The organism is Photobacterium arenosum (assembly GCF_014841115.1).
GTDB lineage: Bacteria > Pseudomonadota > Gammaproteobacteria > Enterobacterales > Vibrionaceae > Photobacterium > Photobacterium arenosum.
In genome coordinates this window covers 57,672-141,974 of record NZ_JACYTP010000014.1, presented here as the reverse complement: position 1 = coordinate 141,974, position 84,303 = coordinate 57,672, and the positions used below count along the sequence as shown (strand labels likewise).

Here is an 84,303-nt window from a genome sequence, read left to right as displayed (position 1 = left end):
GCACTACCAGCCGCGACCTGTTCGAAGTCGACCGCCAGCAGGGCAATGTAGATGTCACCCTCGACCACCGCCTGCTGACGGAAGAAGGCCGCAATAATATTGCCGAGGATGTGAAGCGGAATGAACTTGGCTTGTCCTCGCTCGCCGATGTGGTCACCAAAGATTCCGTCTCTGTCGGCGATACTTTTGAGCATGTTGATAACGTCCAGAAAAACCTGGATGTTCAGAAGCTGGTTGCATCGCAGGCAGAGGGCAAGTTTGCGGTCATATTAAATAACCTGGATACAGCAACAGCTTCAGAAAAGCAGGCCGCGATTAATGCGTACGCCGCTGCCTATGCCGAAGTGTATGGCGTTAATATCGATTCGGCATTGGTTGTTGCTGTCACCAAGATGACGCACGGGGCACATTACATGAATGGTAATGGTGCCAGCAAAATCGTTATCAATGATGAAACCATGAAGAATGCGAAGGACTACATGACAACGTTAGGTCATGAAGTCACGCATGGTCAGGTTGCGCAGGGCGGATTAGACAGCCGGGAAAATAAAACGCTGAATGAAGAATACGCCAGCCTGATGGGCGGGTATTCAGCGGACAACTACGCCTTTGTATTGGAAAACAGCGGGCTGGGAACGGTTAGAGAAGGAGATATCAACCGCCATCATGGGAATCAGTCAGCACTCATCAGTCGTAACAGTTCCAACTATCTGGCGGATGAAGCGGTATTGCCCGCAGGCAGTATCGAGTACTACCTGAATCAGGAAGAAGTACAGAAGAAACTGTCTCTGCTTGCCAGTTGTAACCAGCAGGGGGCAGGTTCTGCGGCTTGCCAGCAACTGAATCAGACCAATCAGCTTGACCACATGCGGGATGCAGAGCTTCAGGCGGCTTGTAAGGACATGAGCAGCCCTGGTTGCCGGGCACAGATAGCGAAGGCACAGGCCGCGTTGGATTCGTTTGATGAAGGGGCATCACCCTGGGACGACACTCGCCTTGGGCAGGAGCAGGAAAGCATTCGTACTGTGCTGAATGATCCGTCCGGTGAGGAGCGCCAGAATCAACAGGCACAACTGAACGCGTTGTTCGACGGTTTAATGGAATTCACCCCGGGGGCCGGGGATGTGAAGGGTTTTGTTGACGCGGAAAGCGGCATTGACTATCTGGTCGCGGGCCTTGGACTGATACCGGTAGCCGGTGATCTGCTGAAAAAAGCCAAAGAAGCGTTCAGTGCCGGTCGGGTCGAAGAAGCCAAAGCTTTACTGGGTAAAGCTCAGGAACACATCCAGCATATGGATGCGGACTTTGACCTGCCAGATCTGGCTCTGCCGGCCCCCGCCCCCCATTTAGATAAAGCTCCGACTACGGATTTGGATGTGTCGGGGACACGTTTGGGTAGTGCCGTTGGGGACGTTGATGGTAGGATGCTTGGTGATATACCTGTTGTTAAGGTTGATTCATCACAAGCTGTTAAAGGTACGCCAGAATACGAGGCATTAAACAATCCGTTACCTAATACTCAGTATGAACTCGATAATGGGACTACGTTTAGAACAAATGAAAGCGGTTTCGTGGATGAAATCAGTTTTACGCCAGTTGACGTTAAGATGCCTAGGGATAGTCGTCAAACAGCAGTTGGAAAAGAAGGCTTAGATACAGATGTTGGTGGGCATATTCAGGCGTGCCGATATGGGGGAACTTGTGACCGATATAATCTTTTTCCGCAAGATAAAAATTTCAATAATAGCGCCTACAAACGTTGGGAAAATGAAATTAATCGCGCTTTACAAAATGGTGATAATGTCGGCAGTGTAAAAGTGAGATTGAACAGGGCCGACCCGAACAATCCAAGGCCAGATAGTCTTGAAGTTGAGTATCAAATTAATGGTCGAACGTATACTAAAGAATTTGAAAATCAGGCTGGAGGGTAAATATGAATAATCCAATTGCAGAACAACGCAAATTGATCGAGCAGCTTTACCTCGTTGTGAAGAAGAGCTGTCCAGTTGATGCCACGTCAGCTAAGTGTCGCTTTGAATATGATCATGGCTATGAAGATGGTAGTTTGAGTGTAGGGTCCGCTTTTAGTTATGTAGCCAGTGATGAAGAATTTTTCCCAGCGCTTGATAGAGAACTTCGGCGTTCTGTTAAGGATTTAGTGCTCCAGCTTCACGCTAATATGAAAGCACATACAGGTGGAGACTGGAATGCGTTCACACTGTTTATCAATGAAGACGGAACTGTGGCAACTAAATTCGAGTATCCAGATTAAGAATCATCTATTGAGGTTGTTCATAGTTCTGTGTCAGCATAAGTCACAGATCCACATATTTATCAACCCTGTTCGGGAAGTGGAGGCTCGACTGGGATAACGTCAGATTCTAGTTCTGTACCGATGAATTTTTAGTTAACCCAGTAGCATACGCCCCAAAAAGCATGTTGAATGCAGTTATCCCTGATGACTTTATTAATTGGTGGTCAGAGACAATCTCACATCTTTCTGGTTTAAAGAATATGTTGTTACTTTTTGGCGGCGGGATTTTTCTGGTTGCGTTCATTGTTGCCGTAAAGCGCTTTCCAAGCCAAGAACGAACGGAACTACTCATTAACTTGTGTACTGGTATTTTGGGGCTGCTTTCATTGATAGGCAGCATGATGATAATCGGCTCCTTTAACGTACAGCCGTGGTTCATCACTTTGCCAATGTTTTTATCTCTAATTTCTACTGTTCTCTTTTTTGGATTTCTTCCATCACTAATAGCTGTAAGGCTTGGCGTTTATTCCAAGAGTAAAGTGCAGGACGCGTGGCGGTTAGTAAAAATATTCTTTCGCCCTAATCAAAAAACAACCATTAAGGGGGAATTACATGGCTCTGCGAAGTAAGCAACTAGTGATTCAGATATTAATGCAGCTTTACAACATCTAAACTCGTTACCTAATACCGTGACTGCGACAATGCCTAAATCATGGGCTAAACAAACATTTTGGAATGGCTGCAAAAATCGCTTCCTAAAAAAATTCAGTACGGGGTCAGTTTTGATGTTGCAACGCACCAGCTCCCACCGGGGAGAGCAGTTCCGCTCGCGGGTTCTGTCGGTGGTCGAAACCTGCAAGAAACGCGGGATGTCAGCGCTAGATACCATCAGCGATATAGTGACGGCTGTTAACCGAAAGCAACCGTACCCGGATGTGTTCGGGCTGGCTACTGGCTAGTCAATGCCCCACTGGTGAATGGTTACGTATTTATTGCCCAATGAAATATTGATTGCATCAGTAAAATACACTGTTATTCCGCACAATACCCATCCGATACCCGACATCTCGCTCATTTAATATTGAATAGTTAATATACAATAAGTAGCATCTTGAATGCACGAATGATAACCATGACCTTCTTTGTGGTATTTAAAGTGTATTGCTTCAAATAAGTTTAAATAACAATAATTATTATCAATAAGCTGGTTGGGTTATTAATAATAGTGTGAACTTCGTTATTCATGTTTTAAGAAGAAATAACAACACCTAACATAGAAAATAAGTCTGGAGTGACATTATGAATGTCTTACGATCTATCATTTACTTATCGCTTGCCGGCTATATGTCGGCTCCGTTTGCTGCTGAGGCGAGCTTTGCCCCTATAGTGGTTGGGGCGCCATATGAAGATAGCTTAGCTTCGCAGCCAGGGTCAGATTCTGCGCCCAATTCTGGCGCGGTTTACCTCAAATGGAAAACGCTACAAGGACAACTCGGTACTGCGCTCATTAAAGCCCCCAATGCAGAAAGTTCAGATAAGTTCGGCGAAGCGGCCATTCTATCCGGGAACAATCAAGTTTTGGTGGTCGGTGCGCCAGGCGAATCGGGCTGTGGGGCCAATGTTGGGGCGACCGAACACGCCAACCTCATTGGCACCAACAGCAGAGTTACTTGTTTCTCGTATGGGATGGAAAGTAATGCAGATTCTGGTCAGCCATTAGATTCCGTCTCCATTGGCGCGGCCTATATATTCGAAGGGCAGGGGGAGTTTGCAAACAACAGTCAGTTTGAAACAAGTGCAGGTCATAAGTTGCTTGATTTTACCACTTACATCAAAGCGCCTAACCCCAGCCTTTGGGATAACTTTGGCGGTGTGGTCCATATCAGTGGTGATGGTAATACCATCGCTATTGCCGCAACAGGTGAAGACAACTGCGGCATCGGTGTTGGAGGCACGGGCGACAATCCGAATCAGCGTCTAGGTGGTCACTCGGTCTGCGGCCAGTACGTACACCCGGGTATGGATGACAACAGTGCCCGAGACTCAGGGGCGGTGTACATCTATAAAAAAAGCAACAACACTTGGGTGCTGGATGCGTACCTAAAAGCGCCAAACACCGATCCTGGTGATATGTTTGGTTCTGCCTTGGCATTGGACTCCGATGGGGATCAACTGCTTGTGGGTACCCCGGGTGAAGATAACTGCGGTACCGGTGTGGGTGGCCAGGGGGCGAACGCAAATCAACGCCTTGGTTATGGCTCCGTGTGTGGGACAAATCCTAACCCAAGCCTGTGGGATAACTCGGCGAGGGATTCTGGGGCTGTGTATCACTATGCGCGAGAGAATGGGCAGTGGGTGCTGAAAGAGTACATTAAAGCCTCAAACACCGACGCGGGGGATTTGTTTGGCAGCGCACTGTCGTTTGATCATCAAGATGACAAAATCGTGATTGGTGCGCCAGGGGAGTCTGGCTGCTCAGCAGGGATTGATGGGGCGCTGCAAAACCCTAACAAGAAAATCAATGGTGAAAGTGTTTGTGGTAACTCGCCGCTTAACAGTAACGTCAAATTGGACAACCGGATTGGCAAGTCTGGCGCGGTTTATGTGTTTGCTTACGATGACAACAATGCCAATTTGAAGGAAGTGGCCTACATCAAAGCGCCAAACCCTGACGCGAACGATCAGTTCGGCGCTAACTTGTTCATCGACAGTGTGGGTGGTCTGATGATCGGTGCGCCTGGTGAAGATAACTGCGGCACGCATGTGGATGGCACAAACAACAAAGCCCCATGTCAAAACCCCGGTTTGACCAACAATCAGGCTCTGGATTCGGGGGCGGCTTACATCTACAACGACAACAATTACGCTAACACCAAAGTGGCGTACAGCTTCTTCAAGTATGTGAAAGCGCCGAGCGTGCATGGGGGCGATGCGTTTGGGACCAACCTAGCGGCGGTAACCGCATTAGATGCTCAAGATCCGACGATTCAGATGGTCTTTTCTGCGCCGGGTTATGATAAACCGGATATGACGGACACGGGCAAGGTCTTTGTTTACACCAAAGAGTCGGCCAACAAGTTGCGCAAGAGCTTTGGCTTCAATGGCAAGCTACCAAACGTTGAAAACTCAGTGAGTAATTTTGATTACTTTGGTGGTTCAGCGCTTGGAGGCAGTGACACCTCTGTGACCAGTTCGGTCGGCAACCAATGTACGATCGTGACTGACTACCTAGAGGGCAGTAAGATAAGTATTAAAGACTTTATTGACTGTATTGCAGGGTTCGGACCTGGACATTAATTCCTATTTGATGTTTTTTAATGGAGTGAAGGATGAGTTCGCAAGATGTGGGCTCATTCTTTTCGCCTTTTTAAGGGGCCTTATGCGAGAGTGGCCAGCCTACTAAGAAGAGATCTGGCAGAGCGAGGTAATATTCGCTTGGTAATTGTGCAGTGCTGCATGAGAACGTATCAAAGGCTTAAGGTTGCGTTGTCAGCATTCTAACTCACTAGATCTCTGGGGGGCACCTACGCCAACACAAGATAGCCGTTTACCAAATCATTCGTGGTGAGAAGGTCGTCTTGATCGAACGTTGACGGATAGGGCCCGGCTTCAGTGGGCGGGTTTGTGTTCACAATATGACTGTGTAACTTTACGGTATTGTGTTGGCGTCATTTCATAAAATTTCTTAAACAGTAATCGGAAATGATTGATGTTGCTGTAGCCCACCTGGCGACTGATGGTCTCAATGTTCAACTTAGTCGTACTCAGTTTGTCCCGTGCGTAAGAGAGACGCAGACGTTGAATATAGTTAACCGGAACGTCGCCGGTTGCCGCTTTGAACCGTCGCGTCATCTGTTTTTCGCTCAAAAAACTCTTGCTCGCGCATCGCGCCACGGTCAGATTGCCTGGATGTTCATGATGCATCCAGTCTTGCAGTTCATGGATCAGAGTGTCATTGTGCTGCCGATATTGGCCGAAACTGGTCAGGCAGATCCGCGTCATACAGGAAATATCGCCCCCAATGTAGCGCTCGCAGCGCGTACGATGCTCACTGCCGAACAGATCATCAATTATCAACAAAGTGGCGTCGTAATAGTCCCGCACACTCGACGAGCAGATAAACGGGCTCTCATGAGTGATTTTTAGGTGGGGCATCAGCTTGACACTGGGGTAGCGTTCACGAAAGTACGCTACATGTGCCCAGTGGGTGGTGGCGCTACGATGATTGAGCAACCCCAGCTCTGCCAATAAAAAAGTGCCCGTGCATAAGGAAACGACATATTGGCTATCAACCAGTTGCTGCGTCAACCATGTTTTGATTGTCTCTGGCAGCAGGTAGGTCTCATCACTCGGCTCGCCACAGCAACCGAGCAAGAAAATATCTGTTTTATCAACCTGCTGCCATGGTGTGGGAAAGGCAATCGTCAATCCGGCAAAGGTTTGAATGTGCGTATCGTACGGGGAAATATAATGTACTTCTGGTTTGGGAAGCCCTGCTAGTTTGGCGGCGATCATTAACATCTCTGCTGGACCGGTTATCGCGGTGCTTGGGACGTTATTGAGCAATAAAGCGGTGATACGTAAAGGTTTGCTAGGTTCTACCATCAGCTCGAGATCCCTTGTTGAGTCAGTCATAACTGTAGTGGTCAACTAAAATTGGCCGCAGTTTAGAGTATTTCGCAATACAGCCTTCAGACTCATTGGGAGTCAGCCCTTCGTTATACTGATGAGGCCTGAGTTGGCTGTAATAGCAAGAGGAAATGTAACGAGTTATATTTCCTCTTGCTTCGGCAGAGCTTGATAACCCGATACTGGGATCCACTCCGTTTTTAGGCCTCTAGTAAAGAATCAATTATTCAATCAAGTACTGAATAATCCGTATATCCATTCTCGTTGCCACCAAATAGCGTTGAGCCGTCCAGTTCAGCCAGAGGCTGTTGTTGCTTTAAGCGCGCTACCAAATCTGGGTTAGAAACAAATGGGCGTCCGAATGCCACTAAATCAGCATAACCTTTCTCAAGTACCTCATCAGCGCGATCTTGGGTGTAACTGCCTGCGACGATAATCGTGTTTGTGAAGTATTCGCGCAGTTCGATTCGGAAACTCTCTGGAATCACTGGAGCGTCGTCCCAATCCGCTTCAGATAGGTGCAGGTACGCAATATCGCGAGCTTGAAGTTGTTTCGATGCTTCGAGGATAGTCGGCACAATATCTGGACAGTTCATGTCCTTAAAAGTAATGAAAGGAGCGAGTCGTACTCCCACTTTGTTGGCACCAATGGCTTCGCTCACCGCATCGACCACTTCCAATAAAAAGCGAAGTCGGTTTTCGCGAGTACCACCAAAGTTATCGGTTCTGTGGTTTGAGTTGGTACGCAGGAACTGATCAATCAGGTAACCATTGCCACCGTGGATTTCGACGCCATCGAAGCCGGCTTCAATCGCACGTTTAGCGGCATAGGCAAAATCACTCACCACACGGTCAATATCGGCTTGGGACATGGCTCGTGGCGTTACGCAATCGACCATATTGCCATTACCTTGTTCGTCGGCAATCCACACTTGGGTTTCTACCGGTTTGAGTGCCGATGGGGCAATAGGCTGTTCGCCTTTTTGGAATGTTGGGTGCGATACTCGGCCCACATGCCACAACTGACAAAACATTGCAGCACCTTGTTCTTTTGTTGCTTGAGTGACTGCTTTCCAGCCTGCCACTTGCTCATCGGTGTATACGCCTGGCGTGAACGAGTACCCCTGTGAATCGTCTGAAATCTGGGTGGCTTCAGAGATAATTAAGCCCGCAGTCGCACGTTGCTTGTAGTAAGTCGCCATCATTGGGTTTGGAATATTACCCGGTTGGCTAGTGCGTGCCCGGGTCATTGGTGCCATCACCACGCGGTTTTGTAGAGCCAGTTGTTTTAACTGTATTGGTTCAAAAAGTTTGCTCATGGTCGGTTCCTTACTGAAGTAGTGGTACTTGGGTTTTATTGCTTACAGATTCCACCCAATCTTTCACTGTGTTGTCCCATTGGATTTCTGTTGCACTAAAGAACCCACGCAAAATAGAAAACAGGATGGCTTCGTCTACCAAAGTCACATGCTGGCAGGCATCGAGATTCAACACGCTTTTCGCACCTTTGATGAGCGCTTCTACCTCTTTGGCAATGTTTGGTGTGTCTTGTAGGAGCGCATCAAAATTGAGTGCGGCAGTTTCTTTTTTGGCGCGCCAAGCTTGTTGCGCTGACAGAGTGGCAAACTCTGGTAAATCCATGTTTGACCAACGTGGGTAACCCACTTTCTGCAGTGGAAGAAACGCAATTTTTTGCCAATCCAACGCTTGCTGAGATGGTTGGCTTGTTTCACTTGATGTAGCCAGTTCAAGGAAGTAAGCGATGATATCTAGGCTTTCTGCCATCGCTTCACCGTTGTCTTTGATAAGAAGTGGTACTTGTTTGGTTCCAATCAGGTCCGTTGTGGTTTTGTCGTCGTCATAAGCAATATTGATGACGTCGAGTTGGATATTCAGCATGCCAGCAACATAGCGGACGCGAGCACTGAATGGGCAATGTTCGTAAATGTAGAGTTTCATAGTGTTTTCCTATTGATTCGTATTGGACAGCCCCGCTTGTTCGGGAGGCGTTAAGTCAGGGCTACCAGTAGGGATGAAATTAGTTGTTGAAGCTTGGAGCTAACTCGGCTTGTTTGCTTTCTTTGCGGTTCGCCTTGGCGATGAATAGCAAACCAATCAGCGGAACAATGATGGCTGCGTAAGGGATCATGCCCGCGCCCATTTGGCTATCGAGCACCATACCGCCTAAGAAACCGCCAAAGGCATTGGCTAAGTTGAACGCTGAGATGTTTGCCGTCGCCGCTAATTCCTGGCCTTCACCACCGTGGTTCATTACTCGAAGCTGCATCGCTGGTACGTTAGCGAATGAAGCAATACCAAACACAAAGGCGGTGGCGATGAACAGTACTTTGTTGTCTACGGTTAAGCCGACCAGTATTAGTGAAACAATCATCGCGATAGCCCAGAACATGGAGGCTTTTTGTAGGTTTTTATCTGATGAACGGCCACCCATGGTGTTACCAACAATCAGACCGACGCCAACGATAACCAGAATCCAAGTCACCGCACTTTCACCAAAGCCAGTGATGTGCATGGCGATAGGGGCGATGTAACCATACAAAGTCATGAACCCCGACCAAGCAAATACAGTGATCGCAAGGCTGATAAGTAGCATTGGGTTTTTGAACGCTGCCAATTGCGCTTTGACATCTTTTGCTTCGCCATGACCGGTCGATTTGACCACTGAAGTGATGAAGAACAGAGCCACTAAGCCAAAAGCTGCAACGGTTAAGAAAGTGGTGTGCCAGCCGAATTGCAAGCCAATCCAAGTACCGCCAGGCACACCTAAAACGTTAGCCAATGTTAATCCCGCGAACATTTGTCCGACCGCGCGACCTGCCATTTTTTCTGAAACCAAATTGGTCGCTACCACGGCACCAATGCCGTAGAAAGGACCTTGAACCAAGCCAGTGATCACTCGGCTTACCATCAACACAAAGTAGTTTGGTGCGAAAGCAGACAATATGTTGCCGAGGATAAACAACACCATTAGCCCAGCCAGCACGGCTTTCTTGTTAAAGCGTGCAAAGTAAATCGTAAGTAGTGGACCGCCAAACACAATGGCAAGCGCGTAGGCACTGATTAAGTAACCCGCTTGCCCTTCTGTGATGGACAATGAGTTGGCGACTTGAGGAAGAATTCCTGCAATAACAAATTCCGCGGTACCGATAGCAAAAGCTGCAAGCGTTAAGACCCATACCTGCAGCGGCATTTTTTCTTTATTCATGGGGAGTCTCTTTTTTTATTTAGTTTGAACCCATTGGTGCCATGCATTTTTGTTGCGATGGCACCTTGTTTCTATTTGGTGTTAGCCAAGCAGTGCACCACCGTCGACATCAATTACGGCGCCAGTCATGTAACTGTTTTCAATCAGAAGTCGGTAAGCTTTTGCAACGTCACTGGCTTCGCCAACTTTGCCTACTGGCAAGCTATTTTGCGTGCGTTGGTACATGGCATTTCTGTCGTCTTCGTTCATGCCTTGATACGCCTCGGTTTTGGTTAAACCCGGGCTGACCGCATTCACTCGGATAGGAGCCAATTCTTTCGCCAGTACTTTCGTGGTTGCTTCAATGGCAGCGTTAATAGCGGTTTTTACATAGGTGTTCGCGACAACTTTGCGAGATAACATGCCGGAAGTAAGTGTGATTGAGCCGCCTTTTTTGATGTAGCGTGCTCCATGTTTAGCTGCGTTGATGGCGCCCCAAAATTTGGTATCAAAAGCGTATTTTGCTTGGGATACTTCCACATCCATCACTTTGCCCGCAGGAGCATAAGAACCTGCTGTGACGATCAGATGGTCAAAAGCACCAATGGTTTCGAAGTAGTGGTAAACCGATTGTTCATCACTGAGGTCTAAACCTGTTTTACGGCTGGCTACGTGGACAACCGCATTTTCGCTTGCAAGTTGTTGGCTAAGTTCAGCACCAATACCTGATGTGCCACCCAGTACGACATAAACGGTTTTTTCTGTTTTCATGATTTGTTTCTCCAATCTTGTTTCGATGGGGTCAGTATATGTATTGGAGTGAATTTGATAATTGGGTAATATTTGAATTTATTATTCAGCTAAGATGAATAATGAAATTTAAGGAGAGATCGTGGACAAGTTTTCAGATATGACGCTGTTTGCCAGCATTGTGAAGAACCAAGGGCTGGCCGCGGCTGGCAGAGAGCTAGGCTTATCGCCAGCAACGGTCACGGCAAGATTACAGTCGCTGGAAGATCGTTATGGGGTGAGATTGCTTAATCGCAGTACAAGGCATATATCGTTGACAGACTCTGGCGCGATGTACCATCAGGCATGTCTGGAAATTATCGACAGCGTAAAAGAGACGGAAAACTTACTCCAAACTGGCACCAAAGAAGTGCGCGGGACACTTAAAATCTCGGCTCCTCGTGATATTGGCAAGCAATACATTTCGCCAATACTGTCGGAATTTAATCAGCTTTATCCCGAAGTGATCCCTTATCTGTATTTGAACGATAACTTATCCAACTTGGCAGAATCCGGTTTGGATATCGTTATCCGATACGGGGAGCTGGCCGACAGCAATCTTATCTCTCGCAAGCTTGCATCCAGTCGCCGAGTGCTTTGCGCTTCTCCTCAGTACTTGGCAAAGAAAGGGACGCCGATTACGCCGCAAGATTTAGCACAGCACGATTGTTTAGCTATGGTTCGCAGCAATGAAGAACTGAAAACATGGCATTTTCAAGATGAAGAACAACACAACGTCATCACTGTGCTGCCAAAGCGCTTTTCTGATGATGGTGAAGTGATTCGTCAATGGGCGTTGGATGGGGCGGGTATTGCGTTGAAATCGATTTTAGATGTGCAAGAAGACATCAAAAAGCAGCGTTTAGTGACGGTGTTGAATGGCTACATGAAGAACTTCAACGCATCGACCTCTTCAGCAGGTGCGGATTTGAATGTGATTTACCTGAGTCGCCAGTATCAACCCAAGCGACTTCGTTTGTTTGTAGATTTTTTAATTGAGCACTTTAGTAGTTTAAGATGATAATTGTATAACCAGATCTGCTTGATCAGCGGCGTGAGCGGGCCATCCTTGCCATTGAGGTTTTGCCCGGACTGCAGCGCTTTAGCGAATGCCTGGATATCAATTTCGTATTTATCAGCCATGATGTGTCTCTCCCTTTTTTTAGGACGTGCAGGAAAAGACACAAAACTCTGAACACTAGCCCTCAACTCTTACCCTTCGACAGGTATCCCCTCCTTTATATTCAAATAATATTTGATAATTACTCAATCATTAGCTTGTTTTTAGGTTTGAATATCTCGCGTATTGTCGAAACATATTCACATAGAGCCCAAACTGAGTGTGCGAGCTTACAGAGGTACAATATGAACATACTGAAAACAGGGATCGCCCTCATGGCTGCGATAGGATCCAACGTGGCTACAGCGACGGATTTAGAGGTAGTTGCACAGTTAAATGGCACACGCCCGGGCAACCTGACCGTCACGGAGCAAGGACGTCTGATCATGTCAATGCATCCATTGGAAAACCCAAAATATCGAGTGATGGAGTTGCTAGACGACGGCACAACACGGCCGTTTCCTACCGAGGACTGGGCCGATGGACCTGAGATCGGGGAAGTGGGGCTGTCGTCGGTCATTGGCATTGATAGCACGAAAGAGGGGACGGTTTGGATGTTGGATATGGGCAGTGCCACTACGCCCGCTCAGATTGTCGCTTGGGATAGCGTCAACCATGTGCTTGAGAAGCGTTTCACGCTCAGTCCTTCAGTGATGGTGGATAATTCTTTCTTTCAGGACTTTGCCCTCGATACTTCGCGTAATCTGATGTATATCGCTGACACCACCTTAGGCAACATCGCCGGGTCGGCCGCTCCGGCATTTGTGGTGGTGGATCTCAATACCGGTCAGGCGCGGCGCGTGCTGGAATCGAACAAAGCGTTGATGGCGCCTCAGCATCAAATCAATATTGATGGGTCGGCGTTGGCTACGAAGCGCCAAGACGGCAAATCCGATCCTGTGTATCTGGGTCTCAACCCCATCACGATCGATACCAATAATGAGTGGGTGTACTTCGGGACGGTCAACGGCAGTGCTATTTATCGTCTCCCAACTGCGGCTTTGGCTGATCCCAAGCTCGCGCCCGAGCAGCTTGCGAAAACCATCGAATTTTACAGTGAAAAACGACCGAGTGATGGCATGGTGATGGCAAAGAATGGCCGAATCTATGTGGGTGATCTGGAGAAAAATGCCATCGGTGTAGCCGACGAAACTGGCTATCGACTGATCGCGCAAGATGATCAGTTGCTCAACTGGGTTGATGGCTTTGCATTAGGTAAAGGCTATTTGTATCTCACGCAAAATGCGTTGCACCTGCATCCAATCATGAACGAGGGCGAGGAAGAGGCGACCAAGCCTTATCGCATTGTGCGCCTCAAGCTGGAGTGATGAGCACTACGTGCCGCAGCCGTGGTGGTGCTCACATCGCCACGACCTGAAAGGTTATGTCAGAAGAGGAAAAGTAATGCCACAATCAATCACAATAGGGGTCACGGATCTCTCCTTCCACCGGGTGACGGCCTCACTTGTTCGTCATGTGCTCGTCGACATGGGGTTTGAGGTCGATCGCGTGTACGCACCGCACCAGGAAAACTTTGCGCAGTTGGCCTCTGGTGAGGTGGACATGTTGAGCTCTGCTTGGTTGCCATCCAGCCATGGTACCTACAAAAGCCAAGTCGAAGCCAAGGTGCCGTTGCTAGAGCTCGGCCTCCATTATCAACCGTATGCCCTGTGGGGCGTGCCCGATTACGTGCCGGTTGAGCAGGTCGCCAGTGTCGAGGATTTGCTGAAGCCGGAAGTGCGAGCAAAAATGCACCGAGATATTCAAGGCATTAATCCAGGCGCAGGGATCACGCGTTTCTCAATTCATATGATGGTCGCGTATGGTCTGGAGGAGGTGGGCTATCGCTTTCATACCGGCAGTGAAGAAGCGTGTTTTGGTGCATTTGAACAGGCGGTCGAACACCAACAATGGGTCGTGGTACCGCTGTGGCAACCCCAGTTCTTGCATCATAAGCATCGTATACGCGACTTGGACGACCCCAAGGGTTTGCTGGGCGGTGTTGATCGCGCGGTACTGTTATTACGTGAAGATCGTCGCGCTCGGTTTACGCCGGAGCAATTGGCGCGACTGGATGCACTCTGTTTCTCCAACGCCATCATCGCTGATCTCGACTACCAGGTTCGTCGAGAGGGGCAAATCTTAGATACAGTGACTCGAGCATGGCTTGATGCACACCCGTTTTAATCCCAAGCTAAACGAGAGGCTGCTCGCTTAGCTCGGGATGAGGTGGCGCGCCGCGAGCGCTGAAAGTAACGCCTGAGTGCGGGTTTTGAGATAATCCCGCAGCAAACGGACGGTGGGCGTGATGGACTGACGACTGGGGCAGACTAACCATAACTCTGTCGGCGTCGGCGTATAACCAGGCATTACACTGATCACTCGTTGATTGAGCAAATCGTCCGCCATATCGAGGCACGACTTGATGGCCATTCCATATCCGGATACACACCAGCGGCGTACTAGATCGCCGTCGTTAGATATACGATTCCCGCACAGTTTGGCTTTGATGGTTTGATCGTAATGGGCAAACTGCCATTCATTCTGGACCACATCGTTCAATTGATAGCACAAGCCATTGTGTGTCGCCAACTGGTGAGGATGCGACGGTGTGCCATGCGTTGCGAGGTACGAAGGGGCCGCGCAAAGCAAACGAGGGACATCACAGATTTTAAAACCATACAGGTTGTTTTCCGTGGGTGAACCGTAACGCAAAGCCATATCAACGGTATCGCGATAAAAATCGATGATACTGTCGCTTATGTGACTGCGTAGAGTGAGATTCGGGTGTTGATCAAGGAACTCATTGAGCCAAGGGGTAATGACATTTCGGCCCAGATCGGAAGACAGAGCAATCCGCATTTCGCCGCCCAACTCATCCAAATCTGACTGAATATTGAGTCGTGCGCTCTCGAGTAATTGTAGAGCCTGCTGGCACTGAGGCAGGTAACGCTCGCCAGCGGGCGACATCCGCAACTGACGTGTCGAACGGATAAACAGCTCAAGTCCCAGATTTTTCTCAACGCGTTTAAGCGCGGCACTCGCGGTAGCGACTTGCATGTCTAAACTGTTGGCGGCTGCTGTGATACTGCGAAGCTCCGCCACTTTCATCACCACGAGAAGATCGTTTAGTAGCATAAATTCAACACATGATTGGTAATGTATTCATTGTTATCAGTTTTTCGTTCGTATCACAAGTGAGGCCCTGTTGTGGCGTGGACATAAACTCGTTACTTGTTGTAGAACATACGTTGTTGGTTTGAGTGATCTGACTTTGTAACTCGTGGACACCTTGGCGGGAGGCTGTTCATTGTTCTGTGCCAGCGTAAGTCACAGACCCACATATTGATCGACCCTGTTAGGGCAGTGAATGCTCACCAGGGATAGCGTCTGATTTCAGTTGAGTACCTGCGTCCACTTCTCGGAAGCCTTCAGCATCCCCCAACGCTCAAACCCCAAATCCAGCTCTCCACCTTCAATTCCGATATCCAACGGCACGATCAGTTTCGCTGTGAAAACCACCCTCGGCTCTCAACACTGCCGCCGATTGCGATGGGAATATTCTGGAGATGAGGGTTATCCCTCATCTCGATTGCTGCGAAAAAGCAGTCCATGTCGATATGAATAAACTTCCTGTCTCCGTGTTGCTCTCTCTCAGTGTGCATCGTTTTTATCTCAATACATTCGCGTAGAGACGAAGCTTGTTCTTTCTGAAACGATTATCTCCTTTGCTTCCCGGCAAAGGGCGATTTTACACTGTTCGTTCATGTGCTTTTTCTTCTTTTCTGAGTTTAACCAGTGCCCATTTGGCCGAAATGACAATGGAAGTCGCCATGCAGATAAAAGAGAATCCGCCAGCTACTATGGTCAGAGCACCAGCCACAATGCCTGATAAGGATTCACCTGTGTTAGCAACGGTCGAGTAGAGGCCGTAATTTTTGCCAAGCTCTCCCTGGCGGGATAGGGTCTGGATATTGGTGATGATAGAAATATCCACAATGGCGCCAACAAACCCCAGTATGAAGACAGAGGTGAACAGCGCAGGCTGGTTGATGTTAATAGCTATCGCCACCAGTACAAACAGCACGCCATATAACATCCACGATTTCATCACCAGTTCTGGTGTCGTGTCTTTCACTATTCTTGGATATAAAATGCCACCCATGACTGTCCCTGTTGCCATCACTGAAAAGACATAACCAACCAATTCCTCACGCAGGTAATGTTCAACAATGATAGCCGGGAGCACATATTTCAGCAGCGCGGCTGTAAAGAGTACACACGCAGTCGTGCCAATAATCACCATGAATAAATCAGTTTGATGATTTCTTAAATTCGATATGCTTTCTTTGGTATCAGTAAACAAAGCGGTAAACGAAAGTTTTTCCTCTCTGTGTGTCTGATTCTTTTTCAACAAAAGCAGAAAAATAAGAGAAAGTGCATAAGTGATTGCATCGGCAAGCAAGACAAAACTTTTGTCGGCAACAGAGATGATCAAGGCACATAGCAATGGTCCGATAATGGATGCGACATCTTCGATGATTTGAAACAGACTGTTTCCTGCAGGTAATTCTTCTTTGTTCAACACAAATGGCAGGTAGGATCTGAAACTTGGTTGAAACAGGCTGCGTCCTATCGTCATCAGCATAGCGCAGACAACCAGTCCGGCTATATTCAATATGCCCAAGTAGTAAGTGATAAACATGACGAAAGTCACACTCAGCCTGAGTGTATCACTGAGCAGCATGTTTCTCTTGAATGGAAATACATCGGCAATCCAGCCACCCACAGGTCCGGAAAAGAGATAAGGGATAAATTTTAGAAAATAGACTAGCCCAATATAGAATATATCGCCTGATAATAACTCAATGGTGATCAACGCGAAGACAACTTCATGTGCGAAGTCGCCAATTTTGGATGTGAGGCTGGCAAGCGATAAGGGAAGTAATTTTCGATTAAAGATTACTTCTTTCATATAATGTCTCCGGGAGTGGTGATGTATATTTAAATAAAAATCATCATTTTAAAATGGAGTCGATTTTTGTGGGTGGATAGAATGTATTTATCATTACCAGGATTTTTAAATTCTGACTTTTTCTAAGTCGGTGAAATTTAATAGATAAATAATTTGTCATATTGATAAATATCAAAATATACAACTGTTCGCCCCGATCGCAATCATCGTGTAATTAAAAATTTAATCTAGAAGAAAAGATCTTTTATGTGTGAATAGTCACAATAAAACAATCTATTTTTTATGGGTTGTAAATGAATGTAAAAAAGTATGTTTTATATTTTATTTTATTGAGTAGGTGATTGATATTTTTAGCAGTTATTATTAATTCTATCAGAATATTTGGAGGCAGAAATATGCTGGTTCAGAAGCCGGGTTGCAGGCGGATGTGTTTTTATTTTGACGTTTTGATTGAGCCGATCATGGCGAGCGTACCGCACTCGCCATTTAATTGTTTACTCACATTTCGACACCATCACAGCGTCGGGTAAGCCGTTATCCTGGAAAGTCAGGCTCCACACATAACGTCCGGCTTCAGGCAGCATGGCAGCTGTGTCTTTGCCATAGCTGCCAGCCGTGAGCGGTGTTTTCTGACCCGGCCGGAGTTCCAGCCCTTCGGCCGTATACTGAGGCGACCAGTCTTTACTGGCGTACTGCAGACGGAAACTGCCGGCCTGTTCATTGGTTACCACCTGGTACAGGTTCTGGCCTTTGTATTCGAACTGCCGGTTGTCTCTGTGCTTCCACCCTGAATCGGTGAAATCACCCACCACATACAGCGGTTTGCTGACCGGACCTTGCTCAGTCACAGTGGGATTATCGCACTTTGCCATCAGGCCTGTACCCGTTAAGATCAGGGCTTTGGCTGTCAGATCCTCGGCAGGCTGTACTGGGGAGACAATATGCAGGAAGCGTGCTTCAAAGCCATTGAGTGCAATAGTGTAGTGTCCACTGCTGACGTGGAAGCGCTCACCGCTTTGCAAGTCAATCAAATCACCGGCTGAGCCCAGTATTTCCGCATTTAAAGCCAGTTGTTGCGAAGCGTCTGTGGTGCTGACCAGATAAACGACAGCGTCCTGATCTTTTTGCTTGCGATCCACATACACCTTGTCATTGGCCATAATATTGAGGCGTTCGCCTTGGTATAACGCCGGGTGCGCCGCCCGCATTGTCATCAGCTCTGTGACATAGGCTTTGAGATCGCGTTGGCGTGCATTCAGCGTGGCACTGACGCCGTCAATCTTGCCACTGGAACGGGCCACATGATCATCACATAAGCCTTGGATGGCGCAGATATCGCCCGGCACTTTACCGGCAAAATGTTCAACCTGATCACCAATTTCATCGCCGTAATACAGGGTGATGGGGCCGGTATAAGCGGCGAGGAAGGATATCGCTGCTTTATGGCGCTGCCAGTATTGATCATCGCTGGGTTCTGCAATATTGCCCCGTTGCAGCAAATCACCAAAGCGGACGAGATCATGATTGCCCAGCATCAGATTGGGCTTGGCATGATCGGGATAAAGCCGATGTAAATCCATGCCTTCTGCCAGCCAACTGCCGCCTTTGCCGCCGTTACTGTTTTCATTCACGGCGAAGGTTTCCACTAATCGGTAGCGGACCGGAAAATCAAAGGCTGAACACAACCCCGGTGTGCCTTGCGGGCCATAACCAGTCTGATTGATCACGTTTTCGTTATTCCATATTTCAGCCACCATGTAACCCAGCGGGTGAACTGTTTCGCCAAGGTGATTGACGTAAGTGACCGACTGCGATGCGTCATCAACTGTCTGGCGAATATCCTGCCAGGCCTTCAGAGGCACCTGATAAGCCTGATCCAACCGCCAGCCATCGATTTTAAGTGTTTTTATCCAGTAAGCTGCCACTTCCTGATAAAAAGGCAGGCTCTCGGGGTAGCTGACCGGATTGCTGCCACCCACGGGCAGTTTCCCGGTTGGCGATGGCACTACATTCTCTTTGTGGTGACCAAACACGCCGTCAAAGAACACATATAACCCCCGGGCATGGGCCTGTTCGACTAATGCTTTCGCGGTCTCTATCGTGCCAAATTTCGGATCTATCGAAAAATAATCGGTGGCATAATAGCCGGTGGCATCCAAACGGTCTGCCCAGTGGTCCTGGCCTATTTTGGCCACTGACTCAAACACAGGCGTCAGCCAAATCGCATTAACACCTAACGACTGGATATCATCCAGAGAGTCGATAATCCCCTGCAAATCACCCTGATGATGACTGGTGCCGTAGCCGGTGCCATGACCAATATTCGGGTCACCATCGATGAAGCTCTCGACCATGGTCTGGTAAATCCGTAGCTGTTGGCTTTGCTCGGCAACGTTTGTGTTACAGGCATAAGGCGCAATGGTTGGGTTTTCGTCCGCAGATGGGGTTGAGCTCCCGCACCCCGCCAGCGCTGCAGTTATCAGTAATGAGAGTGTGGAATGAGCAATCCTTTTGTTCACGTTTCAATTCCTGTCGTTATGCTTTGAATGTTTGATCTCTGTTTGTTTGTGAATACGTGCCCCTTCACATTCAGGGACACGTATCAAGGCAATTAGCGGGGTTGGGTAAACACAGTCACCGCAGTGCCTTCAACCACCACACTGCCGGATAACCCAGTCTGATGACGGGCGCCTGATGCATCGGCAACCAGCGTCCAGTCGCCTGCAGGCAAGCTGATGGTCTGATTGTTGCCGCTGTTGTACACCACAAACAGGTTATGCGTGTCTTGCGGGTAAGTGATAAAACCTGTGACCAGTTGCCCGCCAAACTCAGCCGGTCGGGAGGCCGTAAGGTAATTGGCAATGTCCTGATTCGTGGTCATGCGCAAGCCTGGGTGATTACGGCGCAGCGCGATCAGTGCTTTGAAGTAATCATAGGTCGCTGCGTTATCAGCACGGCGCTGCCACTTGATGCTGTTAAAGCTGTCCGGCGCATTGTAGGTATTGTGCGTGCCGCCGTGCGCACCGAAATTCCAGGCATCCGGATAACTCATCTGTTCGTTGTCGGTTTTGGTCCGCAAGAATTCGTCACCGGCATGGACAAACCCGATGCCCTGACTGGTCAGCACCATGCCCATGCCAAAATTCACCACGCGTTTGGCATAATCGAGGCTGGTCGGTGGCGTCAGGCTGAGAATCTGGTGCGAGCTGTTCTGTACAACATTGCCCGACAGGCTTAAATACACCTTATCCCACAGGCCGAAATTATCATGGGCAGAAATATAGTTGATGCTTTGCTCCGGATCGGCGGCAAAGTTTCTGAACCAGGTGCTGTTGCGGCTGTCATTGGGATCGTACGCTGAACCGCGCATGCCATCATAGATGGACCAGCCCGCATCGGCGCTGCCCAGATTGTTGAACATATAACCCGTCCGGGTATCGTCGTTCGACCCTTTCAGGGCTTCACGATACGCGCCGTTGAAAACGCCGACATGCTCTTGCACCATATTATGCGTGGTGCCGTAACGAACACGTTGTGCTTCTTTCGGATCACTGGCGTAACCATTCCAGGGTTCGCCGTAAAGGAGTAAATTACGATCCGGGAATTGTTGATTCAGCGCGCGCCCCCACTTTTCCACTTCCTGAAAAGAAAAAATGCCAATCAGGTCGAACCGAAAACCATCAATGCCATATTCATCGACCCAATAAGCCAGTGAATCCTGAATCATGCGGCTGACCATAGGCTGGTCGGCATCAATGGCGTTACCGGTACCTGAAAGATCGGTTGGGGTGTAATAGCGGCTGCTGATGTTTTCAAACATTTCTTTGGCATAAGTGTGGTTGTACACCACATCCATGATGACCCGGATCCCGGCTTTGTGGAACTCGTTCACCATGGTTTTAAACTCGCTGGCGCGAGCCTCGTAGTCGGTCGGTACCTGTGAATAGCGATCTTCCGGGACGTTGTAATTGCGCGGATCATAACCCCAGTTGTAACAAGGATCGCTGCCAGGAAGTCCGTCGCAGGTGGCAAAATCATAGACTGGCAGCAGCTGAACGTGAGTGATGCCCAGATCAACCAGGTGATCAATCCCCGTTTTCAACCCGCTGTAGCGGGAGCCGCTTTCGACCATTCCCAGGAACTTACCGCGCTTGTCTGCGCTGACGCCAGAGCTGGCATCTATGGTGAAATCGCGGACATGAACTTCATAAATCACGGCATCTTCGCGGTTCAACAATGCCGGGCGTTCAGCCCAGCCGCCGTCAGGGGCAGTGCGGGACATGTCCATCACAATGTTGATGGCTTCACTGTCTCCTGTGCCGGGTGTTGCCATTTTCCCGTATGGGTCGCGCACCGGAATGCCATTGACTTTAAAGGTGTACTCGGCCAGGTGCAGATCGCCGCTGACGTCAACCTGATAGATATCTGTGTAGCCGTTGGCATCGCTCACTTTGCTCAGTGGGTATTCTGTGCCGTTCACGGTAACCGTCACATCGCTGTGATCCGGCGACCAGATCGCAAAGGTGGTTTTATCAGGCTGATACTGTGCGCCGAGGGTGGGAAGCGGGGTGCAATCTGAGGTACATGGGGTCACGGGCGTGAGGGTATAGTTCAGCGTCTGGTCGTTCACTGTGACCAGATATCCACCGTTGACCTGGGTATAGATGTCATCGCCAGACGCGTCTAACACGCCGTCGTTTAGATTGTCACCATAGTTTTGCGACCAGTCTCCGGTCAGGTCAAACTTAAAACGCTGATTGGTTTGTCCGTCAAAATGGACTAACAATGCCCAGGTGTTGTGATCGACCAGAGTCATTGCCTCTGCGGCCCATTGATTCGTCGTGCCGCGAAAATGCAGCGTTGCGAAGTTTTGCGCATGAGGCTGGCTGTCGCAACTGGCCACCGGCATGGTGAGAATCGTCTGGCTGTCGGTATAAAAGTCGATCCGGTAGTTCTGATCACCGGCAACCGTGTAATCGCCGGCGGGGTAGCTTTCCTGCCAGTCACCGTAGCGGTCGATTTTAAACCGGGGACCGCCGGTAGCATCTCCTTGCAGAAATGTCTGGCAGGTTTGATAGTGAGTGGTCGTTATTTGTGTCATTGCTGCCGCGTTCCACTGGTTCGGAGTGCCCCGGAAATGCCAGTCGGCGAGTGCGGGGGCGCTGATCAGCGTCGCACCAACAATAAGCGTAGGTAAGGTTCTCATTTCAATTTCCTTTTGCCGTCCTTTGCAAGAGAGATAACTCCCGAACGGATCGAGTTATTGTTTATGGTTATTCACACACCTGATGCGGACATTTCATCCAGCCAGGTGAGTTGTAAATAGCACAAAAAATAACGCTGAAAATGCTGTTACCGGAGAAATTGAATTGAAATGTGAACCGATTAACTCATTGTATGGTAAGAAAGAAATTGAACTGTGATCTTGTTATCTCAGCCTTTGTCTACGCCCCCCATTCTACGCCCTGGGGGAGATGGCTATTGCCGGATACTATAATTCTTATTGCGGTAAGAAAGAAAAAACCTCCAAAAGAGAAGGAGGTTAAATTTGCTTTTTATCTTATTTCTAACGTTGAATCGGGTTAAGAGATCGCCGATCAGAAGGTTATGTAAAATCAGAAAGTTTCATGATAGTGGCATATCGATCACTTAATGCCGCGATGGATACATCATGAACCAGTTTCCCATCAAGCTCGTTATTATTTTGATCCGGAAGACTTCGAGTTGCACAAGCATCTTCACAAACAATAACGTCGTATCCAAGCTCAACAGCTTTGATAGTTGTTGCTGTAACGCACATATGACTCATGAAACCAGCCACAATAATTTGCTTACGGCCAGTCAAGCGTATCAGCTCTTCTAACTCTGTGTTAAAAAATGAGTTTGGAAGGGTTTTGTGCACGATTTGTTCGTTCTCAGATGGTTCGACTAATCGAATAACATCAGACATTGTTGATTCACAGTTAAACACTGGTGATGCTGAACTCGCTTTATGCAACACATGAAAGACGGGTGTCGATTTATCACGAGCAATATCAAGAAGCATTTTTGCTTTATCCAGTGCAAGTGTACCATTTTCGCCTAACTTCAACTTTCCGTCAGCATACTCATTTTGAAAGTCTATATATAGAAGAACCATATTGTTCCAATCAACCGTGCTATCGGATAAGCCTGATATTTTCCGTAAAGTATTTAAATGACTCATTGTAGACTCCTTTTTTAAATTCAAGCCTAGTCTAAGAAAATTTATCGGAATAGTTAACGAACAATTTTGCATGCGTGATGAGCAAAAATTCTTGTAGCAATTCGTTACCACTACAATTCCATTCCAACTGTTGGCGCACGACCTATGTGCAAAAATTCTCATAGTTATAGTGATAAGAATATTTTAAATTGAATTGTAATTAACAGGAGGTTATATGGTTGATAAGATTCGATTGCCAATATATGAATCGCTAGCAAGTTCAAAGAAGAGGATGAATGGAAGTTTTCATGCTCTGCCAATTCAAAATGTGGGCAATATTAAAAATGTAATACTTGAAGAAGGTTTTTTGAGTGCTTTTGAAAAAATAAAGCATTTAGAGTTGTCAATAACAGGACCTTTTTTTGACAGTTTGTCAGACCCTTCCAGGGTGATTGATGAATCCTCAAATATTATTTATATTTTAATATTCATTATTATTTCGAAAATGCATTTCTGAATATCCTGACTAACTCGTCCATAACAAGTTTTTTAGGCGTGGAATATGATGTTTTCTTAGAGGTTAGCATCCATATTTCACGGTATATTTCTTCCGAAGGCCTGATAAATGGATAGGAGTCATTTCGAAGTACAATTCTTGGGATTAGCGAGATACCATAACCGCTTTCAGATGCTCTTTTTTGAGCTGAAACAGAGTCAGATTGAATTCGTATTGACTTTGTTCCAAATTTTTCGATGAGATACTTACATTCTGGCAGATGACTATACAGATTAGAGTATGTAATTATATTGACGTTTTCATTTTTTACGAGTTTGTCCAGCCAATACTCGTTACCATAGAGCACATATTCTATCTCACCCAGTTTTTTACAAATGGACTCGCCTTTTTCTGGCAACTCCATCCGTAAAGCGATATCAGCTTCCTGTTTAGATATGTTGACATTTCGACTCGAAGTGTCAATTTCGAACCTTAATTCGGGAAACCTCTGGTGCAAGCTATGCAAATTTTCTATGACGAAATGTTCTGCTAAAAATGGAACCATTGATATTTTAGTATTTTGATTGAACTTTGATTCAGGCGAGAGCTCTTCTTCGAGGCTGTTGATTTTGTCTCTCATAGTGATGGATTTATCGTAAAGCAATCGCCCTTCAATCGTAGAAATGAACCCATCCTGTGTTCTGTCAAAGAGTTTTAGTTTTAGAGCATTCTCTAACCGGTCAATTCTTCTTGATACTGTTGCATAGTTCACATTTAACCGATTGGCTGCCACACTGACTGTATTTGTTTCATATAACGTGAGAAAAAATTTTAAATCGTCCCAGTTTAATTTGTTCATGAATAACCTAAATATTTGATTTATATTGTTTTTGTCAATGTAATCTTGAGTTTGTTCTGTATGTTTTCATCAACTGTGCATATAAAGATAAGTCAGTTTTTCTCTATTCGTATCCATGAAGCTTAACCTTCATTCTCTTGTGTCTGGCATCCATGTATTTATCTTTTTATAAAATTTATGGTCTACCCCAATAATCAGTACTTACGAAGCATGCACAGAATAGGATGAATCCCCGTTCGCGTGCTGAAGAATACTTTCGATTAACCCTCTTCAGATCCATAAAAATCATAAATGATATGCTTATTGTTTACTATGCTTGCATAATGTACGTGTGAAGTCCACACCCCGGTTGGGGAAATTACCGGGTGGTCATGATAAGAATCATATCAAAGGCAAGACTGCCACGATAAAAACACATCGAAGACAAGAAGATTTCAGCTGGAGTACAGGCGTGTGATGCATATGAAACTGAAATCTTGACTCCATACATGAGGGACATTGTCACTTTAGCTAATCTTATATTTAATGAAATGCATATGTGATCAATATATTAAATTTATTCATAATTTCCCGTTATTATGCGTTTCTTCTTGCCTAATCATTTCTGATTCTGTTCAATCGCGATGTTGCACGTGTGTTTGTGTGCATATCATGGGGTTATGAAACTCCCATTCAGAACGATCACAAGGATGATGACAATGAAGTTGAAATTCTGTCTTACTTTTGCTGCTTTAGCGCTCTCGGTAACTTCAGTGAGTGCTCAGGCTCGTAACTTTGATTTACCCTCTGGCTGTGAGTACGGACGAGTAAAATCTTATGATTTTAAATCAGAGGATGTGAGGGGTGCTGTCGAGAGTGGCTACAATATTTATAATGATCCACAAACCTACCCGGATCCTTCTAACCCAGATCAAACTGATTATAATCAGGAAGAATATGCCAACTTTTTTGAGTCGCTGATTAACCTTTTCAACTCGTTTGACTATTTGCGGGTGGAAGTGCCAAAGCATGTGGTTCAGGATGAAGTATTCCGTGCCAAAGGCAATTTATTTGACCGCTATGCTAACGTGCATTTCAACAATTCAGAGTTCGGCTATGTCGGCAAAGATAAATCAAACCTCGATGCCAATTCCTATCTTAATATGAAGTTTTCACGTACTTACGGTTACGGCCTGGTTTGGATAAACCGAGCTGGCGGTATGTGTTCAGCTGAAGGTGTCTGGGTACAGAAAAAACCAAGAATTGTGAGTGGAAGTGCGACCCACGCTTCGGGCAAAGTGCAGGCCAATATACAGTACCTGATTGATAAATATTCAACAGCAGCGAAGGACACCAGCGTGAATGCCCGCTTGATTATTCGTGTTCGGGATGATTTATATGGCCAGACTGCCTCGACATCTGTGAGCCTGAGTGCATTGCAGGGCAATACAACGATCAGTGTTACGCCAGCTAATCCAGGTATAAATAGTGTCAGCGTTACTTTGTCTGACGGAAAGTATACCGATGGTATGTCTTTAGGTTATGTGAGAGTGCCGGGCACGCCGAAACCGCCATGCCCAAGATGTCAGCCACTTTAAGTATGGCAAGTAAGTAATTTATTAATAGATCAGGCCCGGTGCTGGGCCTGATCTGTATATTAACTGACTTTAAAAAAAGCCATTTCTTTTCTGAGGCGTTGGGTTAATGTCGAAATATCATTATTTGCCAGTGTCGTCTGGCTGGCATTCTCAGAGTTTTTCTGCACGATCTGGCTGATTTCTTCCAGCCTGTGAGAGATATCATTCGTGACAGAAGATTGCTCTTCCGAGGCGGTAGCGACTAAAGCATTGACGTCTGAAATTTGTCCAACCTGCTCTGAAATCGTTTTGAACGCATCGGACAAGGCCTGAGTAATAACCTGAGACTCTGAAACCATGTCTGTGTTGAGTTTCATGTGTTCATCTGCAAGTTTGGATTGTTCCTGAAGCTGGCTGATGATTGTTTGAATATCTATGGTCGACTTTTGTGTTTTGGCTGCAAGTGCTCGGACTTCATCGGCAACAACCGCGAACCCCCGGCCTTGTTCACCGGCCCGGGCTGCTTCTATAGCGGCATTGAGCGCCAGTAGGTTGGTCTGCTCTGATATGCTGTTAATCACATCCACCACTGAGCTTATCTTTTCTGAATGCTCTCTTAATTCGTTGATTATTCGTGCGGACTCTTTCATGGATACACTGACACTTTCAGCAATAGAATCGGAGCGTTGTAGTGTACTTGAGCTGGCGTTGATGATGGTGATAGCTTCAGTCGCTGCAGTTTCCGCCGAGTGCGCGTTGTGAGCAACATCAGATGCGGTTGAAGACAGTTCTGTGGCAGCGGCTGCGACTTGCTCTATTTCAGATAATTCGCGCTGGGCATTCTCTGAGTTGCTGTGTATCACTGTCGATATTTGCGTTTGGTTTACGGCTAACTGCTCCTGAATTCGCTCTGAAGACTGGATGATACTGAAAATACTTTGCTGAAGTGCAGACAAGGATGACGATATCAAATCAAGTTCGTTATTGGCTTTCGTCATTTTACGTGGAGTGAAGTCGCCATCAGACATTTTTTGAATACTGTCAGTAATTTCAGGCAGTACACGTAATTCCTTACGTATGATCCAGAATGAAAAAATGAACCCGGTAATACAGGCAGCGATAAGCAGTAAGATTCCCAGCTGAACATCTGCCTCATACTTTCTTTTACTTGTTTGGTAAACCTGTCCAGAAGCCGTTATCTGAATGTTAATTAAGTTGTCTATTTTATCAGAGAGAGGCTCTATACGGTTGTAGACTCTGTGGACGATTTGATGCTTAGCATCAGGCTGGTTTCTTGCCTCTCGTAAAAGTGTAACAAGATCTTTCTTTATAGCATTGATTTCAGCTGTCAGTGTTTTTGATATGGCTTTTTCATCGGCAGTTAACTGGGTTGAGTAATAGCTTTCCCAGGTATCTGCAACTACGTCTTTTGCTTTTAATACGGAAAATTCCAGTTCTTGCTGTGAGAGTGTACCGATATTCCACTTGTTGAATGCATCAACAATATCAACCGCAAAGGCATCAGAAATTGTTTTTAGTTGTTGCAAAGGAATGACACGATCAAGATAGATTGAGTTCATTGCATTTAGTGTGTCTTTATTTCCAGACATTTGATTCCAGAAAAGTATGAACATAAATACACACAGTGTGACAGGGACTGCGAAAGTTTTGTGAATATATTTTTTTTCATATGAATTTAAGCTTGATGCTGAAAGCGTATAAGAGAGGTAGTTTGCATGGTTAAGATAAATAATAATATCTTTTCTAATTTATTTTTTATGCAAATGACTGAAAATCACGCTGTTGTCGTTCAATCTGCCGTTGTAACTGCCACGTCCCGGTTGGGGCGTGGCAATGCCATTGCGTACCGTCGGTTATTTCGACGGGTATTCAGACCAGCTGCTGCCATCCAGTGTGACGTAGTTTTTTCCCTGAACTCTGATGACAGTAGAGCCTTCGTTTTGAGCCACCACAGGTGTGGCTGGCAGGTTACTGATCAGCGAGGCAGGGTCGACGCTGCCACTCAGGTACGGGTTTTGCTCTAAAACATTGGCAATGAGCTGAGATAACGCCAGATAGCTGGACGGTGATGCCACACGCGCTGTCTCGCCGGTACGGACGATGTTCTTGCCAAAAACTCTTAAGCCAACAGGGGTATGTACAATTGAAGGCGACGGAATTTCCCGCATCCCGGTTATCTGCATCCGATCGCCTTTCATACCTGCACCATGTTCTGGCACCAGTACCACCACGATATTGCGGCCCGATTGTTCCAGCGACTGGAAGAAAGCGTACAGATCGTCGAGCAGGTTTTTCAACCGCAATTTGTAGCTCACCAGCCCGGTGGATTGGTTACCGTGAATGATCCGGTTACCGTCATGCAAGGAAATGGTGTTATAGAGTGCCACAACTTTGTCGTTGCCTGCTTGCTGGCGCTGCTGCCACCAGTGATTCAATACGTCTTTATCGCGGTAAATCGGTGCACCGTCAAAAGACTTCTGGTACGGGCTAAAACCCGTTTGTGGCATCAGATCTGCCACCACATTACCTTCGGTTTTAATCAACTCAAGGAAGTTGTCGAAGATCCCGTCGTGGTTCATCACCAGATTTTCTTCAAAACCCAACTGCTTCAGGTTTTCGAACAGATAGCACTGCTCAGACGGTGCACCCGCAAAGAGCTGGCTGTGGCTTTCCTGCCCGCAACTGGCTCGCAGCAGACGGATCACGGCTGGCCCGCTGTAGGAGGTTGCCGCATTGAACTGATCAAAAAGGATATCGAATTCTTTAAACAAAGGATGATCGTCCAGCCCGGCGATATTGATATCGTCCCAGGCGACTGAGCAGATACTCAGGAATAAGAGATCGAAGGGCGCTGCATTAACGGCGTTGTCATCCAGCAGGACTTGCCGTTTTGATTCACGGGAAAAAAATTCAGCCACGTACTGGTTCAGGGAGGCATCATCCGTCCCCGCCGGCACGTTGGCTGCATTGGCATTGGCATTGGTATTGGTATTGGCATTGCCGGCAGGCCGGGTGATCGGGGTATTGTTCTCAACCGTGCCCTGATCTGCAATCACAGGCGTTATCTGGCCGGATGGCAGACTGAAAAACAGCATCGCCGCCATGACCAGTACCGATACACGTAAAAAGCGATTGAGCAGGTAATAACCTATGCCAACGGCAAAAAGGCCCAGCAGCGCCTGGAAAGAGAAAAACCGGCCTGCCAATTCGAACAGATAACCCCATTCGAAATGCATCAGTTGGTTCATTTGCGCCCACAGGCGGTCTAAAGGCGGCAGAAAAGAATCATAGTGCAGCAACCAGGCCGCGGCAGGTACTGCAATGACGATCTTGATGGCTGCCAGCAGGCGAGAACGCAGCGGCAATAATAGAAAGAGAGCCAGCGCTATGTTTTCCAGCGGATGGAAATCAATCGTGCCCTGCAGATACAGGGCGAACTTTGCAATGAAATAAACATTCCACCACCCCAGTCCTTTAACCTGCTGTGATGAATGAGAAGAGAGTGTAATCGTCATAGTCTCTGCTTAGTAATAAAATTCAGTCTTGTTCAAAGTAGCGGGAACGCCCGAAATACTTGCGATGGAAACGCTTGCCCAGTGTGATCAGGTGGCGCAGGTAATAACCCAGTACCATGCCTGTTAACAGGCTTAACCCTGCAGTGAGCAGAAAATCATCAATGTTCATGATTCACCTTTTAATCGAATGCGTTTGGGTGCGGCAAAAAGGGCCGTCATCTTATCCTCGGTGCTATTGTTTTCTGCAAAAATAGCCGGTTCAGTGGTGATTTTTTTTATATCGGCACACACAGTCAGTGCCTCTTTACCGACCACTTCCAGCTCTTTTTCCAGATCATGATGCGCACTGATGACGCGAACGGTCTGGAAGAGATCCCGCACCGGCGCATCAAAAATATTATTGAGTGCCGTATGGATATCCGTTTGGCGAATGGCGCTGAACAGAACATATAACGCATGGTGGCAGGCGGTAATCACATCGCCATCACGCCGGATATGGCACAGCCGCAGACACTCATCCGGTTGCATTCCTGGCAGCAGCTTGAGTTTAACCAACACCACGTCCAGCTGAGGCGAGGTAAATTGCTGCATCACAGTATGGCAATATTGGATAAATGTCTGATTGTCCAAGTATCCCCTGGCATTATAGTTCGGGTCGTTTAACAGCAGCTCTTCAGTATTGTCTGGCAGCAGGCGTGTCATGCGTTGCCCTTGTATCGCATCAACCTGGCTCATCATCCTTAAAAAGGGCAGGTGATAAGGTACAATCAGGTTCACGCCGGCACTCAGCAGGAAGGTTTCATCGGCATAGCGCAGGCACTGCCTGACTTCTCTGATGATGATCTTGAGCCGCGGCCCGGCTTTTTGCCGTAAATGCAGGCAGTCGACAGCCAACTGACGGATCTCCTCCGGCGACTGGCAGGACAAGATCAATGTCGTTGAAGGTGGGGTTGTTAAATCACTGATGATCTCTGCATTGTTCGCCGCCAGCTGGACATGCGCAGGAAGCGGGATATCGTCATCCACAACGGCATGACTCATCACAATCAGCGCCGTGTCATCCTGGCTGCTGAGTGCCGCAATATTGGGTGTTGACACCGGCACGGCAGCCAGCACGCCATGGGCCGTTTTCTGCACAACGAATGTTTTATCGGATTGAACACCATCGGATTTCGCCCAGAAATGTACCTGGTAGCTGTATTTGTCGTCACTGATCATACTCATGGAAGCCAGCCCCGCCAGGTGGTGGTTCAGTGCCAGTAACGCCGGTTTCAGTGAGGTGGAGGTTATAGAGCCGTACACCAGAAGTTGAATAGTCAGATCATTGCTGGTTGCGTGATCGTTAAGTTTTTTTAAAACAATAGTGAGATTATCTTTATTAATATTGGCGAAAAATATATCCGGTACAAAAAGGACGGCGAGCGATTTTTTCGTGGCTTTTAACTTGATGATATCATCGAGCAGCAAATGAAAATGGATACCATTTTGGCTTTTATTCCGATTCAGAAATAAGATTTTCTTACACTTTTCCTGTAACGCCGCTGAAATTTGACTACCATCTTGCTCGCTCAGGCCGGAGTAAAAATTATCTTTGTTTGTAAAGCAAGTGAAACTATTGTTTTTATTATGTTTAATGATTGATGTCAGATAATTAATGGCCAGAGTTTTTTGGGCAAAAAGATTGACATAAACAGACGGAAAATTGTTTATTTCGACAAAGTGTGTAAAGTCTGGATTTGTAGACATATAAAATACCAGTTGCTCGCTATCGGCACTTTTCCCGCTTCTTTAAGCTTGCAGAGGCACCATCACAGTAAGAACACGACAGAAAAAGATGTTACTAATATAATAAGATCATATAGAATTTACTCAAAATGTCGAATCATTCATCTGGTTTATCTTTGCACCGACTGAAACCTATAAAGAACTGTTCGTTTTACATGTGGGCAATGTACTGATGATGAGATTTGATTATGAACCGAAAGGCATACATAATTAACTGTAATATTATCGTTGTTTTCCGGTCACAGTCATTAGCGTTTATAGCTGCAAGTATTAAATCTAATAAATAGGGACATGATTTTTTTGTGGACCAAATGTTAATAATGAACAGGCGATAATGTAATAAACGTTAGTGCCTGTTTGTTTCTTTGAAAATTATGTACTTAAATATAGTTTGTATTAATGGCATTGATAAATTCTATTAAGTAGTGGTGAATTATTGTGGTAATGCCTGCGAAAGATGTTGATGCAATTTATGCGTCTTATAACATGACTAATCATGATTATGTCGAATTAAATGAAAGCGAGACCTATTCAAAAGTAAAAAATAAGTGGTTGATATTAAAAAGTAAAAAATCACCTCACGGGACAAAGCAAGCCAGAACTGAAAACAGCAGCCAGGCCGATATGGTATGAAAAGGATCGGGATTCTCAGCTTGCGTGGCGGCGCCGGGGCGACAACAGTCACGGCAAATCTGGCACAGGCACTAGTGCAAGTACAGAAAAATGTGCTGGTGGTTGATGCTGTTGATGCTAATTTGCTGCGTTTACACCTCGGATTGCCTATTTCCAGCGTTGAGGGGTGGGCCAGTCACATGTGTGCGAATACCGATTGGCAGTCAGCGGGCTTTGAAAGTCCCAATGGTGTGACTTTTTTGCCTTTTGGCCAACTGCCATTGCATAACGCCAGACAGTTTGAGGCTAACCGCGGCCCTTATCTGGCTGAGATCCTTGAAGCGCTCGGGCGGTTTGAGGTGGGTGACAATCAGGATCACTGGCAACTGATTCATTTGGGATCGTCGGATCTGGCGTTACTGGAGGATGAAGCCTTTGGCTATTTTTTTGATACCGTTTTGGTGGTGCTAACCCCTGATGCCGCCTGTTACAGCGTGCTGCAAGATGTTTTCGAAACCCAGGCTGTTTTTAACGATGCGCCTGTCTCAGCCAAAGTGCGCTATGTGCTCAATCAGTATCAGCCTGAAACCGAGATCAGCCGCGATTTCATGCTGGTGATGAAAAGAGAGCTTGGCGCTGAAATGTCACCGGTATTGTTACACCGGGACATCGCTCTGATGGACAGTGTGGCAAATCTGACCACAGTGCAGCAGTTTGCCCCAACCAGCCAGGCGGCAAAAGATTATCAGTCACTCGCCTTTTGGTGCGTGTCGCAATTGTCAGCCATCCAGTGTGTTTCCTGAGCCTATGTTCAACACCTTAAATCTGGTTTTTAAATCCTGGGTTATTGAGCAGTTCAAAGTGCAAAAGCTTGCTTATGAGCGCGAGCGCAATACACCTGCTTCCCACACAGGAAATCTCATACTCGGGTTGTGGTTTACCTTTGCGTTTGTGTGCCTCAAGCCGCAGATTGCCGGCGTGCCTGCATGGCGTTTACCTCTGATTTACTACCCGCACATCAATTTTGCTTCCCCTTCGTTGCTGGATCCTGTGCGTTTTGCGCTGCAGAGCCTGTGGCTGCTCTGTGTTAGGCCGCAATCGCCGGGCCATCTTAAAGCCCAGCTGCAGGCGGGCACCAAACAGCTGATCCGCCGTGTGAAAGGCATTTTCTATTTACCCTTGGGGCGCATTGCCAGCCTTATTGAATGGCTGGAAAAAAAAGCGACCGACGCCGACACGGAAGATCTTAAAGCGGTATTGAAAGAAACCAAAACCGGGCGGATGATCAATGTTCTGCTGCTGATAGCAGTGGTCTCACTTGCTATGATCTGTTTTACCGTGCCGTTCGGGTTGGAAGCCCAGATGGTGTTTGTTCTGTTGTTGTGGGCGCTGGCCATGATGTGCCGGCGAATGTCAGGCCATTTTCCGACCTTGCTGTTGATCATCCTGTCGGTCACAGCTTCGTGCCGCTATCTGTGGTGGCGCTATTCTTCTACGCTGAACTGGGACGATCCTCTGGCGTTCATACTGGGCGTTTTACTGTTACTGGCAGAAACTTACTCTTGGATCGTGCTGATTTTAGGCTACTTTCAGAATATCTGGCCGCTGAACAGAAAACCGGTTGCACTGCCACCAGAGACAAAAGTTTGGCCTACAATTGACATAATGATACCGACTTATAATGAAGATCTGGACGTTGTGCGTGCCACTGTGTACGCCTCTCTGGGCGTCGACTGGCCAAAGGATAAGCTGAATATTTATATTCTGGATGATGGTAAGCGAGACAGTTTTCGCGATTTTGCCCAGGAAGTTGGCGTGCATTATCTGCGACGGCCAACGAACGAGCACGCCAAAGCGGGCAACATTAACTATGCCCTGCAGCGCTCACAGGGAGAATTTGTGGCCATCTTTGACTGTGACCACATTCCGGCCAGAGCCTTTTTTCAGCTGACAATGGGCCTGTTCCTGAAAGATCCGAAACTGGCGCTGATTCAGACACCACACCACTTTTTCTCGCCGGATCCGTTTGAGCGTAATCTGGCCAATTTTCGCGATGTGCCCAACGAAGGCAACTTGTTTTACGGCCTGATTCAGGACGGTAACGATCTGTGGGATGCCACTTTCTTTTGCGGCTCATGCGCCGTTCTGCGCCGCGGGCCACTGGAAGAAGTCGGTGGCATAGCGGTGGAGACAGTCACTGAAGACGCGCATACCTCACTGCGGATGCACCGTCTGGGCTATCACTCGGCGTATCTGAAACAACCGATTTCAGCCGGTCTGGCAACGGAAACCCTGTCGGCGCATGTCGGCCAGCGAATCCGCTGGGCCAGGGGCATGGCGCAGATTTTCCGGGTGGATAATCCGCTGACCGGCAAAGGACTCAAGCTGTCCCAGCGGCTGTGTTATGCCAATGCCATGCTGCATTTTTTGTCGGGCATTCCCAGGATCATTTTCCTGACCGCGCCACTGGCGTTCTTATTGCTGCACAGCTTCATTATTTATGCACCGGCGCTGGCGATCATTCTGTACGTGTTACCGCACATGGTGCATGCCAGCATGACCAACTCGCGGATGCAGGGGGAGTTTCGCTATTCATTCTGGGGCGAAGTGTATGAAACCGTCCTGGCCTGGTATATCGCGCGCCCGACCACAGTGGCACTGTTTGCCCCGCATAAAGGGCAATTTAATGTCACCGCCAAGGGCGGGCTGGTTAAAGAATCCCATTATGACTGGGTGATTTCCCGGCCCTATCTGGTGCTGGTATTGCTGAATGTGGTTGGGCTCGGCATGGGCCTGTACCGGTTGGGATGGGGGCCGGAGAACGAAGTGGCCACTGTGCTGGTGAATATTGTCTGGACCCTCTACAACCTGCTGATCCTCGGCGCGGCAGTGGCGGTGGCTGTTGAAGCCAAGCAAATACGCCGTGATCACCGGGTTGACGTTTCTATGCCGGTGGCGGTGAGACTCAGATCCGGACACCTGCTGCAGGCTGAAATGAAAGATTTCTCGCTCAGTGGCTTGCGAGTCCAGCTGGGTGAGCAGGACAGTGAGCGTCTGGATGTTCAGGTGAATCAGATACTGGAGGTGGTGCTGAGTCGCGGTCTGCAATCCTATGTATTTCCGGCAACCATCGCCTTTAGCGGCAAAGGTATGCTGGGGCTGCAGCTCAGTGAGCTCAGCACGCAGCAACAAATTCAGTACGTGCAATGTACATTTGCCAGAGCAGACATCTGGGCGAAGTGGCAGCAGTCTTATCAGTCTGATAAGCCCATGTCGAGTATGAAATCTGTGCTGCAGGTCGGCTGGAACGGATACCGCCGCCTGATTCAGCACAGCCCGGCCCCAGTTGCTGCGCTGGCACAGGGTGTTTCACTCTTTGGTGGCCTGATTTGGTCACTGAGACCACGTAATGTCCCCAACAGGGCTTAAAAAATGAAAATCAATAAAACAATAAAAACAACGGTTGCCATACTCAGCAGTCTGGGTACGGCGGCAATGGCCAGTGCGCAGGCCACGGCAGTTAACGCCGATTCAGCGGGAGTCACGACGCCTTCACATATTCACTCGGCTGTTATCCAGCGAGATCTGCCCTTCTCACAATTGGGCTTTAATGGCTCTATCGGTATTTACGGCAGTGAAGCCAACGCCAATGTCGGCTTTGGATCGCGTCTGGATGAGGTGATAGCCAAAGCCAACCTGCATTTTGATGTCACGTCATCCCCGGCGCTGCTGGCACTGGTGTCTCACATCAAGGTGTACCTCAACAATGAATTGATGGGGGTCGTGCCGGTCACGGATGGCCAGCAGGGCAAAAAAAGCAGCGTGTCTATGCCGCTGGACTCACGTTATTTCAGTAACTATAACCAGATCCGGTTTGAGCTGATTGGTAACACCCATAAAACCTGCTCTAACCCCAATGATGCCAGTATCTGGGCGGAGATCAGCCAGAGCAGCCGGGTCGAACTGTTTGTGCAGAAAACCCGGCTTGAAAGCGATTTGAGTGTATTGCCGGCGCCATTTTTTGATCCCCGTGATTTTGGCAGGTTAACCCTGCCGGTCATTATGGGGGCTGACTATGATCTGCCGGAGATAAAAGCGGCGGGCGTGCTGGCGTCTCATTTTGGTGCGCTGTCGGGGTGGCGGGGAGCGCAATTTTCGCTCTTGTTCGATCAACTGCCAGAGCAGCATGCTGTGGTGTTTGTCACTAATGACAATAAACCCGATTTTCTGCGTGACTTCCCGGATGCCGACGGGCCGTATTTACAGGTGATCACCCATCCGACCAACCCTTATGTCAAGCTGCTGCTGGTGCAGGGGCGCGACAGTCAGGATCTCAATACCGCGGTTCAGGGGCTGGCACTGGGTACCCAGTTGTTAACCGGGCCAATGGCGAAGATCAATCAGGTGCTTCAGGTCAAACAGCGCGTCCCTTATGACGCGCCCAACTGGGTTGATACCTCAAGGCCCGTGGCGTTCACCGAGCTGGTGGAACAGCGCAGTCAGTTGCAGGTGGAAGGCCGCACCCCGCCACCGGTACGGCTGAGTTTTCAGCTGCCGCCGGATTTGTTCACCTGGCAGAGCCGCGGTATTGCTATGGATCTGCACTACCGTTATTCGCCGCCAATGAAAGATAACTCTGGCTCTCGGCTGACTCTGGGGATCAACGATGAGTTTGTCGAAGCGTTCAACCTGACAACAGCCGGTCAGGGTGGTGAATCCAAGCGTGTCCGGGTGCCATTACTGGATGACGGTTTGCTGGGCGGCAGCGACCGGGTACGGATTCCGGCGTTTAAAGTGGGCAGTAAAAATTTCATCGATTTCGAATTCGGCTTTGCCTCTGTCACGGAGGGGAATTGCCAGATCACTCAGCCGAGCAAACAGTATGCCGTGGTTGACGGCGACTCGACCATTGATTTCAGTGGCTTCCCGCATTATATCCAGATGCCGAACCTGCGCTCCTTTGCAACCTCCGGGTTCCCGTTTACCCGCATGGCAGACTTGTCGGACACGGCAGTGGTTCTGCCCGCCTCTTCGTCAGTTGAAGCGCTGCAAACCTTTTTGAATGTCATGGGCCGGTTGGGTGCGGATGTCGGTTACCCGGCTATCAAGGTCACGGTGACAGACCAGTGGGACAGCGCGACGCTGAAAGGCAAGGATATCCTGAGCATAGGTGTGGCACAGGAACTCACTCAGGCGATTGGCGAACCGGATCAGGTGAATCTGGTTCTGCAGTCCGGGCTGCGCCAGATCCGCCTGCCGGGCCGCAACGAAACCTTATCAGGCATGAACTGGCTGGGCAGGGCGTCTGACAATCCGGAGGCTGTCGATCTGGTGTCGGTCAATGCCAGCGGCAAGTTTGCCGCCATCACAGGCATGGAATCTCCGTTCACCAAGAAGCGCAGTCTGGTTGCGATCATGGCTGCCAGTCCGCAGGCATTCAGCCTGGTGGATAATGCCATCATTGATTCGGGGAAAGTGGAGCACATGTCAGGCTCTGTGGTGATCCTGCGTGATCAGGAAGTGGCCAGTTATAACGTCGGCCAGCATTATTTTGTCGGCAAGTTGCCGGTGCTGAAATTGATCTGGTATCACTTCTCCAATCACCCTGTGCTTGTCGCCAGCCTGGCGGTGTTGCTGGTGGTGATTGTCACTGTCTTCCTGTGGCGGGTGCTGCGGAAAATTGCCGCCAGAAGACTGGCACGCAGCGGGGAAGAGGCATGAAAAGCCTGATAATTGTGCTGAGTCTGCTGTTCAGTACCCACAGCCTGGCAAACCGCTGTGAATGGCCGCAATGGCAAGAGTTCAAATCGGCTTACCTGATCGATGGTCGTGTGATCGATGGCAGTGACGAGCGCCGGATCACCACATCCGAAGGTCAGTCGTACGGCTTGTTCTTTGCCCTGATAGCCAATGACAAACCGGCCTTTGCCGCCATGCTGGACTGGACGCAAAGCCAGCTGGCAGAAGGCGATCTGACGGCGCGCTTGCCGGCCTGGCTGTGGGGAGAACAGCCATCGGGACGCTGGGGCGTGCTGGATGATAATCCGGCCTCAGATTCAGATCTCTGGATTGCGTACACGCTGGCAGAAGCGGGCCGCCTCTGGAATAACCATTACTACCAGTCGCTGGGCCATTTGATGGCCAGCCGGATATTGCGTGAAGAAGCCGTGGATATCGACGGCCTGGGCACTGTGCTGCTGCCGGGTTCGGTGGGGTTTGAACTGGAGAACGGTCAGTATCGGGTCAATCCGAGTTACCTGCCGCTGCAACTGATTGCCCGGATGGCACACCTTTACCCGCAATACCGCTGGACGTCGCTGTACCGCACCAGCCTTGCCATGATTCTGGGCACTATGCCTGCAGGTTTCAGTCCGGACTGGGCCACGCTGGCCAACGGCCGTTATAGCGCAGATCAGCAAACCGGGCCGGTGGGCAGCTATAACGCCATTCGTACCTACTTATGGGCAGGCATGCTCAGCGAAGATTCGAAAGATAAAACGACACTGGTGAAGGCAATGCAGCCCATGGTGGCGGCTACTGCGGCTTTGTCGGCCCCGCCACGCACGGTGAACACTCAGTCGGGCCAGTATCAGGAGCAGGGCAGTGCCGGATTTTCTGCCGCTATGCTGCCCTTGCTGGCCGCGTCAGGTGAAACCGCGCTGTTGCAGGCTCAGGCCGGGCGGGCAGCCAAGCACCTCATCAGAAACCAGGACGATCATTATTACGACAATGTGCTGGCGCTGTTTGGCGAAGGCTGGCACCAGCAACGTTATCGCTTCGGCGTACAGGGTGAACTGGAGCCAGCATGGGAAAAGGGATGTCAGTAACTGTTTCGCTAAACGCAAGTATTCTGATTGCACTGGGTCTCAGCGCCGGGTCAATCAGCCTGTCCGCTTACGCCGGTATTGTGCCGGCAACACCCCTGACACCGCAGCAGCTTGAGCAGGTCTATCAGCCGGCAGACGCGGTGACCACATTTTCCGCCGTGCCATCAGATAACAGTTCGGTGGCGTTTCTGGTTAATCAGATTGAGCTGGCCACGGCGTTAGGTCGCGATGATATCGTTGAGAGTGCGCTGGAGCGATTACTGGCGATTGACAGCCAGCACCCGGACGGGCTGTATTACCAGGCACGGTTGCTGATCAAACAAAACCAGCTTCAGCAGGCCCAGGAAGTCCGAAATCAGTTAAGAGCCAGCTCGCCGCAGTCGGTGCAGCTCAAGGCGCTGAATGATCTGATTGCCATTAACGGCCGCAAAAAAGCCGACTTGCAGCAAGCCAGATTACTGGTGCGCGCCGGTCGTTATGAGCAAGCGTTGAAAGCCTATGATGCGCTGTTCCCCAATGGGATGCCCTCGGCCGAGTTGCAGCTGGAATACCTGCAGGCTGAAAGCAGTCTCAGTGAACGCTGGGAAAGCGTGAAGCAGGGGCTGGAGCAGCTCAATGCCGCGTATCCCGGCGTGCCTTCCTTTCAGCTGGCGCTGGCAAATCATATTCGCCGCCGCGATGCTGCCGATCCCTGGATTCTGGCGACTTACCGCCAGCTGGCACTGCGTTCGGATATCGGCACAGTGGCCGCCAATGCCTGGTTGCGCGCGCTGGATCAGCAGCCGATATCGGCAGAAGTGGCCGAACAGTACGCCATTGTCGCCAGCTATTTTCCGTCTGATACCGCTATCAATCGCGCCAACCGCAATGCGCAGGCTCGCTGGGAAACTGAGCAGACGCTGCGCAAAGATCCCACCTATCTGGCCAAACTACAGGGGCTGGCGCTGATAGAGCAAGGGACATACCCGCAAGCCAAAAAACAACTGGAATACGCTTTAACCACGCGCCCGGACGATCCTGACATTCTGGGCGGCCTCGGCATGGTGTACCTGCGCCAGGGGCAGCAGGGTAAAGCACTGGATTACTTCCGACAGGCGCAGCAGCTCGACGATGATCCCGACAATGTCAGTAAGTGGCAGTCGCTGGTGGAAGCGTCTTCTTACTGGGCGTATCTGGATGAAGGTGATGCGCTGAGACAAAAAGGCCAACTGAATCAGGCAGCGCGCGCGTATCAGAAAGCCATGCCAGTGAATGCCGCTGAACCCTATGCTTACCTCAAACTGGCAGAACTGTATCAGCAGCAGCAGAAATTTGCTGACGCTGAACAGGCTTACCGGCAAGCTTTGCAGCGTGATCCCGGTAATGCGCAGATCGTACGCGGCCTGGTGAACCTGACACTGGAAAGCCAGGGGCTGGCGGCGGCGATTACCTTTGCAGAGCAGTTACCCCCGGCCCAGCGGCGGCAACTCCGCGACACCTTACTGGAGATGAAAACCCAGTCTGTGGTGCAACAGCTGAGCAGCGCGCTGGCTGAGAATGACACTCAGGCTGCAGAGCAATTTGCCAAACAATTACTCCAACTGGATCCTTCCTCCCCCTGGCAGCGTCGCGATATTGCCGATGCTTTAGTCGCTGCCGGGCAGCGCAACCGGGCTGACGCTCTGATGCAGCAATGGGCCGCCGGCAGCCGCGACCCGGAGATGCAGTTCGCCTACGCCTTATACCTGAGTCAGGCCGGTCGGGACGATGAGGCCATTGCCGTGCTGTCTCGTGTGCCTGCTGCCAGACGCAGTGAGGCCATGCAGGGTAATTTGCTGCGGCTGCGCCTTGATCAGTCACTGGCTGATCTGTCTGTCCGCTATCAGGCCAACCCGGATGCCGTGCGCCAGCAACTGCATTCGCTGGCGCAGCAGTATGCCGGTCAGCCAGACGTTTTGTCGCGGCTGGCGGTGACATGGGCCGGTTTAGGCGAACGCCAGCAGGCTGAGAATCTTTACCGTCAGTTAACCCTGAGCGACGCCTGGTCGGACACCGCCCAGCTTGGCTATGGTGAGCTGATGATAGAGCTGGAGCACTTCAGTGCCTTTGATCAGTGGCTGGACAAGCAGGGGCAGGCGCGTGTTAACGGGCAGCGGGACGTCACATCGCTTGCCGTATTGGGTACGCTTAATACCCGGCGATTGCTGGCAGAAGCGGCGCTCCTGACTGAACAAAGGCAGTTTGGCCGGGCGCAGGCGCTTTATCAGAATGTGCTCACCGGAGCCAAACCTGCCCCCGAGCCTTACCGTACCGATGCCCGGCTTGGCGTGTTACAAACCAGTGCCGCATTGGGAGATAAGGCTGTCTATCAGCCGGTATCTGAGCTGCTGTATGGCAGTCGATCCCTGCTGACGGCCAGACAATTAATGGCCGCCGCCCCTGTGATGAACCGTCAGGGCGAAGATGACAAAGCCCGTGAACTGAACCGTTTACTGAGCCAGCGGCCAGACGCGGATGCGATGGATTACCGTAACAGCATGGCCCTGGCGATGGATAATCAGCAGTGGGCGCTGGCCGAGCAGCGAGGTTATCAGGCACTGAATGCGGATCGCAGCGAAAAAAGCGCGGATGGACAGGTGGTGCAGGCCCAACCACCCGATTTACGGATACTGTATCAAGAGGCTGAGGATTACTGGCTGACCCGTAATGTTAAAGCTGACATTGACCGTCTGCGCGATCGCAGCGACGGTCACCTCATCATCGGCTGGGATTACAGCGCCCGTGACGGGGAAAACAAGGCCAGTCAGGTGCCGATCGAAGCGCGGATCCCACTCGAACAATGGGACGGCCATCTGATCATGCGGGCAGATTATGTCTCACTCGACTCCGGCGATCTGGACTATTACGACAAGTTTGCCGATTCCAATGCGCAGTACGAGGCGCTGCGCGCCCGTGACACCGGGCTGGCCTTTGGCATCGGCTGGCAGGCGGACAACTGGCAGGCCGATATCGGCACCACACCGCTGGGCTTTGCGCAGTCAACCTGGGTGGGCGGCGTCACGCTTGAGGGGGATATTGGCGATTTCGGTGTGTCCGGCACCTTGTCGCGCCGACCGGAAACCAGCAGTGTGCTGTCGTATGCCGGGATGAGTGTGCCGGGATCTGCTCCGGTTGATGGTAACTCAGGAGCAATAAATGCTGACCCAGCCGGGACACTCTGGGGCGGTGTGGTCAGCACAGGTGTCAAACTCAATGCCAGCTGGGACATTGGCGGCCCGTACGGGTTCTGGAGCAGTGTGCAACATCATCTGATCACTGGCGAAAAGGTGGCCGACAACACCCGGCTGGCCCTGCTGGGCGGCGGGTATTACAAACTGATTGCCACGGATGATCAGCGTTTAAGTATTGGCACCAATCTGCTGTATTTTGACTACGACAAAAACCTGAGTGAGTACACACTGGGCAGCGGCGGCTATTACAGCCCGCAGCGCTATGTGTCGCTGTCGCTGCCGGTGAATTATTATGGCCGCTACGACAGCAGCTGGTCTTATCTGGTCAGCGCTTCTGTGTCCAATTCCTGGTCGCGAGAAGATGCGCCCTATCAGTCGGACGGTGAATCAGATAAAGGTGGCGGTTTTGGTTATTCACTGGAAGGCGCACTGGAAAAGCGGGTCAGCAGTCGCTGGTATGTCGGGGTCGCCGTGGACTTGCAGCGCTCTGATTTTTACGAGCCAAACCATTTTATGCTGTATACCCGATTTACCTTCAATGATCGCTGGCAACCGATCGATTACCCGCCTTCAGTGCCCCGCCTGTACAGCGATTTTGACTGATACCCGCAACCGTCACTGACATCGCAACAAATAACAACAGGCGCATGCTGATGCGCCTGTTGGTCAAGGGCTTATTCCCTGTTACTCATCCGGTGTGCAGACCCGGATTCTGTGCCCGTCAGGATCCAGTGCCACAAAAGTCAGGCCGAATACCGCGTCATGCAAAGGCTGCTCAATCACGACACCGGCATTCTGCCATTGGTCATACAGCGCCCTGACCTGCTCGTCACCCGGCACCATAAACGCGAATTCACTGCGGTGGCCCTCGCCGCCGGAGACAAAATTGCGCGCCTGTTCCGACCACAAGCTCAGGTTAAAGCCGTTTTCAAACTCATACGCCACGTAAGTCGGGTGTGCCGCCACAGGCTCACGGCCAAGCAGGCGGCTATAGAAATCTGCGCTTGTTTCAGGGTTTTTCACATACAGCAGCAACAGGTTAGGTGTCATTCTCTCTTTCCTTTGTGAGTTAATCGTCTGTGTGTACAGCGCTGAGATTAGCGCGTGACACTGTCAGAAAGTGGCAGTATCCTTTTGCATATGCGTACCGAACGATTACTCCAATTACTGCAGATCCTTCGTCAGCACCGGCTGCCTGTCAGCGGACAACGGCTGGCCGATGAGCTGAACATCAGTATCCGTACTCTGTACCGGGATATCGCCACACTGCAGGCCCAGGGGGCGCAGATCGACGGCGAACCCGGTATGGGTTATGTGCTGAACCCCGGATTCTTTCTGCCGCCGTTAATGCTCACCGAAGACGAAATCAGCGCCATCATGCTGGGCGTCCGCTGGGTCTCGGCCTTTGGCGATGTGCCGATGGCCAGCGCCGCCGACTCCGCGCTGGCGAAAGTCACCGCCGTGCTCCCCGCCGATCTGGTGCAGGGCGCCAATGAAGTTCCACTCCGCGTCGGCCCGCCCGGTGAGCTTGCCACGGAAGATCTCACCCTGTTCAGAAAGGCTATCCGGCGGGAAAGAAAACTCGCCATCCGTTATCGCGCCGCCGATGGGCAAGAGAGCAGCCGGGTGATCTGGCCGTTTGCGATCGGCTATTTCGCCCAGGGCAGGATACTCGCCGCCTGGTGCGAACAGCGGCAGGATTTTCGCCACTTCCGCACGGAGTGGGTTGTTGATCCGATGATGATGGATCAGGCCTATCCGAGGCGGCGTCATGTGTTGTTTCGGGAGTGGCGGGAGAAGGAGTTAAGACTGCGTCAGGGCTAGGGTGCATAAAGGTACGGCTGGGGATTTTGGTACGGGGGAGGTATGTCGCGCTTGAGTCTGGTGGTTCTTTCGGCATGGTGCGATGCGCGCCAGGTACTCTTTTGAGGCAAAAAGAGTACCCAGAAATGCCTTGTTGTTCTTTGGTGTGGTCCGGGCCGGTTGTAGGCGCTCCCGGCGCCGACAACCTAAAAATTCGTCCTGAATTTTTCCCTGGGGGAGTGGGTTTCTTGAATTTAGATATTGTTGTTGGGCAGAAGTGATTTCAGTCATGCATCAATGACATCAACTCTGTCATTCCCGCGACAGGCGGGAATCCATGTAGCGAGTGCGGTTTCTAAGGCTGAGTGAGTATGTCGCGCTTGGGTTCGGTGATTCTCTTGGCATGGTGCGATGCGCGCCAGTTACTCTTTGCTGGCACAAATAGTAACCAGAAATGCCTTTGGTTTCTTTGGTGTTGTCCGGGGCGGTTGTAGGCGCTCCCGACGCCGACAACCTAAAAATTCGTCCTGAATTTTTCCCTGGGGAAGTGGGTTTCTTGGGGCTTTTGCTTGTTGGGCAGCATTTTTGATGTCGACTATTCATTCTGGCTAATTTTAACTAGTTCAGACCATATCTAAACTGGCCTTAAAGTAAAGACTCTGGGATCAACGTGTGTTTACCCTCATACGACAAACCATAGCGTTTCGCCAGCTTTACCAGCCCTACAGCAGGCAAACTGATATAAGCCTCTGGGGTGCCACGAATCTCACCTTTTGCGCCTTTTTCATAGTCTTTGAGATTCATTTGTAATGCTTTTTCAAAGCTTTGCTGATCACGAGTCACTATAGTGAAAAGGCAAAGGTTGAGGGTATAGCTGCGAGCTCTCCAACCTCCTTTAATGGGATGGGTCAGTGAATTATCCAGCGCTGATTGAAGTAGTGACTTGCTGAGAGAATCGTCACCGTGCGTCAAGATGTTACGCAGCGCCTGTACGGTATTCACCATTTCCATCGACTTTGAGTCATTCATATCTTTTTCTATGAGCTGGATAAAAGGTACTGACTCACGGGTAAGTGCATCATCGTCAAGAGAGGCTATTTTGAGCAGTAATGAATGGGTCAGGGCTAGGTTGACGCACCCGCTTTTCTCCGGGCCAACAGACAAATGGCGTAGTTCGCACTGATCATCGTAAGCCATGCGATATGGCATGACACCGTTCATGATGGCTTGGGTCAGGGAATCGATGGATTGTTTCCGCTCGCCAAGTAAGGCATAGCAGATGGCCAGCTCTGCGTAATACTCCGAACGACCGTGAAATACGCTTTCTTGCGGTATGTTGTGTTTTTGGTGAAACCCTTCTTTTGCCAGTTGTTCTATCCGTGACAGCTGGTAGTTACTCTCTGTAATCCACTCGCGAATTGTTGCCTCTTTAGGTTGTGTCATGTTGTTTGGCCCTTAAAACAATTTGGATAGGCAGTCCCCCGCGGAAGGTCAATTTCATACGCTGTCTGCTGCGAGATTGAGATAATTTATATGCATTACCAGTATGAATGCGACCGTAATATGGAGTGTTTAGTTATTTTTTGCTTTAGCTGCAGGTATGTCGCGCTTGAGTCTGGTGGTTCTTTTGGCATGGTGCGATGCGCGCCAGACACTCTTTGCGGGGCCAAAGAGTGCCCAGAAAGCCCTTGTTGTTCTTTGGCGTGGTCCGGGGCGGTTGTAGGCGCTCCCGGCACCGACAACCTAAAAATTCGTCCTGAATTTTTCCCTGGGGGAGTGGGTTTCTTAAATTTAGATATTGTTGTTGGGCAGAAGCGATTTCAGTCATGCATCAATGAGATCAACTCTGTCATTCCCGCGACAGGCGGGAATCCATGTAGCGAGTGCGGTTTCTAAGGCTGGGCGAGTATGTCGCGCTTGGGTTCGGTGATTCTCTTGGCATGGTGTACTGCGTGCCAGACACTCTTTGCGGGGCCAAAGCGTGCCCAGAAAGCCCTTGTTGTTCTTTGGTGTGGTCCGGGGCGGTTGTAGGCGCTTCCCGGCGCCGACAACCTAAAAATTCGTCCTGAATTTTTCCCTGGATTGGGATACTCTGATTTCTAACTCATTTTTGGATAATTTCGTGCTAGCGGATTTGCTAAAGTAATGGAAAATGGAACAGCTATCCTGTAGTAAAAGACAATATCTGGTTCATTAGTTCGATGCTTATATCAAGCTGGCAATTGATTGTTTTCCCTTAACAGTTTGATACACAACACAAACTAGTAAATATTCTGAATTGGGGAATATCCGTAATCTTCAAAATGTGCAAAAATATCCATTTATACAGAGACATAGAATCAAAAATAGCTCTGCTAGAACGAGAGTAAACATAACTTATTGGCTTAGGGTGAATGGCACAATCCTGATAGATATCTCATTATGGCTTTGATTGGGGTAAAACTTTGAGTACAAGAAAAAAATCGGCTAACTCTGGTGTCGACGCCTTGCTGGGTTTCGAGTTTCAACGCAATTGTGCACTGTATTTGTTACTAAGCGACTATGGTCGGTTCAAAGGTAGAGAGTTCTTCCTAAGTATCGAACATCACGATGATTTTCTTTATTGCTATAGAACCGATTGTCGAAGCAATATTGAAGAAGTCCACTCTTATCAGGCCAAGAAGCTGTCGGGTAACATCTGGAGAATAAATGAGCGTTTTTCAGAAGTGATAGCAAAAATGCTGGAAGTTGGAAATGACCTCCTAAGTGATGCTGCACCCAAATGCCGTAACTATACGCATGAACTTACGTTCGTTTCTAACTCTGATATTGAGCTTAAATTCACGCCAAACAAAGAAGAGAAAGAAGCAGGGAAAAAAGAATTAACTCATGTCCTTAATGAGCAGAATTGTCGATGCCACTATGATGCTGTACCCGATGTAATTAAAGATACTATCAGTAAAAAAGTTAAGAGCTTTTGTAGCAAGGCCGAAGTTCCATATTACGAGTCAGAGTTGGATAATTTGCACATTCAGTGGGTAGATTTCCCTAGGACAAAACAGTCTCAGAGAGACTGCCTGGTTGGTCTTATGAGCAGGAAATTTCCGCATGTATCGGATGCACCCGCGGCAGTTGAGCTACTTCTAAGTTTGTTCAGAGAGGTTGAAGCAACATATAACCAAGGCAAGGTTATTACGTTGCTCGATAGTTCTAAAAGAGTCGAAGGTGATGAAATCAAAAAAGCCATCGACATCATTGAAACAGAACAAAAGACTTTTAAGCTTTGGAGAGAGCATTCAACTGAATTAGCACGTAAATTTCGGATTCCAATTGGTATTCAAAATAGCTACGAAAACCATATCAAAAATACATTCGAGCTAATGAAAGACATGATGAATAACGAGCATCAAATTATCAAAAGTTTTGTTAATGATCATGATTATTCGATGGACTATTATAGTCATGATGAAATGTTTGAAGCCTACGTTTCTGATATCAAAGGGAAGTACAATATAAATCTAAGGCATATTGATATTTTCTTCACTACTTTATGCGCTTTTGTAGAGCACCACGGAGAAACACTTTAATGAAAAAAATAATAACGTTCGATAAATTGTTCGTCAGCTCAGAATCATATAACGTATGTTTCAACGAAGTGTTTTCACCAGGTGTCAATGTAATAAGCGGTCGGAATACTTCTGGTAAAAGCTCTTTGATTCAGAGTTTGTTATTTGCGTTTGGCGTTAATGATGTGAAGGAGAGTCTTGATGAAATCCTTTTCTATCAACCAACCTTCCGAGTAGATTTTAGGATAAAAGCTGATGATTCCTTTTTGGCATACAGTATCGTCAGAGATCCTAAATCAATATACGTAAAAGAGCCTAGCGGTAAAGTTATTCCTTTCCATGGAGTGAATGCAGACAACAGTGTAGAACATATTAAGCTGAAGGACTACATCAGAGATTTAGTTGGTTTCTCCTTGATTCTTGAGCAAAAAGGAGAGCTTAAATCTGCTCCGCTTGAAAGTATGTTTTTACCTTATTATATTTCTCAGTCAGTCGGATGGGTTTATTTGCGTGAATCCTTCTCTAATCTTCAGTATTACAAAGGATTTAAGGACGACTATTTAGATTATTACCTCGGCATAAACAATAATTTTGATCGAGTAGAGCATAGGAATCTTACTAAAGAGAAAGATAAGTTATCTAATGATATTAGTAATTTAAATAGATATAGTAGAAAGGCTGAATTTCAGTTTTCTAACTTGGTTGATGAAGCTTTTGGTGAAGAAGCTGAAGAATACATTGAAAAGTACATACAGAAGTCTAAGTTTCTTGAGGAAGAGCGAAATACCTATATCAGGTTGTGTAACGAACTTTCTTTACTGCAAAATCATCATAAGATTCTGAAAAGAACCAAGAAAAACATTAAGAGGCAGAATTACAACGACGTTGACAGATGTCCGGCATGCACTCAGGTTTTATCATATTCTCTTGAGGGATTGTACAGCCATTATCAAAAATACAACGACACTGTTGAACTTGAATCTCACATCACACAGAAACTAGTTGACAAGCAGTCGAGTATTAATTCCTCCAAGAAGAAAATGACGAAAATAACTAAAGATATTTCTGATAATTATGGCGTTTTACTGGAAAAGAATGTTGATGGCGTAACCTTTTCGCAATGGGTTGAAAACAAAGCGAACATCACCCTCTACAAGAAGATGCAGGATGATATTCAGTCATCTAAAACGAAATTGGATAAGGTGAAAACGTCTTTAGCTTCGATGGTTACCCAACAAGAAACGTTGTCTGAACGCTTCAAGAAAGAAAAAGCATTTAAAAAGATTTTCGCTAGTTACACAAAACAACTGGGATTAAAGCCGTTGAACGACTCAAGGTACTTGGATTTGTATAAGATTCACTCATTTCCTCGTCAAGGCGTTGAATTACATAAAACTGTAATGGCGTATCATTTTGCGTTAAACGCAATGATAGGAAAATCTGATACAGCACACCGATTTCCGTTTTTACTTGATGCCATTCTCAAAGAAGATATAGATGAGACAAACCTAGAGAATATTCTGTCATTCGTTGGTAATAACTTACCTAGAGATACCCAAACATTTGTATCTATGTCCGAACATGTCAAAGACTCTGATCAAGAAGAGTTGGAAGTAAAACCTATAGAGAGAGTGCGAGTTAAAGATGTTATAGAGTCTTACTTTCCAGAGAGCTCAAAACTTTTTTACATTGGTAACGGCAAAATCGAACGTGGATTTCTTTCTCAGTCACTCGATGATTATCAAGAAATTTATGAAGAAACAATTGATATTACGGCAATCTGATTTGCTTCTTTGATAAAATAAAATTTACTTATTACGTTTATCTATGACCCAATTGCCCACTTCTCCTTTTTCGGGTATGACGGCTTGAGAATGTACATTGGTAGCACAACCACAGGGAAAAATTCAGGACGAATTTTTAGGTTGTCGGCGCCGGGAGCGCCTACAACCGCCCCGGCCCAAGCCAAAGAACAAAAAGGCATTTCTGGTTACTGTTTGTGCCAGCAAAGAGTAACTGGCGCGCGTCACACAATGCCGAGAGAAGCACCGAACTCATGCGCGACATACTCACCCAGCCTTAAAAATCACACTCGCTGTATGGATTCCCGCCTGTCGCGGGAATGACGGTTTGAGAATGTATATTGATGGTACAAAATCAGGGAAAAATTCAGGACGAATTTTTAGGTTGTCGGCGCCGGGAGCGCCTACAACCGTCCCGGTCCACACCAAAGAACAAAAGGCATTTCTGGTTACTGTTTGTGCCAGCAAAGAGTAACTGGCGCGCGTCACACAATGCCGAGAGAGGCACAGGACTCATGCGCGACATACTCACCCAGCCTTAAAAATCGCACTCGCTGTATGGATTCCCGCCAGCCCTGCACAGGGCAATCCCCCTTACTGACATCACACTTTTTAGCATCTATTTAACATCCTAACTCACTGATAAAAAACAAAACACACCCAAATGTTACGCACGTGTTACGTTCGGGTTTCCTTTTGTTACAGTGCGCTTTTCTTGCTTGGGTAGACTCTAACCAACTGGCGATCTGTACCCTACACGCCAGTCATCACCCTGATAAACAAGGAAGAGCATAATAATGACAAAGCAACGTACCTTTACTCTGAAAAAATCGCTGATCGCTATGACATTCGCGGCAGCCAGTTCCGCGGCCAATGCCGGTGAAGTGGAAGTGCTGCACTGGTGGACATCTGGCGGTGAGGCGAAATCGGCCGCTGTGTTGAAACAAATGCTGGAAAAGCAGGGCGACAGCTGGAAAGACTTCGCTGTGGCCGGTGGCGGCGGTGAAAGTGCGATGACAGTACTGAAAACCCGTGCGGTGTCGGGCAATCCGCCGTCTGCGGCGCAAATCAAAGGTCATGACATTCAGGAGTGGGGCGATCTGGGCTTTCTGACTTCGCTGGATGATGTGGCTGAAGCTGGCCAATGGGATAAGGTGCTGCCAGCCGTGGTGACTAAAGTCATGAAATATAACGGCGACTACGTGGCCGTGCCGGTGAACGTGCACCGGGTGAACTGGCTGTGGGCCAACCCTGAAGTGTTCAAGAAAGCCGGTGCGACAGTGCCTGCCAACATGGACGAGTTTTTTGCTGCGGCCGAGAAGATAAAAGCGGCGGGCTTTATTCCTCTGGCGCACGGCGGCCAGCCCTGGCAGGACGCGACCCTGTTTGAAGCTATCGCGCTGGATATATTAGGTTCGCAGGACTATAACAAAGCGTTCGTTGACCTGGATATGGACGTGCTGTCCGGTCCGAAAATGGTCGAAACCTTCGCGACCTTCCAGCGTATGCATGACTACATTGACGATAACTCGCCGGGTCGTGACTGGAATATCGCCACCTCTATGGTGATCAATGGCGAGGCTGCCATGCAGATCATGGGCGACTGGGCGAAAGGTGAATTTGCCGCGGCGGGTAAACAGCCGGGTAAAGATTACATCTGCGCACCCGCGCCGGGCACAGCAAACCAGTTTACCTTCAACATTGACAGCTTTGCCTTCTTCAAACTGAGCAACAAAGACAACGAAGAGGCCCAGAAACATCTGGCCAAAACTATTTTGAATAAAGACTTCCAGGAAGTGTTTAACCTCAATAAAGGCTCGATCCCTGTGCGTCTGGACATGAACATGGACAAGTTCGACAAGTGTGCGCTGGATTCAATGGCCACCTTCAAAGCCTCGGCGCAAACGGGCGATCTGGTCCCAAGTATGGCCCATGGCCTGGCCACCACCAGCTATGTGCAGGGTGCGGTCTACGATGTGGTGACCAACTTCTTCAACGATACATCTGCCGATCCTAAACAAGCCGCGCAACAGCTGGCTCGTGCAGTAAAAGCAGCCATGTAACCCTGTCGGCGGGCTGGGAGCTCAGCCCGCCGGTTCACCTACGCTTTTTTACCTCTGCGGCGAATGAATCCGACGATTCATGCCCGGGCACGCGTGTGCCAGAGAGGTGATCATTGAGACGCAACCAGAATCAAGGACGCACTATGGAGCAAACCTTGTCGCTCACCAAACAGAAAGCGGCCCTGCCCAGCCTGGCGGACAGATTACAGAAATGGCTGCCGAAAATCGTGCTGGCGCCGACCATGCTGGTCACTGTGATCTGTATTTATGGCTTTATGTTTTGGACATTTTATTTGTCGCTGACCAACTCGCGCTTTCTGCCCAGCTTTAATTTTGCCGGTCTGATGCAATACGAGAAGCTGATGGACAACGACCGCTGGATCACCTCGGTGACCAATCTTGGTATTTTTGGCCTGATGTTTATGCTGATTGCGATTGTACTGGGGGTTGGTCTGGCGATTTTGCTGGATCAGAATATCCGCCAGGAAGGCGCAATCCGGACGATTTATCTCTACCCGATGGCACTGTCCTTTATTGTGACCGGTACAGCCTGGAAGTGGATTCTGAACCCCGGCCTGGGGATCGAAAAACTGATGCATGATTGGGGATTTACCGGCTTTGAATTCAACTGGCTGGTGGATCAGGACATGTCGATTTACACCCTGGTGATCGCCGCGGTGTGGCAGTCGTCGGGTTTTGTCATGGCGATGTTCCTGGCGGGCCTGCGCGGTATCGATTCATCGATCATCAAAGCGGCCCAGATCGACGGCGCCAGCATGCCTGTCATTTACTGGAAAATTGTCCTGCCGTGTCTGCGTCCGGTCTTTTTCAGTGCCGTGATTATCACCTCACACATTGCCATTAAGAGCTTTGATCTGGTCACCGCGCTCACCGCGGGTGGTCCGGGCTATTCTTCCGATTTGCCTGCGCTCTTTATGTACGCGCACTCCTTTACCCGTGGACAGGTCGGTTTGGGTGCGGCGAGTGCCATCATGATGCTGGCTGGCGTGCTGGCCATTCTGGTGCCTTATCTCTATTCCGAATTGCGGGAGAAGAAATAATGAATAAGCATTTCACTCTGGGCCGGATGGCGATTTACAGCGGACTGCTCTTTTTCTGCGTCGTGTACCTGATGCCGCTGTTTGTGATGGTCATTACCTCGTTCAAAACCCTGCCTGATATCAAAAGCGGCAATCTGATGTCCTTGCCGCAGGAGTGGGTGGGCTATGCCTGGCATAAAGCATGGTCCGGTGCCTGTACCGGCGTGAGCTGCGACGGTATCAAAGGCTATTTCTGGAATTCTTTCCAGATGGTGATCCCGGCGGTGGCGATTTCAACTCTGCTGGGGGCTTTTAACGGTTATGTGATCAGCAAATGGCGTTTTCGCGGCTCTCAGCTGTTTTTCAGCTTGCTGCTGTTCGGCTGCTTTATTCCGTTTCAGGTCATTTTGTTACCCATGGCTGCCTTGCTGGGCATGCTGGGGCTGGCCAACACCACAGCCGGTCTGGTGACGGTGCACGTGATTTACGGTCTGGCGTTTACCACACTGTTTTTCCGTAACTTTTATGTTGGCGTGCCCGATGAGCTGGTTAAAGCCGCCAAGTTGGACGGAGCCGGTTTCTTTACTATTTTCTTCCGTATTCTGCTGCCGCTGTCGACGCCTATCTTCATGGTGACAGTGATCTGGCAGTTCACCGCCATCTGGAACGATTTCCTGTTCGGCGTGGTGTATTCGGGGGCAGAAACCCAGCCGCTCACGGTAGCGCTCAATAACCTGGTCAATACCAGCACCGGAGTGAAAGAGTACAACGTCGACATGGCCGCCGCCATTATTGCCGCATTGCCAACGCTTCTGGTGTACGTGCTGGCAGGGAAGTATTTTGTCCGCGGTCTGACCGCGGGATCAGTGAAAGGATAACAAGCATGGCTACACTCGCTTTAAAACAGATTCGTAAAACGTACCGCAACGCCGAGATTGAGACCCTGAAGGGGATTGATATCAGCATTGATTCCGGTGAATTCCTGATCCTGGTTGGCCCTTCCGGCTGCGGCAAATCCACCCTGATGAATACCATTGCCGGGCTGGAAAATATCTCCTCCGGCGAGATTCTGATTGATGGTGTTGATGTCGCTCAGGTGGAACCGAAAGATCGTGATATCGCCATGGTGTTCCAGTCTTATGCCCTGTATCCCAATATGACGGTGCGGGACAACATCGCTTTTGGTCTGAAAATCCGCAAGCTGGACAAAGCGAGAATTGCGCAGGAAGTGGATCGGGTCGCCGCTATGCTGCAGATTGATCACCTGCTGGATCGCAAACCGGCGCAACTGTCAGGCGGCCAGCGCCAGCGTGTGGCGATGGGGCGGGCACTGGCGCGTCAGCCTAAGCTGTATCTGTTCGATGAGCCGTTGTCGAACCTGGACGCGAAGCTGCGGGTTGAAATGCGCACCCAGATCAAACGTCTGCATCAGCAACTGGGCACCACCATAGTGTATGTGACCCACGATCAGATAGAAGCCATGACCCTGGCCGATCGCATTGCGGTGATGAAAGACGGCGAACTGCAGCAACTGGGCACCCCTAAAGAAATTTACAACCAGCCCAATAACATGTTTGTCGCCGGTTTTATGGGCTCGCCGTCAATGAATTTTATTCAGGCCAAAGTGGAGCTCGACGCCCAGAACAAGCCGGTTGCCAGCGTGACAGTGGCGGGAGAGCCGCACCTGCTTGCCCTGCCCGCCGCGCTGCGTGAACGCGATGGCCAGTCGATTGTGATCGGGCTGCGTCCGGAAAACATCACTGAGCAGCTGGTGGAAGGCGAGGGCTGTACCACGCTGCCGCTGACGGTGGATGTGCTGGAACCGACAGGCCCGGACACCATTGCCATGGTCACCATGAACGGTCAGGAAGTGGCGTGCCGCATTTCACCGGACTATGAGGCTAAGGTCGGCGAAACCATGCCTTTCCACATCGATCTGTCAAAAGCGGTGTTTTTCGACGCGCAATCCCAGCAACGCATCATCTGATTTTTTGGGGAAGGCTCACTTGAGCTGTTTTGCCCGCACTGGTCTGCGCCAGAGCGGGCTTTTTTGTCTGAAATCAGTGTTGAAAACGCAAGACAGAGAAACACCGCACGGCACATGGCATTCATATTTTCAACGTCTGCCTGAGCAGATTGATAAGGAATCTGCTAGCCTCGCTGATTGAGGTAAAGCAGATAGAACAAACAAAACAGAGCAAGCAGACAGAGTCAAATAAGGAGCACAGAGTATGAAACCCCGAATCAGTGTCCTGACACTCGGTGTGGATGATCTGGAACAAGCGGTCAGTTTTTACCGGGATGGTCTGGGCTTACACACAGACGGCATTGTCGGCCAGGAATTTGAGCACGGTGCGGTAGCCTTTTTCGATTTGCAGTCGGGGCTCAGGCTGGCGCTCTGGCCGCGCAGCAGTATCGCACAGGATACTGGCTTGCCTCAGTCAGAGTCTTCACCCACAGGGTTTACGCTGGGGCACAATGTCGGTTCGAAAGCTGAGGTCGACAGTGTCATGAAACAAGCTGAATCTGCCGGTGCCACTGTGATCAAAACCGCGCAGGATACTTTCTGGGGCGGCTACGCCGGCTATTTTCAGGATCCGGACCAGCATGTGTGGGAAGTGGTGTGGAATCCGCATTTTCTGCCAGATGAAGAAGTATAACGATAACCAAGGATATACCCGTGAAACACATCGATAATGATGAGCAGTACTACAATCAAACCTTCGATAAGCTGTCGCTTTCTTTATATGAGTTTGCAGACGTTGAATTTGAAGACTGCGAATTCAACGACTGTAATTTTACCGAAGCCGTATTCAAAAACTGTAAGTTCATCAATTGCCAGTTTCATCAATGTAACCTGAGTTTGCTGAAGATCCCGCACACACGTTTTTTCGACGTTAGTTTTCTGGAATGCAAACTGGTAGGTATCGACTGGACACAGGCCAACTGGCCCTCGTTTAATATCGATCATGAATTGCGGTTCCGGAAATGCATTCTCAATGACGCTTCCTTTTTCGGCCTGACATTGAATGAGCTCAGGCTGGACGATTGCAAGCTGCACGATGTCGACTTCAGGGAAGGCGACTATAAAGACTCTGTCATGACCTTCTGCGATTTTACCCACAGCCTGTTTATGCGTTCCGATTTACGACGGGTCGATTTCACTGAATCCACCCATTACAACATTCACGTGCTCGACAATCAGGTTGAAGGTGCCAAATTCTCCCGTTTTGAAGCGTTACATCTGCTGGAAAGCTTGGGCATCGAGCTGGTGGACTAGCCTGGCTTGAGGGCGATTTTCAATCCACTGATTAGATGAAATGAGACAAACTGTTCACATTTTAATGTAACAAAAGTTATTGCAATCAGGTTTGTCGATGCAGATATGAAAATGGATGCATTATGACGCTTTTATGACAATGTGTTTTTTTCTTCGCTTTTATCATGTACCGCCTTTGAGGGTGGTTGAACGTTATCTGGCTGACACCGGACATGTCGGCCGTGGTTCATCGTCTGACGTTTGTTTTTTTGATGAAAGTTTGGAGAGAAAATGAAAAAGCACCTTGTTTTAACTATGTCATGTTTGATTGCAGCACTTCAGGCCGGTTCGGTTCTCGCAGCTGAGAATCCACACTGGAGCTATAGCGGGCACGATGGCCCCAAGCATTGGTCGACACTGGATCCTGAATTTAAGGTCTGTGCCACTGGCAAAAATCAGTCCCCGATTGATGTAACCGCTGCCGTTGCAGGCGCCCTAGCGCCGCTGGAAATCAGTTACCAGCCTTCTGGTGCCAGTGTAATCAACGATGGTCACACAGTGCAGGTCAATTATCAGACCGGCAGCTATATCACGCTTGATGGCGAGCCGTTTGAGCTGAAGCAGTTTCACTTTCACACCCCCAGTGAAAATCTGATCCGGGGTGAGTCTTTTCCGTTGGAAGGGCATTTTGTCCATGCTGATAAAAACGGCAGCCTGGCTGTGATTGCAGTGATGTTTAAAGAAGGCAACGCCAATCACGCACTGGCTTCGATCTGGCCGCACATTCCGGCACAGGTTGGGGCAACGGCGGCGCTGAAACAGCCAGTCGATGCCAGCCAGCTTCTTCCCGCACAACAGGATTATTATCGCTTCAGCGGCTCGCTGACCACACCGCCCTGCTCGGAAGGGGTGCGCTGGCTGGTGATGAAAGCGCCTCAGTCACTATCGGCCAGTCAGATAACCGAGCTGATGAAAATCATGAAGCACAGCAATAACCGTCCTGTGCAGCCGCTGAATGGCCGTGTGGTGGTGGCTTCATAAATTAGCATTTCTGGTCTGGAGACGGATAAAAGTGACAATAACCGGCCAGATGAACCGGTTATTGTCAGAGGTAAATCGTTATCGGCAGGGCTTGTTGCTGTGATTATTTGAGTACAGCTTTGATCGCCGCTTCGGCGCAGGCCACATCCAGGTGACCACCAGGCGCGCCACCTACTCCAATGGCCGCGACGACCTGATTATTGACATTAACGGGCAGGCCGCCAGCCAGGAACAGTAAATTGTCATCCATGTCTTTCAGCGGTGCCATCAGCGGCTTATCGTTCACCAGCGTCATCAGGTTCGCCGTCGGTTGCTTCATGCTGACCGCAGTGAAGGCTTTCTTGCGCGAGCTGTCCAGGGTGTGCGGTCCGGCATTGTTCTGGCGCAGTTGTGCCAGTACCCGGCCTGAGCGGTCAACCACAGTGGCAGTGACGGCATAGTTATCTTTGGCGCACTGCGCAACAGCGGCTTGTGCCAGTTCAAAAGCGGTGCCGGACGCAAGCTGGGTCTCGGTAACTGTGGTTGCTGCGGATGCAGACGCGGCGAAGACAGAGAATGCCAGGCAAAGCTGAGGTGCGAGAGTTTTCATGTCATATCCTTTGATGGGATGGGGGAATGACGCTACTTTACTGGGTCTCAATTGCCGCAGACTTGCCCGAAGATTACCAAACTGTAATCATCAGGCCATGATCCGTCATGGTATTATCTGTGGTTTGGCTAACACGGGCGCACTCAGGAATAAGCATGCATATCTTGGTGATAGAAGACGAACCCTCTATTCGTGAGTTTGTACGGCAGGGGCTGGAAGAGCTGGATTTTCAGGTCACAGTGTGCGCCGATGGCAAGCTGGGGTATCAGCTTGCCAGCCAGGAAAGTTATGATTTGATCATTCTTGATTTGATGCTGCCCGTCATGGATGGCATGGCGATTTTGCGGCAATTACGGGGCGAAGGGCATTCAACCCCGGTGCTTATTCTCAGTGCCCGCCATTCGGTCGATGAACGGGTGCTGGGGTTACAGTCCGGTGCCGATGATTATCTGGTCAAGCCATTCGCGTTTGCCGAGCTGGCGGCTCGCTGTCAGACTTTGCTCAGGCGTCAGAGCGCGGCTTCAGGTACGGATGTCCTCAGTTATCAGGGGCTGACGCTGGACTTATTGTCGCGGGAAGCCCGGCGGGACGGCGTGCTGATTGCATTGAAACCCAGAGAGTTTTCTTTGCTGAAATTGCTGATGACCCAGCCGGGGCGGGTGCTGTCAAAAACCGTGATTCTGGAGCAGGTCTGGGGCTTTCAGTTCGACCCGCAGACCAATGTGGTGGATGTACTGGTCTGCCGTCTGCGCGCAAAAATCGACAAAGGCTATGCGACGCCGCTGCTGCACACAATTCGCGGAGTGGGTTATGTGCTCAGACATCAGGGCTGAACAGGCTACACGTGGTGCCCAGCGTGCACTGTTCCGCCGTTTTTTGCTGACATTGTTGGTCTGCTTTTTGCTGATAGTGACTGTGATGGCGCTGGTACTGACTTGTCAGCTGGATTATCAGGAAAGGAAGCTGCTCGAATCGTACGGGCAGGAATACCAGCGCATCCTCACTTTTGAGTCAGATACTAAATTCGAGCACGTGGTGGTCAGTAATCCCAACCGACTGATTGAAAACGCCGTCAGTGTATCAAAAGAGACGATTACGGGTCAGCTTGAATGGGTCAGTGGCGCAGAGCTGACAGTATTGCCAGACGGCCCCTCGGCCTACCGGTTAGCGAATCGTTTGTGGTATCACTTATTCAGTGATGCCCCTTATCTTACTCTTGAACTCAGCGGTAAACCGGCCCGCTACTGGCTGGTAATGGATGGTGGCCCGCGGCGCAGTCAGTTACTCAGGCAGGGCAGTTGGCTGATTGTGGCGCTGGCTGTTATGGTTGCTGTGATGTCACTGGTGGTCTGGCAGTTACTGAGTCGCACACTCTTGCCTTTGCATAATCTGGCCAAAAGCGTGGATCAGATCAGCAACGGCTCTTTGGATGCCATGCTGGATACTGATCTGCCGCCTCCTGAAGCCAAAGGGCAGTTCGGGCAGCTCAGCCGGAGCGTGCAACAGGTGATGAATCGCCTGAAGGAGGCCGTCCGGGGAATGGATAATACCGTGGATGCGATTGCTCATGATGTCAGAACACCGCTATCCCGTATCATACTGACCACAGAAGCCGCGCTCAGCGAACACAGCGGCAAACAGGAGAGTGAGCAGTCACAACATAAACTGGCCGCCGCGTTATCAGACTGTGCGGAATCAGCACAGAAAGCCAGTCAGATGCTCACTACCCTGATGCGTATTCATGATGAGCAGGTCGGCCGTCATCCCTGCCAGTTGGCGTCGGTTAATCTGGCATCGTTACTGGCCGAAGTCGCCGCCTGGTATGAGGAAGTGGCCGAAGATGCCGGTATGACGCTGAATGCGTCGGCCCTTCAGCCAGTGCTACTGCAGTCCGATCCCAAACGCCTGACACAAATCGCCGTTAACTTGCTGGATAACAGTCTGAAATACAGTCAGCCTGGCGGTGAAATCACTCTGCTGTGCGGCGAAGAGGATGATGCGGTGTGGTTCAGTGTCCGGGACCAGGGGATCGGGATTGCACCAGCGCATCAGAGCCTGATTTTCCAGCGCCTGTACCGGGTTGAAGCGAGCCGTCATCAGCCCGGCTACGGTCTGGGTTTGCCGTTCGTAGCGGCTATGGTTAAGACCTTGCAGGGACATATCACACTGGATTCAGCGCCGGGCAAAGGCAGCCGCTTTACCGTCCGGCTGCCCAAAGCGCTGGCAGCTGGAGCTATCAGTCCCGCTCAGGAGAAAAATCTGGATTAGCCACACGATGACCGCGATCCAGAGCAGCGATATCGGCAAGATCGGTGGCGTTCAGCGTCAGTGAGTCTGCCTTCGCAATAGTCTTCGCAATAGTCTTCGTGAGAGACAGAGCTTTTCTGCAATAAGATCCAGAAACGTTCAGGTTTCGGTGCTGTCACCTGTGCCATATCCTCAATACTGTAGCCCCTCTCAAACAAGTGGCTTGCACCTTCCCGTCGTAAGTCGTGGTAACGCCAATCCTCAATCCCGAAGCTGTTCCTGACACGCTGAAAGCAGCGAGGACTTTAAGGGGTTAGCTAAACGTTTTTCTTGCTTGGGGAGTGGCGATCCCCAGGGACTAATCCAAAAGCAGTCATATTAAAACCCGTGGCCACAATGTGGACGCACACTAGTTTTAGTCAAGTTAAAACAGCAGCTTACACTTAAAAGTAAGGCCCATTGTGGGCCTTTACGCGTTTAGTGGCTGGCTTTTGATGGCTCTCTGAAATAGGAATTCCAGTAATACAGCGCATAGTTAGCACCAACCCAGCACATCAGCAGGGTCGCGACGCTGATTTCGATCACGCCTGCCAGGTTGAGGTATTTTGACAACGCATGATCATCCGGCAGCCACTCAGTCAGCCGGTGCATAGCCACGGCGCTGATCACCGAAGGAAAGGTAATCGCTGCCATAGAAGGCTGGAACCTGTATTTGAGGATGTCGATATAGCACAGGTAGACGAAGATCGTCATCGTGATGCCAATGCCTGCCAGCGCACCGGTAAGAATAGGATCGGGGCTTGCCAGATTCGTCAGGTACGCCGTCAGCGACAGGTTCACCGGGGCGGCCATAATGGTCAGAGTGGGGCGAGCGACCCGGGGCAGGCGACCGGCAAAGCACAAGCGGTACAGCACCACGGGCAGCATAAAGAAGTAAATTGCCACACAGACATTGGTCATAAAAATGGAAAATTCAGCGTGACCGAGTTGTGAGCCTGCCAGCGTGCCACTGATAGCGCCAACGGGATAAAGGAACCAGCTCGGATACAAATGTATCATGCGGAATTTATTAATCTGAAAACTGAAAAACAACATCATCATGGTGAGGTGCAATACCAGTGCCGGATACCACAGAATACGGGCGCTGGCAGGGTGAACACCTGCCAGATAATCGGCCAGCACCAGCATTGTCATCGACATAGGCGCCATCAGGCTGCCGTACAGCGGATGGTGCAAATCTGAAAAGAACAGCTTGGGATTGAGCAGGTATTTCATCACCACAGGAATGAGCAGGCAGGCGCCGATCAGCGCACAAACAGAGCGGACTTGGATACCGAATTCAGGATAAAACAGTGACCAGGCAAGCCCGGTGCCTGTAATGGCCAACGCCAGAGCTGCCTGGGCGGTGGGGACCTGAATAAATGCTTTGCCGAGTGCCACAATTTCTCCTCTTTTTCTGTCCTGCTAGCGGGTGTTGACCCTGAAGTTAAGCGGAGGATTCTACACTATATAGTGAAAAAAGGATGCTGCTTGCTGACTGTTATTGAGCGGTTTGCCAGTCGTTTGGGCTGCCTGTGAAAAGCGGATACTTGTCAGGAAAATTTATCCGAAAATCGCTGCAAAAGTTGCGAAATACAGGATTTGATCCCATAGTAATAGTGAAGCGTGTGAAGTGAGAGAGTTTCATGCTCTAGCTTCTGGAGGATTAAGCTGTTCTTCGATACTCTCATGTTCCTGCTTCTTGGTTGTTTCCGGCTTCAGAGGACGCAACCGCTAAAGCACCAAGACACTAAGACGGTGAAAACTTAGTGTTACAATTTGGAATGCAACAACACAAGACAATTAGTACTTCTTCGCCAAATAACCAGAATGCTCGATTGAAATGAATGACGATTATCGAGTACGGCATACTCAACGTAATGAGTGGCGAAGCCCGCGTTAAGAAAGGCCCTCAGTGTGCTGAGTAGGTAGACTGAAGGTAGTAAAAGAGTACACAAGCCGCACGCAACGTGCGGCTTTTCTTTTGCGCGTTATGGCTGGAAATTGCCATCAAATACCTGTTTTCACTTGTCTTCAAACAAGAACACAATGAGTCGCGCGGGCCATGCGCACTATAGGCGAGAAATCGCAGTTCTTGAAATGTCACGATGCTGGTGGCAGCAGGCGCGGGCGAACAGAAAAAAATGAAAAAGTGTCGTGCCAAAGCCATGAAAAGGGTCATCTCCATTCGCACCCGCCAATGGAGATGACGGAGTAAAGTCCCAGATCTTCGGGGTTCAGATAGTGAGATCTTTGATCTTGTCGCTTGGCCCATTCTTCTGTACCGACTTTATACCGTTGTCAGCACCGGACTTGGATTTGTACATCTCACTGCTGCCAATAACCTGGTGGTTCTTGGCCTTGAGATTGAAGTGGAATTGACCGTTTGCGGCTTCTTTTAGTTCGTACTGCTCAGCATTGGGAGAATTCGTCTGAACAGACTTGATCCCGTTATTGGCTGCCGCCTTGGTGGTATACATTTCACTTTTGAGGATAACCTCGCCATTCGCCGCCTTCAGTACAAAATAAATCTGATCATTTTTTGCTTTTTTCAGCTCATAACTGCCCATGTCCAACTCCTTGTTGTGTCGTGAATTTAGATAAAGATTAGTCCTGTTTTCACAAAAAAGAGTGATATTTGTCGTAAACAAGTCCGTTTCGAATTGTCAACTGAAAGGGCTTATGCGCGGCACTGCTTTTGGATCGCTGAAGCCGATACTCTTTAGTACATTCTCCGGCAAAAAAAGATTCATAATTTTGACGTAAAAGGCATTTGCATTTTTTAAACGACTGTTTTGGAAAGAAGAAAAAAGTTTATCCACAAAAACAGTGGGTAACTTTGGGGATGACGGGTGCCGTAGTCGGCGATTATTTCATCGGTTGAGTAAGGGTATTGAGGGTAAGCGTAATATTGGCTTTTCCGGTTCTCTAAGTGTATCGATTAGCGGGTTTTTATACTTGTTCTACACTTGTAATCAGTCGTTTTTCAACAAGATGAGGATAGTCGCATGAAATTAACGGCAGTGCTGGGAACCGCAGCGATACTGGCAGGTGTACTTATGGCACCGGTTGCGGTTGCCGATGAAGGCAAAGCAGTGCGTTATAAAGTAGATGGCGCTGAGTACGAGGGTTACTACATTTCACCGGCCAAAGATGCGCCGCTGGTATTGATGATTCATGATTGGGATGGCCTGACCGATTATGAAGTTAAACGGGCGCAGATGCTGGCAGATAAAGGGTATGCGGTGTTCGCGGCTGACTTGTTTGGTGCCGGTGTTCGTCCGGAGAAAGTGGAAGACCGGAGGAAGCTGACCGGCGAGCTATATCAGAACCGCGATAAAATGCGCAGTCTGATGCAAGGGGCGATTGCACAAGCCAGGCAGATTGGCGGCAATACCGCAAATGCGGTGGCAATGGGATATTGTTTCGGTGGCACCGCAGTATTAGAGCTGGCCCGCTCCGGGGCAGACATGAAAGGCTTTGTCAGTTTCCACGGTGGCCTCGATACACCGGAAGGCCAGAATTACAGCCAGACGAAAGGCAATGTACTGGTGTTCCATGGCGCGGCCGACACCTCGGTGACTATGGAGGATTTTGTCAATTTGAATAAAACGCTCGAAGGCGCAGGCATTGACAATGAGATGATAGTTTACAGCGGAGCACCTCATGCTTTCACTGTTTTCGGATCGGAACGTTACCGTGAAGACGCCGATAAAAAATCCTGGCAACGTTTTCTGGAATACCTGAGTGAACAGCGGTAACTTATTGCTCTTAAATTAATTTCTGTGAAATAACAATAATGGGGCAGAATGTTCTGCCCCGCCGATTGAGGGCTTTCTATGTTATGTGTAACAACACCGGATGTGGCACATCGTCCCATTAAAGAAGTACTGGGGACTGTCAGTGGCAGCGTAGTGCAATCCAAGCATGTCGGCCGCGATATTATGGCGGGCTTCAAATCCATTTTTGGTGGGGAAATCCGTGGTTATACTCAAATGCTGGTGGAGGCCCGTGAAGAGGCCTTGCACAGAGCCATCGCTGAGGCTGAACATATGGGAGCGGATGCCATTGTGAATATGCGCTTTACAACCAGCACTATCATGCAAGGGGCATCTGAGATTTTGGTGTACGGCACAGCGGTCAGGCTGAGCTGATCTCGTTTTACCTTCCTATTGAGTTCCGATTCTGGCTAGTTTTGCCCGGCCAGAGGCGTACACTTAGCGCATGGATGAAGAGTGGCGTGATTTACGAAATTGCGTCTGCGTAATACAGGCTGAGTGTATGAGTTTATCGCCAACCCAGTGTCAGCAGGCCAGACTGGCCAAAGATCCCCGTTATGACGGGCTGTTTTTTACTGCGGTGAAAACCACCGGCATATACTGCCGTTCGGTATGCCCTGCGCCTGCACCAAAAGAAGTGAATGTGGAATACTACCGCACCGCTATTGAAGCGGCTCAGGCTGGCTACCGCCCTTGCCTGCGCTGCCGTCCGGACAGTGCTCCTGGTTCCCCGGCATGGCTGGGAACCGGGGCGACAGTGCAGCGTGCTTTGTCACTGCTGGATGAAGGGGCATTGATGTCTCAGTCCACCGAGTATCTTGCGGCTCGCCTGGGCGTGAGCGACCGTTATCTGCGTCAGTTGGTGACCCAGGCCACAGGGCTTTCTCCCAAAGCTTACAGCCTGTATCAGCAATGCCTGATGGCAAAAAAACTCCTGCATGAAACCCGGTTGCCCGTCACAGAAGTGGCGTTTGCCAGTGGTTTTCACAGCGTGCGCCGGTTCAACGACTGTTTTCAGAAGCAATTTTCGCTTTCACCTTCCCAATTGCGTAAACAGGGTAGAGCCGAACAAGGGGCGGGGCAGGGCATTCGCCTGCAACTGGCCTACCGGCCGCCTTACGACTGGCGACAGGTGCAGGGTTTTTATGCCGCCCGGCTTATTCCCGGGCTGGAGTGGCAAACAGAAAACAGCTACGGCCGCACTTTTTATTCGCGTACAGGTGATGCGACGGGACATTATCAGGGACACTTTACTGCAACTCACTGCCCTGAAAAATGCTGTTTCGATGTAGATATTCAGATTGATAACCTCAGTGGGCTGATACCTGTGATCCGAAACATCCGTCGCTGCTTAGACCTGGACGCAGACAGTGAGCGTATCGCAAACGCGATTTGTCAGGCGACCCTGTCCATGCCTGCCTCACAACCGGATGCAGGCATACGCCTGCCCGGTATCTGGAGTCCGTTTGAAGCCGGTATGCGTGCGGTATTGGGGCAACAGGTATCGGTGAAAGCGGCGCGGAACCTGGTGGAAAAACTGGTCACGCTGAATCCGGACAGCGGCGAGGATCTCAAGTATTTCCCCACGCCAGCTCAGGTGCTTGAGATGGATTTACAACAACTTGGTATGCCACAGAAACGCAGGGAAACCCTGAAAAATCTGGCCGGTTTTGCCCAGACACACCCGCTCGGTATGGACGCCCCTGAGAAAGAAATGCTGGCGCTGCCCGGGATTGGCCCCTGGACGGTCCATTACATGCGCATGCGGGGCCACAGCGATCCGGATATCTTTCTTTCCGGTGATCTAGGGGTGAAGAAAGCGCTGGCAGCGCTGGAAAAACCGGTTCATGAAACGGCCGCCGCACCCTGGCGCAGTTATCTCACTTTGTATCTATGGAGTTTGTTATGACCTCAACCACGACGCGGGCTGTCCAGCGATTCCGGCAACGGATTGATACACCGATTGGCTGGCTGGCCGTGGTCGCCGATCATCAGGCCATCACGACCATTGAGTTCGACGCACAGCCCGCCCCTGACGATGTCAGTAACGACGTCACCGAGTTGGGTGTGCAGCAACTGAACGAGTATTTCGCCGGTCAGCGCAAGCACTTTGACTTACCTCTTTCCATGCCGGGCACCGCTTTTCAGCGCGAGGTCTGGCAGGCACTCACGGATGTGCCTTTTGGTGTCACCTGCTCTTATTCAGATGTTGCGCTGCAAATCGCCCGGCCTAAAGCCGTCCGTGCCGTGGGCGCCGCAAATGGTAAGAACCCGATACCCATAGTGGTGCCTTGCCACCGGATTATCGGCCGCTCCGGTACCCTGACAGGTTATGCCGGCGGGGTGGATAAAAAACGCTGGCTGCTTGAGCATGAAGGATTAAGTATCAAGGCATAATTTACAATGTAAATGGGGCGGTGCTCGCCCCTTATGTTGTTTTTACGCGGCTTTTTATTCAATGAACTGCATGTCTGGTTCAAAAAACGAGAAAATTTTCCAACTTCTTGGCAAGTTTGGTCTTGCCAATCCGGTAACATACTGATTTATAAAGCGCTGGTTATTGGCGCGAAAATTGCTGGAATCCCTGAATTAAACAGCATTAAATCAAGACGAGCGTCAGTATGGCAGATCCAATTTTTCCTTACCCACCCCGGCATTCCATGTTCTGGGATGACCACCAGTACACCTACGATGAAGCAAAAGCCTTGTATGAACAGGGAACAGTTGCCCGTTTCTGTACCAGAGAGTCGTATTTTTATAGAAGGTTAAAGAGAAATGGAACAGGTTAGCAGACCAACAACGAAAGTTCAGGTACCAACTGAAACTGAAGTTAAAGAACTATATGAAAAAATAAACTCGGATCCGGATAAAATTGAATGGGAAGTGGTCGCTTTTCAACAGCCTTATCCGAGTCGGCGTAAATATTATGTGATGTTGATGACGTTAATGTTAAATTTGATTATATTTTTTCTCATTTTAATTGGTGAATCATTTGATGTTATGAAAGCTATCACCGATGGTTTTACTTGGTTCATGCTTGGTGGTGTGATATTTATAAGTTTAACAGTAGGGAAAATTACTTTATTTCCCAGGTTTCGCCATCACTACATTTTAAGCCGTTATGGCCTTATTACTGAAGATCATGTTCATTCATCAAAAATAGGCAATGCTATCCTAAGAAAGTTGCTGGCTGTTGCCGCTGTTGGTTCACTGGCGGCGGTATTTATCATTGGTCCGTCTGCACTAGTAGGGTTTGCCGGGCTGGGTGTGACCTGGCTGGTATTGAGCGGAACGAATCTAGATAAGTATTTGTTGTCGCAATGTATTAGTACGCATGATGAGATATTTTTCTTAAGGGAGCATGATGATCATGATGAATCAAGAGACTATTTTTTAATTTATCATCGTGGATATATATTCGAAGAGCCTGAAGAGTCCGTTATTGAATTAGAGCAATATAAGGTTACATCAACCGACATTTATTGCTTACAAGGTGACAAACAAAAAATTATGAATAAATTTAATGAGTTTTTCCCTTATGGGAAAATCCCAAGTGATAAGAAGGACTTATTTAAAGGGGCAGCGAGGTTTTTACCACCTCAGGAAATCATGGATCTAGAAACACAGACCTCACCGTATCGAGATGATATAGAGAAATACAGTTAATTGTTGGGTAGGGACTTGAGCATGGATGCTTTCATCAGGCCAGACGTTAAAGCAAGTGTACCAACAGAAACCGAGGTTAAAAATCTATATGAAAAAATAAATTCGGATCCGGATAAAATTGAATGGGAAGTGATAGCTTTTCAACAGCCTTATCCGAGTCGGCGTAAATATTATGTGGCATTGATGACAATAATGTTAAATTTGATTATATTTTTTCTCATTTTAATTGGTGAATCATTTGATGTTATGAAAGCAATCACCGATGGTTTTACTTGGTTCATGCTTGGTGGTGTTATATTTATAAGTTTAACGGTAGGAAAAATTACTTTATTTCCCAGGTTCCGTCATCACTACATTTTAAGCCGTTATGGTCTGATTACTGAAAGTCATGTTCATTCATCAAAAACAGGTAACGCTATCCTCAGAAAGTTGCTGGCTGTTGCCGCTGTTGGTTCACTGGCTGCTGTATTTATCATTGGACCGTCGGCGCTAGCGGGCTTTGCCGGGCTGGGTGTGACCTGGTTGGTATTGAGCGGAGCAAATTTAGACAAGTACATGCTGTTACAGCGCATCAGTACGTATGATGATATCTTTTTCTTAAGAGAGCATGATGATTCTGATGAACCAAGGGATCTCTTCTTATTATTTCATCGCTTTATGAAATTCTCAGAAACAGAAGATAATGAGATTGAGTTTAAGGAATATAAGTTTTTTTCGACACAGATATACTGTCAACAAGGGGACAAAGATAAAATTATCTCTATGATTAATGGTTTATATCCTTATGGTCAGATACCGAGTGATAAAAAAGATATTTTTGATGAACTGTATGAATATGTGCCACCTCAGGAGATTAAAGACTTAGTCGCACAAACCTCGCCGCATCGTGATGCTGAGCAATGCAGTTAATCGTTTTCTTCATTGAAAAGCGCCCTGTCAGTGAACAAATTGACAAGGCGCACATGATACCAACATGTTGTCTCAGCTTTAATGGATCAACCCTTAGCCGGCTCTGCATCCGGTAAAGACAGCACCAAAATGGCGGCAAAGACCAGGAAGCCTGTCATCATCATGAACACATCGTTATACGCCATGATGTAGGCGTCGGTTTGCATGCTTTGTGCCAGGCTGGCTTTGGCTTTCAGCATCGCGGTTGTTGGATCTGTACCCTGTTGCAGATAATGCCCGGCTTGCTGTGCCAGTTGATGCCACGCGTCATTACTGACGCTGGGTAAGCTTGCCTTGATGTGAGCCAGATGTTCCCGCGCTTTGTTGTCCAGCATGGTGGCTATCAGTGCGATGCTGAAAGCGCCGCCCAGGTTACGTAACACATTGGTGATGGTCGAGGCATCCGGTGTCTGGTGCTTTTGTATGGTCTGCATCGCGACCAGCGACAGCGGCACAATGATAAAGGGGCTGCCAATGGCTCTCAGTAACATCGACAGTATCATCTGCTGTCCGCCAAAATCCTGATTCATATGGGTATTCACATAACAGCTGATGCCGAACATGATGAAACCAAATGCCACCAGAAACTTGGGCTTAACAACTTGCGTCAGTTTGGGGATCAGAGGGAAAAGCAATAATTGAGGAAACCCCATCCACATCAGTACTTTCCCGATCTCCAGCGCGTTGTACTGATGGATCTGCGTCAGATACATGGGCAGAACAAAAATGGAACCCAGCAGTGCCATGCCCAGGATCAGATAAGCCAGCCCTGACATTGCAAAGTGCGGATTAGTGAGCAACCTCAGGTTCACCAGGGGTCTGGGATGCCGCAGTTCATTGATAACGAACGCCACTAAGCTCAGAACGGCGATAACGGTTAGCCCTATGATAAAGTGCGAACTGAACCACTCCTCTCGGTTTCCTTCTTCCAGCATGACTTCCAGACAGCCTAAGCCGACCGCCATGGTCGCGATGCCAGCCCAGTCGGCATTTTTCAGGCTGCTGATATTCATTGGCTGATCATCCAGACCATAGCGAAGCATGGCCAGCATCAGCAAAGCCGGAGGCAGGTTGATGTAAAAAATGTAATGCCACGACAGATGCTCGGTCAGCCAGCCACCCAGAGTCGGGCCGATAGACGGCGCGAAAGTGGCCGTGACGCCGAACATCGCCATACCTATAGCCCGTTTATGAATCGGTAACAGCTGGACCACCAGTGAAAACGCCATTGGAATCAGCGCGCCGCCACTGAAGCCCTGCATAGCGCGAAAGGCAATCATTGAACTCATACTCCAGGCGATGGAGCACAGCAGCGAAGACACAGTGAAAATCACCGTTGTGCCAATCAGGTAGCGGCGTGCCCCCAGTGCCGTTGATAACCATCCGCTCAGGGGAATTGCGATCATTTCCGCGACCAGATACGAGGTGGAAATCCACGAGCTTTCATCCAGGGTGGCGGACAGCGCGCCCTGAATATCTTTCAGGGATGAGTTGGTGATCTGAATATCAAGGATCGCCATAAACGCGCCCAGCATTCCGCCCAGCAGGGCAATCCAGTGCCGGAGCGGGACGTCATTCTCGGAGCGCTGATCAAGGGCTGGATTTGTCTGAGGCAGGGCCTGTTCACTCATGAGCGACCTCAACACTTGCCAGTGTTTCAGCTCCCTGCGCTGACTGTGAGCGGGTATCTATGGTCGCAACCACAGACAGGCCCGGCAGTAGCTGACCGGCGAGCTGCTCAGGGTGTGGGATCACAATTTTGACCGGCACCCGCTGAACAATTTTGGTGAAGTTGCCCGTGGCATTCTCGGGCGGCAGTAAGGCAAACTTTGCCCCGGTGGCGGGCGAAAAGCTGTCGACAACACCGTCCAGAGTCTGGCCCGGATAGGCATCCAGCTCAAATTCCACATGTTGTCCCTGATGAATACTGGCAAGCTGAGTTTCTTTAAAATTGGCTTCAATCCAGACTTCCCGGGTAGGCACCAGACTGAGCAGCGGCATGCCCGGCTGGACATACAGTCCGATCCTCAGGCTGCGTTTGCCGACAATACCGTCAACCGGGGCATAAATACGGGTGTAACTGAGATCGAGCTCCGCCTGTTTGACCTGCACCATGGCTTCCTGTACCGAAGCTTCCGCCTGACCTTTCTGGCTGTTCAGGACCAGAAGCTGATCTTTTGCCGCCTGCAGGCTGGCCTTTGCGGCTTCTAGTTCGGCAGCACTGACTTTCAGGTGTGAGCTGGCATCGTCGACTTCATCCTGAGACGAATAGTTTTTTGCCAGCAGGGAACGGGCGCGGCTGTCTTGCTGCGTTGCACGTTCCAGCTCTGCCTGCGCCGAGCTGACCTGGCTGGCCGACTGGCGAATCACGGTTTTCTGCAGCGCAAACTGGGCATTAAGGTGGGCGACTGCAGCTTGTGTCACAACCAGGTTGGCCTTGGCCTTTTCCAGCGCGGCCTGATAGTCACGATCGTCAATGGTGGCCAGCAGTTGCCCTGCTTCGACTCTGTCGTTATCGCTGACATAGGTTGCCTGGATATAGCCGGCCACTTTGGGGCTGATGTTGGTGATCTCACCCTGTAAATAGGCATTGTCTGTGGTTTCAAAATAGCGGCCGTAGCCGTACCAGTAACTTCCCACCGACACGGCGATAAGACCCAGCGTCAGCGTTGCAATAAGAGGAAGGCGTGAAGATGTTTTTGAGGCTTGCTCGGTCATGAGAATTCGTATTGTTGTGATTTATGTTTGGGGCATGAATTGTAAAAAATTATGAATTGGTTTATTAGATAGGAAAAATCGAAAACACTGTTGCGGATTTTTCACTAATGGTGATGTTGCGGGTCGCATTGTTGCTGACAGCTTTCTGATTAATGGGTAGTGGTATGGATTTAAATGCAATGGTGATGTTCGCTCAGGTGGTCGAATGCGGGAGTTTTACGCAGGCCGCTGAGGCGATGGACATTACGAAATCGACAATCAGCAGGAAAATAGCGGATTTGGAGAAAGATCTGGCGGTGCGCCTGCTTACCCGCAGCACCCGCAATCTGGTGCTGACCCATGAAGGGGAAGCGTTTTATCAGTCGTGCCGTCAGGTGGTCGAAATTGCGAGCCAGGCTGAGCTTGAAGTGACGGCAAATCAGGATTTGATCAGAGGCAGGCTGAATGTGGTGATGCCAGTCGAGGTCGGCCAGAAAGTGTTTGGCAAGAGCATCAACGCGTTTTTGAAACAGTATCCGCATGTCAGCCTGCACCTTGAATTGAGTAACCGGGAAGTTGATCTGATTGCTGAAGGGATCGATCTGCATGTGCGGGTGGGCGACATTAACGATTCCGGTATGGTGGCAAGACCGTTTCATTCGTCGCGGCGGATCCTGGTTGCCAGCCCTGACTATCTCGCGCTGAACGGAAACATTGAGTCGCCTGTAGACTTGGTTGCACCTCATCATCAGATCAAGATCTACAATGCCGTGAAGATACCGCATTGGGCACTGGAAAAAGATGGACATCAGGTGCAGATTGAACTGCCGTACCGTTTCATGGTGAACACTATCACCTCGGCAATGTCAGCCTGCCTGGACGGACTGGGTATTGCCTTGTTGCCGGAGTTTATCTGTCGGGAACACATTGACCGTGGTGAACTGATACAGATACTGCCAGGCTGGGTGTCGCCGGTTGTGCCGATCAGCTTTGTTTACCCGCAGCGGGATTTGATACCGAACCGGCTTCGTCTGTTTATTGATTACTTGCTTGAGCGCTTTGAAGTGATCACCAGCGTTGCCGATAGCCAAGAGTAATCGCCACATCCGGGCTGTTATCCATATTGAATACATTTTCAGTGAGGACCAGCTCCAGCACGCTGGTGGGAAAATGGTAGCGGTATCCTGCCAGAATCTCGTTTGAGGCTTGTGACAGGGCCGAGGTGGCTTCTGACACACCTTCGTAAAAATGGTATTCCAGCAACACTCTGTGAGGGCCATTGAACTGATACTGCCAGCCTGCAGCTGCAGCATAGGTCAGCGTGTTATAAGGAATGAGTGCCGCCGGATTATGGCGATAAACTCCGCCAAACATGGCGTGAAAGCGATGGCGGTCCAGGTGATAGCTGTAATTAAGCTGTAAAGCCTGCTCCAGGTTATGGTTATGGAACGGGCCGGAGTCTACATAGTTGTAATACAGGGAGGCGCCGATAGAAAGGGCTTCCCTTGGGCGATCCAGTATCTGCCAGCCGCTGTACAGGGTCAGTGTTCGTGTCAGCGTTTCGCCTTTGAAATCTGAATACTCCACCCCGTATTCAGGGATAGAAATATCAAAGCTGTGCCTGGGCACATCCTCACGGCCGTTCAGGCTTATGCCGAACAGGTTATGAAAACCAAACGTCAGGTTATCTAAGTGGCTGTCCAGAGCAATTCGCCAGCTGGCGTCCAGCTCCAGTTGCCAGCCGGCTGTGACTTGCCACATTAATCCGGTGCTGAACGTCGACTGATAGTAGTCGGCCCGGTACTCAGGGGTTTCTGCCCAGATACTGGCCGTGGCCGCCGTGGCGTAAAATTCCAGTGACTCTTCGGGTAACGCAAAGCCGCTCCTGAGCTGCGGGCTCAGGCTGTTGGACTGGAGGGGCGATTGGGCATAGGTTTTCAGCGGCCCGAAATCCTGCGGACTTGGCGGCGCTGCGAAGGCTGTGTGCCAAATAGACAAGCCAATGACGAGAGTGCCTGTTACTGCCGGATACTGAAAGCATATCATTCATTTCTCCGGGTGCCGGATAATCCGTTTTTTATCGTGCCTGATTGCTATCGTATACCGCTAAGCTGTTGTGCAATATAACCAATCTGTCACTATAGTCATGGGATAAATTTAGTCATGAGATAGATACAGTCATCAGATAAAGTCAGGATTAAATTTACTTGCGATAAGAGCAGTATAAGTTAAGTCTTGTGTGCAATTTGCCTCACAATTGCAACCCTCAGGCGGAGAACGCTGAACGCTATCTGATTGACTACACTGAGACTATAGAAGCAGGCACTCAGTCATGAGTGTTTTTCGAGTTTTTGAGCAGCATGCTAGTGTACCGGTTGGCACTCTAAGTTGTTGTCCCGGTTGTTCCATTCTGACGTGCAATACCTGTTTATGCATTTTTTGGAGTGACAATGAAAATTGGTATCCTTTCCCGTAATTCAAAGCTGTACTCAACCCGTCGTCTGATTGAAGCCTGCCGTGAGCGTGGGCACGAGGCACAGGTCATTGATGCGCTGCGCTGCTACATGAACATCAATTCCGACCAGCCTTCCATCCATTCCAAAGGTCAGGATTTATCTGGTTTGGATGCGATTATTCCGCGCATCGGCGCCTCGGTCACTTTCTATGGCTGTGCGGTATTGCGCCAGTTTGAAATGATGGGCGTTTTTCCTGTCAATGAATCTGTGGCGATTACGCGCTCACGGGATAAGTTACGTTCACTGCAATTGCTGTCGCGCAAAGGGGTCGGGATGCCTATAACCGGCTTTGCCAGTAAACCGGACGACATTGGCGATTTGCTTGAAATGGTGGGCGGCGCACCTGTGGTGATCAAACTGCTGGAAGGGACGCAAGGGATAGGTGTGGTACTGGCCGAAACCCGCAAGGCGGCAGAAAGTGTGATTGAAGCTTTTCTGGGCCTGAAAGCGAACATTATGGTGCAGGAATACATCAAAGAAGCCGGCGGCGCGGATATCCGCTGTTTCGTGATCGGCGATAAAGTGATCGCCGCGATGAAGCGCCAGGGCGCTGAAGGGGAGTTCAGATCGAATTTACACCGGGGCGGTTCGGCGTCATTGATCAGGATTACTCCGGAAGAACGTAAGACGGCAGTGCTTGCCGCTAAGGTGATGGGGCTGCGCGTAGCCGGTGTGGATTTGCTGCGTTCTCAGCGCGGGCCGCTGGTGATGGAAGTGAACTCCTCCCCAGGTTTGGAAGGGATTGAACAAGCGACTGGTAAGGATATCGCGGGTATGATAATCAAATACATAGAATCAACCGCAAAACCGCAGAGGACGCGCACCAGTGGCAAAGGCTAGATTAAACAAAGTCATCGAATTTATTGGCACCGAAGTGCCGCCAGGACAATCAGCCACCATAGATTTAGAAGCTGCTCAGCTATATACCCATTCACCTCTGCACATTCCGGTTCATGTGGTGAACGGGCGCTATCAGGGGCCCGTATTGCTGGTCAGCGCTGCTATTCATGGTGATGAGCTCAATGGTGTGGAAGCGGTCAGGCAACTGCTGAATAAAGTGGATCCGTTGAAATTGCACGGTACTTTAGTGGCTGTTCCCGTTGTTAATGTGTTCGGATTTATTCATAAATCACGCTATTTACCTGACCGACGCGATCTCAACCGGTGTTTTCCCGGCTCTGAACGTGGATCAACGGCCGCCCGTATGGCCTACCAGTTCAGTGAACACGTCGTTAAAAAGTGTACGCATATTATTGACTTGCATACAGGGGCGATTCACAGAGGGAATCTGCCCCAGGTGCGGGCAAATCTTGACGATGAAGCAAGTGCCGAAATGGCGCATGCTTTCGGCACCCCTGTGATTCTGGATGCCGCTATTCGTGATGGCTCACTACGGGCGGTAGCGGATGCGGCAGGTATCCCGGTTATCACCTACGAAGGCGGGGAAGCGTTGCGGTTTGAGCCGCTTGTGATTGCTGCGGCGGTGAAAGGGATAGTGAGTGTCATGCGGATGCTGGGAATGATACGCCGGGTAAGCCGGAAAAAAGAGCAGGCATCGCCTTTTATCGCCCGCTCCAGCAGTTGGGTGAGGGCTGAGCAGAACGGAATAGTGCGCTGTGTGGTGGCACTCGGTGAGCGGGTAACCAAAGGGCAGGTGCTTGCCTATATCAGTGCCCCGCTCGGCCATGGTGAAGACACTATGGCTGCACCCAGAGACGGCATCGTTATTGGCCAGCAAATGCTGCCGTTGGTCAATGAAGGGGACGCGGTTTTTCACCTTGCTTATTTCAATAAAGGGGCAAGTTCAGAAGTCGAGCAACAAATTGAATCGTTTCTTGATGAAGTCAGCGATGAAGTTGATATCACCTGATGGGATGTTGAGCTAACCACTCTTATTTTTGCGCACGGGAGGCGCACCTTATGGTCAATTCGGAAACCGCTACAGATTGGTTTATTGATGGTTGGCAGTTAGGGGATACACCGCGTCAACTGACGCTTGAAGATTGCGAGACGCTGGAGAAAGACTGCTGGTATCACTGCCAGCGTGATGCCACCGGGCTGAAGCACTGGTTGTCCAAAGTGGGCGTGCCACCGTCACTGACTTCAGCTTTACTGGCGGATGATACACGTCCGCGCTTCGAGCTGTTGGGGGAGGAGACTTTCCTTCTGATACTGCGAGGCATTAATCTGAATGAAGGGAATAACCCGGACGACATGCTAAGTATCCGGTTTCTCTATTTTAAAGGTTGCCTGATCTCTACCCGTAAATACCCGTCACGGGCAATTGCTGAGGCGCGGCGTCAGTGTGAAGAAGGCAACAGTCCGCCGAGCTTGTTGGCCATGCTGGCAACCATTGTTGATAAACTGAACCGGAATATTGAAACCTTTCTCGACCCGATTGAAGAAGATATTGAATATTACGCAGAGCATCAGGATGAAGCTGATAGCCAGTCACTGGCTCACCTGAACAAACGCTTGCTGAAAATTCGCCGCTTTCTGACTCCCCAGCGCTATGCACTGGATGATTTGCTGCATTCGGAAATGGCGAGTTTGGAATCGTTGCGTATGCCCTTGCTGAACTGCCGTGATCTTGTGGTACGGATTAACGAGTCGATTAACTTTTATATCGACCAGATCCAGGTCATCAATCAGCACCTGGGCCAGATGCAGTCTGAGAAGGTAAACCGAAACACGTATCTTATTTCGATGATCTCTATTATTTTCCTGCCTATCAGTTTTCTTACCGGCTTGCTGGGCGTTAATATTGGCGGCATGCCTGGTGTGGATTCATCCACGGCATTCTGGCTGTTTTGTATCGCTTTAATAGTGGTTACCGTGTTTGAGATTATTTTGTTCAGAAGGATGAAATTTATTTAATGATAGAAGCCGTTCTACAAAGTCGGTTGGCTTATAACCTGTTTATTATTCTGGCTTTTCTGATTGTTTACGCGATTGCAAAACGTGTCATCAACTTGTGGCTGACCAGGCTGGGTAAGACCAAGATGGTGAGTGAAGCCAGAGTGCGGTTTATCTCTCGTGTTTTATCGTCCGTGGTGTTTTTCGTGTTGTTCAGTGTGGCGGTGATCAGCCTGGGGCTGGGATACAGTGACATTTCACTGTTTTTCTCTTCGGCCTTTGCCGTGCTGGGTGTCGCCCTGTTCGCGCAATGGTCCATGCTGAGCAACGTGACGGCGAGTGTGTTGATCTTTTTTGTGTTTCCGTACCGTATTGGCGATCGGGTCAAAGTAGTGGATAAAGACGATGATATCAGTGGGGTGATCAATGATATCACCATGTTTCATGTGATTATTGAGCGCACAGATGGCAGCCTGGTCACTTATCCCAATAACATCATTTTGCAAAAACCAGTGATTAAGCTGACTCAGCTGGTGGTAAACCCTAAGCCGGACAATGAGCAGCCTGAGGCAGTTGATACACCACAGGCAAGCACGCAGCAGCCAATGCAGCAGTAACCAATGTAAGAAAAACTATGAATGAAGAACAAGACAAAGCAGCGGTGAAAGATCTTCTGCCACAACAGGAACTTAGTCAGTGGGTTGAAGATCTTAACCGGGTTCATGACGAAGAGCAGGAAAGGGTATTCTCAGAAGCCTCGGAAGTGCTGGAAACGTCTGAGCTGGGTTTATTGCTGGAATCTTTGCCTATTGATGAGCGTCTGGCTCTCTGGCAGACCGTTGCGCCGGAAGAGCGGGTAGAAGTCCTGGTTGCCATGCGAGCCGATGCGCGGGGTGTGCTGATCGACAATCTCAGCATGCCGGATCTGCGGGCTATGCTGCACGGGCTGGATGCTGAAGATCTGATCGAACTGTCGCAGAGTCTGTCAGATAAGCTGGTGGATTTTGCGCTGGCGAAGATGAGCCAGGATCAGAAGTCCTGGTATGAACAGAGCCAGCAGTATGACGAAGAACAGATTGGCCGCTATGTGGATCACAGCCTGGTGATGTTAACGCCGAATACCCGTGTTTTCGAAGCCTTGCGTGCGGTGCGACGTGCCGATCATCCTATGCTGGATCGCGTCTATGTTGTTGACAAAAAAGGGTTGTATAAAGGCGAGGTGTCATTACCTGTCCTGCTGGCGGCCGATGGCCAGGCCAGAGTGGACAGCCTGGAAGATGATATTGCCTCTCCCCTGAAAGCGGAAATGGACGTTTATGATGCTTCAGAACGTCTTGAACACTCGGACCAGGCGGCGATGGCGGTGGTAGATGAATCCGGCCGCTTTGTCGGGCGCGCTACGCTCCGGCTGGCGATGGAGATTACCCGGGAAACCTATGAAGCCAGACTGATGGCACGGGCGGGTCTGAATGAAGACACCGACCTGTTTGCCCCTGTCTGGCTCAGTGCAAAACGTCGTGCTTTGTGGCTGGGCATTAACCTGCTTACTGCATTTCTGGCGTCCTGGACTATCGGGTTGTTCGAAGCCACGCTCAGCCAGGTGGTGGCACTGGCGGTCCTGATGCCTGTGGTGGCGTCAATGGGGGGCATTGCCGGCAGCCAGACCTTAACCCTGATTATCCGCGGTCTGGCGATGGGGCAAATCACCTTTGGTAACGTTTGGTCGCTGGCCAAGAAAGAGTTGCTGGTCGCCTGCCTGAACGGCGTGCTTTGGGCGGTCGTTATCGCCATTGTGGCGGCTGTCTGGTTCAGCAGTGTGGGGATTGGTGGAGTGATAGCCGCTGCTATCACCATTAATATTGTGGTTGCAGCAATTGCCGGTGTTGTTATTCCGGTGATCCTGGATAAATACGAGATTGATCCTGCCCTGTCCGGGTCTGTCATACTCACTACAGTCACAGATGTGGTGGGCTTTTTTACCTTTCTCGGTCTTGGCAGCCTGTTTTTGCTGGGCTGAACCACGAATATTCCCTCCCCTTGGCAAGGGGAGGGTCAGGGTGGGGTTCGTGAAGCGGGCACGGGTTTGATGATTGTGCCTTGTAACCCCCGCCTAACCTCCCCCTTGAAAAGGGGGAGGGATAGTCAAAAGCAAAATAAACAGAACCGGAGTGGTCAATGGACTGGAAATTCAACGCTGAAGATTTGGGCCAGATTGTGATCGGCGCCTTTGCCCTGGGCGTCCCCATTTCCTTTTCTGAAGAAGCCTGGCAACTGAGTGAATCTCTTCCACTGCTGAATTTGTCTGTCCTTGTTGTGCTCACCTTGGTTTTTATGGGGCTATACGCTTACCAGTCCATGTTTGGTCAGAATATCCGTAAACGCGTGCCTGTTTTTCTGGCCAGGGTACTTGGGGCCTATCTGATCACTTATCTGGTGGTTTGCCTGATCCTGTTTTCGCTTAACCAGTTCCCGCTCATCGATAATTGGGTCGTTGCTGTTAAACGTGCATTGATCATTGCCATGCCCGCTTCTATGGGAGCGATTATTGTGGACAGTTTCGATAAAGAATAAAGGCACTCTCTCAACATACATTCAGCCGGCCAAATCTGATTATGGCAATTATTTGCTAATGTAATTGAACGATGTTTTTTACCTGAATGTATCCTGAATTAGTATCAGATTTAACAAGCTGCTGGTTTAAATCGAGAAGGGTATGATTACAATTAAACCCTGTTTTATTTACGGGTATTGAACAATGAAAAAAATGGTTTTTGTAGCGGTCTCTCTGGTGACTTTATTAACGGGGTGTGCGGGCCAGATGGCAGCAACCAATGCAACCATGAAATTCAATATGGATGTGGTGGATAACCGTTATGCACGTGGCGGTCTGACCATTGCGATGGCGCCGGTTTATGCTGTGACCACAGTGGCAGATTACATGGTGCTAAACCCTATCGAGTTCTGGACCGGCGAAAATGCGGTAACTCAGAAACAGTCTATCTATGACGTTAAAGGTGAAGATTACATCAAGATTAATGATCAGCTTGATGACGATCTTAAAACGGCGCCCATCAAGCCTCTGAACTGAATGATTCGTACTCCTTAACCTGCCGCTCTGCGCTAACGGCTATGGCCCGGCAGGTACTTTCTGCGTAAAACATGCGATATCATGGGCTTCCTGAAACAGAATTCGGAAGCCCGGTATGCCCCATCAGCACAGCACGTTTTCATCACCTAAAGTGGCGGTTCTCGCTGTCACCTACAAAGACGATCAACTCATTCTGGTTCAACGCAAAAATGAACCGCAGAAAGATGGCTGGGGCTTTCCCGGCGGCTCCGTCTGGCCGGGTGAAACCCTGCGTGATGCGGCTGTGCGGGAATTGAAAGAAGAAACCAGTGTGTTAGCGGTAGCAGAACAACTATTGGAAGTGGTTGAAGTCAATGAATTCGATGGTGACAACTGTCACCATCACTTTATTCTGGTGCCTGTACTTTGCCGCTATGTGGCAGGAGAGCTGCAGCCGGGTGATGACGCCAGTGACTGTTGCTGGATGTCAGTGGCCGACATTGTCAGCAACCAGTCGGATCTCATCGAAAAAGTGGCCGATGTGGCGCTGAAGGCTCAGCAGACGTTGTCAGAATAGTACCCAGCCAGCGTGATGGTGATGCGGCGAACTCACTTGTATTCTGTGCCTTTGAGAGTCAGTGCAGTTAGTGCATAACAATGTCTGGCCTCTGAAAGCAGTCGCTTATAAAATCGCATCAGCTTTGGATATTCAGACGGACATCAGATGATGCAAACCTTGTTCAGAACCTTTCTGCTTTGCTGCTTTTTTGTGCCGCTCATTGCAACAGCGGCCCCCAATATACTGCTGGGCAATCCGGCAGACCCAGCAACCACAGCAGCAGGGCAAGCGGTGAATGCGGCCTATGATTACAAAGATTCCCTGGACCGCGATACTCCCAGAGGCGCGCTGAAAGGTTTTCTGGAAGCGATTTACGAGCAGGACTACACGAAAGCGGCGAAATACCTGGACTTGCGTTACATGCCTAAAGGAATGAGCGCCAGAAATGGAGAAGACTACGCCAGAAAACTGCATGCCATCATTGAGCGGAATCTGTGGATCAATCTTCAGGACATTGATGATACCCCGGCAGGGGATCTGGATGATCTGTTGCCTGACTATCGGGAGTCGTTCGGCAATATTAATGTTAAAAACACGGAAGTGTCACTCCTGTTGCAGCAAGTTCCAAGCAAAAAGCTGGGCAAAATCTGGAAGATTTCCAATGCCACAGTCGCACTGGTCCCGAGTCTGTATGAAGAACTGGGCTACAGCCCGTTGACAGAATGGTTCATCCAGAATGTGCCGGACGGCTATCTGTTCAAACTCAGCCTCTGGGAAATGACGTTTCTTTTTACCTGTTTGTTAGCCTCATTTGCGATCGTGACGCCAGTCTGTCTGATTACAGCCTGGTTGGTCCGGAAAACAGACATCAAGATGAAAGACGATTTGGCAGGTTTAATCGCCAAGCCTTTGCTGTTTTTTACCGCACTGGGTCTGGATCATCTGTTGCTGTCGAATGCGACACTGACGGCCAATGCCAGAGCCTTGCTCAATAATGGTTATCTTCTGTTGGGTGCCAGCCTGTGGCTTGGCTGGTCTGCGATTGGGCTTTTTCAGTACATTCTTCGTGAGCGTTTAATTAACAACGGCAATAAACAAGGGGCGGCCATGGTTCGTCCCTTCCTGACATTTATCCGTATCATTTTGCTGATCTTTGCTGTGTTGTCCTGGATGGAATACCAGGGTTTCAATGCGACAGCCTTGCTGGCCGGAATGGGCGTGGGTGGTGTTGCCCTGGCTTTGGCTTCCAAACAAACACTGGAAAACTTCATTGGTACCATGATGCTCTATTCTGCGGCACCGGTAAAAGTGGGTAATCTGTGCAATTTCGGTGGGATCCGGGGCACGGTAGAAGAAATTGGCCTGCGTTGTACCCGCATCAGAACCATAGACAGAACCGTTATCCATGTGCCGAATGCCAAGCTATCGGAAATGGAAATTGAAAATATTTCGATGCGGGAGAAGATCCGGTTTAAATCGGATATTCGTCTGGATTACAGCACATCGACCACGCAGTTAAAGCAGATTATTGATGAAATAAAACTGCTGCTGGAAAATCATGAAAAAGTCGATAAAAAGCCCCTGCGTGTGACGTTTCGAGGTTTTGGTGCGCACGGATTAGAAATCAATGTATTTGCGTATATTGGCACCAAAAGCCTGCCGGTTTATCAGGTGGCCGCCCAGGAAATCCATTTAGGCATTATGGAAATCGTCGAAAAGCAGGGCTCCAGAATCGTACCAGCTACTTTTGATGCCCAGCTTCTGTCGTAATGATATACCGACTTCCGGGCTGTGGCCCGTATCGGCACCTCAGAAGGTTCGGACACGGATGTTCAGATGAAAAGCAAAGGAGAGATAAATGTTTGCAGTGATTTTCAAGGCGACAACAGGTGAGCAAGACAGCCAGTATACCGAGATGGTCAAAGTGATGCGGGATCTGGCATTTGAAAAATATGGGTGCCTGGACTTTATCGCTGTGACAGAAGGGGATCAGGAAATTGCGATTTCCTACTGGAACGCCGAAGAGGATATCCAAAACTGGCACAAAGACAGCCAGCATTCACTGGCCCAGCAATTTGGCCGTGAAAAGTGGTACGCCTCCTACACTGTGCAGGTTGTGGAAGTGAAGCGGCAGTACAGTTTTAATAAGTAATTCTATCAGGTTGAATTCATCTGTGCTGTTAACGATTTCTTGCAGCACAGTTTGATACATCTAACCAGGGAAAATCATCTCCCTGCGCCCTCCTGCGCAGGTAAACTTTTTTCTTTGCCCGCGGTGTCGATGAGTTGGCTTTGCGCTTCACTACAAGCTGGTTTGGTGCCTTAAAATGGCAAAATAAGGGTGTTTTAAATTATTGTTTTTTAATGGTTTGTTTTTCTTACTCTCAAACATTCTAAATGCTAGACTCTGAATCAAATTAGTGGAGGCGATGATGTATAAAGAGAATGAAATATTTAATCAGGTTAGTTTTTCCCGCCAGGATTTATCAGAAGCTGTATTCAAGCGCTGTCAGTTTTACCGTTGTGACTTTAGCCGAGCAAATTTAAGGGATGCAGTTTTTGAAAACTGTAAGTTTATTGAGCCGGGGGCTATCGAAGGCTGTCATTTTGACTATTGCGATTTGCGTGATGCGAGTTTTAAAAACTGTCAGTTAGCTTTAGCAAACTTTAAAGGTGCAAATTGCTTTGGTATTGAATTGCGGGATAGTGATCTGAAAGGTGCCAATTTTATTCAGGCGAGTTTTGTGAATCAAATCAGCCATCAGATGTATTTTTGCTCTGCTTTTATTACCGGCTGTAATTTAAGCTATGCCAATTTTGAAAGTCAGTGCCTTGAGAAATGCGATCTATTTGAAAATAAATGGTATGGGACGAACTTACGGGGGGCATCTTTGAAAGGGTCGGACTTATGCAGAAGTGTTTTCTCTGAAGACTGCTGGGTACAATTTTCTTTCCAGGGTGCAGATCTTAGCTATTCAGAACTTGATGGTCTCGATCCCCGAACAGTCGATTTAACGGGTGTGAAAATCTGCGATTGGCAGCAAGAGCAATTGCTGGAGCCTCTCGGTATTGTCGTTCTGCCGGGTTGATGCGTTTTTAAAGCTGTGAAACGACGCCGTTAGCCAAGGCTAGCGGCGTACGTGAAGAATCCACGGAGACGGAAAGATTAACTTATTAATTCACATTGAAAAGCCATCAAACCAGCAGTGCTGATACTTCAGGGATAAGATTTATTCAGCAGTGCTCGAACTAAAATGGACAGACTTAATATCAACCCATTGATTGTTGCCGGTGTAATCGTTTTGATTATCCTGTAAAGAAAGGATAGGTTGCTGAGTAAAGACACCAGGCTCAGGGACATAGTCACTGCTCGCGTCAGTCAGACCATCGGTGTATTGGCATCAATCAATCTCAGTTGCTGCATGAGTTGATCTAATTGTGGCAACGAACCGGACAGGCTTCTATTCGTGCGTAAGATGATTTTCTGCTCGGTTAATTGATCGTTCACTAAATGTTGGTGCGTTTTCACACCACCGAGTTTACTGACATAATTTGTATTGGATGAACCAATAATGACCCCGCTCATTTCGCGGAATGTGATCATGGTATTGCTGCTGTTTAACTGAACTAAATAATCAGCGCTATAAGCCCATGAACTGATGATATCTGTAAAACTACCAGATGCATTCCCTGCGATAATTCGAATATCTCCATCATCAAAAAGGCCATTTTGATTGACATCAAAAGTCATTTCTATATTTGATTGATGAACCGGCTCTTCTTACAAGATTAATATCAAGTCTGAATAGATGTCGCGAGAAGGAGTGGTTTCAAGCCTGGTTGTTTTGTCGTCTGAAGTGACTGGTTTGAACAAAACGGCGGGTTCAACCGCCGTACAATATGACAACTTTTTTAATCCAGAATGATATGAGGAATAAACATCGAGGTATCTTTGGTGATGTAACCTGTATCTTCCCGGATCGTCAGTCCGGCGGGTTCGTCATTGATTAACCAGCTGCCGATGAGCATATGGTTGTTACCAAAACGGGGTAAATGGGTATATTGCTGGACTATATAGCCTTCGTCGCCGTACGGCCCCGGCTCATGCTGCAGTATTTCACCGGCACGATGAACGCTGATGTTGGCACCTTCGCGACTGAAAATCGGTTTTTTCACAAAATCCGTCAGGCTTGCGGCTTTGGGATCATCAGAAAAGTAGGCGGGCAACAGGTTCGGGTGGTGAGGAAACATTTCCCACATCAGCGGCAGAATGGCCTTGTTTGAACTGATGCTTTTCCACATAGGTTCCAGCCAGTTGACATTGGCGGTGTGCAGATACGCGGCATACTCTTCCCGGAACATGAACTCCCACGGATAGAGCTTGAACATCCAGCGAATGGGGTTGTCGTCCAGATCGGTAAACTCACCGTCCTGATTGATACCTATGTCTTCAACGTACACAAACGCGATTTTCAGTCCGGCTTCTCTGGCGCAGTCTTCAAGATACTGCACTGTATCTCTGTCTTCCACGCTGTCACGGCAGCAGGCAAAATGCAGTGTTTGGCCCGGCTGATAGCTGCCTAATGCCGCCATGCGCTGAATCATCAGCTCCTGAATCAAATTGTACTGATCGGCGCGCCTTGGCAGTTTGCCGGCATTGACCTGATCTTCAAGCCACAACCATTGCCAAAAGCTGGCTTCGTAAAGTGACGTTGGTGTGTCGCTGTTAAATTCGAGCAGTTTTGCCGGAT

The 84,303-nt window shown here is 49.2% G+C and carries 72 protein-coding genes and 4 pseudogenes (1 of these 76 cut by a window edge); 47 read left to right on the top strand and 29 right to left on the bottom strand.

The window, feature by feature from the left end:
- From IFO68_RS18430 to IFO68_RS18410, 5 genes and pseudogenes are all read left to right on the top strand, one after another.
- The coding region (locus tag IFO68_RS18430) for a DUF6862 domain-containing protein (RefSeq protein WP_192017280.1) at positions 1 to 1,931 on the top strand (1,931 nt) is incomplete at its 5' end.
- Between the two features lie 2 nt (positions 1,932 to 1,933).
- Positions 1,934 to 2,272: a hypothetical protein gene (locus tag IFO68_RS18425; protein WP_192017279.1), complete on the top strand. Its 339-nt coding sequence runs from the start codon at positions 1,934 to 1,936 to the stop codon at positions 2,270 to 2,272.
- A 164-nt stretch (positions 2,273 to 2,436) separates the two neighbouring features.
- Complete coding sequence (locus tag IFO68_RS18420) at positions 2,437 to 2,883, top strand: hypothetical protein (RefSeq protein ID WP_192017278.1); 447 nt, start codon at positions 2,437 to 2,439, stop codon at positions 2,881 to 2,883.
- Positions 2,884 to 3,027: 144 nt separating this feature from the next.
- Positions 3,028 to 3,213: pseudogene (locus IFO68_RS18415) on the top strand (IS66 family transposase); the annotation flags it as partial.
- Positions 3,214 to 3,553: 340 nt separating this feature from the next.
- Positions 3,554 to 5,551 (top strand): hypothetical protein, encoded by a 1,998-nt coding sequence (locus IFO68_RS18410; RefSeq protein ID WP_192017276.1) that lies wholly within the window; start codon positions 3,554 to 3,556, stop codon positions 5,549 to 5,551.
- Between the two features lie 312 nt (positions 5,552 to 5,863).
- On the opposite strand, the gene IFO68_RS18405 is transcribed toward IFO68_RS18410, so the two are convergent.
- From IFO68_RS18405 to IFO68_RS18380, 6 genes and pseudogenes are all read right to left on the bottom strand, one after another.
- Complete coding sequence (locus tag IFO68_RS18405; protein WP_192017275.1) at positions 5,864 to 6,859, bottom strand: GlxA family transcriptional regulator; 996 nt, start codon at positions 6,857 to 6,859, stop codon at positions 5,864 to 5,866.
- Between the two features lie 41 nt (positions 6,860 to 6,900).
- A pseudogene (locus IFO68_RS18400) lies at positions 6,901 to 7,099 on the bottom strand (IS3 family transposase); the annotation flags it as partial.
- 11 nt (positions 7,100 to 7,110) lie between these two features.
- Positions 7,111 to 8,202 (bottom strand): alkene reductase, encoded by a 1,092-nt coding sequence (locus tag IFO68_RS18395; RefSeq protein WP_192017274.1) that lies wholly within the window; start codon positions 8,200 to 8,202, stop codon positions 7,111 to 7,113.
- Positions 8,203 to 8,212: 10 nt separating this feature from the next.
- Positions 8,213 to 8,842 (bottom strand): GrxB family glutaredoxin, encoded by a 630-nt coding sequence (locus tag IFO68_RS18390; protein ID WP_192017273.1) that lies wholly within the window; start codon positions 8,840 to 8,842, stop codon positions 8,213 to 8,215.
- A gap of 79 nt (positions 8,843 to 8,921) precedes the next feature.
- Positions 8,922 to 10,109, bottom strand: a complete 1,188-nt coding sequence (locus IFO68_RS18385) for an MFS transporter (protein ID WP_192017272.1) — start codon at positions 10,107 to 10,109, stop codon at positions 8,922 to 8,924.
- A gap of 81 nt (positions 10,110 to 10,190) precedes the next feature.
- Positions 10,191 to 10,859 carry an SDR family oxidoreductase gene (locus IFO68_RS18380; RefSeq protein WP_192017271.1) on the bottom strand — a complete coding sequence of 223 codons (669 nt, stop codon included), beginning with the start codon at positions 10,857 to 10,859 and terminating at the stop codon, positions 10,191 to 10,193.
- A gap of 121 nt (positions 10,860 to 10,980) precedes the next feature.
- Here IFO68_RS18380 and IFO68_RS18375 point away from each other — a divergent pair, with 121 nt between their 5' ends.
- The 3 genes from IFO68_RS18375 to IFO68_RS18365 all read left to right on the top strand — a co-directional run bounded on the left by IFO68_RS18375 (position 10,981) and on the right by IFO68_RS18365 (position 14,184).
- Entirely contained in the window at positions 10,981 to 11,898 is a 918-nt protein-coding gene (locus tag IFO68_RS18375; protein ID WP_192017270.1) for a LysR family transcriptional regulator, read from the top strand.
- A 344-nt stretch (positions 11,899 to 12,242) separates the two neighbouring features.
- Entirely contained in the window at positions 12,243 to 13,325 is a 1,083-nt protein-coding gene (locus tag IFO68_RS18370; protein WP_225445320.1) for a major royal jelly family protein, read from the top strand.
- 76 nt (positions 13,326 to 13,401) lie between these two features.
- On the top strand, positions 13,402 to 14,184 hold the full coding sequence (locus IFO68_RS18365; protein WP_192017269.1) for a glycine betaine ABC transporter substrate-binding protein: 783 nt from the start codon (positions 13,402 to 13,404) through the stop codon (positions 14,182 to 14,184).
- Positions 14,185 to 14,211: 27 nt separating this feature from the next.
- On the opposite strand, the gene IFO68_RS18360 is transcribed toward IFO68_RS18365, so the two are convergent.
- The 7 genes and pseudogenes from IFO68_RS18360 to IFO68_RS18335 form a co-directional block, all read right to left on the bottom strand.
- Complete coding sequence (locus IFO68_RS18360; protein WP_192017268.1) at positions 14,212 to 15,135, bottom strand: LysR family transcriptional regulator; 924 nt, start codon at positions 15,133 to 15,135, stop codon at positions 14,212 to 14,214.
- Between the two features lie 258 nt (positions 15,136 to 15,393).
- The gene (locus IFO68_RS22035) at positions 15,394 to 15,519 is read right to left on the bottom strand and encodes a hypothetical protein (protein WP_272872738.1); all 126 of its coding nucleotides are present in this window, start codon (positions 15,517 to 15,519) and stop codon (positions 15,394 to 15,396) included.
- Positions 15,501 to 15,662, bottom strand: a pseudogene (locus tag IFO68_RS18355) (Y-family DNA polymerase); the annotation flags it as partial. The pseudogene IFO68_RS18355 and the gene IFO68_RS22035, both read right to left, overlap by 19 nt.
- Before the next feature lie 86 nt (positions 15,663 to 15,748).
- Positions 15,749 to 16,972: an MFS transporter gene (locus IFO68_RS18350; protein WP_192017267.1), complete on the bottom strand. Its 1,224-nt coding sequence runs from the start codon at positions 16,970 to 16,972 to the stop codon at positions 15,749 to 15,751.
- 494 nt (positions 16,973 to 17,466) lie between these two features.
- The gene (locus IFO68_RS18345; protein WP_336510287.1) at positions 17,467 to 19,491 is read right to left on the bottom strand and encodes an alpha-amylase family glycosyl hydrolase; all 2,025 of its coding nucleotides are present in this window, start codon (positions 19,489 to 19,491) and stop codon (positions 17,467 to 17,469) included.
- Positions 19,492 to 19,583: 92 nt separating this feature from the next.
- Positions 19,584 to 22,178, bottom strand: a complete 2,595-nt coding sequence (locus IFO68_RS18340; RefSeq protein ID WP_192017266.1) for an alpha-amylase family glycosyl hydrolase — start codon at positions 22,176 to 22,178, stop codon at positions 19,584 to 19,586.
- Positions 22,179 to 22,577: 399 nt separating this feature from the next.
- Positions 22,578 to 23,177: a cysteine hydrolase family protein gene (locus IFO68_RS18335; RefSeq protein WP_192017265.1), complete on the bottom strand. Its 600-nt coding sequence runs from the start codon at positions 23,175 to 23,177 to the stop codon at positions 22,578 to 22,580.
- A 214-nt stretch (positions 23,178 to 23,391) separates the two neighbouring features.
- Here IFO68_RS18335 and IFO68_RS18330 point away from each other — a divergent pair, with 214 nt between their 5' ends.
- Complete coding sequence (locus tag IFO68_RS18330; protein WP_192017264.1) at positions 23,392 to 23,673, top strand: hypothetical protein; 282 nt, start codon at positions 23,392 to 23,394, stop codon at positions 23,671 to 23,673.
- Here IFO68_RS18330 and IFO68_RS18325 read toward each other — a convergent pair.
- Positions 23,651 to 24,511 (bottom strand): LysR family transcriptional regulator, encoded by an 861-nt coding sequence (locus tag IFO68_RS18325; protein ID WP_192017263.1) that lies wholly within the window; start codon positions 24,509 to 24,511, stop codon positions 23,651 to 23,653. The genes IFO68_RS18330 and IFO68_RS18325 overlap by 23 nt on opposite strands.
- A 698-nt stretch (positions 24,512 to 25,209) precedes the next feature.
- On the opposite strand from IFO68_RS18325, the gene IFO68_RS18320 reads away from it, so the two are divergent.
- Entirely contained in the window at positions 25,210 to 26,088 is an 879-nt protein-coding gene (locus tag IFO68_RS18320) for a hypothetical protein (protein WP_192017262.1), read from the top strand.
- 59 nt (positions 26,089 to 26,147) lie between these two features.
- Here the strand turns inward: IFO68_RS18320 and IFO68_RS18315 are convergent, their stop codons facing one another.
- From IFO68_RS18315 to bcsE, 4 genes are all read right to left on the bottom strand, one after another.
- Positions 26,148 to 27,677 carry a methyl-accepting chemotaxis protein gene (locus tag IFO68_RS18315; RefSeq protein ID WP_192017261.1) on the bottom strand — a complete coding sequence of 510 codons (1,530 nt, stop codon included), beginning with the start codon at positions 27,675 to 27,677 and terminating at the stop codon, positions 26,148 to 26,150.
- A 264-nt stretch (positions 27,678 to 27,941) separates the two neighbouring features.
- Complete coding sequence (bcsG, locus tag IFO68_RS18310; protein ID WP_192017260.1) at positions 27,942 to 29,603, bottom strand: cellulose biosynthesis protein BcsG; 1,662 nt, start codon at positions 29,601 to 29,603, stop codon at positions 27,942 to 27,944.
- Between the two features lie 22 nt (positions 29,604 to 29,625).
- Complete coding sequence (locus IFO68_RS18305; protein ID WP_192017259.1) at positions 29,626 to 29,772, bottom strand: hypothetical protein; 147 nt, start codon at positions 29,770 to 29,772, stop codon at positions 29,626 to 29,628.
- A complete protein-coding gene (gene bcsE, locus IFO68_RS18300; RefSeq protein WP_192017258.1) occupies positions 29,769 to 31,349 on the bottom strand; it encodes a cellulose biosynthesis protein BcsE in 1,581 nt (526 codons plus the stop codon). The genes IFO68_RS18305 and bcsE overlap by 4 nt, the downstream gene beginning before the upstream one ends.
- A gap of 483 nt (positions 31,350 to 31,832) precedes the next feature.
- On the opposite strand from bcsE, the gene IFO68_RS18295 reads away from it, so the two are divergent.
- From IFO68_RS18295 to IFO68_RS18270, 6 genes are read left to right on the top strand one after another with little or no spacing between them, the layout of a single operon-like run.
- Entirely contained in the window at positions 31,833 to 32,021 is a 189-nt protein-coding gene (locus IFO68_RS18295; protein WP_225445319.1) for a hypothetical protein, read from the top strand.
- Positions 32,018 to 32,803: a cellulose biosynthesis protein BcsQ gene (gene bcsQ, locus IFO68_RS18290; protein ID WP_192017256.1), complete on the top strand. Its 786-nt coding sequence runs from the start codon at positions 32,018 to 32,020 to the stop codon at positions 32,801 to 32,803. Before IFO68_RS18295 ends, bcsQ begins: the two co-directional genes overlap by 4 nt.
- Before the next feature lie 4 nt (positions 32,804 to 32,807).
- Positions 32,808 to 35,429 carry a UDP-forming cellulose synthase catalytic subunit gene (gene bcsA, locus IFO68_RS18285; RefSeq protein ID WP_192017255.1) on the top strand — a complete coding sequence of 874 codons (2,622 nt, stop codon included), beginning with the start codon at positions 32,808 to 32,810 and terminating at the stop codon, positions 35,427 to 35,429.
- Positions 35,430 to 35,432: 3 nt separating this feature from the next.
- Positions 35,433 to 37,721 (top strand): cellulose biosynthesis cyclic di-GMP-binding regulatory protein BcsB, encoded by a 2,289-nt coding sequence (gene bcsB, locus IFO68_RS18280; RefSeq protein WP_192017254.1) that lies wholly within the window; start codon positions 35,433 to 35,435, stop codon positions 37,719 to 37,721.
- Positions 37,718 to 38,827, top strand: a complete 1,110-nt coding sequence (gene bcsZ / locus IFO68_RS18275) for a cellulose synthase complex periplasmic endoglucanase BcsZ (protein ID WP_192017253.1) — start codon at positions 37,718 to 37,720, stop codon at positions 38,825 to 38,827. Before bcsB ends, bcsZ begins: the two co-directional genes overlap by 4 nt.
- Complete coding sequence (locus tag IFO68_RS18270) at positions 38,818 to 42,639, top strand: cellulose synthase subunit BcsC-related outer membrane protein (protein WP_192017252.1); 3,822 nt, start codon at positions 38,818 to 38,820, stop codon at positions 42,637 to 42,639. Before bcsZ ends, IFO68_RS18270 begins: the two co-directional genes overlap by 10 nt.
- A gap of 81 nt (positions 42,640 to 42,720) precedes the next feature.
- Here IFO68_RS18270 and IFO68_RS18265 read toward each other — a convergent pair whose 3' ends face one another.
- Positions 42,721 to 43,086 carry a VOC family protein gene (locus IFO68_RS18265; RefSeq protein ID WP_192017251.1) on the bottom strand — a complete coding sequence of 122 codons (366 nt, stop codon included), beginning with the start codon at positions 43,084 to 43,086 and terminating at the stop codon, positions 42,721 to 42,723.
- A 90-nt stretch (positions 43,087 to 43,176) separates the two neighbouring features.
- Between IFO68_RS18265 and IFO68_RS18260 the strand changes: the two genes are divergently transcribed.
- Positions 43,177 to 43,860: a helix-turn-helix transcriptional regulator gene (locus IFO68_RS18260; protein ID WP_192017250.1), complete on the top strand. Its 684-nt coding sequence runs from the start codon at positions 43,177 to 43,179 to the stop codon at positions 43,858 to 43,860.
- Positions 43,861 to 44,484: 624 nt separating this feature from the next.
- Here IFO68_RS18260 and IFO68_RS18255 read toward each other — a convergent pair.
- Positions 44,485 to 45,282, bottom strand: a complete 798-nt coding sequence (locus tag IFO68_RS18255) for an Imm49 family immunity protein (protein ID WP_192017249.1) — start codon at positions 45,280 to 45,282, stop codon at positions 44,485 to 44,487.
- Positions 45,283 to 46,283: 1,001 nt separating this feature from the next.
- Between IFO68_RS18255 and IFO68_RS18250 the strand changes: the two genes are divergently transcribed.
- The 9 genes from IFO68_RS18250 to IFO68_RS18210 all read left to right on the top strand — a co-directional run bounded on the left by IFO68_RS18250 (position 46,284) and on the right by IFO68_RS18210 (position 56,589).
- Entirely contained in the window at positions 46,284 to 47,405 is a 1,122-nt protein-coding gene (locus IFO68_RS18250) for a dsDNA nuclease domain-containing protein (protein WP_192017248.1), read from the top strand.
- A complete protein-coding gene (locus IFO68_RS18245; RefSeq protein WP_192017247.1) occupies positions 47,405 to 49,168 on the top strand; it encodes an AAA family ATPase in 1,764 nt (587 codons plus the stop codon). Before IFO68_RS18250 ends, IFO68_RS18245 begins: the two co-directional genes overlap by 1 nt.
- An 860-nt stretch (positions 49,169 to 50,028) precedes the next feature.
- Entirely contained in the window at positions 50,029 to 51,249 is a 1,221-nt protein-coding gene (locus tag IFO68_RS18240) for an ABC transporter substrate-binding protein (protein ID WP_375713913.1), read from the top strand.
- Between the two features lie 143 nt (positions 51,250 to 51,392).
- Positions 51,393 to 52,310 carry a carbohydrate ABC transporter permease gene (locus IFO68_RS18235; protein WP_192017245.1) on the top strand — a complete coding sequence of 306 codons (918 nt, stop codon included), beginning with the start codon at positions 51,393 to 51,395 and terminating at the stop codon, positions 52,308 to 52,310.
- Positions 52,310 to 53,167, top strand: a complete 858-nt coding sequence (locus tag IFO68_RS18230) for a carbohydrate ABC transporter permease (protein WP_192017244.1) — start codon at positions 52,310 to 52,312, stop codon at positions 53,165 to 53,167. Before IFO68_RS18235 ends, IFO68_RS18230 begins: the two co-directional genes overlap by 1 nt.
- Positions 53,168 to 53,172: 5 nt before the next feature.
- Positions 53,173 to 54,276 carry an ABC transporter ATP-binding protein gene (locus IFO68_RS18225; protein ID WP_192017243.1) on the top strand — a complete coding sequence of 368 codons (1,104 nt, stop codon included), beginning with the start codon at positions 53,173 to 53,175 and terminating at the stop codon, positions 54,274 to 54,276.
- Positions 54,277 to 54,520: 244 nt separating this feature from the next.
- Positions 54,521 to 54,949 (top strand): VOC family protein, encoded by a 429-nt coding sequence (locus tag IFO68_RS18220; RefSeq protein ID WP_192017242.1) that lies wholly within the window; start codon positions 54,521 to 54,523, stop codon positions 54,947 to 54,949.
- 20 nt (positions 54,950 to 54,969) lie between these two features.
- Complete coding sequence (locus tag IFO68_RS18215) at positions 54,970 to 55,569, top strand: pentapeptide repeat-containing protein (RefSeq protein WP_192017241.1); 600 nt, start codon at positions 54,970 to 54,972, stop codon at positions 55,567 to 55,569.
- A 270-nt stretch (positions 55,570 to 55,839) separates the two neighbouring features.
- Entirely contained in the window at positions 55,840 to 56,589 is a 750-nt protein-coding gene (locus tag IFO68_RS18210; protein ID WP_192017240.1) for a carbonic anhydrase, read from the top strand.
- A 103-nt stretch (positions 56,590 to 56,692) separates the two neighbouring features.
- On the opposite strand, the gene IFO68_RS18205 is transcribed toward IFO68_RS18210, so the two are convergent.
- A complete protein-coding gene (locus IFO68_RS18205) occupies positions 56,693 to 57,178 on the bottom strand; it encodes a GlcG/HbpS family heme-binding protein (protein WP_192017239.1) in 486 nt (161 codons plus the stop codon).
- A 155-nt stretch (positions 57,179 to 57,333) separates the two neighbouring features.
- Here IFO68_RS18205 and IFO68_RS18200 point away from each other — a divergent pair, with 155 nt between their 5' ends.
- Positions 57,334 to 58,011 (top strand): response regulator, encoded by a 678-nt coding sequence (locus IFO68_RS18200; RefSeq protein ID WP_192017238.1) that lies wholly within the window; start codon positions 57,334 to 57,336, stop codon positions 58,009 to 58,011.
- A complete protein-coding gene (locus IFO68_RS18195; RefSeq protein ID WP_192017237.1) occupies positions 57,989 to 59,446 on the top strand; it encodes a sensor histidine kinase in 1,458 nt (485 codons plus the stop codon). The genes IFO68_RS18200 and IFO68_RS18195 overlap by 23 nt, the downstream gene beginning before the upstream one ends.
- Positions 59,447 to 59,579: 133 nt before the next feature.
- Here the strand turns inward: IFO68_RS18195 and IFO68_RS21915 are convergent.
- The 3 genes and pseudogenes from IFO68_RS21915 to IFO68_RS18185 form a co-directional block, all read right to left on the bottom strand.
- A pseudogene (locus tag IFO68_RS21915) lies at positions 59,580 to 59,718 on the bottom strand (site-specific integrase); the annotation flags it as partial.
- Positions 59,719 to 59,902: 184 nt separating this feature from the next.
- Complete coding sequence (locus tag IFO68_RS18190) at positions 59,903 to 60,868, bottom strand: TDT family transporter (protein WP_192017285.1); 966 nt, start codon at positions 60,866 to 60,868, stop codon at positions 59,903 to 59,905.
- A gap of 833 nt (positions 60,869 to 61,701) precedes the next feature.
- On the bottom strand, positions 61,702 to 62,034 hold the full coding sequence (locus tag IFO68_RS18185; RefSeq protein WP_225445318.1) for a YegP family protein: 333 nt from the start codon (positions 62,032 to 62,034) through the stop codon (positions 61,702 to 61,704).
- Between the two features lie 438 nt (positions 62,035 to 62,472).
- Between IFO68_RS18185 and IFO68_RS18180 the strand changes: the two genes are divergently transcribed.
- The 7 genes from IFO68_RS18180 to IFO68_RS18150 all read left to right on the top strand — a co-directional run bounded on the left by IFO68_RS18180 (position 62,473) and on the right by IFO68_RS18150 (position 67,818).
- A complete protein-coding gene (locus IFO68_RS18180; RefSeq protein ID WP_192017236.1) occupies positions 62,473 to 63,225 on the top strand; it encodes a dienelactone hydrolase family protein in 753 nt (250 codons plus the stop codon).
- Between the two features lie 78 nt (positions 63,226 to 63,303).
- Positions 63,304 to 63,618 carry a YbjQ family protein gene (locus tag IFO68_RS18175; RefSeq protein WP_027251258.1) on the top strand — a complete coding sequence of 105 codons (315 nt, stop codon included), beginning with the start codon at positions 63,304 to 63,306 and terminating at the stop codon, positions 63,616 to 63,618.
- A 127-nt stretch (positions 63,619 to 63,745) separates the two neighbouring features.
- A complete protein-coding gene (locus IFO68_RS18170; protein ID WP_192017235.1) occupies positions 63,746 to 65,152 on the top strand; it encodes a DNA-3-methyladenine glycosylase 2 family protein in 1,407 nt (468 codons plus the stop codon).
- On the top strand, positions 65,149 to 65,640 hold the full coding sequence (locus tag IFO68_RS18165; protein WP_192017234.1) for a methylated-DNA--[protein]-cysteine S-methyltransferase: 492 nt from the start codon (positions 65,149 to 65,151) through the stop codon (positions 65,638 to 65,640). The genes IFO68_RS18170 and IFO68_RS18165 overlap by 4 nt, the downstream gene beginning before the upstream one ends.
- A 33-nt stretch (positions 65,641 to 65,673) precedes the next feature.
- Positions 65,674 to 66,012, top strand: coding sequence for a hypothetical protein (locus IFO68_RS18160; RefSeq protein ID WP_192017233.1), 339 nt, complete (start codon positions 65,674 to 65,676; stop codon positions 66,010 to 66,012).
- A 6-nt stretch (positions 66,013 to 66,018) separates the two neighbouring features.
- The gene (locus IFO68_RS18155; RefSeq protein WP_192017232.1) at positions 66,019 to 66,909 is read left to right on the top strand and encodes a succinate dehydrogenase/fumarate reductase transmembrane subunit; all 891 of its coding nucleotides are present in this window, start codon (positions 66,019 to 66,021) and stop codon (positions 66,907 to 66,909) included.
- A 21-nt stretch (positions 66,910 to 66,930) separates the two neighbouring features.
- Entirely contained in the window at positions 66,931 to 67,818 is an 888-nt protein-coding gene (locus IFO68_RS18150; RefSeq protein ID WP_192017231.1) for a hypothetical protein, read from the top strand.
- Between the two features lie 86 nt (positions 67,819 to 67,904).
- On the opposite strand, the gene IFO68_RS18145 is transcribed toward IFO68_RS18150, so the two are convergent.
- Both IFO68_RS18145 and IFO68_RS18140 read right to left on the bottom strand, forming a co-directional pair.
- On the bottom strand, positions 67,905 to 69,488 hold the full coding sequence (locus IFO68_RS18145; protein WP_192017230.1) for a DHA2 family efflux MFS transporter permease subunit: 1,584 nt from the start codon (positions 69,486 to 69,488) through the stop codon (positions 67,905 to 67,907).
- Positions 69,481 to 70,575, bottom strand: coding sequence for an HlyD family secretion protein (locus tag IFO68_RS18140; RefSeq protein WP_192017229.1), 1,095 nt, complete (start codon positions 70,573 to 70,575; stop codon positions 69,481 to 69,483). The genes IFO68_RS18145 and IFO68_RS18140 overlap by 8 nt, the downstream gene beginning before the upstream one ends.
- Positions 70,576 to 70,739: 164 nt before the next feature.
- Between IFO68_RS18140 and IFO68_RS18135 the strand changes: the two genes are divergently transcribed.
- Entirely contained in the window at positions 70,740 to 71,651 is a 912-nt protein-coding gene (locus tag IFO68_RS18135) for a LysR family transcriptional regulator (protein WP_192017228.1), read from the top strand.
- Here the strand turns inward: IFO68_RS18135 and IFO68_RS18130 are convergent.
- Positions 71,623 to 72,600, bottom strand: coding sequence for a DUF3187 family protein (locus tag IFO68_RS18130; protein WP_192017227.1), 978 nt, complete (start codon positions 72,598 to 72,600; stop codon positions 71,623 to 71,625). The two genes, IFO68_RS18135 and IFO68_RS18130, sit on opposite strands and share 29 nt — an antisense overlap.
- Positions 72,601 to 73,004: 404 nt before the next feature.
- Between IFO68_RS18130 and rimK the strand changes: the two genes are divergently transcribed.
- The 11 genes from rimK to IFO68_RS18075 all read left to right on the top strand — a co-directional run bounded on the left by rimK (position 73,005) and on the right by IFO68_RS18075 (position 82,641).
- On the top strand, positions 73,005 to 73,910 hold the full coding sequence (gene rimK, locus IFO68_RS18125) for a 30S ribosomal protein S6--L-glutamate ligase (RefSeq protein ID WP_192017226.1): 906 nt from the start codon (positions 73,005 to 73,007) through the stop codon (positions 73,908 to 73,910).
- Positions 73,897 to 74,940, top strand: a complete 1,044-nt coding sequence (locus tag IFO68_RS18120) for a succinylglutamate desuccinylase/aspartoacylase family protein (RefSeq protein ID WP_192017225.1) — start codon at positions 73,897 to 73,899, stop codon at positions 74,938 to 74,940. Before rimK ends, IFO68_RS18120 begins: the two co-directional genes overlap by 14 nt.
- A 50-nt stretch (positions 74,941 to 74,990) precedes the next feature.
- Positions 74,991 to 75,947, top strand: a complete 957-nt coding sequence (locus tag IFO68_RS18115; protein WP_192017224.1) for a CorA family divalent cation transporter — start codon at positions 74,991 to 74,993, stop codon at positions 75,945 to 75,947.
- A complete protein-coding gene (locus tag IFO68_RS18110; RefSeq protein ID WP_192017223.1) occupies positions 75,947 to 76,543 on the top strand; it encodes a mechanosensitive ion channel family protein in 597 nt (198 codons plus the stop codon). Before IFO68_RS18115 ends, IFO68_RS18110 begins: the two co-directional genes overlap by 1 nt.
- 17 nt (positions 76,544 to 76,560) lie before the next feature.
- Positions 76,561 to 77,943: a magnesium transporter gene (locus IFO68_RS18105; protein ID WP_192017222.1), complete on the top strand. Its 1,383-nt coding sequence runs from the start codon at positions 76,561 to 76,563 to the stop codon at positions 77,941 to 77,943.
- A 158-nt stretch (positions 77,944 to 78,101) separates the two neighbouring features.
- Positions 78,102 to 78,497, top strand: coding sequence for a DUF2391 family protein (locus tag IFO68_RS18100; RefSeq protein ID WP_192017221.1), 396 nt, complete (start codon positions 78,102 to 78,104; stop codon positions 78,495 to 78,497).
- A gap of 184 nt (positions 78,498 to 78,681) precedes the next feature.
- Positions 78,682 to 79,014, top strand: coding sequence for a DUF3332 family protein (locus tag IFO68_RS18095; RefSeq protein ID WP_192017220.1), 333 nt, complete (start codon positions 78,682 to 78,684; stop codon positions 79,012 to 79,014).
- 115 nt (positions 79,015 to 79,129) lie between these two features.
- Complete coding sequence (locus IFO68_RS18090) at positions 79,130 to 79,570, top strand: NUDIX hydrolase (RefSeq protein WP_192017219.1); 441 nt, start codon at positions 79,130 to 79,132, stop codon at positions 79,568 to 79,570.
- A gap of 147 nt (positions 79,571 to 79,717) precedes the next feature.
- The gene (locus IFO68_RS18085) at positions 79,718 to 81,322 is read left to right on the top strand and encodes a mechanosensitive ion channel family protein (protein ID WP_192017218.1); all 1,605 of its coding nucleotides are present in this window, start codon (positions 79,718 to 79,720) and stop codon (positions 81,320 to 81,322) included.
- Positions 81,323 to 81,410: 88 nt separating this feature from the next.
- Positions 81,411 to 81,704 (top strand): antibiotic biosynthesis monooxygenase family protein, encoded by a 294-nt coding sequence (locus IFO68_RS18080; protein WP_192017217.1) that lies wholly within the window; start codon positions 81,411 to 81,413, stop codon positions 81,702 to 81,704.
- A 280-nt stretch (positions 81,705 to 81,984) separates the two neighbouring features.
- The gene (locus IFO68_RS18075; RefSeq protein ID WP_192017216.1) at positions 81,985 to 82,641 is read left to right on the top strand and encodes a Qnr family pentapeptide repeat protein; all 657 of its coding nucleotides are present in this window, start codon (positions 81,985 to 81,987) and stop codon (positions 82,639 to 82,641) included.
- Positions 82,642 to 82,931: 290 nt separating this feature from the next.
- On the opposite strand, the gene IFO68_RS18070 is transcribed toward IFO68_RS18075, so the two are convergent.
- Positions 82,932 to 83,303, bottom strand: a complete 372-nt coding sequence (locus tag IFO68_RS18070) for a hypothetical protein (protein ID WP_192017215.1) — start codon at positions 83,301 to 83,303, stop codon at positions 82,932 to 82,934.
- A gap of 161 nt (positions 83,304 to 83,464) precedes the next feature.
- Positions 83,465 to 84,303, bottom strand: partial view of a glutathionylspermidine synthase family protein gene (locus IFO68_RS18065; RefSeq protein ID WP_192017214.1) — the 3' portion only. It continues 328 nt past the right edge of the window; 839 of the gene's 1,167 nt are visible here — the last part of the coding sequence; its start codon lies beyond the right edge, outside the window; the stop codon is at positions 83,465 to 83,467.

Coding starts and splice junctions, on each gene's coding strand:
- IFO68_RS18360 (WP_192017268.1), bottom strand. CDS start 15,135: ATGCTACTAAACGATCTTCTCGTGGTGATGAAAGTGGCGGAGCTTCGC.
- IFO68_RS18390 (WP_192017273.1), bottom strand. CDS start 8,842: ATGAAACTCTACATTTACGAACATTGCCCATTCAGTGCTCGCGTCCGC.
- IFO68_RS18305 (WP_192017259.1), bottom strand. CDS start 29,772: ATGAACATTGATGATTTTCTGCTCACTGCAGGGTTAAGCCTGTTAACA.
- IFO68_RS18170 (WP_192017235.1), top strand. CDS start 63,746: ATGAGTTTATCGCCAACCCAGTGTCAGCAGGCCAGACTGGCCAAAGAT.
- IFO68_RS18325 (WP_192017263.1), bottom strand. CDS start 24,511: ATGAACAAATTAAACTGGGACGATTTAAAATTTTTTCTCACGTTATAT.
- bcsZ (WP_192017253.1), top strand. CDS start 37,718: ATGAAAAGCCTGATAATTGTGCTGAGTCTGCTGTTCAGTACCCACAGC.
- IFO68_RS18410 (WP_192017276.1), top strand. CDS start 3,554: ATGAATGTCTTACGATCTATCATTTACTTATCGCTTGCCGGCTATATG.
- IFO68_RS18070 (WP_192017215.1), bottom strand. CDS start 83,303: ATGACTTTTGATGTCAATCAAAATGGCCTTTTTGATGATGGAGATATT.
- IFO68_RS18130 (WP_192017227.1), bottom strand. CDS start 72,600: ATGATATGCTTTCAGTATCCGGCAGTAACAGGCACTCTCGTCATTGGC.
- IFO68_RS18315 (WP_192017261.1), bottom strand. CDS start 27,677: ATGTCTGGAAATAAAGACACACTAAATGCAATGAACTCAATCTATCTT.
- IFO68_RS18255 (WP_192017249.1), bottom strand. CDS start 45,282: ATGACACAACCTAAAGAGGCAACAATTCGCGAGTGGATTACAGAGAGT.
- IFO68_RS18150 (WP_192017231.1), top strand. CDS start 66,931: ATGGATGCTTTCATCAGGCCAGACGTTAAAGCAAGTGTACCAACAGAA.
- IFO68_RS18195 (WP_192017237.1), top strand. CDS start 57,989: ATGTGCTCAGACATCAGGGCTGAACAGGCTACACGTGGTGCCCAGCGT.
- bcsA (WP_192017255.1), top strand. CDS start 32,808: ATGTTCAACACCTTAAATCTGGTTTTTAAATCCTGGGTTATTGAGCAG.
- IFO68_RS18295 (WP_225445319.1), top strand. CDS start 31,833: ATGCCTGCGAAAGATGTTGATGCAATTTATGCGTCTTATAACATGACT.
- IFO68_RS18090 (WP_192017219.1), top strand. CDS start 79,130: ATGCCCCATCAGCACAGCACGTTTTCATCACCTAAAGTGGCGGTTCTC.
- IFO68_RS18230 (WP_192017244.1), top strand. CDS start 52,310: ATGAATAAGCATTTCACTCTGGGCCGGATGGCGATTTACAGCGGACTG.
- IFO68_RS18205 (WP_192017239.1), bottom strand. CDS start 57,178: ATGAAAACTCTCGCACCTCAGCTTTGCCTGGCATTCTCTGTCTTCGCC.
- IFO68_RS18240 (WP_375713913.1), top strand. CDS start 50,029: ATGACATTCGCGGCAGCCAGTTCCGCGGCCAATGCCGGTGAAGTGGAA.
- IFO68_RS18340 (WP_192017266.1), bottom strand. CDS start 22,178: ATGAGAACCTTACCTACGCTTATTGTTGGTGCGACGCTGATCAGCGCC.
- IFO68_RS18330 (WP_192017264.1), top strand. CDS start 23,392: ATGGTTGATAAGATTCGATTGCCAATATATGAATCGCTAGCAAGTTCA.
- IFO68_RS18200 (WP_192017238.1), top strand. CDS start 57,334: ATGCATATCTTGGTGATAGAAGACGAACCCTCTATTCGTGAGTTTGTA.
- IFO68_RS18425 (WP_192017279.1), top strand. CDS start 1,934: ATGAATAATCCAATTGCAGAACAACGCAAATTGATCGAGCAGCTTTAC.
- IFO68_RS18320 (WP_192017262.1), top strand. CDS start 25,210: ATGAAGTTGAAATTCTGTCTTACTTTTGCTGCTTTAGCGCTCTCGGTA.
- IFO68_RS18100 (WP_192017221.1), top strand. CDS start 78,102: ATGGACTGGAAATTCAACGCTGAAGATTTGGGCCAGATTGTGATCGGC.
- IFO68_RS18155 (WP_192017232.1), top strand. CDS start 66,019: ATGGAACAGGTTAGCAGACCAACAACGAAAGTTCAGGTACCAACTGAA.
- IFO68_RS18095 (WP_192017220.1), top strand. CDS start 78,682: ATGAAAAAAATGGTTTTTGTAGCGGTCTCTCTGGTGACTTTATTAACG.
- IFO68_RS18245 (WP_192017247.1), top strand. CDS start 47,405: ATGAAAAAAATAATAACGTTCGATAAATTGTTCGTCAGCTCAGAATCA.
- IFO68_RS18395 (WP_192017274.1), bottom strand. CDS start 8,202: ATGAGCAAACTTTTTGAACCAATACAGTTAAAACAACTGGCTCTACAA.
- IFO68_RS18260 (WP_192017250.1), top strand. CDS start 43,177: ATGCGTACCGAACGATTACTCCAATTACTGCAGATCCTTCGTCAGCAC.
- IFO68_RS18115 (WP_192017224.1), top strand. CDS start 74,991: ATGGTCAATTCGGAAACCGCTACAGATTGGTTTATTGATGGTTGGCAG.
- IFO68_RS18110 (WP_192017223.1), top strand. CDS start 75,947: ATGATAGAAGCCGTTCTACAAAGTCGGTTGGCTTATAACCTGTTTATT.
- bcsE (WP_192017258.1), bottom strand. CDS start 31,349: ATGTCTACAAATCCAGACTTTACACACTTTGTCGAAATAAACAATTTT.
- IFO68_RS18270 (WP_192017252.1), top strand. CDS start 38,818: ATGTCAGTAACTGTTTCGCTAAACGCAAGTATTCTGATTGCACTGGGT.
- bcsG (WP_192017260.1), bottom strand. CDS start 29,603: ATGACGATTACACTCTCTTCTCATTCATCACAGCAGGTTAAAGGACTG.
- rimK (WP_192017226.1), top strand. CDS start 73,005: ATGAAAATTGGTATCCTTTCCCGTAATTCAAAGCTGTACTCAACCCGT.
- IFO68_RS18365 (WP_192017269.1), top strand. CDS start 13,402: ATGCCACAATCAATCACAATAGGGGTCACGGATCTCTCCTTCCACCGG.
- IFO68_RS18140 (WP_192017229.1), bottom strand. CDS start 70,575: ATGACCGAGCAAGCCTCAAAAACATCTTCACGCCTTCCTCTTATTGCA.
- IFO68_RS18380 (WP_192017271.1), bottom strand. CDS start 10,859: ATGAAAACAGAAAAAACCGTTTATGTCGTACTGGGTGGCACATCAGGT.
- IFO68_RS18080 (WP_192017217.1), top strand. CDS start 81,411: ATGTTTGCAGTGATTTTCAAGGCGACAACAGGTGAGCAAGACAGCCAG.
- IFO68_RS18185 (WP_225445318.1), bottom strand. CDS start 62,034: ATGGGCAGTTATGAGCTGAAAAAAGCAAAAAATGATCAGATTTATTTT.
- IFO68_RS18180 (WP_192017236.1), top strand. CDS start 62,473: ATGAAATTAACGGCAGTGCTGGGAACCGCAGCGATACTGGCAGGTGTA.
- IFO68_RS18420 (WP_192017278.1), top strand. CDS start 2,437: ATGTTGAATGCAGTTATCCCTGATGACTTTATTAATTGGTGGTCAGAG.
- IFO68_RS18235 (WP_192017245.1), top strand. CDS start 51,393: ATGGAGCAAACCTTGTCGCTCACCAAACAGAAAGCGGCCCTGCCCAGC.
- IFO68_RS18175 (WP_027251258.1), top strand. CDS start 63,304: ATGTTATGTGTAACAACACCGGATGTGGCACATCGTCCCATTAAAGAA.
- IFO68_RS18165 (WP_192017234.1), top strand. CDS start 65,149: ATGACCTCAACCACGACGCGGGCTGTCCAGCGATTCCGGCAACGGATT.
- IFO68_RS18220 (WP_192017242.1), top strand. CDS start 54,521: ATGAAACCCCGAATCAGTGTCCTGACACTCGGTGTGGATGATCTGGAA.
- IFO68_RS18145 (WP_192017230.1), bottom strand. CDS start 69,488: ATGAGTGAACAGGCCCTGCCTCAGACAAATCCAGCCCTTGATCAGCGC.
- IFO68_RS18350 (WP_192017267.1), bottom strand. CDS start 16,972: ATGAAAGAAGTAATCTTTAATCGAAAATTACTTCCCTTATCGCTTGCC.
- IFO68_RS18225 (WP_192017243.1), top strand. CDS start 53,173: ATGGCTACACTCGCTTTAAAACAGATTCGTAAAACGTACCGCAACGCC.
- IFO68_RS18210 (WP_192017240.1), top strand. CDS start 55,840: ATGAAAAAGCACCTTGTTTTAACTATGTCATGTTTGATTGCAGCACTT.
- IFO68_RS18135 (WP_192017228.1), top strand. CDS start 70,740: ATGGATTTAAATGCAATGGTGATGTTCGCTCAGGTGGTCGAATGCGGG.
- bcsQ (WP_192017256.1), top strand. CDS start 32,018: ATGAAAAGGATCGGGATTCTCAGCTTGCGTGGCGGCGCCGGGGCGACA.
- bcsB (WP_192017254.1), top strand. CDS start 35,433: ATGAAAATCAATAAAACAATAAAAACAACGGTTGCCATACTCAGCAGT.
- IFO68_RS18335 (WP_192017265.1), bottom strand. CDS start 23,177: ATGAGTCATTTAAATACTTTACGGAAAATATCAGGCTTATCCGATAGC.
- IFO68_RS18105 (WP_192017222.1), top strand. CDS start 76,561: ATGAATGAAGAACAAGACAAAGCAGCGGTGAAAGATCTTCTGCCACAA.
- IFO68_RS18265 (WP_192017251.1), bottom strand. CDS start 43,086: ATGACACCTAACCTGTTGCTGCTGTATGTGAAAAACCCTGAAACAAGC.
- IFO68_RS18385 (WP_192017272.1), bottom strand. CDS start 10,109: ATGAATAAAGAAAAAATGCCGCTGCAGGTATGGGTCTTAACGCTTGCA.
- IFO68_RS18075 (WP_192017216.1), top strand. CDS start 81,985: ATGTATAAAGAGAATGAAATATTTAATCAGGTTAGTTTTTCCCGCCAG.
- IFO68_RS18160 (WP_192017233.1), top strand. CDS start 65,674: ATGTTGTTTTTACGCGGCTTTTTATTCAATGAACTGCATGTCTGGTTC.
- IFO68_RS18085 (WP_192017218.1), top strand. CDS start 79,718: ATGATGCAAACCTTGTTCAGAACCTTTCTGCTTTGCTGCTTTTTTGTG.
- IFO68_RS18405 (WP_192017275.1), bottom strand. CDS start 6,859: ATGGTAGAACCTAGCAAACCTTTACGTATCACCGCTTTATTGCTCAAT.
- IFO68_RS18370 (WP_225445320.1), top strand. CDS start 12,243: ATGAACATACTGAAAACAGGGATCGCCCTCATGGCTGCGATAGGATCC.